Below are 113,746 nucleotides of genomic sequence, written 5' to 3'. Positions count from 1 at the left end.
GTGCTGCCACCGGAGGCGGTGGCCGAACTGGTGCAGATCGCCGCCACGTCGAAATTCGTCGATGGCCGCGTCAGCAACCCGCATTCGCGCGTCAAGAACAACACCCAGCTCCACGAACAGGGAGCGGCCGAGCGGGTGGGGCAGGTCGTCGCGCGGGCGCTGCTGGGCAATCGCGAATTCTTCGATATCGCCTTTCCCAAGGCGATCGCGCCGCCGATCCTGGCGCGTTACGAGCCGCAGATGAATTATGGCCTGCATCCCGATGCGGCGATGATGCAGACGCCGACCGGCGCGCTGCGATCGGATCTGAGCTGCACTGTCTTCCTGAATGATCCCGCCAGCTATGACGGCGGCGCGCTGCGCGTGCAGCTGGGCAGCGGCGAGATGCGGTTCAAGGGCAGGCCGGGATCGGCGGTGGTCTATCCGTCGATGACGCTGCACGAGGTCGAGCCGGTGACGCGTGGGCAGCGGCTGGTGGCGATCACCTTCATCCAGAGCCGGATTGCCGATCCGGTCAAGCGCGACCTGCTCTATGAGCTGAACGAGGTCGCCGCGCTGGAGGGGAATAACATGTTGCCCGAGAATTTCTCGCGCCTCCAGGCCGTACAGTTCAATCTGATGCGGCGCTGGACGGACCATCCCTGACTGGCATTCACCGTGGCCAATCCGCGCGCGCGCGTTCTCCTGCTCAATCCCGCCCTCGGGCCGCTCGATTATCGGGTCGATCCCGGCCAGGACGTCGGGCCCGGATCGATCGTGCTCGCGCCGCTCGGGCCGCGGCAATGGGCGGGCGTGGTGTGGGAGGCGGACCGGATGCCGTCGGACGCCGAGGTCGGCGACAATCGCCTGCGGCCGCTCGCCGGCGTCTATGATCTGCCGCCCTTGGGCGCGCCGCTGCGCCGGCTGATCGAGTGGACGGCCAATTATTATCTCGCGCCCCCGGCCGCGGTGCTGCGGATGGCGCTTTCCTCGGCATCGGCGCTGGATGGCGCGCGGACGGTGATCGAATATCGTGCGACCGGCCATGTGCCCGACCGGCTGACGCCACAGCGGGCGCAGGCGCTGGAGCGGATCGGTGAGCGGCAGGGGCTGGTGCGCGAGCTGGCGACGATCGCCGACGTGTCCGACGCGGTGATCCGGGGGCTGGTGAAGATCGGCGCGATCGAAGCGGTCGAGGTTTCGGTCGACGATCCGTGGGTAGCGCCGGACCCGGATTTTCACACGCCCGCGTTGTCGGACGATCAGCAGACGGTGGCGTCCCGGCTGGTGGAGGCGGTGCGGGGCCATGAGTTTCAGCCCTTCCTGCTCGACGGCGTCACCGGATCGGGCAAGACCGAGGTCTATTTCGAGGCGGTGGCCGAGGCGATCCGGCAGGACCGGCAGACTTTGGTGCTGCTGCCCGAGATCGCGCTGACCGAGCCGTTCCTGAAGCGTTTTGCCGCGCGTTTCGGCCATCAGCCGGTCGCCTGGCATTCGGACCTGCGCCAATCGCAGCGCCGGCGCGCCTGGCGGGCGATCGCGACGGGCGAGGCGAAGGTGGTGGTCGGCGCGCGATCGGCGCTGTTCCTGCCTTATGCGCGGCTGGGCCTGATCGTCGTCGACGAGGCGCATGAAACCAGCTTCAAGCAGGAAGACGGCGTGATGTACCACGCCCGCGACGTGGCGGTGATGCGCGGGCGGTTCGAGGGTTGTCCGGTGGTGCTCGCCTCCGCGACGCCGGCGATCGAGACGCGGCAGCAGGTGGCGCTTGGCCGCTATGAGGAATTGAAGCTGCCCGGCCGTTATGGCGTGGCGCAGATGCCGGACATATCCGAGATCGACCTGCTCGCCGATCCGCCGCCGCGCGGGCGCTGGCTGGCGCCGACCCTGGTGACGGCGATCGACGAGACGCTGAAGCGCAAGGAGCAGGCGCTGCTGTTTCTCAACCGGCGCGGTTATGCGCCGCTGACGCTCTGCCGGACCTGCGGCCACCGCTTCCAATGCCCCAATTGCACGGCCTGGATGGTCGAGCATCGGCTGATGGCGCGGCTCGCCTGCCATCATTGCGGCCATGTGATGCCGCCGCCGGCCGTCTGCCCGGAGTGCAAGGAGGAGGACACGCTCGTCGCCTGCGGGCCGGGCGTGGAGCGCATCGCCGATGAGGTGGCGGCCCTGTTCCCGGACGCGAAGGTCGCGGTGGTCACGTCCGACACGCTCTGGTCGCCGGCCAAGGCGGCGGAGTTCGTCAATCGGATGGAGGCGGGCGACATCGACATCATCGTCGGCACCCAGTTGATCACCAAGGGCTATCATTTCCCCAATCTGACGCTGGTCGGCGTGGTCGATGCCGATCTGGGGCTGGCGGGGGGCGACCTGCGCGCGGCCGAGCGGAGCTTCCAGCAGATTGCGCAGGTCGCGGGCCGGGCAGGGCGGGGCGAGAAGCCGGGGCGCGTGTTCGTGCAGACGCGCGAGCCTTCGGCGCCGGTGATCCAGGCGCTGGTTTCGGGCGATGCCGAGAGCTTCTACGCGGCCGAGACCGAGTCGCGGCGCAGCGCCAACGCGCCGCCGTTCGGGCGCTATGCGGCGATCATCGTCTCGTCGGAGAAACTGGACGAGGCGGTCGAGACCGCGCGGCTGATCGGCCGCACCGCGCCGGAGGTGGAGGGGATGCATGTCTTCGGCCCTGCGCCCGCGCCGCTCGCCATGCTGCGCGGCCGGCACCGCCAGCGGCTCCTCGTCCACGCCCGCCGCGCACTCGATGTGCAGGATGTGATCCGCGAATGGCTGGGCGGGCTGGAATGGCCGCGCGGCGTGCGCGTGGCGGTGGATGTGGACCCCTATTCCTTCGTCTGACCGGATGTGTCAGCTTCCTCGGCCATGGGCGTGGTCGAGCTTCTGGGCGTCGCTGCCAGTGTCAGCCTGCTTGCGGGATGGCGGCTCTATCTCTGCGTCTTTGCGACGGGCCTGGCGATGCGGACGGGGTGGATCGAACTGCCGCAGCATCTCTCCTCGCTCGATGCGCTGGCCAATCCCTGGGTGATCGGCGTGGCCGGCATCGGCCTGATCGCCGAATTCCTGGCCGACAAGATCGCGATCGTCGATTCGATATGGGATGCCATCCACACCCTGATCCGGCCGGTCGGCGGCGCCTTGCTGGCGATGGCGATCGTCGATGCCAGCGATCCCGCCTGGCAGGTGGCGAGCCTTCTGCTGGGCGGCGGCGCGACCTTGCTGACCCATGGCGCCAAGGCGGGGGCGCGGGCGGTGGTGAACACCAGCCCTGAGCCATTCAGCAATGTCGTCGTTTCCACCGGTGAAGACGTCGCTTCGGCCGGGCTGCTTTACGCCGCGCTCGCCAATCCGGTCGCGGCGGTGGCCATTGCCGTCCTGCTGATCCTGACCGCTGTGGCGCTGCTGCTGATGGTTCGCCGATTGCTGAAGAAGCTGCTGGGGCCCGAAGCCCGGCCCGCGCCGGAATAGGCCGGCTGGCGGGGTTTCCATCGCGCCGAAGTTGAGGAAGTTGAGGATTGCATGCGCTCGGGCGGCAGATGCGCCGGTGACGCGACGGGGACGCGCCAGGTTTGCGACAGTGACGCGACCGCATTGCGACAGGGACGCGGCGGCGACGCGCCGGCATCGCGACACGCACGCGATAGTCGCACGCCTGCTATGCGCTGCCGATGCGTCCATGGCGCGCCGGTGACGCGACGGGTGCCGTCGATCCTGTGAACTGAACTGCCGATGGGAGAGGAGCCGGCCGTGCGATTGGCCGCCGGCTGATTGCGAGGGGCGCCGTTCCATCGAAGAGGATAGAACAGATAAAGTCCTACATTGGAAGGCGGTGGTGGCGGGTTGTCGATGTGGGCGGACGGGTGTTCCGAAGTTCTCTAGAGGCGTTGCTCAACGGCAGCTAATGGACGGTGATCGCTAAAAGCGGACTGTCGGGACACGCCGACAAATCGGCCCTTTTTACCGATATTGCCTCTGCCAACGAGGCCCCCGATTTTCGCCACCTTGCAATTATCTGCGCCGGAAGGCTTCGTTCGATTCAATTTCTTCTTGGCATTGCTTAATCGCATTCCCCATTCCGGATATGTCTAATTTCACACTTCGCGGATTTCCAGACATGCTCTTATAGCTTACAATTAGAGAATCTATTTCTATAAGATCGGGAATTAGAGAGTTAACATTGAGCCATGGGCGCGATGGATCTTTTCGAAATGCTAAGTAACCTTTCCAAATTGGAATTATATCGCCCTGATCAGGATATTTTACGCCATCAAGGGTCCAGCGCCTCCCGGACGTTTCCACGCCCATAGCCTCATAAGTTCGGCTACCAATTTTTAAGCCCCTTATTTCGGGTGCTGCGAAGTCCTCTGCACGATCACTTCCACGTATGTCCAATTTCATGTTGTCGGAGCGATTAACATATATCGTAATGCCGCTCTTCTGAATTTGGCACATAATGTCGTCAATATAAGGGATGTCGGATCGAGTTCGAACAATCGTTCTTGCCTTCAGACCCCAGCCGTTCACATTTGATCGAGCATATTCGAAAATTTCGGCTTCAGCCGGCGACGCCATCGCGATCAAAGCCATCAAAAAACTGAAGCGGGGATTCGAGACGCCGAACTGCACCGATGCGTACCGCCTAAATTGAGCGCTTTATCGGCTTCTCACAGAAAGTTATTAAAAATTCGACGAGGCGAGCACTGTATTCACATTTCCCTCGTTGGGCGCTTGACGGCAGCGAGTCCATCCGCTGCCGAATTCCACTTCTCGCGGCCCGAGCCCGAAAGCTACATGTCCGCTCCCCCCAACAAAGCCGCCGTTCCCGAGGCGGCTGCGACACGCCGATTCCGGACAGTCAGGAATTAGGAGCACGAAGCTCGGCGCCGTATGTCCGAAAAGTCGGGGGAAGCGGACTTCAGCCCCTCTTCCTCCCCTCCCTGGAAGGGAGGGGCTGGGGGTGGGTTCCGCCGAGGCACTCGGCGGTCTTTGCAAGGATTGCCTCAGCCACACCGTCGGGATTGGCGAGAACCTCGCCGTTCCAGAAGCGAATGACGGTCCAGCCATTGTCCACGAGAAACCGCGAGCGCCGCGCATCATAGTCCTCGGCATCGAGGTGCTGGCTACCATCGAACTCGATCGCCAACTTTACCGATCGACAGGCGATGTCGAGAATATAGGGACCGACCACCAGTTGTCGGGTGAAGCGCGGCCGGAAGCGTGACAGCCGCCGCCAGATCAGTCGTTCGGCTTCGGTCTGGCTGTTGCGCAAGGCGCGCGCATTGGCTGTCATATGCTCCGGCACCCGCGACATGAGGCAAGGTTAGAGAGGCGCGCTCCGCGCGCCAACCCACCCCCAACCCCTCCCTTCCAGGGAGGGGAGAAGAATGTCCGCAATGTCGCGTGTCCTGACAGTCAGGAATTTTCGGGCAATGCAGACGAGCCGAAGGCCCGACATGACGGACAGCCGGGGCCGGGAACCGTGAATAGCGCGGAATAGTAGGCCGTCATCCCGGCCTGCGCCGGGATGACGGTAGAAGTGATCAGCCCTTGATTTCGGCCTTGGCCTTGCCGCCCTTCTTGGGGCGCTTCGGCGCTGCGGACACGATTTCGAAGGCCAGCGCATTGTCCTTGAGGTGGACTTTGACCTCGCCGCCGTGGACGAGCTTGCCGAACAGCAGTTCCTCGGCCAGCGGCTGCTTGATCTTCTCCTGGATCAGGCGGCCCATCGGGCGGGCACCGTAGAGCTTGTCATAACCCTTTTCGGTGAGCCAGACCTTGGCATCCTCGTCGAGCGCGATGTGAACGTCGCGATCGGCGAGCTGCAGTTCGAGCTGCAGGATGAACTTCTCGACGACGCGGCTGACCACCTCGGTCGGCAGGTAGCTGAACGGCACGATGGCGTCCAAGCGGTTGCGGAATTCCGGCGTGAACATCTTCTTCACCGCCTCTTCCTGCACGTCCTCCCGCGTCATCGCGCCGAAACCGATCGACTCGCGGGCCATGTCGGCCGCGCCGGCATTGGTGGTCATGATCAGGATGGTGTTGCGGAAATCGACCGTTTTACCGTGGTGATCGGTCAGCTTCCCGTTGTCCATCACCTGCAGCAGGATGTTGAACAGATCGGGATGCGCCTTCTCGATCTCGTCGAGCAGCAGCACGCAATGCGGATGCTGATCGACCGCGTCGGTGAGCAAGCCGCCCTGATCATAGCCGACATAGCCCGGAGGCGCGCCGATCAGCCGGCTGACCGAGTGGCGTTCCATATATTCGGACATGTCGAACCGCTGGAGCGGAATGCCCATGATCGAGGCGAGCTGGCGCGCGACCTCGGTCTTGCCCACGCCGGTGGGGCCCGAGAAGAGATAGTTGCCGATCGGCTTGTCCGGCTCGCGCAGGCCCGCGCGGCTGAGCTTGATCGCCGAGGACAAGGTCTCGATCGCCTGGTTCTGGCCGAACACGACCCGCTTGAGATCGGTTTCCAGCGTCTCCAGCGCCTTCTTGTCGTCGGTCGATACGGATTTCGGCGGGATGCGCGCCATCGTCGCGATCACGGCCTCAATCTCCTTGGGCGTGATCACCTTTTTGCGGCGGCTCGGCGGCACCAGCATCTGCATGGCGCCGACCTCGTCGATCACGTCGATCGCCTTGTCGGGGAGCTTGCGATCATTGATGTAGCGGGCCGAAAGCTCGACCGCCGACTTGATCGCATCGGGCGTATATTTGACCGAGTGATGCTCCTCGAACGCCGAGCGAAGGCCGGCGAGAATCTTGATCGTGTCCTCGACCGTCGGCTCATTGACGTCGATCTTCTGGAACCGGCGGAGAAGCGCGCGGTCCTTCTCAAAATGGTTACGGAACTCCTTGTAAGTCGTTGATCCGATGCAGCGGATCACGCCGCCCGACAGCGCCGGCTTCAGGAGGTTCGAAGCATCCATCGCGCCGCCCGAGGTGGCGCCGGCGCCGATCACCGTGTGGATCTCGTCGATGAAGAGGACCGCGTGGGGGAGCTTCTCAAGCTCGGTCACGACCTGCTTCAGACGCTCCTCGAAATCGCCGCGATAGCGGGTGCCGGCGAGCAGCGCGCCCATATCGAGCGAATAGATGACCGCGGGGCGCAGCACATCGGGCACGTCGCCTTCGACGATCTTGCGCGCCAGGCCCTCGGCGATGGCGGTCTTGCCGACGCCGGGATCACCGACATAGAGCGGGTTGTTCTTGGAGCGGCGGCAGAGGATCTGGACGGTACGGTCGACCTCCGGCCCGCGGCCGATCAATGGATCGACGCGGCCGTCCTTCGCCTTCTCGTTCAGGTTGACGCAGAATTGCTTGAGCGCGCTTTCGCCCTTCTTGCCATCCTGCTTCTGCGCCTTCTCTTCTTCCGCCCCCTTCACTTCGCGCTGCTCCGTGGGTTGGCCGGCCTTGCCGACGCCGTGGCTGATGAAGCTGACCGCATCCAGCCGGCTCATATCCTGCTGCTGCAGGAAATAGACGGCATAGCTTTCGCGTTCGGAGAAGAGGGCGACGAGCACGTTGGCACCCGTCACTTCCTCCCGGCCGGAAGACTGGACATGGAGGATTGCGCGCTGGACGACGCGTTGGAAACCGCTGGTGGGCGACGGATCGGTATTGCCATCGACCTTGAGGGCATCAAGCTCGGTATCGAGATAGAGCTGCACCGCTTCCTTCAGTTCGGACAGCTCGACACCGCAGGAGGTCATCACCTTGGCGGCATGCTCGTCGTCGATAAGCGCGAGCAGCAGATGTTCGAGCGTCGCATATTCGTGGCGGCGGCTGGATGCAGCAGACAGTGCGTTGTGGAGAGTCTGTTCCAGCTCGCGGGCGAATGAGGGCATCTAGTCTACTCCTTCGGGCCGCCTGGGAGATGCGGCCCCTCCACACCTATGTCGTGAGCCTCAGCCCATTGATCAAGCCGAGCCCTCGCATCAAGAACGCCGCCTGCCGGACCCCAGTTGCGTACACCGCGTTCCGGTCGGCTTGCCCTCATCTTTTGAATAGGCCCTCGGCGCTTGCGCGATGGTTAACGGCCGTTTCAATTTTGCGGCGCGTGCGATCGATTTCCGACTCCAGGGCAGTGATGCGGGCCTGGAGCTCATCCACGGAAAGCGGGTCGAGATCCTGCAAACGCACGAGCGTGAGCGGATCATCCTGGCGCTTCGGAAGATTGTCGTCTGCATCCATGGGTGAAGCGTTGACCGATGCGCGCGGCATGTCAATAAACCGCAGCGTAACAATCGCGCCGATGGGGGAATTATGGCCGCGCTTCCAGAAACCATGCGCGCGATAGATCCGCAGGAGCCGGGCGGGCCGGACGTGCTTCGCCTTGTCGAGCGTCCTGTGCCCAAGCCCGGGCCGGGCGAAGTGCTGATCCGGGTCGCCGCCGCGGGGGTCAACCGGCCCGATGTGATGCAGCGCAAGGGCCTCTATCCGCCGCCGCCGGGCGCCTCCCCGATTCCGGGACTCGAAGTGGCCGGGCGGATCGTGGCGTTGGGCGAGGGCGTCGAAACCGAGTGGGCAGCGCAGGCCGTGTGTGCGCTGATTTCGGGCGGGGGCTATGCGGACTATGCAGTGGCGCCGATCGGCCAGTGCCTGGCGGTGCCGCCGGGGCTGTCGATGACCGATGCGGCTGCCTTGCCCGAGACCTTGTTCACCGTGTGGACCAATTTGTTCGAGCGGGCCTATGCGGTGGAGGGCGATACGGTGCTGGTGCATGGCGGCACCAGCGGGATCGGCACGATGGCGATCCTGCTGGGCAAGCTGTTCGGCCTCAACATGATCGTGACCGCGGGTTCGGACGAGAAATGCGCGCGGGCGCTGGAGATCGGCGCCGACCATGCGATCAATTACCGCACCCAGGATTTCGTCGAGGAAGTGACGCGGATCACGCAGGGGCGCGGCTGCCAGGCGGTGCTGGACATGGTGGGGGGCGATTATGTGCCGCGGAACCTCGCCTGCCTGGCCGATGACGGCCGCCATGTCTCGATCGCGGTGCAGCGGGGCGCCAAGGTGGAGATCCCGCTGTGGGAGATCATGCGGCGGCGACTCACTTTGACCGGATCGACGCTGCGGGGGCGTTCGGTCGAGTTCAAGTCGCTGGTGGCCGATGAGCTGGCCGCGACGGTGTGGCCGTTCGTGCGCGACGGGCGGCTCCGCCCGGTGATCGACAGGATCTTCCCGCTGGAGGAAGCCGCGGCGGCGCATGCGCGCATGGAGGCCGGCGATCATGTCGGCAAGATCGTGCTCAGCATCGGGGGTTGAACTTGATTTGATCTGAATGCGTTACCCGCTGGCTGTCGGCAAAGTCCCGCTTGCCATCGTCACCATGAGGCGAGAGGGTGCGAGGGTCAGCAGGGAGTTTCGTTCATGTTCAGCGAGTTTAAGGCGTTCATCAATCGCGGCAATGTGCTCGATCTGGCGGTGGCCGTGATTATCGGCGCGGCTTTCGGCAAGATCGTCAGCTCGCTTACCGACGACATCATCATGCCGGTGGTCGGAAAGGTTTTCGGCGGGCTGGATTTCGCGAACTATTTCATCATGCTGGGCGATATTCCTGCGGACTTCAAAGGATCGGTCACCAGCTATGCGGATCTGAAAGCGGCAGGCGTGCCCTTGCTCGGCTATGGCCAGTTCATCACCATTTTCGTGAACTTCCTGATCGTCGCCTTCGTGATCTTCCTGCTGGTGCGCGCCGCCAACAAGGCGTTCCAGCGCGCCGCCGATGCGGCCGACCCGGCCGATGTGGTGCTGCTCCGCGAGATCCGGGACGAACTGAAGAAGCGCCCGATCGAATAAGGACTTCGCTTTTCGCTCGCCAGGCGGCATCAAGCGGCGATGTGCGTATTGGCCTTCGCCTGGCGGGCGCATCCGCGCTGGCCGCTGATCCTGGCGGGCAATCGGGATGAGCTGCATGCGCGCCCCGCGCAGCCCCTGGCGCGCTGGGCCGAACCAGGCGGCGTGATCGCGGGGCGCGACCTGCAATCGGGCGGGACATGGCTCGGCGTTTCGGATGCCGGGCGGGTTGCGGTCGTCACCAATCTGCGCGGCTATGGCGGCGCGGAGCCCGATCGGGCTTCGCGCGGGGCGCTGGTGACCGATCTGCTGGCGGGAAGCGGGCGTTATGCCGATCCGGACGCGGCGGCGCTCGATGATTTCAATCCGCTCAACCTGATCATGGTGGCGAACGGCGAGGCGCGGTTCCTGACCAACCGTCCGGCGGTCGAGCGGAGCCGATTGGAACCGGGCATATACGGATTGTCCAACGGCCGGCTGGACGAGGCCTGGCCGAAGACGCTGCATCTGAAATCCGCGTTACTGAAATGGATCGTCGACGATGGCGAGCGGCCGGAGCGGCTTTTCGAGGCGCTGCGCGAAGAACGACTGCCGGACAGCGGCTTGCAGCCGGACACGCCGTCGGACGTGCCGCAGGAGGCGCTGCAGTCACCGATATTCATCCGCAATGCCGTTTATGGCACGCGGTGCAGCACCGTGGTCGCGATCGATGCTGAAGGCGTCGGCGTCATCAGCGAGCGGCGCTTCACAGCGGACGCCGAGCCGGCCGGCGAGACGCGGGTGCCGTTCGGCTGGCCCGCAGCTTGAGCGCGTTTAGGCGGGACAATTTGCTGCGATGCACAAAAAAGCTGGACATTCGCCGCGTGATGTTGAAGCTGGCGCTATGGAATCGAGCAAAATCCTCCTTGAAGCCATCGCGCGCAAGACGTCTGTCGAGGCTACCTACAACCGCACTCGCGTGGAATTGGCGCCGCATATCCTCTACACCCGCCACGGCGAGCTGTATGTCGACGCGGTGACGGTCGGGCGGGACGGGCGGCCTCCGCGCGAGGTGAAGCTAGGCACCTTCAAGCTGAGCGGGCTGGGCGCGGTTGCGATTGCGGGACGGCCGTTCGAGCGGGATTCGGTCTTCGACGTCGGCCAGCCAAAATATGAAGGCACGACGCTGTTCGCGGTCGAATAGGTTTCTGGCTGCACGCTCGCCGGCAATGTAAAAGCCCCTGATCGGCAAAGGGATCGGGGGCGTTATGGCGGCAGCGAAGTCATCTACCCGAAAATTCGCGCGCCATGCCTTGGGGGCGGCGTTGCTCGCCCTTTTGCCGGCCAGTCTCAACGCCCAGACCGTTACCACGGACGCCAAGCGGCAATCGGTGACCCCCGACATGCGCACGCTGCCGATCCATGTCGGGGGCCGGGTGAAGGAGGAGAAAAGGTCGCGGCCGGCAGGTGCGCGGGCCTTCCGCCATCAGTGGCCGGGCATCTATTTCGACGCGGCCTTCGAGGGGCGGAGCGTTGCGCTGAAATTCGACGACACGGCCAATGAATATCGGCTGCTGATTGACGATCTGCCGCCGATCGCCATCGCGCAGCCCGGCTGGGTAGATGTGAAGGTGGACGGGCTGGCCGCGGCACGGCATCGCCTGCGGCTGGAGAAGGTCACCGAGAGCGGGGGCGTGGTCGGTGAGTTTGGCGGCTTCTATGTGCCGGCCGATGCGACGCCGCTGCCGGTGCAGGCGCGGGCACGGCAGATCGAGTTTATCGGTGATTCCTCGATGACCGGTTTCGGCATGCATTCGCCGACGGCCCAATGCACGAACGAGGAGGCGCGGCTGCGGACGGACACGCAGAACGGCTATGCCGCTCTGGTCGCCAAGCATTTCGATGCGGATTATCAGATCAATGCGATATCGGCGCGCGGCGTGGTGCGGAATTATGCCGGCATATTGCCAGATGCCACGCTGCCGGCGCTCTATCCCTACATCCTGTTCAATAAGTTCGACGCCTACAAGGATGCGAGCTGGCGCCCCAGCGTCATCGTCATCAAGCTGAACGCGGATTTCGTCGGCGCGCTGAACCCGCGCGAGAAGTGGAAAGATTTCAACGAAGTCGCCAAGGATTATGCCGTCGAATATGGCGCCTTCGTCGCCGCCTTGCACAAGCGGCAGCCGACCGCGTCCTTCCTGATCTGGTGGTTCGACCTGGCGGCGATGGATCCGGCGGGGCGCGCCGTTTTCGAGGAAGCACAGCGCGCGATGCTGGAAGCGGCGCAGGCCGCCGGCGTCACCAGGATCAACTTCCTGCCCATGCGCGATCTGGGTTTCGACCGGCAGGCGTGCGCCAATCACTACAGCGTGGACGACAACAAGCGGCTGGCGGCGTGGCTGACCGATTATATCGATCAGCATCCGGACCTGTGGCAGGGCCGATAGCCGCGATCAGCGCGAGGGCGTCGGCACCGCCGGCGGTAGGTTGAAGCGATCGAAGGAGGCGGGTGGCTGCTGCTTCATGAAATCGCGCAGCATCAGCATCGGCGCCTGCGATTCCTGAATGCCGCCCGAAGTCGGTCGCTCTATGTCAATCACCAGCAGCAGGACGACACTGAAGAGCAGGAACAGGAAGAGCGCGATCTTCTGCCCCCTCGGGCCAATCAGAAAATAGCTGATCACGATCGAGGCGATGAATTGATAGAGCAGGAGGACGAAGAATATCTCGGCGGGAACATGCGCGAGCCGCCCTGCCTTCCGCGTCGTGTCCATATCGATCATATTATTCATCGTTTCCAGGTAGGAACTGGAGAAATCATAGGGGCGCATCGAAGGAAATGCGGCGACTGTCGCGGTCCACAGATCGGCAATGAGTTGGTCGTTGTGCTGCAGGAGGGGTGCCCGCGCTTCACGGCTTTGCTCAGTGGCAAGCGCGATCCTGGTGTCTGTATAATCGATGAGCAATTTGCTCAGTCGCTCGCGATGTGGCTCTTCCAGCAGCTGGCTACGCAGATAGGTGGTGCCAATCGCATTGGCTTCGGTCAGCACGTTGCCGCGCCGGGTTTCGAAGCGATCGACCGCCAGGGAGAATGTGAAGCCCAGCAACAGGGCCAGCAGGCCCATGACGGACGTAACCATGAAGGATTCCTGGCTCTCGACCTTTTCCCCGTCGCCAGCCTTGTCAGCCTTGAGAGGGAAGCGCTTCCGCAACTGGCGGCCGATAAACATGCCGAGCGCCATGCCGCCGAACACCACCAGTCCGATGGTCCATATCGGCGCGCTGATGAACCACAATCCCACCGATGCCAGCATCGTTCTTCCCCTCGTCTGATTGCAGTGTGGGAAATTGGCTGGCCGCGGCAATCGGGGGAAACCCTGAAACGGGGCGGGGGAAGGCCCGGCTGGCGGTCTTGTTCCAGCCGTGCGGGTTTCGCGGTCGGGCCACAACCATGGCCCGCCGACTTGTCCCGCCCCACGGCGCGCCATAGGCAATCGTCAACGGCGCACCCGCCGATCGAGAGGACAGGAACATGCTGCTGAAGGACAAGGTCATCATCATCACCGGCGTCGGCCCCGGCATGGGCCGCGCCATGGCCAAGCTTGCCGCCGAAGAAGGCGCGAAGGTTGTCATGGGCGCGCGCAAGCAGGCGTTCCTCGATGATGTGAAGGCGGAGATCGAGGCGGCCGGCGGCCAGGCGGTGGCGGTTTCCACCGACGTTTCGGATCAGGCGCAGTGCGACCGGCTGGTCGCCGCCGGTGTCGAGCGGTTCGGCCGGATCGATGGCCTCGTCAACAGCGCCTATGCGCCGGGCGAGAATGGCGTGTTCGACGATGCGAACATCGAGAACTGGGCGCAGACGATCGACGTGGCCTGCATGGGCGCCGCGCGCATGGCGCAGGCGGTGCTGCCGCACATGAAGGCGCAGGGCGGGGGCGCGATCGTCAATGTCGCCACCATGCAGTCGCTGAAGCCGCTGCCGGGCGGATCGCTTTCCTACGCGATCGCCAAGGGCGCACTTGTCACCGCTTCGCGCCAGCTTGCAGCGGAGGTCGGCCACTATAATATCCGCGTCAACGCCACTCGCATGGGCTGGCTGTGGGGCGATCCCGTGCGCAACGCGCTGATCGGCATGGCGGAACATGCCGGCACGACGGTCGACGAGCTTGCCAAGGGCGTCGCCACGCGCATTCCGCTTGGCGTCATCCCGCCCGAGGAGGAGTGCGCAAAGTCCGTATTGATGTTCGTGTCCGACTATACGAAAATGGTTACGGGTGCGGTGCTCGACATCAATGGTGGGGAGTGGATGGCGCCCTGACAGGCGCATTTCCGCGGAGTTGGGCACCACGGCAGACGGGCGGATGCGCGCCCTCGCTTTTCGCGCGCATTTCGTCACGGGCTGGCCTATAGGGAGCCCGATTTCGCATGGAGGCATGATTGTTCAAGGGTGTGCGGCCGATCCTCTACGGGGGGCGCGAGGTGTGGCCGTTGATCGAGGGTGGCAAGGGTGTTGCCGCCACCAATCATATGAGTTCCGGGGCCTGGGCGGCCGCCGGCGGGATCGGCACGGTCTCGGCAGTGAATGCCGACAGCTATGATCCCGAAGGCAAGATCATTCCCCAGGTCTATCATGCGCTGACCCGGCGGGAGCGGCATGAGGAACTCATCGCCTATGCCATCGACGGCGCGGTCGATCAGGTGAAGCGCGCGTTCGAGATGTCGAACGGCAAGGGCGCGATCAACATCAACGTGCTGTGGGAAATGGGTGGCGCGCAGCGCGTCCTCCACGGCGTGCTGGAACGCACCAAGGGGATGATCACCGGCGTCACGTGCGGCGCGGGCATGCCTTATAAGCTTAGCGAGATCGCGGCGTCCTATGGCGTCCATTATCTGCCGATCATCAGCTCGGCCCGCGCCTTCCGCGCTTTGTGGAAGCGGGCTTATTCCAAGGCTTCGGAATGGCTGGGCGCGGTGGTCTATGAAGATCCGTGGCTGGCCGGCGGCCATAACGGCCTGTCGAACGCCGAAGACCCGCTGCAGCCGCAGGACCCCTATCCCCGCGTCAAGGAATTGCGCGCGACGATGCGCGAAGGCGGCATTCCGGACAGCGTGCCGATCGTGATGGCCGGCGGCGTCTGGTATCTGCGCGACTGGAGCGAGTGGATCGACAATCCCGAGCTCGGCCAGATCGCCTTCCAGTTCGGTACGCGGCCGCTGCTGACCCTGGAAAGCCCGATCCCGCAGGCGTGGAAGGACCGGCTGACGACGCTTGAGGAAGGCGACGTCCTGCTCCATCGTTTCTCGCCGACCGGCTTCTATTCGTCGGCGGTGCGCAACCCGTTCCTGCGCAACCTGGAAGCGCGTTCCGAACGCCAGATCGCCTTTTCGGGCGAGGCTGCCGGCGACCACCAGTTCCAGCTCGACGTCGGCGTAAAGGGCAAGAATTTCTGGGTGACGCGCAACGATCTGATGCATGCGCGCGAATGGTATGGCCTCGGCTACACCACCGCGCTCAAGACGCCGGACAACACGCTCGTCTTCGAAACGCCGGAAGAAACCAAGATCATCCGCAAGGATCAGGCCGATTGCATGGGCTGCCTCAGCCAGTGCGGTTTTTCGTCCTGGGCGGATACCGAGGGCAATTCGACTGGGCGGCTCGCCGATCCCCGCAGCTTCTGCATCCAGAAGACGCTGCAGGACATCGTCCATGGCGGCGATGTCGAGCAGAACCTGATGTTCGCGGGGCACGCGGCCTACAAGTTCAAGAAGGATCCGTTCTATTCGAACGGTTTCGTCCCGACCGTGAAGCAACTGGTCGATCGCATCCTGACGGGCGACTGACCGCTTGAAACGCGCGCTCGTCATCCGGCACGTCCCGGTGGAGGGCGTTGCGGGGTTCCGTGCCCCGATCGAGGCCGCAGGCTTCGAGGTCGATCGCGTCGACGTCACCGATCCGGGCTTCCCGGAGATCGACATCGTCGCGCCCGACCTGGTGGTGATGATGGGCGGCCCGATGGGCGTCTACGAAATCGACCGGCATCCCTGGATCGCCTGTCAGGTGCGGCGGCTCGGCGAGCGGCTGGCGGCCGACCGGCCGACTCTCGGCGTCTGTCTTGGCGCGCAGATGATGGCGGCGGCGCTCGGCGCGCGGGTCTATCCCGGTGGCCGGCAGGAGGTCGGCTTCGCGCCGGTGACGCTCAACGGGCAGGGGGCGTCGTCACCGTTGCGGCATCTGGCGGAACTGCCGATGTTGCACTGGCACGGCGATACGTTCGATCTGCCCGAGGGTGCCGAACTGCTGGCATCGACCGATCTCTACGCGCATCAGGCCTTCCGGCGCGGCCCCAACATCCTCGCGCTGCAATTCCATGCCGAGATGGGCGAGGATCCGCGCTTCCATAGCTGGCTGGAACAATGGCCGGATGCGATCGCTGCGGTGGGCAGCAGCGCGGACGAACTGCGTGCGCACCATGATGCACATGGGCCGAATGCGGTCGCGGCGGGGCGGCAGATGATCGCGGAATGGTTGACGGGGTTGCGCGTCTAAACGGCGTCATCCCAGCGAAGGCCGGGATGACGGTGTCTTGTCAGAATTGCGGCGCGATCTCGACTTCGAGGCCGTCCAACTCGGGCTTCAGCATGACCTGGCAGGAGAGGCGGGAGGAGTGGCGGACCTCGACGATTTCCGCCATTCCTTCCAGCATGTCGCTTTCGTCCTCGGTCGGCTTGGGCAGCGCCGCGCCGTCACCGATATAGACGTGGCATGAGCCGCAGGAGCACATGCCGCCGCAGGTGCCGTCGACGCCAAGGCCGGCATCGCGCAGCATTTCCATCAGCGCAGTTCCTTCCACGCCGTCGATCTGCTGGCGTTCGCCGTCCCGGGTCGTGACGTTGATCGTGATCATCAGACGATCTCGAACAGCCCGGCTGCGCCCATGCCGCCGGCAATGCACATCGAGACGATAGCATATTTGACGCCGCGGCGCTTGCCCTCGATCAGCGCGTGGCCGACGAGGCGCGATCCGGTCATGCCGAAGGGATGACCGATGGCGATGCCGCCGCCGTTGACGTTGAGCAATTCGGGGTCGATGCCGAGCTTGCGCTGGCAGTAGAGCGCCTGGCTGGCGAAGGCCTCGTTGATTTCCCAAAGGCCGATGTCCGATACCTTGAGGCCGGCGCGATCGAGCAGCTTCGGGATGGCGAAGACTGGGCCGATGCCCATTTCCTCCGGCGCGCAGCCGGCGACCTGGAAGCCGCGATAGATACCGAGGATCGGCAGGCCTTCCTTTTCGGCAATGGCGCGATCGACAACCACCTGCGCGGAAGCGCCATCGGAAAGCTGGCTGGCATTGCCCGCGGTGATGAAGCGGCCTTCCTGGATCACCTCGCCATTCTTGAACACCGGCTTCAGCGCGGCGAGCGCCTCGGCCGTGGTGTTGCCGCGAATGCCCTCGTCACGATCGAGCGTGACGCTTTCCTTGCCGGTTTCGTTGCCTTCCTTGTCGAACAGGGCCTTCTCGACGGTGATCGGCACGATCTCGTCGGCGAAGCGGCCGGCGTCGGTCGCCGCGCCAGCGCGCTGCTGGCTCTGGGCGGAGAAGGCGTCCTGATCCTCACGGCTGATATTGTAGCGATCGGCGACGATTTCGGCGGTTTCGATCATCGCCATATAGGCATGCGGCTCGGCCGCGATCACGGCCTTGCTGCGATTGCGATAGGTCGAGGCGTGCTTGGTGAGCGTGAGCGAAATGGACTCGGTGCCCGCCGCCACCGCTGCGTCGATATCGCCGGCGATGATCGAGCGGGCGGCGAGCGCCACGGCGGTCAGGCCCGAACCGCATTTGCGATCCAGCGCGAAGCCGGCAACGCTCTGGCCCAGGCCAGCGGTTGCCGCGGTCAGGCGACCGAGATTGTAGCTCTGCGTGCCGCTCTGCGTGCCGACGCCCATGAAGATGTCGTCGATGCGCTTGGGGTCGAGCCCCGAGCGCTCGACAGCCGCCCTCACCACATGACCCGAAAGGACAGGCGCCTCGGTGTCGTTGAACGCGCCCCGATAGGCCTTGCCGACGCCCGTGCGGGCGGTGGAAACGATGACGGCTTCACGCATGTCTTAACCCAGTCCCTGCATGTTGTTCGGGCCGAAATAGGCCCGCATTTCGACGACCTTGCCTTCGTCGTTGAACTTGAAGGTGTCAATCACGTCGACGCGCGCATCGGCGCTGTGGCCGAAGGATACGGAGAAAGCGAAGGCGGCATAATTGGTCGCGGTGCGGACCGGACCTTCGAGCTTCAGCTTCGCGCCGGTCTGCATCGACATGGTGTAGAAGGCGAGGATCGCGTCATGGCCCTTGTGCGCGTCGGTGCCGACCGGATCTTCCACCGTTGCGTCGGGCGCAAACAATGCGGCCACGGCTGCGGGGTCGCCCTTGTCGAAGGCGGCGACATAGCCGTTGACGGCAGCAACCATCTGTTCGTGGCTTGGCATCTCTCTCTTACTCCGGGAAGTAACGGCCGATTGTGTCGACGACGCAGGCCGGTTTGTCACCGCCGTCAATCTCTATGGTGATGCGGACGACGAGTTGGATCGCGCCCTTGATCTCCTCGACATTCACGATCTCGCCCACCCCCCGGATGCGCGATCCTTCGGGCACGGGGGCGAGGAAGCGCGTCTTGTCCGTGCCGACATTCACCGCATGGGCGAAGCCCTGCACCTCGATAAGCTGGGGCAGGAAAAAGTTGGCGAGGCTGAGCGTCAGATAGCCATGAGCGATCGTGCGGCCAAACGGGCCGGTCTTGGCGCGTTCGGTGTCGACATGAATCCACTGATGGTCGCCGGTTACGTCAGCGAAGCCGTCGATGCGCTTCTGGTCGATCGTCAGCCATTCGGTCGGCCCCAGCTTGGTGCCTTCCTGGCCGATCAGGTCGTGCGGCTTGGCGTAGATCTTCGCCGTCATGCTCAGGCCCTCTGGCTCGAGACGGAGACGACTTCGCCGGTCATGTAGCTGGCAAGGTCCGAGGCCAGGAACAGCATGACGTTGGAGATTTCCCACACCTCGGCGGCGCGGCCGAAGGCTTCGCGCTTGGTGAGTTCGGCGAGGAGATCGTCGGTCGTCACTTTGGCGAGGAAGGCGTGCATCGCGATCGAGGGCGAGACCGCGTTGATGCGGACGCCATGTTCGGCGGCCTCGACAGCCGAGCAGCGGGTGAAGGCCATCACCCCAGCCTTGGCCGCAGCATAATGGGCCTGGCCCTTTTGCGCGCGCCAGCCGAGCACGGAGGCGTTGTTGACGATCGCGCCGGTCTTGCGGCCCTGCATGTGCGGCAGGAAGGCGCGGGTCATGCGGAACACGCTGGTCAGCGTCACATCGAGCACGCGGTTCCACTGGTCGTCGGTCATGTCGACGACATCGACCTCGCCGCCGAGGCCGGCATTGTTGATCAGCACGTCGACATGGCCAAGCTGGGCGATCGCAGCGTCACGCAGCGCCTGGACCTGATCTTCATTCGTCACGTCGCAGATCTGGACGAAGGGGCGGGTGCCCACTTCGGCCGCGATCTTGTCCGCCGCCTCGTTCAGGCGACGCTCGTGGAAATCGCTGATGAGGACGGTGGCACCTTCCTCCGCCGCGCGCTTGGCCGTGGCGAAGCCGATGCCGGTGCCGGCCGCAGCGGTGACGACGACGGTCTTGCCCTTCAGCAGGCCGACGGGGGTGGGGTAAGCGGGGATGCTGGTCATGCGGCTTGATCCGTATCGATGATTGCACGAGCAACGAGCTCGCGATGATGCGCGGGGGAATCGAGCAGGCTCGCGGTGCCGCGTGCGCGCTTGAAGAAGAGATGGGCGTGATGTTCCCAGGTGAAGCCGATGCCACCATGGAGCTGGATGCCGTCCGCTGTGGTGCGGAGATAGGCGTCCGAGCAATAAGTGCGGGCCGAGGCGCAGAGCGTTTCCATGTCGTCCGCGTCACGGGCGATGGCATCCGCGGCCATGGCGGCAGCGGAGCGCGCGGCTTCGAGCCACAGCTTCATGTCGGCCATGCGATGCTTCATCGCCTGGAACGAACCGATGAGGCGGCCGAACTGCACGCGCTGCTTCGAATAATCGACCGTCTCGTCCAGCGTGCGCTGCATCCCGCCGACCTGTTCGGATGCGAGGATGCCGGATGCGATGGCGAGCGTGCGGCGGAGCGCCGGGCCGGCGGTTCCAGCCTCACCGAGAATGGCGCCGGCATCGATGGCGAGGTCGAGATCGACATGCGCGAGCGGGCGGGTGAGATCGAGTGACGTCAGCGCTTCCCGGGCAAGGCCAGCTGCCGGAATTGCGACGAGGCTGATGCCGTTCCAGCCGCTGGATCCCGCTTCGCGCGCGGCGACGATCAGCAGGTCCGTGACATCGCCGAAAGGCACGAAATGCGCGCGGCCAGACAGCCGCCAGCCTTCGCCGTGCTTCGTGAGTACCGGGCCGATGCCATCGGGCAGGGGCCGGCCGGCGGCGTCGCGCATCGCCAGCGTGGCGATGGTCTCGCCACGGGCGATCGGGCCAAGCAGGGCGGCTTGCTGCGCTTCGCTGCCGGCCTCCGACAGGGCCGTGGCGGCGAGCACCGCGGTTTCGAACCACGGGATCGGCGCCAGCGTGCGGCCCAGTTCTTCAGCGATCAGCGAGAGTTCGACCGGGCCGAGGCCCGCGCCGCCATGGGCTTCGGAAATGCCGATGCCGGCGAAACCCAGTTCGCCGGCGAAGCTCGACCAGAGATCGCGATCCCAGCCGGCGCCGTCGACGGCCTTGCGCAGCCGATCGAAATCCGCCTGATCGCGCAGGAAATCCCGCGCGCTATCGCGGATGAAAATCTGGTCTTCGGTCAATCCAGTCATGGCATAACCCGTTCGTGTCGAGCGAAGTCGAGACACGTTGGCGCTGCGCTTGCGGCACGTCCCTCGACTTCGCTCGGGACGAACGGTGCGAGGTGGACTGATTTCATCATCCGGCGGTCCCGTAAACGGGCTTGGCGGGCTCGCGCTTGGCGACCAGTTTCTCGACGATCGGGGCGAGTTCGGCGGCGGTGAAGCGGGCGCCCTTGTCGAAATTGGGGCTGTCGGTCCAGCCCTGCGACAGGAAGATGTTGCCGCCCTTCAGCTCGAACACCTGGCCCGTCACCTTCTTTGACTGCTCGCTGACGAGATAGGCGACCAGCGGCGCCATATTTTCCGGCGCGAACACGTCGAATTCGCCTTCCGCCACGCTCATGTCGAAGGCGGTGGCGGTCATGCGGGTGCGGGCATTGGGGGCGAGCGCGTTGGCGGTGATGCCATAGCGGGCAAGCTCGGCCGCCTGAACCAAAGTCAGCGTCGCGATGCCGGCCTTGGCGGCCGAGTATGCGCTCTGGCCGACCGAACCCTGCAGGCCCGCGCCGGAGGTGGTGTTGATGATGCGGGCATCGATCGGGTTGCCGGCCTTCTGCTGGGCGCGCCAATAATCGACGGCATGGCGGCTGGTGCAGAAATGACCGCGCAGGTGGACGCGGGTGACGGCGTCCCATTCCTCGGGCGTGCAGGACACGAACATGCGGTCGCGGACGAAGCCGGCATTGTTCACCACCGCGTCGAGGCGGCCGAAGGTGGACACTGCGAGATCGACCATGCGCTTGCCGGCATCCCAGTCGGCGACGTCGCCGGTGTCAGCCACGGCTTCGCCGCCCGCCGCGCGGATTTCCTCGACGACCAGTTCGGCCGCGCCCTTGGTCGCGCCATCTTCGCCATGCGTGCCGACGCCGAGATCGTTGACGACCACCTTGGCGCCTTCGGCGGCGAGGCCCAGCGCATAGGCCTTGCCCAGACCATTGCCCGCCCCGGTGACGATCGCCACGCGACCTTCGCAGATGCCCACTTTATATTCCTCCGTATCAGTCTCAGTTCGACCGGGTGAAGCGCACGGCACGCGCGCCGCCTTCGGGGCGGCCACGGTTCGGCTCCATCGCGGTCAGGGGTTCGCATTCGACGAGGTCGGCGAGCGACCGGCGGGCGAGGCGGACATATTCGCCGTCATCGCCCATCCGCCAGAATATCTTGTCCGCCGGCAGTTCCTTCACGACCTTGGCCGGATTGCCGGCGATCAGGCTGCGCGCCGGTGCCCGCATGTCGGATTTCACCAGGCTCAGGGCGCCGATCAGGCTGTCCTCGCCGATCTCCGCATCATCGAGGACGACGCTGTTCATGCCGACCAGCACGTTCTTGCCCAATCGGCAGCCGTGGAGGACCGATCCATGGCCGATCGTGCAGCCGAAGCCGACGACGACATCGCTCTCGGATGAGGTGTGGAGCGTGCAATTGTCCTGCACGCTGGCATTGCCTTCGACGACCACCCGGCCGAAATCGCCCCGCAGCGAGGCGCCCGGGCCGATATAGCAGCCCGGGCCGATCACGACGTCGCCGATCAGCACCGCAGTCGGGTGCAGATAGGTCGCCGGATCGACCACGGGCACGAGCCCTTCGAAGGCGTAGACCGGCATCAGAGCCGTTCGATGATCGTCACGTTGGCGAGGCCGCCGCCTTCGCACATCGTCTGCAGGCCATAGCGGCCACCGGTACGCTCCAGCTCATAGAGCAAAGTGGTCATCAGCTTGGCGCCGGTGGCGCCCAGCGGATGGCCGAGCGCGATGGCGCCGCCATTGACGTTGACCTTGGAGAGATCGGCGTCGAGATCCTTGGCCCAGGCGAGGGCGACCGAAGCGAAGGCTTCGTTGATTTCGACCAGATCGATGTCCGACAGCTTCATGCCGGCCTTGGCGAGCGCATATTTGGTCGCGGGGATCGGCGCGGTCAGCATGAAGATCGGGCTATCACCGCGGACCGTGAGATTGTGGATGCGGGCGCGGGGCTTCAGGCCATGCTGCTTCACCGCGCGTTCGCTGGCGATCAGCAGGGCGGCGGCACCGTCCGAAATCTGGCTCGACACGCCAGCGGTGATGAGGCCGCCCTCGCGCACCGTACGCAGGCTGGCGAGGCCTTCCAGCGTGGTGCCGCGGCGGACGGTTTCGTCCATCTTGAAATCACCGACGGGGACGATCTGGCTGTCGAAACGGCCTTCGTCGATGGCGCGCTCGGCACGCGCATTGCTCTCGGCCGCGAACACTTCCATGTCGTGGCGGCTGATGCCCCAGGTCGTCGCGATCTTTTCGGCCGCGTAGATCTGGTTCACTTCCTCATTGCCGTAGCGCGCTTCCCAGGCGGGCGAGCCCGAGAAGGGGGTTTCGAAGCCGAGCGCCTGACCAGCGACCATGGCCGAAGAGATCGGGATGGCGTTCATGTTCTGGACGCCGCCGGCGATGACCAGATCCTGCGTGCCGCTCATCACCCCCTGCGCGGCGAAGTGGACTGCCTGCTGCGAGGAGCCGCACTGACGATCGATGGTGACGCCGGGAACGGCTTCCGAATAGCCGGCGGCGAGCCAGCAGGTGCGGCCCATATTGCCGGCCTGCGGGCCGACCGCGTCGACGCAGCCCCAGACGACATCGTCGATCGCATCGGGATCGACGCCGGTGCGATCGATGATCGCCTTGATCGGGATCGCGCCGAGATCGGCCGGGTGCATGGCCGCAAGGCTGCCCTTCTTCTTGCCGGTGGGGGTGCGGATGGCGTCGACGATATAGGCTTCAGGCATGGATCAACTCGCTTGCGAAGGTGCGATCGGGGCCAAGGTCGATGCCGCTGCCGATCACGGCGTCATCGATACGTTTCATATGGAATGTGCGATCGCCCCAGGCGCCTGCAAGGGCCCAGGCGCGCTTCATCCAGAAATGAAGGTCGACCTCATAGGTGTAGCCCATCGCGCCGTGGATCTGGATCGCGGTTTCGGCGGCGAAGATCGCGGCGTCGGTGGCGGCGAGCTTGGCGTGGCTGATGTGGATGGGTGCGCGGGCGTGGCCGTTCTGGAGTGCGTAAGCTGCGCGCCACAGCACGGGCTTGGCGAATTCTACCTTCACCGCGACCGAGGCGGCATGGTGCTTGACCGCCTGAAACGAACCGATGGGCTGGCCGAACTGTTCGCGCTGCTTGGCGTAATCGACCGCGAGCGCCAGCATCCGGTCTGCCGCGCCGATGAGTTGCGCCGCCGACATCAAGGCCGCGAGGTCGAGCAGGAGGGAATCATTCCCGCCCAGATCACCGCGATCGAACAAGCGGCGAAGCGGGTCGACCGAATCCATGGCGGCAGGCGATGCAGGGACATCCGCCAGCTTGCCGTTCGAAATGACGGCGCCGGCCTGATCAAGATCGGCCACCCACGGGTTCACGTCATGCGCGAGCGCGACCTCGAGCGCGCCGGTGGCGATGTCGCCCAGGCGTGCGGTCTGGCCCTTCGCCACTAGCCAGGGTGCTGCGACGAAGGCGGTATCGACGATCGGCTCGCTGACATCTGCGCGGCCGAGTTCGACCGCGATCAAAGCGGCTTCAACCAGACCCATGCCGAGGCCGCCCTGATCCTCGGGCACAAGCAGGCCGGCGAGGCCCATTTCGACGAGGCTGTCCCAGACTTGCGGGTCGCGATTGCCATGCTCGTCGAGCTTGCGGAGCAGTTCGGGCGTGTGCGTGCCTTCGAGATATTCGCGCACGCTGTCGCGCAGCGTGACCTGATCCTCGGTGAAGCGGAAATCCATGGCGCCTTACCTCGGCAGGCCGAGCAGACGCTCGGCGATGATGTTGCGCTGGATCTCGTTCGATCCGGCATAGATCGGCCCGGAGAGCGAGAAGATATAGCCTTCCAGCCACTCGTTGAGGCTGCCATCGGCATAAGTGCGGAGTTCTGCCGCGGCGCCGAGCAGGCTCATCGCCGTCCGGTGCATCGAGCGGTCAAGCTCCGACCAGAAGATCTTGTTGAGGCTCGCTTCCGCGCCGATATGCCCGCCCGCCTGGATGGTGGACGCCACCATATAGGTGTTGAGCGCATAGGCCTCGGCATCGGTCCACGCCTGCGTAACGGCTTCGCGCGCCGCGGGCGACGCGGTCGCCTCATGCTTGCGATACAGTTCGACCAGTCGTTTCGCCGTCGCCTGGAAGCGGGCAGGGGAGCGCAGCATCAGGCCGCGCTCGAAGCCGGCCGTCGCCATCGCGACATTCCAGCCTTCGCCTTCGCCGGCGATGCGGTTTTCCACGGGCACACGCACTTCGTCGAAGAAGATCTCGGCAAAGCCGGTTTCGCCATGGAGCTGGCGGATCGGGCGGACGGTGACGCCCGGCGAGTTGAGCGGCAGCAGGATGAAGCTCAGCCCCTTGTGGCGCTTGCTGTCCTGATCGGTGCGGAACAGGCCGAAGCACCAGTCGGCAAAGGCTGCGCGGCTGGACCAGGTCTTCTGACCGGAGATGATATAATGATCGCCGTCCCGAACCGCGCGGCTGCGGATCGCGGCCATGTCCGAACCGGCATTGGGCTCGGACCAGGCCTGCGCCCACATGATCTCGCCCTTGGCCATAGGCGTCAGGAAACGGGCCTTCTGCTCGTCCGTGCCATATTCCATGATGGTCGGGCCGAGCAGGAAGATGCCGTTCTGGTTGGCGCGCAGCGGCGCCTTGGCGCGATAATATTCTTCCTCGAAGATCAGCCAGCGGATCAGATCGAGATTGCGGCCGCCATAGGCTTCCGGCCACGTCACCATGCCCCAGTTACCGGATGCGAGCGTGCGTTCCCATTCGACATGCTGGTCATAGCCTTCGCGGCCTTCCAGCGTCTTCAACGGAGTCTTCGGAACATTGGCTTCCATCCACGCGCGGACCTCGGCGCGGAAGGCGATCTGTTCGGGGGTGTAGTTCAGATCCATCGTCAGAACTTTGCCGCCTGGCCCTTGTCGTGGACGAAGGCGTCCCGCGATTTCTGGCTGTCTTCGTGCATATACATTTCGAGCGTGAAGCCCTGTTCCCAGCGGTAGCCCTGATCGACGTCGCGCGGCTCGAGGCCGTTGAGCGCTTCCTTGGCTATGGTCAGCGCCTTGCGGCTCTTGCCGGCGATCACCGCGCAGAATTCGCGGGCCTTCGCGTGGAGTTGGTCATTGGGGACGACCATCTCGACCGCGCCGAGGCGATAGGCTTCCTGCGCGTCGATCTTGCCGCCGGTGAAGAAAGCCGCGCGCACCTTCTGGATCGGGAACATGCGCTGGAGGTGGCTGGCGCCGCCCATCGCGCCGCGATCGACCTCGGGCAGCGAGAAATAGGCGTCCTCGGCCGCGATCACGACGTCGGACGCGCCGCAGATGCCGATGCCGCCGCCGATCACGAAGCGGTGGACCGCGGTGACGACGGGCAGCGGATTGTGATGGATCGCCTTGAACGTCCGGTAATTGCCGCGATTGAGCTTGGTGATGAGGCCCGGATTGGCCTGCATCTCCTTGATGTCGACGCCACCGCAGAAGCCCTTGCCCTCGGCGCGGATCAGGATGCAGCGCACATCCTCGCGCTCGCCCATCGCAGCGATATGTTCGGGCAGTTCGTTCCAGCCGTCGGAATCGAGCGCGTTGACCGGCGGATGATCGATGATGATCTCGCCGATGCGATCCTCGACATGGGTGCGGATGGGCATAGTCTGTCTCTCCTCAGGCCGCCGCAGTTGCGGCAGCGGGGGCGCCGGTCAGCGCGGCGATATGGGCGCGGGCTTCGCGCTCGATGTCGGCGATCAGCTCGGCGCAAGTCGGCAGCTTGTTGATGCGGCCGCCGACTACGCCGGTGGCGAGCAGGCCATTCTCGATATCGCCTTCAACCACCGCCTTCTGGATCAGGGTCGGCGCGGCGGCAGCGAGCATCGCCTGCATGAAGCTGAGGCCGCCATGGCTGGTCATGCCCTTGGCCGCGGCGATCATCTCGCCCCAGCTCGCGCCGGTGCGCTTCTTCATTTCGAGGCCGCCTTCCATCGCGCGCAGCCACATGCCGATCGTGCCCGAGCTTTCGATCTTGTCGAACAGGGGCGTGCGGACCATGCGCTGGGGCAGGCCATCGATCTTCTTGGTGACGATGATGTCGTCGGTGCCGGCCTTCAGATAGACGTCCTTGGCCTTCTGCGGCAGCGGGCTTTCCTGCGTCATCAGGAAGCGCGTGCCCATGGCGATGCCGACGGCACCGAAGGCGAGGGCGGCGGCAAGGCCGCGGCCGTCAGCGAAACCGCCAGCGGCGATCACCGGCACCTTCACGGCATCCAGCACCTGCGGCAGCAGCACGGTGGTCGGCACGGCGCCGGTATGGCCGCCGCCTTCGCCGCCCTGCACGGTCACCATGTCGACGCCGAGTTCGACCATCTTCTGCGCGTGCTTCACCGCGCCCACGGTCGGCACGCAGAGGATGCCCGCGTCCTTGAAGCGCTGGATCATCTTCTTGTCCGGGCCGCGGCCGAAGCTGACGGCGCGCACGCGATCCTTGTTGGCGATGACGAGATCGACGATCTCCGACGCGCCCGGCTGGAACATGTGGAAATTCACGCCGAACGGCGCGGTGGTCGCGTCGCGGACGATCTTGATCTTCTCGGCCGCTTCCTTGGGCGTCATCACCGCGACGCCGAGGAAACCGAAGGCGCCGGCATTGGTCGATGCGATGACGAGCGAGGGTTCGGCGACCCAGCCCATCGCGGTCTGGATCACCGGCACGCGGCAGCCCAGCCGCTCGGTCAGGATGTTCGAGAGGGGATCATAAGCCATCAGCGCACCACGATCACGGACGAGCCATGGCCGAACAGGCCCTGGTTCGCGGTGATTCCAACCTTCGCCCCTTCGACCTGGCGGTCGCCCGCCTGGCCGCGGAGCTGCCATGTCAGCTCGCAGACCTGGGCCAGCGCCTGTGCAGGCACGGCCTCACCGAAGCAGGCCAGGCCGCCCGACGGGTTCACCGGAATGCGCCCGCCGATCTTCGTGGCGCCGGAGCGGGTGAGGGCGGCGGCCTCGCCGCGGGCGCACAGCCCGCAATCCTCGATCCAGTCGAGTTCGAGTGCGGTCGACAGGTCATAGACCTCCGCAACCGACACGTCCTTGGGATCGACGCCGGCCTGCTCATAAGCCTTGGTCGGCAGTGCCGAACGGAAGCTGAGCGGGGCGGCTGCAACCGCGCTGTCGGTGGCGAGATCGGGCATCTCGACCAGCGCCGACGGGAAGCTCGGCGTCACCGTCGAGATTGCGGCGATACGGACGGCATCGCCCTTGCCGATCTTGCGGGCGTAATCGAGGCTGCAGACGATCAAGGCCGCGCCGCCATCGGAAGTGGCGCAGACGTCCATCAGCCGCAGCGGATCGGCCACCATCGCCGAAGCGGCGACGTCCTCCGCCGTGAACTTCTTGCGATAGCGCGCATATTCGTTGGTGAAGCCATGTTCGGCATTCTTCACCTTCACCAGTGCGAAATCGTCCTGCGTGTCGCCGTAGATTTCCATGCGGCGGCGCGCATAGAGCGCGAAATAGGTCGGGTTGGTGATGCCGACGCGGAAGCGGACCCAATCGGGATCGTCCGGGCGCTCACCCTTGGCCGGGGCGAGGAAACCCTTGGGCGTCGTATCGGCGCCGACGACGAGTGCGACCTCGCAATCGCCCGACAGGATCTTGGTGCGGGCTGCGGCCAGCGCCTGCGAACCGGAAGCGCAGGCTGCGTAGCTGGTGTTCACCTCCGCACCTTGCCAGCCGAGCGCCTGTGCGATCGTGGCGCCCGCGACATAGCCCGGATAGCCGTTGCGGACGGTGCCGCCGCCCGAAATGAAGCGTACGTCGCGCCAGTGAATGCCGGCGTCACGGATCGCGGCCTGTGCGGCTGCGACCCCATATTCGGCGAAGTTACGGCCCCATTTGCCCCAGGGGTGCATGCCGACGCCGATGATCGCGATCTCGCCGCTCATTGGCCGGCTCCTTCCACGGGCTTCCATTTCCAGGTGAGCTTGCCTTCGGGCAGGGTGGCATCGGGGATGGTTTCGAGTACCAGCTCCATGTCCATGCCGGCCTTCAGGCTTTCGACACCGACTCCATCGACGACCTGACCGAGCACGACCATCTTCTCGCGCTCAAGCTCCACCGCGGCGATCGCGTAGGGCACGAAGGGCTCGGCGGCGATATAGGGTTCGGGCGGCTTGTAGCAGGCGTTGGTGAAGGACCAGACCTTGCCCGTCCGCGACAACTCCACCGTCTCGAACTGCGAGCTTTCGCAATCCGGGTTGCGGCAGAAGGTTTCCAGCTTGGGGAAATAATAGGTCCCGCAAGCCGAGCAGCGCGTGCCGATCAGGTGCGGCGCCGCGCCGTCAGTAGTGAACCAGCCGTCGAGGACGGGAACGGTTGCCTGCGCGGCGCCAGCACTCATGCCACGGACTCCTTGGTGATCGCCGGGGGATTGTCCTTGATCACGGTCGCACGCTGGTTGTGCGGGTCAAGCCTGGCGATGATGGCGAGCTGTTCTTCGGTCGGCAGCGGCGTGGTCGGCAGATCGCCGTCCACCTGCAGATCGAAGGCGGTCGCTGCGCGCACCTGATCGATGGTCACGCCAGGATGCAGCGAGACGACACGGATAGCATTATCCCTGCCGCCGAAATCCATCACGCAGAGATTGGTGACGATCACGCGCAGATCGATGCCGGAATAGTTGCCGCCGGGGATGCGACGCGCGGGATTGTAGCCCGCGCTCGACACCATATCGACCTCGCCCTCGACGAACGTGCGCTTCGAGTGGAAGGGCACGAACATCGAGTTGATGTGGTAGATGCTGTTACCGGGGAAGCCACGCGCGCCCAGCATCTGCGTCTTCGGCTGCTGATATGTGCCGCCGAGATAGGACAGGTTGGTCTGGCCGAAGCTGTCGATCTGCGTGGGCGTAACCATCGCATGGCGACGGCCGGTCCAGACAGCGGAATCGAAGAAGCGCGAGAAGGGCAGGTAGCCCGCCGCCTTGCGATCGTCATAGCCGCGCGGGCCGATCGGAACGGGTTCTTCGACGAGAAAGGCTTCGCCGTCGGTCATCATCAGCTGAGGGGTGTGCGTCAGCTTGGCGAGGCCCGCGCCGAGACGCGGGACAGGGCCGATGCCGGTGGCGACGACTTCGCCATTGCCGCGCCACGCCTCGGAACAGGCGACGATCAGCAGTTCGGCCAGCGAACAATCAGAAACGCTCATGCCTATATCCTCAGAAGATCGGGAGCGGCAGCTTGGCCACCTTCTCGGCGCCGCCCACGGCGGCCAGATAATGGGCTTCGTCGGGACCGATCACTTCGGCCATATATTTGTCCCAACCGCCTTCTTCGCCCGCGCTCGCGGCATAGGCCTTGAAGTGGCCCATGTCCCAGCCATAGCTGGGCGGCAGCGAGGTCGGGTGGGCGCCCTGCGGGATCTCGACGACGCCGGTCACGAAGCAGCGTTCGAAGATATTGGCCTTGGCGTCCTGGGGATAGCTCTGGTCCATGCGCTCGACGACTTCCTCGGCCGAGACGTAGGTTTTGGCCGCGGCCTTGGCGAACCATTCGTCATAATAGGTGTCGGGGCCGAGCGCCTGGACGTTGCCGCGCTGGTCGACACGGTGGACGTGGATCAGCGCCACATCCAGTTTGAGCGCGGGCATCGCCAGCAGCACTTCGCCATCGGCGTAGGGCGACTTCACCGTTTCGAACTTGCCATGGGTGGCGATATCGGTGCCGAGGCCGACGCGGGTCGGCAGGAAGGGCAACTGCATCGCGGCGGCCTTGAGGCCCCACTGCAACATACCTTCGTCGAGCTCCAGAATATCGGGAAGCTTGCCGCTTTCGCGCGCCTTGCGGAAATAGGGTTCGAGCGGAATGGCATCGAGCGAGACGAAGCCGAAGATCAGCTTCTTCACCTTGCCGGCCGCGCAGAGCATGCCGACATCGGCGCCGCCATAAGCGACGATGGTGAGATCCTTGAGCGGCGACCGCAGGATCGCGCGGACCAGGGCCATCGGCTTGCGCCGCGGGCCCCAGCCGCCGATGCCGATCGTCATGCCGTCCTTGAGCTGGCCGACGATCTCGTCGACCGTCATGCGCTTGTCGAAAGTTACTTCAGTCACTGGCCGAAATCCCATTTGTGGCCCCACAGGTCTTCCTTGATCGTGAAGGTGGGGGTGAAATTGTTCCAGTCGGGGCGAATGCCGCCAAAGCCATATTCGACGTCGAAGCCGCCCGGCGTGCGCATGTAGAAGCCGACCATCTTGTCGTTGGTGTGCTTGCCGAGCGTGGAGGAGATGTGCGTGCCCGCTGCGAGCGCGCGATCGAGCGCCATGCCGACCTCATCGAGCGTAGCGACCTCGACCATGGTGTGGACCAGGCCCGAGGGGACCGGGAACTGGGCGAGGCCGATCACATGGTGGCGCGGGCCGCCGGCGTGCAGGAAGTGCATGCCCATGCCGGGATCGTCGGGGCCGCCAGCCATGAAGACGCGCATCTCGTCCGAATTGGCGAAGCCGAGATGATCGACATAGAAAGCGCGCGTCTCGTCGATGTTCTGCGCGGGCAGTACGGCGTGGCCGAAGCCCATATCGAGATCGCCGTCGAGCGTGATGAAGCCGTCGACCGCCTGGGGCGAGACGAAGGGCGTGCCGGCGACGGTGTGGCCCCAGCCGATCTCCAGCGGATTGCCCGCGGGATCGACGCAGCGGAACAGATCGTGGAAGCCGCGCGCCCTGGCTTCGGCGGCGCTGGCCACTTCGACCGCGACACCCGCACCCTTGAGGTTGGCGAGTGCCTTGTCCCAATTCTCGCGCGTTGCGCATTCGAGACCGGTGGCGAGCAATTTGTCGGCATCGCCGCCCTCGATCCGCCAGCGGAAAGGGCGGTGATCCAACCGATAATGCAGGACGCCTTCCGCACCCGAATCCGCGCGCATCGCGCCGATCACCGATTCGGCATAATTCGTCCAGGCATCGAGATCGCGGGCGCCTATGACCAGATAGGCGAGCGAATGTACGGCCATGCCCCCAACACTCCTCTCTCGCCGCCGCGCTCTGGGCGGCGTTCCATGCCATCGGCTCTATCGGCGGGCAGTGCGCATTTCAAGCGTTCTTCGTCACCAAAATTGCGGTGTCAGTGCGCATATGGTCATTAAATGCGCAAAAATGACGCTGTGTGCGGAGTGAGGGACGCGATTTTAGCGGCATTCAGCATTCGGTGTTGACAGGCTGCGTCATTCAAGCTGAATTGGATTCAGTTAAAAGGCGGGCACGGTCAAGCCTGCGATAGGAGAGCTTATGTCCGGCGTTCTCGACGGCTTGAAGGTGCTCGATCTGTCCTGGGGAATCGCGGGGCCGATGACGGCGATGCTGCTGGCCGACCATGGCGCGCAGGTAACCCGGATCGAGCGACCGGCCGGTGATCCCTTCGCGCACATGCTGGGATACAAGGTGTGGAATCGCGGCAAAAGGAGTGCCGTGCTCGATCTCAAGGATGCGGGCGATCATGCCTTGTTCCTGAAGCTCGCGGCTGACGCGGACATCCTGGTCGAAAGCTTCGCGCCGGGCGTCACTGAGCGGCTGGGGGTGGATTATGAGACGCTGGCGGCGATCAATCCGAAGCTGATCTATTGTTCGATCAGCGCCTATGGCGAAGGCACGCCCGACCAGGATCGCAAGGGCTATGACGCGCTGGTCGCCGCGCGCGTGGGGCTGCAATATGAGCAGCGCGGCTATCCCGAAGGCGCGGTCTGGCACATGACCGGTCGCGAGAATCCCTTCGTCGATGCGGTCGATATCGATCCGGATTGGGTGCAGGGCGCCAACCGTGAAGGGCCGCTGTTCGTCTCATCGCCCTGGCCGTCGCTGGGCGCCTTCTTCTCGGCTTCGACGGGTATCGCAGCGGCGCTGTTTGCACGCGAAAAGACGGGGCGGGGCCAGCGGGTGCGCACCTCGCTGCAGCAGGGCGCGATGGCCTGTGCTTCTGGCGTGTGGCAGCGGATGGAGGAGCCGGACGCGCCGGGCTTCAACACCTGGATCCTGAGCTCCAAATCGCCCAAGGGCCATTTCCAGTGCAAGGACGGGCGTTGGGTCCATAATTGGGTGCCCAATCCGCGCTTCATCCTCGGTGCGTCGGCGGGCGATACGCTCAACGCCTCGCCGGACCTCACCGTCCAGAACGATCCCGACCGCTTCGGCATCGGGCCGGAAGAATTGCTGGTGATGGCGCATTACCAGCCGATCCTGCAGGACGCGATTTCCAAGTTCAGCGCGGCCGAATGGGTGGAGGCCGCGCGCGTCGCTGAAATGACGATGCAGGAATGCCGGCCGCTCGAAGAAGCGCTGACCGATCCGCTGCTGATCGACGATCGCTGCGTGACGACCGTCGATGACCCGGAACTGGGGCCGATCAACCAGGTCGGCATCACCTATCGGCTGAGCAACAGCCAGGGGCAGGTGCAGGGGCCCGCCCGGCCGCGCGGCGCCGATACGGCGGCGGTGAAGGCGGAAGCTGCGGCGCTGCCCGATCCGGTCAAGGCTGCGAATGGAAAAGCCGCGGGGGATGCGCCGCTCAAGGGCATCCGCGTGCTCGATCTCGGCCTCGCCATTGCCGGCCCGTTCGGCTGCCAGTTGCTCGCCGATCTCGGCGCGGAGGTCATCAAGATCAACGCGCTGTGGGATACCTATTGGCACAAGAACCACATCGCCTATGTCGCCAATCGCGGCAAAAGCTCGATCGCGCTGATGCTCAAGCATCCCAAGGCGATGGCCATCCTGAAGGAACTGATCGCCAGCGCCGACGTGGTGCAGCACAATATGCGCTACGACGCCGCCCAGCGGCTCGGGCTCGATTATGAGACGCTGTCGAAGGAATTTCCGCGGCTGATCTATTGCCACACGCGCGGCTTCGAGAAGGGGCCGCGCATGGGCCTGCCGGGCAACGACCAGACCGGCGCCTGCCTTGCCGGGGTGCAGCATGAGGATGGCGCGGTCCATGCCGGCGGCAAGCCGATCTGGGCGCTTTCGTCGCTCGGCGACACCGGCAATGGCTTCCTGTCGGCGATCGGCATCCTCAACGCGCTGGCCGATCGCGAGCGCACGGGCAAGGGCCAGTTCGTCGACACATCGATCGTCAACGCCTGCCTGCTGAACACCAGCTACGCCGTGGCGAAGCCTGATGGCGCCGCCGTATCGAGGCCGCGGCTCGACAAGGAGCAGACGGGCTTTTCCGCGCATTACCGGCTTTACGAGGCCAAGGATGGCTGGGTGCAGGTCGCGGCCGTGGACGATGCAGCGAAGTCTGCGTTCGATGGGCTGGTCGGTGGTGATGCGACGGGCTTCTTCGCCGGCCGGTCGGCCGCGGATGCGCTGGCGGCACTGGCGTCGGCTGGGGTTCCGGCCGAGCTTTCGGACGACACCGCCTCGTTACGTCTGTTCGACAATCCGGTCTTCAAGCAGCGCAAGTGGACGGCCGAATATCATGATCCGGCGGTCGGCAAGCTGGAGCAGGTGGGCCTGACCTACGAACTGTCCGGCACGCCCGGCGTGATCCAGGGGCCGCCGCTGATCGTCGGCAAGGACACCGCCGCGATCCTGGCGACGCTTGGTTATGACGAAGCGGCCATCGACGAACTCGCCGGCGACGGCGCGATCGCTTGCGATCCGCCGCGTGCGACGCAGAAGCAGATGAAGAGCCCGTGGCAATAAGGGGGGCCAGATGAGCGAGATCAATCCCAATCCCAATCGCCCCGATCCGATCATGACGGTCGATGGTGCGCGTTTCTGGAAGGCGGCCGATGAAAAGCGCTTCATCGCGCAGAAATGCGGCGGCTGCGAACGGCTGTGGCACCCGCCCCGCGCGATTTGCCCGGAATGCTTCAGCATGGATCAGCGCGATCATGACCTGTCCGGCCGCGGCACGATCATAAGCTGGGTGATGCCGATCCATCCGCCGGCCATCGGCTTTGAGACGCCGCCGATCGTGGTGCTGGTCGAGACCGAGGAGGGGCCGCGCTACGTATCCAATATCGAAGGCGTCGATCCCCGCGACATGCGTTACGGCATGAAGGTGGAGGTAGCCTACACCACCACCAAGAGCGGCCAAAACATCCCCATCTTCCGTCCCGCCAAGGAGGCCTGACGATGGTCGACCGGAATAGCCAGGCCGCCATCGTCGGCATCGGCCAGACTGAATTTTCGCGCAACTCCGGTCGGTCCGAGCAGCAGCTCATGGCCGAAGCGGTAAAGAAGGCGCTCGATGACGCCGGCATCTATCCGAGCGAGGTGGACGGCTGCATCACCTTCGATCTCGACAATTCGGACGAGGTGGACCTGACCCGCAATCTCGGCTGCAAGGAGATCAAATATACGCTCCGCACGCCGCAGGGCGGTGCATCGTCGGTGACGACGATCGTCCACGCCAAGAAGGCGGTTGAGGCGGGCATCTGCGATGTGATGGTGGTGTGGCGCGCAATGAACGAGCGTTCCGCCTATCGCTTCGGCCAGCCCAATTTGCAGATCTTCCCGAGCGGCAAGAGCAGCACCTTCTTCGAATGGTGCATGGCCTATGGCGCGCAGGCGCCGGCGGTGTGGGAAGCCTTGTCCTGCGGGCCGTACATGAACCGCTATGGCGTGACGTCGGAAGACCTTGGCCATATCGCGGTGCTGTTGCGCAGCAATGCCGCGACCAATCCCGATGCCTGGTTCTATGGCAAGCCGATCACGCTGGAGGATCACCAGAATTCCAAGTGGATCGTCGCGCCCTGGCTACATCTCCTCGATTGCTGCCAGGAATCGGATGGCGGCGTCGCGCTCGTCATCACCCGGATGGACCGTGCCCGCGACACGAAGAACAAGCCGGCCCGCATCCTCGGCGCCGAATATGCCTATCTCAAGAATCATGAGATCGTGTCGGATTATTATGAGGGCGACCTGACCGAGCTCGCCATGTCCGAACGGGTACGCGAGCGGCTGACGCAGGCCGCCGGCCTCGCACCGCGCGATACCAATGTCGCGATGATCTACGACAATTTCACACCGCAGATCCTCCGACAGACCGAGGCTTTTGGTTACTGCAAGCCCGGCGAGGCCAAGGATTATATCCGCGACGGCCACATGAACCTGGACGGAAAATCGCCGCTCAGCCCCAATGGAGGGTTGATGGGCGAGGCCTATATCCACGGCATGAACAACATCACCGAAGCGGTGCGGCAGTTGCGCGGCACGGCGGCCAACCAGGTGAAGAATGTCGAGACCGTGTTCTGCGCCTCGGGCGTGGCGGGCGCGATCCTCGGCCTGTGAGCGCGCTCGTCGCCCATGATGCCGGTGCGCGCCGCGTGAGTGCGTTGCGGCTGGATGTCGGTGCGCTCGTCGCGGGCGGGGAGCCGATCACGCTCGCGATCGACGTGCATGTGCCGGATCGGCTGGCGAGCCGGCCGCTGCTGTTCTGGTGCGTGCCGGGGGGCGGCGTGTCGCGCGGCTATTATGACCTCCACGACCCGCAGACGCCCCATGACGAGGGGTTCAGCCTGGCGGCGGCGCTGACCGCTGCCGGGCACATCGTCGTTGCGATCGATCCGGTGGGGGTGGGCGAGAGCACGCGTCCGGCGGACGGTTATTCGTTGACGACCGAGGCGGTAGCGGAAGCCAATGTCCGCGCGCTGGCGCAGTTCAGGGCGTTGCTGGCGTCGGGTGCGATCGCGGGCCTGCCGGCTATCGACAACATTCCGGCGATCGGCACCGGCCATTCGGCGGGCGCGATGGTTGGCGTGGTCCACCAGTCCGCCACCCGTGATTTCGATGCGATGCTGCTCCTGTGCTTCGGCACGGTCGGCCTGCCGGAATATATGGACGACACGCATCGCGCCGCAGTTCTGGAGCCTGATGGCGGGCGCTCCCGCATCGTCGAATTCGCCCGCGCGCGTTTTGGAGATGAGCCTTATCTGCCGGCGCCGGTGCACGATAAGGACACGCCGGCCGGTCGTGCGTTGCGGGGGGTGATGGATCGAGTGCTCGCCAATGTCGGCATGCACGCGATGCTGCCGGGCAATGTCGCGAAGGAACTGGGCGAACTCGACGTGCCGGTGTTCCTTTCGGTCGGCGATCGCGACATGACGGGGCCGCCGCACCTGCTGCCGCGCGACTATCTGAACTGCCCGGATTTCACGCTCTATGTGGTGCCGACATCCGGCCATCATGTCTTCGTGGCGCCCGATGCCGACCGCATGTACCGGCGGCTTATCGCCTGGGCGGATGGCGTGGGCCGCAACTAGGCTCGCTTCCGGCCCGGCCAGCGGGCATGATGTGATAGTGTCTGAACTTTGTTTCTCCGCCAGTGAACGTGCCCGCATGCTGCTTGCCGATCTCGGCTGCGCGGCGGAGGTGACAGGCGAGGGCGATCATCCCGCGCTCGGATGGCGGCGCGCGGGATTGATGGACGTGACCGGGCGGCCGGATGGGCCGTCCTTGGTTTGTCCTGCTCCGCTGACCATCGCCGCGGATGCCGCGTTGCTCGCCTTTTCCGCATTGGCACCGGGAGCTAAGCTACCATCGAGCGGTGCGCTCCTGCTGGGTGAGCGAGCGCGGTTGATGGAGCTTAAACGTGGGGGGCGCGTCTCGGCCAATGGGACATGCCGGTTGATCGATGCCGCGGATGGCCGCTTTGCGCTGAGCCTGGCGCGGGATGACGACTGGGATTTGCTGCCGGCCTGGCTGGAAGCTGAGGCGGCCGACTGGAATGCGATTGCTGCGGCCGCCAGCAATGGCTCGGCGACGGAGTTGGTCGATCGTGGAATTGAGCTGGGTTTGCCGATCGCTCTCGATAGGACGGTTGCTGCGCCAAGAAATTGGTTCGAACGATCCGGCGCATCCGTTGCGCGGCCAAGCGGCGCTTCGCCTTTGGTCGTGGATCTCGCGCCCTTATGGGCCGGGCCGTTGGCGGCTTCGCTGCTTGGCATGGCAGGTGCGCGGGTGATCAAGGTAGAAAGCCTGTCGCGTCCCGATGGGGCGCGGCGCGGCCATGCCGGCTTTTTCGATCTGCTGAACGGCGGCAAGGAAAGTGTGGCGCTGGATTTCCGCACGGCCGAGGGGCGCGACGCGCTGCTGCGGCTGATCGATCGGGCGGATATCGTCATTGAGGGATCGCGCCCGCGCGCTCTTGCACAACTAGGCGTGGATGCCGAAGCGGCGGTGGCTGCCGGCAAGATCTGGATCTCGATCACGGGCCATGGACGCGAAGGGCCGGCGGCGGAAAGGGTCGGATTCGGCGACGATGCCGCGGTGGCGGCGGGCCTCGCCTCTGTGATGGCGGCCGGCTGGCACGAGGCGATGTTCGCCGGCGACGCGATCGCCGATCCGCTGACCGGGCTTCATGTTGCGCTCGCCGCACTGGCCGCGTGGCGCAAGGGTGAGGGTGGGTTGATCGCATTGTCCCTTGCCCGGACCGTCGCTTACGCGATCGGTATGGGGACCGTGGATCGCGAGGGGCTGGCGGAATGGCGGGCACTGGCCGAGCGCGACACGGCGCCGCTCTACCCGCTGCGACGGGCGATGGCATCTGCACGGCCGCTCGGGGCGGATACGATCAAGGTGCTGGGCGAATGCTGATCCGGCGCGCGGAAGTGGATGGTGCGCTCGTCGATGTGCGGCTTGTGGCGGGCACAATTGCGGAGATCGCACCAGATCTTGTCGCCGCGCCGGGGGAGATGGTGCTCGATGCGCGGGGCGGCGCGCTGCTGCCGGGGCTCCACGATCATCATATCCATCTGAACGCCACCGCGGCGGCGATGGCCTCGCTCCGCTGTGGGCCGCCGCAGGTGATGTCGCTCGATGCGCTGGCCGAGGCGCTGGGGGATGCGGTGGGCGACGGCTGGCTGCGGGGTATCGGCTATCATGACAGCATCGGCCGGATCGACCGCGAATGGCTGGATGTCCACGGCCCTGATCGGCGCATCCGTATCCAGCATCGCGGCGGGCGGATGTGGGTGCTCAACAGCCGGGCGATAGAGGTGCTGGGCGGCGGGCCCGAGGATGGACGGCTGATCGACGGTGATGCCTGGCTGCGCGAACGCCTGCCGCTCGATCCTCCTGATCTGCGGACGGTCGGCGCCACGCTCGCCCGGCGTGGCGTGACCGGGCTGACCGAGGTGACGCCGCGCAACGGGCCGGAGGATCTGGCGCGCTATCGGACGGCGGGCCTGCCGCAGCGGTTGCTGGTGATGGGACGACGCTCGCTCGATGGACTGGAGGGCGTCGGTGCGCTGAAGCTCCATTATCACGATCATGACCTGCCGGGGTTGGATGCCCTCGCCGCCGAAGTTGCTGGAGCCCATGAAGCCGGCCGGCCGGTTGCGGCGCATTGCGTGACTCTGGCCGAACTGATGCTGGTGCTGGCGGCGATCGAGGCGGCGGGCGCGGATCGGGACGACCGGATCGAGCATTGTGGGGTGGCGCCGCCGCATGTCCGCGAATGGATCGCGCGGCTGGGGCTGACGGTCGTCACCCAGCCGCATTTCATCGCCGAACGTGGGGTTGTTTATCTGACCGAGGTGGAGTCGGCCGACCGGCCCTTCCTCTATCCGCTGCGATCGCTGCTGGATGCGGGCATCCGGGTGGCGGCGGGGAGCGACGCGCCGTTCGGCGGGATCGATCCTTGGGCGGCCATGGCGGCTGCGGTCGCGCGGCCGGAAGGGTTGGGGCCGGAGGAGGCCGTGACGCCGGAACAGGCGCTGGCGCTGTTCACCGGATCGGCGGGCGATCCCGGTGGGCCATTGCGGCGTGTGGCGGTGGGGGAGATCGCCGACCTCTGCTTGATCGATCGCCCATGGGCGGAGGCGCGGCGCGATCTGGCGGGGGTAGCGGTGCGCGCGACGATCGTGGGGGGCGATCTGGTCTATGACGCGATGGCGTCGACCAATCCCCATTCGAGCGCGGTCGCGGCGGGGATGCGGCGCATCGATAGCGCCATATAAGCGGTTCGCTGGCGGCCGATGCGGCGCGGCAGGCTGACCGTGCCGCCGGCGCCGGGGATCAGGCCGTATTTCAGTTCGGGCAGATGGAACCAGGCGTTGGGCGTGCAGGTGAGGCGGTGGGCGAAGGCCGCCATCTCGATCCCGGCGCCGATCGCGCCGCCCTGGACATGCACCGTCAGCCGATCGGCCAGTTGCGCGAGACGGCGGGCGGGGAGGCGGAGCGTGCGGACCCAATGGGCGGTGGCGGGATCGCTGGCGAGGCCGAATTCGGAGACTTCGCCGCCTGACGAGAAGCAGCGGCCGGTGCTGGCGATATGGACCGAGGGAGCATCGGAATCGGCGAGGGCGATGTCGAGGGCTTCGGAGAGGGCATCGCGCATCGCGACGTTGATGGCGTTCAAGCTGGCGGGGCGGTTCAGCGTCAGGTTTAGACTGGATTCGGTGCCGTGGATTTCGACATGGGGTTCGCTGTTGGGAGTGGGTTGGAAACGGTAGAAGGATTGCCGTTTGAACTCAGGGCCTTGCTGAACCGTGGCATAAGCGAGGCTTTCCGCCGTCAGCGCGGACGCCATGTCGAGATGTTCGCTGGCGCGCAGATGCTGGACGAGGATCATTGCGGCGAGCGGAGTTGCCCGGACGTTGCGGTCGATGGGGGGAAGATCGTGCGCATCGGCGAGTACGACATCGCACGCGGGGGCGAGCGGGCCGGCGCCGATGCCGATCACCGGACAGGGGAGCAGGCGCAGCCGATCGGCGAGCGAAGGATCTGCGTCCGCGAGGGCGAAGGCCAGATAAGGCCGGTCGCTTCCGGGCCCGAATTCTTCCGGCAAGGTGAAGAGGACGGACAGGTCCGCCAGATCCTCAGCCGAAAGGATATTCGTCATTTGGCCTTGGCGAAAAAGGCATCGAGCGCGGCCTGAACCTCCGGCCGCCCCGCCGCGCGGGCGATGCCGCCGGCTTCGATCGCGAGCTGGTCGGCCAGGCCATTGGCCGGGCTGGCGTGAAGCTGGCGCTTGAGAACCGAAAGCGCATCGGACGGCAATGCGGCGAGCTTGGTGGCGACCCGCATCACTTCCTCATCGAGCGCTGCATCGTCGACGACGCGGGTGACGAGGCCGAGCGCCAGCGCATCCTGCGCCGTAAGTACGGGGCTCAGGGCCATAATCTCGAAAGCTTTCTGCCGCCCGACGAGGCGTGGCAGGAAATAGGTCGCGCCGCCATCCGGGGTGAGACCCGAATTGAGATAAGCGGAGACGAGCTTGGCCGATTGACCGGCGATCACGAGATCCGCGCCCAGCACGAGGCTGAAGCCGCCGCCCGCGGCCGTGCCGCCCAATGCCACGATCAAAGGCGCGGGCGAAAGCTGGAGCCGTTCGATGCCGAGATGGAAGGTCGACGCCATTTCGAGGACATGGCGCTCGGCACGATCGCGATTGGCGACCATTTCGGCCAGATCGCCACCCACGGAAAAAACCGGCCCGTCCGCACGCATGACGATGACGCGAACCGAGGCGTCGGACTGGATGTCGAGCGCCGCGGCGGCAAAATCCTTGAGGAAGGCGAGGTCGATCGCATTGCGGCGGCCGGGATTGGCAAGGCTCAGGCGAGCCACGCCGTCGGCAATCTCAAGGGTGACGCGCTGGCTTGTCGTGGCGGTCATGCGGGGCGATGCTCCGGGGCAAGATGATCAGGCTTGGCGAGTGCGACGCGCGCGACAGTGCGGTCAAGCACGGCGGAGAAGATTTCGTCCCAATCGCCGTCATGATCGCCCGCGCGAATGGCGGCGGCGAGCGCGGCTTCGTCCTGATCTGTCAGCGGTTCTCCGCGCAATTCGCGTTCGACCATGCCGAGAATATGGGTGCAGACGAGCGACTGGTAGCGATCGCCGCTATCGAGTTTCGGACCGAGGTTGCGGAGGAATTCGCTGACGGTGCCGATTAGATCGGCGGTGGAGGGGCGGTAGTGGCGCATTATTGATCTCTCTTACCCACGCTCGTCATGCCAGCGCAGGCTGGCATCGCTTGGCTGCTGTTCCGCATCATAACGACGAGATCCCAGCATTCGCTGGGATGACGATAGTGGAGGGGTAACGGCGTAAGCGTGCGCCGACCATCAATCATAGCTCCCCTTGAGCGTCATCAGCAGATCATATTCCATCAGCGCCGTATTGCGACCGCAGACGGCATAGGCCGGCGAACGGCGGCCGCGTTCGAAGCCATGGGCCTGGAGGATGTTATACATCGCCCAGCGGACAAGGCCGTAGCGTTCCCACCAGCGGATTTCGTCGGCGTCGAGGCGCGGGCCGCCCGCCGCCGCATAAGCCGCAATCACGTCTTCGCGGGTGCCGAAGCCGCCGGCGTGACGCGCCTCCTGCCCGAAGCGCCACGATCGGGTGCAGAGCCAGCCGAGATCTTCCACCCCTGACCCGAGATGGGTGCATTCCCAATCGAGCAGCGCGGCGAGACCCTGTTCGCCGACCATGAAATTGCCGTTGCGGAAATCGCCATGGACGATCGAGCGGGGGCGTTCGGGCGGGCGATGGGTTTCCAGCCAGCGCAAGCCGAGTTCGAGCGCGGGGTGGGGCTCGTCGAGCGAGTCGATGCGCAGGCGCATGGCGGCGACGGGATCGCCGGATTCTGGGATGGAGTTGAGGAAAGCGAGGGGGTGGGCCGGATCATCTTGGCCGGCCGGCAAAGCGTGGAGCCTGACCAGCGCCTCGGCGAGCTGGCGGAGGATCGCCGTGCGGTCCTCGCGTTCCAGCAGCCGGCGGGGCAGTGTTTCACCGGCCACGAAGGCGGTTACGAAACCGGGGCCGAGTGCGTCCTCGCCATCATATTCGAAGATCGGTTCGGGCACCGGCACGCCCGCTTCATGGACATGAGCCATGATGCGGAACTGCTGTGCGGGCGACAGGAAGGGGTTGGTTTCGCCGCTGAAGGTCTCTTCCCGCGAAACCAGACGGCGCCGCGCCGATCCTTCGACCAGATCGAACAAAAGCGTGCGGTTGGAGCCGCCGAGCGTCGCCTGGACGACATTGTCCACCGTCGTCCCGCTGCCGAAGCGACGACGGACGGCATCGGTCAGCGCGGCTTGAGGATCAGAGAGGGAAGCCGGCAAGGCTGCCATCCTCGGCCACGCGCTCGATATATTCGGTCATGCCGTAGCCGACGACGCCGTCCCAGGTGAAACGGGTGTGGCCTTCGGCAATGCGGCTCAGAAGTTCGCGGCCATTTTCTTCCCGCCGGTTGCGCAAGGGGGCGAGTGAGAGGATCTCGCCAGTGATCTCCGCGGTGCGGCCGGTTGCGGTGCGAACGACAATGCGGACCGAGGTGGGATCGCGCTTGTCCGTCCAGTCGGTGATCGCGTCGAAATCGGTGATCTCGTGATAATGGCCGTCGATCAGCAGCACGCCCGAACGACGCGTGCGGCCATCCTCCCCGGCGATGCGGTGGATCATGAAGCCGCGGCCGTCGGGGAAGGCGGCGAGGAACAGCCGATACCAGATGATGTTGGTCCACCAGCGCGGCCCCCAGCTATGATCGCGCCAGCCATGACCGGATATGGGGAAATGCTCGTCGCCGATGGTGATGTGGCCGGAAGCATGGATATGCTGGTTGAAATGGCCAAGCGAGAAATCGCGGCCATACATGGTCTGGACGTCATGGCGCACCGGCTCGCCACCATGCTGGGGCGAGATGGTGTCGAGGCGCCATTCCACCTTGCAGGACAGGCGGGGGGCCTGAGCGAAAAGCGTTTCGGGATGGCGCAGATCGTCAGGATTGGTGACGATGAAGACGTCGCCTTCATAAGCCGCGTTTAGCCGGCGCATCGGGTGGATCACGTCGAAGCGCAGCCCGCCGGCATCGAAGGCATCATTGGTGTCGATGCGGGGGCGGCTGAAGCGCACGGCGATGCGGCCGTCAGGCAGATAGAGGCAGACCGACAGCTCGGCGCGGCCTTCGTTGACGCGGTTGCCGAGACGCATCCAGCCGCCGACGCCGGTGCCGTCGTCGAAGGCGTTGACGTAGACGCTCTCGTTGAAATTGCGCTCCGGGCCTGCGGGATGCGGATATTCATCGGCGGGATCGAGACGGAAATCGGCGGGGTTCAAGTGGCTGTCCTCTTCCTCATCTCCCCTTTCTTTCGTCATCCCAGCAAAAGCTGGGATCTCGTGGTTTCTGCCGGGGCATGAGCCGCCTGAGATCCCAGCTTTCGCTGGGATGACGTGAAGGGGTATGTGCGATCCTCAATGAATCGCATTCACTTTATGGTGGAGCACCGCTCCCGCCAAGCCCCGTTCATGCCTCCAGCGGCTGATAGAGTTCGATGCGGAAGCCATCGGGATCGATCAGATAGGTGACGCGGCCCCAGAAAAGCGGGTTGGGCGAGGTGGTGATCGGCGGTGAGACGAAGCTGTGCCCCTTGGCCGACAGATCGGCATAGATGGCGTCAACATCGTCCACCACGACGGCGAAATGCGCGGCGCCGGCATTGCCATTGGCTGGGTCCACCACCACGCCGCCATTGGTATATTCCAGCAGTTCGAGGAGCTGGTCCGTCCGCCCGAAATTGAGGAAGGCCTGCCGCACCGAGCAGCCGGGATAACCCGTCACCTTGCCGACGCCGGGGCCGGTGCGATCCCACGGGCCTTCCACCTTCACATCGAAAATGCCGGTGTAGAAGGCGATCGAGCGATCGAGATCGGCGACCGTGAGGCCGACATGGTTGAGCGCGGCGATGCGGACCTTGGACGACGATGCCATTGCACTCACCCGTTTGTCCCGAGCGAAGTCGAGGGATTGACCGAGCGCAGCCGAGGGCTTCTCGCCTTCGCTAGAAGGAAGCATGCCTCGACTTCGCTCGACACAAACGGAGTGGCGTGGGTCAATCCGGCGGCTCCCGCTCTAGACAAGACCATTGGCCTTGAGGATCGAGAAGAAAGGCGGGACTTCACCGCCGCCATCGACTTCCCACGCTGCGCCATTGACGTAACCGGCATGGTCCGAGGCCATGAACAGGCAGGCGGAAGCGATATCTTCGCCCGTGCCGAGCCGGCCGATCGGCTGGTTGGCGATGATCCGGTTCTGGATGTCCTCTGATCCGTAGGTGGCGGCCGCATCCTCGGTGCCGATAAGACCAGCGATGATCGCGTTGACGCGGATCTTGGGCGCCCATTCCTGTGCGAGGCTGCGCGTGAGGCCGAGCAACCCTGTCTTGGCGGCGGCATAAGCGGCGGTGCCGGGGGAGGGGCGGATCGCCGAGACGCTGGCGATGTTGACGATCGACCCCTGGCCGGGCGCTTTCATCAGCCATTGGTGCGCCGCGCGGCTGACATGGAGCGGGGCGAGGAGGTTCAATGCGATGATCGATTCGGAGAAACGCGGGCTCGCCGTCGCGGCATCAACCTGGGGCGAGCCGCCGGCATTGTTGATGACCACATCGACATGGCCATGCTCTGCGCCGATCGCATCGAGCAGGGCTTCGACCTGATCCGCCTTTCGCACGTCGCAGGCATGGAAGGTCGCGGGAATCTCGTCGGTTGGGGGCGTGCGGCCGCAGGTGATGACCTTGGCGCCGACCTCGGCAAAAGCCTCCACGATATCGCGGCCGATGCCGCGGCTTCCGCCCGTCACCAGCACGATCTTGTCATCGAAACGCAGACGCCGCTCGGCCAATTCACTCTCCCATTCGCATTCGGGTTTTGTTGACAACGGAATCACGATAGATGAAGCGCTGAGACAGGCAACAAGCAATATGCGTAGTGAATGGCGATATGGCCTACGCATATCGGGAAGAGGCTGGGAGAGAAGAGGCATGGAGACGATACCGGGCGTTGCGCGCGAGGCCGCGGCCCGATTCGGCGACAAGGCGGCGATCGTCGATGGCGATCGGACGATCAGCTTTTCCGGACTGTGGGACGCCATATTGCGCGCGGCGGCGGGCTTTGCGGCTGCCGGGCTGGAGAAAGGCGATCGCGTCGCGATCTGGGCGCCCAACCGGCTCGACTGGATTGTCGGCTGCGTCGGCGCGCAGGCGGCGGGCTGCGTCGTCGTGCCGCTCAACACCCGGTTGAAGGGCGGCGAAGCGGCGTTCATCCTCAACCGCAGCCGCGCCCGCTGGGTGATGGTTGTCGACAGCTTTGTCGGCAATGATTACCGCGCGATGCTGGCCGAGCAGGATCTGCCGCATGTCGAGCGGATCATCACCTTCGGGCCGGAATGGGATGCCTTCCTGACCGAGGCGAAGCCCGATGCGGAGACGGAGGCGCGCGCGCTGGCAGTGTCCGCCGACGATGCCGCCGACATCATGTTTACTTCCGGAACGACGGGCGACCCCAAGGGCGTGATCAGCGGCCATGGCCAGACCTGCCGGACCTATCGGAGCTGGACCAATTCGGTCGGGCTGAACGACACGGATCGCTATCTGATCGTCAACCCGTTCTTCCACAGCTTCGGCTACAAGGCCGGCTGGTTGCCGTGCCTGATGACGGGCGCGACGATCTATCCGCTGGCCAATCTCGACGTGGCGAAGCTGGTCGAGCTGATATCCTTGCACAGGATCACGATGCTGCCGGGGCCGCCGGCGATCTTCCAGACGATCCTGGCGACCGACATCGGCGATGCGGACCTTTCCTCGCTGCGCCTGTCGATTACCGGGGCGGCGTCGATCCCGCCGGCGCTGATCGAGCGGATGCGCAAGGATATCGGCATTGAGACGGTGCTGACCGGCTATGGCCTGACCGAGACCTGCGGCACGGTATCGCTGTCCGACGCGCATGACCCGGCCGAGGTGGTGGCGACGACCTGCGGCAAGCCGATCCCCGGCATCGAGGTGCGGATCGCCGATGCCGAGGGCAATGTGCTGCCCCAGGGCGAGGAAGGCGAGGTGCAGGTTCGCGGCTTCAACGTGATGATCGGCTATTTCGAGGATCCGAAGGGGACCGCAGAGGCGATCGACGCGGATGGCTGGCTGCATACGGGCGACGTCGGCAAGTTCGTCGATGACGGGCGGCTCGTCATCACCGACCGGATGAAGGACATGTATATCTCCGGCGGGTTCAACTGCTATCCGGCGGAGATCGAGAAGATCCTGCAGAAGCACCCCGATGTGGCGCTCGCCGCGGTGATCGGCGTGCCCGACGAGCGGATGGGCGAAGTCGGCAAGGCGTTCGTCATTCCGGTGGCGGGGGCGCATCCCGATCCGGCGGAAATCTGCGCCTGGGCCAAGGCGAACATGGCGAATTACAAGGCGCCGCGCAGCGTGGAGGTGGTGGCGAGCCTGCCGCTCAACGCATCGGGCAAGGTGCAAAAGTTCGCGCTGAAGGGCGCTTGAGGCCGGGATGGCGGGATTCTTCACGCTCGAGGCGGGCCCCGCCGCCAATATCTGGATGCTCGATGTCGCGCCGTGGCTTTCGGTGGGGCCGCCCGACACGTCCTTCATGTTCGGCGGCGTCGGCCTGGGCGCGACGATCGAGGCGGCGGAGCGGACGACGGGGCGCGCCGTCGTTTGGGCGACCACGCAATATCTCAACTATGCGCCGCGCGGCTCGACCGTCGCGTTCGAGGTGACGCCGCTGGTCGAGGGGCATCATACCAGCCAGGCGCGTGCGACGGCGAAGGTCGATGGGCGGCAGGTGGTGGGGGCGGGGCTCTCGCTCGGTGCCCGGCCGGGGGCGGTGCGGCGCCAGTTTGCGAGCCCGAGCTTCGTGCCCAAACCACAGGATTGCCCGCGGCTTCCGCTGCGCTGGGATATCGCGCCGGACGACATGTATTCCCGCATGGACGTCCGCATCGCCAAGGGCTGGGACGCGACCGGCGACGAGGCCGGCCATATGGTGCTGTGGATGCGCCCGACCGGCGAGCCGGGTGCGGGCGGCGGGCCTATCGACCGGCCGATGCTGGCGATCATGGCCGATTTCGTGCCGGCATCGATCGGCAATGCACTGTCCGACGGCAAGGGCGATGTCGCGGTCAACAGCCTCGACAATTGCATCCGCTTCACCGGCCTTGCGGAGACCGAATGGGTGCTGTGCGACATTCGCATCCATGGCGTCGCCGATGGCTTCGGCCACGGCCAGATGCTGCTGTTCGCCGAAGATGGCACGCTGATGGCGACGGCCAGCCAATCGGTGATCGTCCGTTCGCTGAGATTTCCGCAATCCCGCTGAAGCGATTGCCGGATTCCAGCAGATGCGGCGATGTCGGCCGGACGGGGATTGGGCCAAGAACGAGGCGATCCCGGCCTGCGCCGGGATGACGGGATTTTTGGAGAGGACCAGCAGATGGCCGAGGCTTCGACGAGCGATTTCATCCAGGCGCCGACTGAAGGGCCGGGCGCGGACCATATCCGGCAGGTGATGGAAACCTATGGCAAGCGCATGGGCGATGCCGATCTGAAGGGCGTGCTCGCGCTGTTCCATCCGAACGCCGTTATCGAGGACCCGATCGGCACCGGCGAGAAGCGCGGACATGCGGAGATCGGCGCTTTTTTCCAGGCGGGTTTCGACGCGATGCAGGGCGGCATATTGATGACGTTCGACTGCGCGGCGCGCATAGTTGGCCGTTACGGCGCGGTTGCCTATATAGCCAAGCCGGTGAATTACCCCGTCAAGGTCGAGATCGAGACGCTCGACGTGATGGAATTCGACGATGACGGACTGATCGTGCGGATGACCGCCTTCTGGGGCGAGAGCAACCGCCGGATCGTGGAGTGAGGCAGTAGCAGGGCGAATGGGCGCGGACTGGAGGATTGCGAGCCGGGCGGATACGCCATCCGCCGCGATCGACCTGTGCCGCATTCAGTGGCCGACGCCGTTCGAGGTGACGCTGGCCGAGAAAAGGCCGACGATCAGCCTGAACCTTTCCCAGCCGCACGGGCATAAGGAAGGCCGCTATCGCGATTATGCGGGGGCGGACTTCCTGCCGCTGGGCGACCTGTTGTTCCAGCCGGCCGATACAAGGTTGCAGACCCGCGGGATGGGGGGCGACCAGACCTTCCTGCGCATCGCCTTCCACGCGGCAGGCGAAGACGGGCCGGATCTGAACGTCGATCCATCCGACCCGGAAGTGCAGCGCGCGTTGATGGACGTGCGCCAGCCCGAGGTGATCGGATCGATCCGGCGGATCGCGCAGGAGATCAGCCAGCCGGGGATGGCGAGCGCCTTCCTGCTGGATGGGCTGACGACCTTGCTGGCGGTCGATCTGGCGCGCGGCTTCGCGCGGCTGGACACGATCGACGAGGATCTGTCGAAAGGCGGGCTGGCCGGTTGGCAGCTCAACCGTCTGCGTGAGCGGATTGCCGAGCGGGACATGCCGCCGCCCACCGTGAGCGAACTGGCATCGCTGGTGCGGCTGAGCCCGCGGCATCTTTCGCGCGCGTGGCGGGCATCGACGGGCACCACGCTTTCCGACGCGGTGGAGGATTCGCGGCAGGCGCGGGCCGAGGCGCTGATCCGGGCGGGCGATCGCCAGCTGAAGGAAATCGCCTATCTGCTCGGCTTTTCCAGCCCGTCGAGCTTTTCGACCGCCTTCCGCCGCCGCACGGGCATGTCGCCGCAGGAGTTTGCGCGGCGGTGAATCCCTATATTGCGGGTGTTGTTTTTGGTGCGAAACGGAATCTGGGCAAGTTTTCTGAACATTCTTCGGCGCGATTTTGATATTTTCGGTGCGTTATCTGGTTATTTGATCGGGCAAACTTTCAAAGTTCCATTCATGTTGCTTGCGTTTCGTTCCGCAGCTCATCGCGTGTGTTAACCATATCGCGGTGAAATGCCTGCCGACAGCGACCAATGCCAAAAACGCGCAGGCACCTTTCCCAACACAGGGCGTTCCGCCGCGGGGTTCAGTCCCTTCTGGAGGAAGCCATGAAAAAAATGAATTTGGGTCTCGCGGCACTTCTTGCCGCATCCACGGCCAATATCCTGCCGGCGCAGGCTGCCGTCATCCTCGGCCTCTATAATACCGGCGTACAAAACGGCGGCGACGAATGGGGCGCCGGCGGCGGAGCGAAGCCGGGCAATGGTGCCGATCTCCATTGGGATAATTCGGGCGGCCTGGGCGGCCACGCCTTCACCGGATCGCCGATCTACAGCAACTGGATCGCGAATGACGATACGTCGCAATGGCTGACGCCACGTCCGCAGGGCAATGCAGACTTCGATCCGGATGAGGACGGACTCTACAGCTATACGCTGGATTTCGACCTGACCGGCTTCGACCTGACCACGGCGAACTTCACCGGCCGCTTCGCTGCGGACAATAGGGTGACGTCGATCCTGCTCAATGGCCAGGAAATCACGGGATCAGGTGGCACCTATGACAGCTGGACCGATTTCGCATCGGTATCCGATGCCTTTGTCGAAGGCGTGAACACGCTGTCGTTCAACGTCACCAACTTCGCGCAGGCAAGCGGCAACCCGACCGGGCTGCGTGTCGAGTTCCTGACCAATTCGGTCAGCCCCGGCGCCAACACGCCGGTTCCCGAACCTGCCACATGGGCAATGATGCTCGTCGGTTTCGGCGTCGTCGGCGCATCGATGCGCCGACGGCCGCAAAAGCGGATGCAGATGTCGTAAGCTGCCCCACGCAGAACGACGGCATCATGGGGGCGCCCAGACGGCGTCCCCATGATGTTCATTTCAGAATTTCAGCCTGAAAAATCCTCGTCGACAGCGCTGACGCCCTTGCGATCGTCCGGCTTGGCGGGCTTCACCTCGGCCTGTTTGGTATCGAGGAAGTCGCGGAAATCGCCGACCAGCACCGTCCACCAATCGAAGCTGTCGAGAAAGTTGGCCGCAGCCACGCCACCCACCAGTGAGATATAATAATCGAGCACGAGATCATCGTCGGCGTCGATCGCGGCGCGGGCCAGCTTGTAGCCATCATTCCATTCGTTGACGGCCTTGGCGTCGACCGCCGCCGGGCGAGGCCACCAGGCGAGGAAGCGCACGCCCTTGCATCCGCTTTCGCCGTCGCAATCGGTGAAGGTGAGCGAGAAGGGAACGCCATTGGCTGCGCTGTCGATATAGCGTTGCCCCTCCGGATTGGCCTTCAGCTTCGCGCGGTAACCGGCATCCTGGAGCACGGCGACGAAGGCATCGAGATTGTCGCCGTTAAGGCTGGCCGGAATGCCGCCGGGCCGCGGAGCGACCTTTGGCGCGGCGGCGATTGCGGGGGCGCTCGTCAGCAGCAACCCCACAGCCACGCCACGCCATAACGCACCACGCATCATGCCATCCCTCTCCCTTGTTGCGGACAGCATGAACCCATAAGCGGCGTCGTCAAGATGTTCTTGATATGTTCCGGTAAGCGGAATATCATGAGGGATGGTTGCAGATCGTCCCGACCGCGGCGCAACGCTCAATCAGGCCAGCAGCCGGTTCAACCTGCCGGCGCGGGCCGAGGATGGCGACTGGCTGGATGCGCGCGACGAGATCGATGGCGCGCCGCAAAAGCTTCGCACAACGGTGACGGTCGAGCGGCCGAAGACGATCATCAGCCGCAACGCGTCGCCCGACATTGGTTTCGACCGGTCGATCAACCCCTATCGGGGGTGCGAGCATGGCTGCATCTATTGTTTCGCACGGCCGACGCACGCGTTCCACGATCTTTCGCCGGGCGTGGATTTCGAGTCGCGATTGTTCGCCAAGCCCGATGCGGCGGACCTGCTGCGCAAGGAACTGATGAAGCCGGGCTATCAGGTGCGGCCGATGGCGCTGGGTACCAATACCGACCCCTATCAGCCGATCGAGGGCGAATGGCGGATCACGCGCGGCATACTGGAGGTGCTGGCGGAGTGCGATCATCCGCTGACCATCACCACCAAATCCGATCGGGTGGTGCGCGATATGGACATTCTTGGCCCCATGGCGGCGAAGGGTTTGGCGGCCGTGGCGATTTCGGTGACGTCGCTGACGCCCGAGACGGCGCGGACGGTGGAGCCGCGTGCGCCGCGGCCCGAACGGCGGCTGGCGGCGGTACGGGCGCTGCGCGCGGCTGGCGTGCCCACCTATGTTTCGATCGCGCCCGTGATCCCGGCGATCACCGACCATGAGATCGAACATATCATTGAGGCGGCGGCGGATGCCGGGGCGATCGGCTGTTTCTTCATCCCCGTCCGCCTGCCGCATGAGGTGGCGCCCTTGTTCCGGGCCTGGCTGGACGAGCATTTCCCCGATCGCGCCGGCAAGGTGATGGCGATGATCCGCGACATCCGCGGCGGACGCGACAACGACCCTGATTTTCACACGCGGATGAAGGGGCAGGGCGCATGGGCGGAATTGATCCGCACGCGCTTTCGACTCGCCTGCCGTCGATATGGTGTCGGCAACGAGCGGATCGACCTGCGCTGCGATCTGTTCAGGCCACCGCAAGGTGATCAGTTCAGATTGCTTTGATCGAAAAAGCATCGAAATCCGCGGATGAGCGCCTATGCTGATCCAGACTCGCCGGGCATCCGGCCAATATGAGGATCGCATGACGTCGCTTCGTCAGACCGCCGCTGCCCTGATCGCTCTGGCAGTTGCCGGTACGCCAGCGCAGGCGGCAGCGCCGCCGCCGGCCGATACGCTGACGCCGATCCAGCATTATGTGCGTGCCAGGGCGGCCGATGCGGCGGGAATGACGGCTGCGGCGGCCGCCGGATATGGCGCGGCACTGGCGGCGGCGCCCGACGACCCACTGATCGCGACGCGCGCCTATCGCCAGGCGATGATGGCGGGCGATCGCGCGCTGGCGCTACGCGCAGCCGATGTGCTGGAAGCCAGCGACAATCTGCCACCAGATGGCTGGATGCTGCTGCTGACCGAGGCGGTGCAGGCGAAGGACTGGATTGCCGCCAACAGCATCATTGATCGGATCGAGCGGGACGAGGTGTTCGCATTCACCGTGCCGGTGCTGCGGGCGTGGGTCGTTCGCGGGACGGGCAAGGGCGATCCGCTGGAGCCGCTGGGCCAGGCGCGGCGGATCGGCGGGATTGCGGCGGCCTATGCGGCCGAGCATCGCGCGCTGCTGCTGATCGCGACCGGCCAGCGGGACGATGGCATTACCGCCGTGCGGACGCTGATCAGCCCGGATGGCCGCGGTGCGTTGCGCCTGCGGATGGCCGGCGCCTCCGCTCTGGTGAAATCGGGCGATCGCCAGTCGGCGCTGGGGCTGCTCGCCGGCGCGGATCCGCTGCTGACGGTGGCACGCGAACGGATCGAGCAGCGCAAATCGCTGCCGCCGCCCGTATCGACCGCGGCGGAGGGCATCGCCGAACTGTTCACCCGCGTGGCGGTGGACATCAACCGGGAGCGGGTAACGCCGATCGCGCTCACTTTCGCGCGGCTGGGCACCTTCCTGGCGCCCAAGCATGCCGAAACCTGGCTGGTGACGAGCGAGCTGCTGACGTCCGAAGAATATTATGGCGCCGCGTTAGACGTGCTGGCGAATGTGCGGCGCAAAGACCCGATGGCCGAGGCGGCGCGCGGGCAGCGGATGGAATTGCTCGTCAAGCAGGGCGACCGTGAGACGGCGTTGGAGGAAGCGCTTGTCGCCACCCGCGGCCGCGAGGTCGAGCCGGCCGACTGGACCCGTGTCGGCGGCCTCTATAGCGATCTCGACCGTCCCGCGGACGCGGCGGCGGCCTATCGCAACGCACTCACCCTGTCCGAGGCGCGGCCCGAGGATGGGTCCCGCTGGACGCTGCTGCTGCTGTTGGGCAGTGCGCTGCACGAAGCGGGCGACTGGGCGGCGGCGCGGCCCGTGCTGGAGGAATCGGTGAAGCTCGCCCCCGAAGAGGCGGTGGTGCTCAACTATCTCGGCTATGCGCAACTCGAGCGGCGCGAAAATCTCGCCGAGGCGCAATCGCTGATCGAGCGGGCAAGCAAGCTGAGGCCAGAGGATTCGGCGATCACGGATTCGCTCGGCTGGACGCATTATGTGCGGGGTGACCTGCCCAAGGCGATCGAATTGCTGGAGCGTGCGGTGATCGGCGAGCCGGGCGAGCCGACGATCAACGAGCATCTCGGCGACGCTTACTGGACCGCCGGGCGGAAACTGGAGGCGCGCTTCGCCTGGCGCGCCGCACTCGTCCACGCCGACGCCAAGGACGCGCAGCGCATCGCCACCAAGATCGATATGGGGTGGGCCCCGGAAGTGGCCGCGCCCTGACCGCGATCGTCGAGACCGGTCACGCCAAGATCAACCTCGCGCTGCATGTTCGCGCGCGGGAGGCGGACGGCTATCATGCGATCGAGACGATCTTCGCCTTTGCCCGCGACGGTGACGAACTGCGCGTGGCGCCGGCCGATGAACTGACGTTCGAGATTGTCGGACCCTATGCGGCGGCGCTGGAGGGCGAGGATAGCGACACCAATCTGGTGATGCGCGCCGCGCGGGCGTTGCAGGCGGCCTTTGCCGTGGAAGCGGGGGCGGCGATCCGGTTGGACAAAAGATTGCCGGTCGCGTCGGGGATCGGCGGCGGATCGGCAGATGCCGGCGCGGCGTTGCGGGCGCTCTGTAGGCTGTGGGCGCTGCCGGTGGAGGATGCGCGGCTGGGCGAGATCGCGGCCGGATTGGGGGCGGATGTGCCCGCCTGCCTCGTCAGCCGGACGGCGTGGGCCGATGGTCGCGGTGACCGGTTGACGATGATGGATGGGGAAGGGCTCGCGGGCATGCCGCTGTTGCTGGTCAATCCGGGTATCGCCTGCCCCACCGGACCGGTGTTCCGCGGCTGGGATGGAAAGGATCGGGGCGGGCTGGGGGACGGCGACCCGCTGGCGGCGGCGCTCGCCGGGCGCAACGATCTGGAACCGCCGGCCAGGGCGCTGGTGCCGGAAGTGGCCGAGGCGTTGGCGCTGCTGGCCCGCCAGCCGGGCGTGATGCTGGCGCGAATGTCGGGATCGGGGGCGACCTGCTTCGCCTTGTTCGAAAGCGAGGTTGCGCGTGATGCGGCGGTGGCTGCGGCGCGGCCCGAATGGTGGCGTCTCAATACGGTACTGATCTGACAGTCCATGTCCCGCGCCGGGACTGCCGGGGTGGCAAACCCACGAATTTCCGCCACGCATCGGGCTGGCATGCCTTTTGCTGACGCTGGGGCACGCGGATCGGTCGTCCTGCCGGGCGATCCATTCGTAAACGGCCGGCGCGCCCCCCACGGCGTCGTTCGTCGTTCAGAGGGCGGCGGCTCCGACAAGGAACCGTCGCCCTTTATCCTTCCAGCGCTTCCTGTTCGACAAGGTCGAGCGGCATCGCGCCGTTGCCCAGCACGATCCCGTGGAAGGCGCGGCGGCTGAAGCGGCTGCCGCGTGCCTTCATCATCTTCGTGCGAATATCGAGCAGGCGGAGCTGGCCGAGCTTGTAGCCGAGCGCCTGGCCGGGCCAGGCCATATAGCGCTCGATTTCCGCCACGACGCGGCTTTCGGCGATGCCGGTTGCATCGCGCATGAAGGCGATCGCCTGCTCGCGGGTCCAGCGCCTGGCGTGCATGCCGGTATCGACGACCAGACGGACGGCGCGGAACAATTCGTCCTGCAAGCGGCCGAGATCGCCCAGCGGATCATGCTTGTAGGCGCCCATTTCGGCCGCCAGCCGCTCGGCATAGAGCGCCCAGCCTTCCTGATAGGCGTTGAAGCTGGCGATCCGCAGCAGCAGCGGCGCTTCGCCTAAGGCAAGCGCGATGCAGCTCTGGGTGTGATGGCCGGGCACGCCTTCATGATAGCTGAGCGTCGGCAGCCGGAACTTCGCGACCGCGCCCATATCGCGCAGGTTGATCCAGTAGGTGCCGGGGCGCGATCCATCGAGCGAGGGGCCGTCATAGAAGCCGCCGGGCGCGCCTTCCTCGGTAGCCACCGGCACGCGGCGCACCTCCAGCGACTGGTGCGGAATCAGCGCGGTGGGCAAGATTTCGGCATATCGGCCCTCCATCTTGCGGACCAGGCCGCGGACATAATCGAGCAGTTCGGCACGGCCCGCATCGCTGGCAGCGAACAGGTTGGCAGGATCGCGGGCGAGCGCATCCATCCGTGCGCCGATCGACCCCTGAGTGAGCTGGCGCGCCGCCAGCAGCTTTTCCATTTCGGCGGAGATGCGCGCGACTTCGGAGAGGCCCAGCGCGTGGATTTCCTCCGGGGAGAGCGGTGAATCCCCGAGCGCGCGGACATTAGCGGCATAGAGCGCATCGCCCTGCGGCTGCGCCCAGAGCCCGGCTTCGGCGCGGCCGCGGGGGAGCAGATCGGCCATATGTTTGCGCAGCGCCACGAAGGCGGGGCGGGCGCGCTTGCGCAGTGCGATGATGGCGCGTTCCTCGGCCTTGGCGCGGAAACTTGCGTCGAGCCGGGCGGACTCGGTGCGGGTGCGCAGCGCAGTGATCAGCGGATGATCCGCCTCGGCGCCGTTCAGGAAGGCATCGAGCACCGGCAGTGCGCGCGCGATCAGCGCGGCGGGGGGGACGGACCCGGCCGCTTCGTCGGCACGAACCTTCTCGATCACACCGGCAAAGGCCTTGGGAAAGCTGTCGAGCTTTTCGATCCAGGCGTCGACCGATTGCGGGCTGCTCAGCGACTGCTGCGCCTGCATCGCATTGGGCGTGTCGATGTGCGGGCCGGCGATCTGCGTCACCAGATAGGGGACATGGCCGGAAAAGTTGAAGGCGTTGATCCGGCCATAGGGCACGGCGGCCGACCGCGTGGCATTGGCGAGAATGGCGGATGCGGTGGCGAGACGCAGCCGGGCGAGCTTGTCCTCGGCGCCGCAGGTGATGGGCGTGATATCCTGTTCGGCCTGGACGAGCGCCGCCCGCCATGCCGCTTCGCCGGCAGGGGAATAATCGTCGAGCCGGCGCGCCATCAGCCCGCCGGTCTGTGCATCGGCGACGCCGTTATAGACGCTGGTTTCGGGCGTGTGCGCGAGCAGCCTGTCGGCAATGGCATCCAATGGCGCCCGGATCGGGCAGGGGGGCGGGGGCTTGGCGATGCTCGGGCCGGGCGCCCATGCGGCGAGCGCCGTTCCACCCAATATCGCCACCGTCTCGCGCCGTGTCCGCCCCTCAACCATTCCTGTCTCCTTCGATTTCCACTGGTGACATTGCCAAGGTTCCACGGCAACTGGGCCTATGTTCCGATTTTCGCTCGAAGGCCCGATCGGGCGCCTGACCATCGATCGCGCGCGACAGCGCAATGCCATCCCGATCGAGGGCTGGGGCGAGTTGGTCGCGGCCGTGGCGGAGGCTGTGGCCGCGCGGCCGCGCGCGCTGATCCTGCAGTCCGCAGTGGAAGGCGCCTTCTGCGCGGGGGCGGACCTTGGCCATCTGGCGACGCTGGCGGACGATGTTGCGGGCCGCGCCGCATTCCGCCGGGCTATGCGCGACTCGATCGATGCTCTGGCGGCCTTGCCCTGCCCGGTGATCGCGGCGGTGGATGGCGGTTGCTTCGGCGCGGGTGTGGCGTTGATGCTGGGCTGCGATGTGGCGCTGGCGGGGGAGCAGGCGAAGTTCGTGGTGCCGCCGGCAAAGCTCGGCATCACTTACCCGCAGGAAGACATCAATCGGCTGGTCGATCGCGTCGGCCGCGCGCAGGCGGCGCGGCTGCTGCTCGGGCTGGAGATGGTGGATGCAGGCGAGGCGGCGCGGATCGGGCTGATCGAGCGCGCGGTGCCTTCGGCGATCGTCGAGGCGGAACGGTTGGCGGCGGCCATGGCGGGGGCCTCGCCCGCGAGCCTTGCGGCATTGAAGCGGATGATCGGTGGGGCAGGGCAAGCTTGTGGCGCGGCGAGCGATGCCCTGTTTGACGACAGTTTCGGGTCGGCGGATTTCCGCGAAGGTATCGCCGCCTTCCGCGAAAAGCGCGCACCGGTGTTCGGCGGATGAGCGAGGCCTTTGTCGAGATCGCCGGCGATGTATCCTCCGGGCTGCTGCTGATTGCCGACCATGCCTCGAACCGCGTTCCGGCCGATATCGAGCTTGGCGTCGATCCGGCGATCCTGACCCAGCATGTCGCGATCGACATCGGCGTCGATCCGCTGGGCCGTGCCTTGTGTGCTGCGCTTGGGTGTCCGGGTATCCTCGGCGGCGTCTCGCGGCTGGTGGCGGATTGCAATCGCGAGGAGGACAAGCCCGGCCTCGTGCCGATCGCGAGCGACGGCCATGCCATCCCCGGCAACGATCTCGATCATCAGGGGCGGATGGCGCGGATCGACCGTTTCTGGCGGCCTTATCATGCGCGTGTTTTAGAGCTGATCGCAGATAATGCGCCGAAGATGCTGATTTCGCTGCACAGCTTTACGCCGAAATTGGCGACGTCGGACGAGCCGCGGCCGTGGCAGATCGGCATCCTCTACAACCAGGACGAGCGCGCCGCACGTGTCGCGATCCCGCTGCTGGAGGCGGCGGGCGTGGTGACGGGCGACAACCATCCCTATTCGGGCCGCCTGCTCAACGCGACGATGAACCGGCATGGGGAGGCGAACGGCATCCCCTATCTGGGGATCGAGGTGCGGCAGGATCTGATCGGCGACGCGGCGGGTGTGGCGAAGTGGGCTGAAGTGCTGGCGCCGGTGATTGCGGGGACGTTGGTCTCACTCGATCCGTCACCCTGAACTTGTTTCAGGGTCCACCGCGCCAAATCCGATGCCTTCGCTTGTGGAGTAGTGGATGCTGAAACAAGTTCATCATGACGGACGTGGCACCACGGGATTGCGCGACGCGGCGTGAAGGGCCAAAGACGCGCGCGAAACAAGGAAGCGCGCGTCATGACCCATCAGTTCGACAAGTCTCGTTTGCCTAGCCGTTATGTCTCCGTCGGCGTCGAGAGCGCGCCGCACCGCAGCTATTATTATGCGATGGGGCTGACCGAGGAGGAGATTGCGCGTCCGTTCGTGGGGATCGCTTCCGCGGGCAATGATTCGGCGCCGTGCAACACCACGCTCGACATGCAGGCTGACTGGTGCCGCAAGGGCGTGAACGAGAATGGCGGCATGCCGCGCCGGTTCAACACCATCACCGTCACCGACGGCATCGCCATGGGCCATCAGGGCATGAAAAGCTCGCTGGTCAGCCGTGAGGTGATCGCGGATTCGGTCGAGCTTTCGGTCCGCGGCCATTGCTATGACGCGCTCGTCACCTTCGCCGGCTGCGACAAATCCTTGCCGGGCATGATGATGGCGATGTTGCGCCTCAACGTGCCGTCCATCTTCGTTTATGGCGGATCGATCCTGCCGGGCCGCTATCAGGAACGTGACCTGACCGTGATCGACGTGTTCGAGGCGGTGGGCCGTTATTCGGCCGGCGCCTGCCCGCTTTCCGAAGTGACTGCGATCGAGAAGGCGGCGTGCCCCGGCCATGGCGCCTGCGGCGGCCAATATACCGCCAACACCATGGCCTGCGTGGCGGAGGCGATCGGTTTATCCTTGCCGAACAGCAATATGGCGCCGGCTCCTTACAAGAGCCGTGAGGAGATTGCGGTGGCCGCAGGGCGGCAGATCATGGAGCTTCTGAAGATCAACCTGCGCCCGCGCGACATATGCACGCGGCAGGCGTTCGAGAATGCGGCGCGGATCGTCGCGGCCACCGGTGGTTCGACCAACGGCGCGCTGCACCTACCGGCAATGGCGAACGAGTGCGGCGTGGATTTCGACCTGTTCGACGTCGCCGAGATCTTCAAGACCACGCCCTATATCGCCGATCTGAAGCCGGGTGGCCGCTATGTCGCGAAGGACATGCACGAGGCCGGCGGCATCTACATGCTGATGAAGACGCTGGCGGCCGAGGGCCTGCTGCATCTCGACTGCATGACGGTGACGGGCAAGACGCTGGGCGAGAATATCGATCAGGTGACGTGGAACCCCGACCAGAAGGTGATCTACGACGCGAAGACGCCGATCACGCCGACCGGCGGCGTCGTCGGTCTAAAGGGATCGCTGGCGCCCGAGGGCGCGATCGTGAAGGTGGCCGGCATGAAGCGGTTGCAGTTCACCGGTTCGGCCGTGGTGTTCGAGCGCGAGGAGGATGCCTTCGCCGCGGTCGAAGCGAACGAGATCAAGGAAGGCATGGTCGTCGTCATCCGCTATGAAGGGCCGAAGGGTGGTCCGGGGATGCGCGAGATGCTGTCGACGACTGCGGCGCTTTACGGCCAGGGGCTGGGCGAGAAGGTGGCGCTGATCACCGACGGGCGCTTCTCCGGCGGCACGCGCGGCTTCTGCATCGGCCATGTCGGGCCAGAAGCGGCCGATGGCGGGCCGATCGCACTGGTCGAAAATGGCGACCAGATCAGCATCGACGCCGAAGCTGGCACGGTCGACCTGCTAGTGGACGAGGCGGTGCTGGCCGAGCGGCGCAAGGCGTGGAAGCCGCGCCAGAACGACTATCAGGCGGGCGCGCTGTGGCGCTTTGCCCAGAATGTCGGACCGGCTTGGGCTGGCGCGGTGACGCACCCGGGCGCCAAGGCGGAGACGCATGTCTTTGCCGACATCTAAGCCGGGGCCTCGCCCGATCCTGACGGCGGCCGAAACCCGCGCCGCCGAAGAGGCGATCTTCGCGCGCGGCGTGCCGGTGGTCGATCTGATGGAGCAGGCGGGCGCCGCGGTGGCCGAGGCCGCGTGGCGCTATGCCGCGATGCCGCCGACGCTCATCCTGTGCGGACCCGGCAATAATGGCGGGGACGGCTATGTCGCCGCGCGGCACCTGGCCGAGCGTGGCGTGCATGTGCGTGTGGCCGCGACGGGCGAGCCGAAAACCGAGGCGGCCGCGGCAATGCGGGCGCGCTGGGACGGGCCGGTCGAGGCCATCGAGGGCGCGCGTTCCGCGCCGTTGGTGATCGACGCGCTGTTCGGGACGGGGCTGGTGCGACCGCTGGATTCGGCGCTTGCGGCGGAACTCGCGCGGCTGACGGCGGCGGCGAAGCTTTCGATCGCGGTTGATCTGCCGAGTGGGGTTTCGACCGACGATGGCGCGGTACTGTCGCCCGTCCCGGTTTTTGATCTGACGGTGGCGCTGGGCGCGTTGAAGCCGGCGCATCTGTTGCAGCCGTCCGCGCCTTATTGCGGCCGCGTCGCCGTAGCGGACATCGGGCTGGATGGTGGTGCTGCGCGCTTGTGGGAAGTGGAGCGGCCGCATCTACCGGCGCCGGGGCCGGCCGACCATAAATATTCGCGCGGGTTGCTCGCGGTAATCGGCGGCGCCATGCCGGGCGCGGCACTGTTGGCGGCGACGGCGGCGCAGCGCGCGGGCGCCGGCTATGTGGTTCTGACCGGCGAGAACATAACCGGTGGCCCGCACGCGCTGGTTCGGCGGGGCGAGGCCGAGGCGCTGGCCGATGCGCGCACCGGTGCGGTGGTGGTCGGGCCGGGGCTCGGCCGCGACAGCGCTGCACGACGGCGGCTGCGCGCGGCGATGGAGGCGGGGCATCGCCTCGTGATCGACGCGGACGGGTTGGCATTGCTCGCCGATGGCGGAATCTCCCACCTCAAGCGCCTGGCCGAACCGGCGGTGCTGACCCCGCATGAAGGCGAGTTCAAGCGATTGTTCGGCGATCTGCCGGGCAGCAAGGTCGATCGCGCGCGCGCCGCGGCGGAGCGGAGCGGGGCGATCGTGCTGCTGAAGGGTGCGGACAGCGTCGTCGCCCATCCCGATGGCCGCGCGGCGGTGACGCAGACCGCGCCGGCCTGGCTGGCGAGCGCTGGCACCGGCGATGTGCTGGCGGGCATCATCGGCGCCTTGCTGGCGCGCGGAATCGATCCCTTTGCGGCGGCGCAGGCGGCTTTGTGGCTGCATGGCGACGCCGCGCGACGGGCCGGGGCGGCGCTGATCGCCGACGATCTGCCCACGCATCTTCCCGCCGCTTTGGCCGCCTGCGCATGAGCGAGGACGGGCTGGTCATCCGCCTCGCCGGCAAGGGCGATGGCGTGACGGCGGACGGGCGCCATGTGCCGCTGACCGCGCCGGGCGACGTCGTCGAGGCCGATGGCAGCATCACCCGCGGGCCGCAGCATGTCGAGCCTGCCTGCCGCCATTTCCCGCGCTGCGGCGGCTGCCAGCTCCAGCATGTCGATGATGAGGCTTATGCCGATTTCGTGACCAGCCGGATTGTCGGCTCGCTGCGGGCGCAGGGTGTCGAGCCGCCGCCGATGGATGCGCCGCATTTGTCGCCCGCACATGCCCGGCGTCGGGCGACCATGCGCGCGGAGCGGCAGGGCAAGCGGGTCGTGCTGGGCTTCAACGAGGGCGCGAGCCACCGGCTGATCGACCTCAAGGAATGTCCGGTGCTGCGGCCGGAACTGTTCGCGCTGGTGGCGCCGCTCCGGGCTCTGCTGGTCGGCATGATCCGCGATCGGCGGGCGGCGGGCGTGCAACTCACGATCGCCGATCAGGGCGTCGACGCGCTGCTCGAGAAGGTCGAGGCCGAGGGACTGGCGGCCGCCGAGGCTATGACCGAGTTCGCCCAGACGCATCGACTGGCGCGGCTGGCGATCGACGAGGGCGATGGGCCGCAGGTCCGCTGGGAGCCGGCGCCGGTGACGGTGACGCTCGGCGGCGTCGCGGTGGGGCTGCCGGTCGGCGGCTTCCTGCAGGCGACGGCGGATGGCGAGGCGACGCTATTGGCGGAGGTCCGCCGGATTGTCGGCGATGCGGGCGTGGTGGCGGATCTGTTCGCCGGGATCGGCACCTTCGCACTGCCGCTGGCGGAAAAAGCGAAGGTCTATGCCGCGGAAGGCGCGCGCGATCCGGCGATGGCGCTGAAGCTGGCGGCGGCACGCGCGGGCCGCACGGTGGCGGTCGAGCATCGCGATCTGTTCCGCCGGCCGGTCGACGCCAAGGATCTGGGCAAATTCGACGCCGTCGTGCTTGATCCCCCGCGCGCCGGCGCGATCGAACAGGCCGAGGAGCTGGCGCATTCGGGCGTGCCGCGGATCGCCTATGTCTCCTGCAACCCCCACACCTTCGCGCGGGATGCCAAGGTTCTGATCGGGGCTGGATATGAGCTGACGCGGATCACGCCGGTGGGGCAATTCCGCTGGTCGACGCATGTGGAACTGGTGGGCGAGTTTCTGTTGCCGGTCTAGGCGGCGCGGACAGTTGCGCGGCCCAATCCACGTCCGGTTTCAAGTCTTACGCCAAGCGGTCGACGCGGCAGCTTTGTCGGGGGGAGGGGATATCCGCTCTTCGTCACCCCGGACTTGTTCCGGGGTCCACCGTCACGCGGGCGACGCGGCCAGAGGTTCCTACCCGAACGCTACAGCCAGATCATTCCATGAGGGATTGTCCCGTTCGATCAGGCTCCGTTTCCAGTCCCGCCGCCAGCGCTTGATCTGCTTCTCGCGCAGGATCGCAGCCTCCATCGTGCCTGCCGCCTCCCAATAGACCAGGCATTTGATGCCATATCGCTTGGCGAAGCCGTCAAACATGCCTTCACGATGCTGGGCGACACGGCGAAGGAGATCGGAGGTTACGCCGACATACAGCGTTCCGTTAACGGCGCTGGCGAGGATGTAGACGCAAGGCTGTCGCTCGATCATCGACATCAATGAGTGCCGCACGGTGGACCCCGGAACACGTCCGGGGTGACGAGGGGAGTTCGTATCGTCGACGACGTCCGCAATGTCCGCGCGTCCTGACAGGCCGCTTTCCGTCAACAGCGCGTGTCGTCAGCCGTTCAGGGAGCGCCGACACGGATCGCTCGATTTATCGACGCCACCTACAACGCCCGAAACATCACCATCGCGTCCACATAGTCATGCGTCGGATGCCTGAACGCCCCCGGCAACCGCCCGACGATCTCGAACCCCAGCGACTGCCACAGCCGCACCGCGCGTTCGTTGGTGCTGACGACGAAGTTGAACTGCATCGCGCGATAGCCGCGGGCCTTGGCGTGTTCCAGCGAATGGGCGCACATCTGGCGGGCGACGCCGCGGCCGGTGGCGGTTGCGGCGGTCATGTAGCCGCAATTGGCGACATGGGCGCCGCCGCCCGACTGGTTGGGGCGGATATAATAGGTGCCGAGGATCTGGCCGTCCTCCTCGGCGACGAACGTCTCCTTGTCCGGCCCGAACCAGTAAGCGAGCGCATCCATCTCGCTCATCTGGGGATCGAGCGTATAGGTTTCGCCGGCCCGGATCGTGGGGCCGATGGTCGACCAGATCGCCGCTTCATCCTCGCGGCGGGCAGGGCGGATGAGCATTAAGGTCAGTCCACCCAATCGAGGCCGATCTCGCGATAGAGGCTGCGATCCTCCTCCCAGCCGGGCTTCACCTTGACGTGGAGGAAGAGGTGGACCTTGCGGTCGAGGATTTGGGCCAGCTCCTCGCGCGCGCGGCTGCCGATTTCCTTGAGGCGGGCGCCGCGCTTGCCGAGCACGATGGCGCGCTGGGTGTCGCGCGCGACGAGGATCTGCTGGTGGATCACCACCGATCCGTCCTTGCGCTCCTCATATTTCTCGGTCTCGATCGCGCTATCATAGGGCAACTCGGCATGGAGCTGGAGATAGAGCTGCTCACGCGTGACTTCGGCCGCGAGCATCCGGTCGGTCGCGTCGGACACCTGATCCTCGGGGAAGTGCCAGGGGCCTTCGGGGACGCGCTTGGCAAGATGCTTCTTGAGATCGGCGATGCCGTCGCCAGTGGACGCGCTGACCATGAAGATTTCCTCAGGGTTCAGCGCTTCCTGGAGCTTCACGGCGAGTTCGAGCAGCTTTTCCTTGGCCGTCACGTCGACCTTGTTGAGGATGACGATCTTGGGCTCGCGCCGGTCTTTCAGCGTTTCGACCAGGGTGTCGATCTTGGCCTTCATGCCCGCCTTGGCGTCGATGACGAGCGCGATCAGATCGGCATCGGTGGTGCCGCCCCAGGCGGCCGAGACCATCGCGCGATCGAGCCGGCGACGCGCCTCGAAGATGCCGGGCGTGTCGACCAGCAGGATCTGGCTCTGGCCTTCGATGGCAAGGCCCATCAGGCGGACGCGGGTGGTCTGCGCCTTGGGACTGACGATCGCGACCTTCTGGCCGACGAGCGCGTTGACGAGGGTGGACTTGCCCGCATTGGGCGCGCCGACGACGGCGACAAGGCCGCAGCGTTCGGTGGTCCCTTCGGGGGCAATGCCGGTGGGGGACTCGGCGGTCATGACAATTTCTCCAGAAGCGCCTTGGCGGCGGCGGTTTCGGCTTCCTGCTTCGACGTGCCTTCGGCGCTGGCCTCGGCGCCGGCGCGGCCGGGAAGCTCGACCTTGACGGTGAATTTAGGGGCGTGGTGCGGGCCGGAGCGTCCGGCGAGCGTATAGACGGGCGGGCGGCTGCGATTGGCCGCGGCCCATTCCTGCAATGCGGACTTGGGGTGACGCGGAGCCGAGCGCTGGCCATCGACGAAGGGCGCCCAGGCGCGACGGACGAAGGCGACGGCGGCGTCATGCCCGGCTTCGAGATAGAGGGCGCCGATCAGCGCCTCCACCGCATCGCCGACGACATTGTCGCTATTGACCGCGCCATCATCGCGCGCCTGCTTGCCCAGCCTTAACCAGCCCGGCACGCCGAGCGCGCGGCCGACATCGGCACAGGTTTCCCGGCTGACGATGGTGTTGATCCGGCGGGAAAGCGCGCCTTCGGGCTCATCGGGGAAGCGTTCGTAGAGCCAGGCGGCGGCGATCAGCCCGAGCACGCGATCGCCCAGGAATTCCAGCCGTTCATAGCTCGCGCCGCCATGGCTGCCATGGGTCAGCGCGCGCTGGAAAAGCTGCGGATCGCGCGGGGCGTGGCCCAGCGTCTCGGCGATCCAGGCAGGGAAGGCTTCAGCAGTCATCGCGGCCCTTTAGAGCGGTTTGCGTTTTCACGAAACCGCTCTCCGCCTTTGAGGTGCCGATTTCGGAGTCGTTGGGCGAAATCGCCCAACTCGAAATCGTCACAGCCCATATGTGCGCCGGCGTCATGTGCGGGATCGACTTGGGCGTCGGCGGACGGCATGATCGCGGCATGGGAGAGGTCATCAACCTGCGATTGGCGCGCAAGGCGAAGGCGCGGAGCGATGCCACGGCCAAGGCGGCCGAGAACCGCGCAAAGCACGGGCGAACCAAGGCGCAGAAGGCGGCCGAAGCGGTGGAGCAGGCGCGGTTGAAGGCGGTGCTCGACGGGGCGGAGCGCGAATAGCGGGAGGTCCGCGTGGGATTTCGGCCACTTCTCGCCAGTTTCGTCGGTCTTGCGATCGCGATCGTTCCGGTTTCTGCGGAAGCGGCTGACGAAAGCGCCTGGGACACAGCGAGCGACATCGGCGCCTATGGATTGACGGCGGTGGCGATCGGCCTGCCGCTGGCCAAAAGCGACGAGAATGGCGCGCTGCAAGCCGGGGGCAGCGTCGTGGCCGCAAAGCTGGTGACATGGGGCTTGAAGGAGGCCTTTCCGGAGCGCCGCCCGGACGGCAGCGGCAATGACAGCTTTCCGTCGGGTCATACCGCGATGGCCTTTGCCGCCGCGGCCAGCATCTACAACCGCGACGGCCAAGCGATCGGCATTCCGGCGTTTGCGGTGGCGACCTTCGTGGGCGCCGCGCGAATCCAGGCGGAAAAGCATCATTGGTATGATTGCGTCGCCGGCGCGGCGATCGGCACGGCGTCGGGATTCCTGATCACCAACGAACGCAGTGACCGGATCGCGATCATCCCGTGGGGCGATTCCAGGGGCGGCGGGCTGGTGGCGGGGATTCGCTTCTAGGATGACTCCCGAGGCATAGGGTGTTGTCCGAAACGCTATGCCGGCCGCATTGACAGGCGATGCCCTCCCTCCGCAGGGAGGGATATGACCGGCTGGCAATTCTGGATCGACCGCGGCGGCACCTTCACCGATGTTGTCGCCCGCGCCCCTGATGGCGCGCTTTCAACCGCGAAGCTGCTTTCGGAAAATCCCGAACGATATGCCGATGCCGCGGTGGCGGGCATCCGCACCGTGCTGGGCCTCGCGCTCGATGCGCCGCTGCCGCCGGGGCTGGTCGATCGCGTGAAGATGGGAACGACGGTCGCCACCAATGCGCTGCTCGAACGCAAGGGCGCGCCGACCTTGCTCGTGGTCGACCATGGCTTTGCCGACATCTTGCGGATCGGGACGCAGGCGCGGCCCGACCTGTTCGCGCTCCACATCCGCAAGCCCGAGCCGCTTTATGCGGTCGTCGAGGAAGTGGGCGGACGCGTTTCCGCCGAGGGCGAGAAGCTTGTCGCGCTCGACGAAACGGCGGCGGCCGCGATGTTCGCCCGGCGGCGGGCGGAGGGGCTGACATCCTGCGCGATCGCGCTCGTCCACGCCTGGCGCTTTCCCGATGCGGAGCGGCGGCTGGCAGCGCTGGCGCGTGAGGCGGGTTTCACCCAGATTTCGGTGAGCCATGAGGTGAGCCCGCTGCTGGGCCTGGTTTCGCGCGGTAACACGACCGTGGTCGATGCCTATCTTTCGCCGGTGCTGCGCCATTATGTCGACCGGGTGGCGGGGGAACTGGGCGATACGCGGCTGTTCTTCATGCAGTCGAACGGCGGGCTGGCGGATGCGCACGCCTTTCAGGGGCGCGACGCGATCTTGTCTGGCCCCGCGGGCGGCGTGGTCGGTGCGGCGCGGACGGCGGAAGCGGCGGGGATCGACCGGATCATCGGCTTCGACATGGGCGGCACTTCCACCGACGTTGCGCTTTATGCGGGCCAGTTCGAGCGCGCTTTCGATACCGAGGTCGCGGGTGTCGAGATGCGGGTGCCGATGATGGCGATCAATACGGTCGCGGCAGGGGGCGGATCGATCCTGCATTTCGATGGCGCGCGCTTCCGGGCCGGGCCGGACAGCGCCGGCGCCAATCCCGGGCCAAGCTGCTACCGGCGTGGTGGGCCGTTGACCGTGACGGATGCCAACGTGCTGCTGGGCAAGATCCAGCCGGCCTTTTTCCCGGCGATCTTCGGGCCGGAGGGCGATCAGCGGCTCGATGCCGAGGCGGTGCGGGGGCGCTTCGCGACGCTGGCGGCAGACGTGTCGGCGGCGACCGGAGAAGCGCGCGATCCGCGCGAGATTGCCGAGGGCTTCGTCCGCATCGCGGTCGCCAACATGGCGCAGGCGATCAAGCAGATTTCGGTCGAGAAGGGGCGCGATCCGGCGGAGTTCGCGTTGCAATGCTTCGGCGGTGCGGGCGGCCAGCATGCCTGCCTCGTCGCCGATGAACTCGGCATGGAAACTGTGCTCATCCACCCTTTCGCCGGCGTGCTTTCGGCCTATGGCATGGGGCTGGCCGATCAGAGCGCGATGCGCCAGCGGGCGGTGGAACTGCCGATCGGCTGCGATCTTGATGCGCTGGTAACGGAATTGGAGGTGGAGGCCGTGGCTGCGCTGGCCGGCGAAGATGGCGAGCGCCGGGTGATCCGTACCGCCCAGCTTCGTTATGCCGGCACCGACAGCGCGTTGCCCGTGGCGCTGGCCGACGAGCCCGCGATGCGCGCCGAGTTCGATGCGGCACACCGGGCGCGTTTCGGCTTTTCGACGCCGGATCGGCCGATCCTGATCGACAGCCTGGTGGTGGAGGTGGTGCGCGCGGGTGAGACGGTGGCGGCACCGGCGCTTGCCGCGCGCGACGGTGCGCTGCCGGATGCGCTTGCGACCGTCGATCTGTGGAGCGGCGGGCCGCATCGCGCGCCGGTCCATGATCGCGATGTGCTGCGGCCGGGCGACCGCATCACTGGCCCCGCGCTGATCCGCGAGGCGATCGCGACCACCGTGGTCGAACCTGGCTGGACGGCAGAGGTGGGGCAGGGCCTGGAACTGCTGCTCTGCCGGGCGACGCCGCGCGCAGACCGTTCCATCGCCGATGTCTCGCGGCCCGATCCGGTGCTGCTGGAACTGTTCAACAATCTGTTCATGGCGATCGCCGAACAGATGGGGGCGGTGCTGCGCAACACATCGACCAGCGTCAACATCAAGGAACGGCTTGATTTTTCCTGCGCGCTGTTCGACGCCGAGGGCAATCTCGTCGCCAATGCGCCACATGTGCCGGTGCATCTGGGTGCGATGGGCGACAGCGTGCGCGCGGTGCTGGCGAGCCGGCGGGGCACGCTCAAGCCTGGCGACATGATCGTGCTCAACAATCCGTTCAACGGCGGCACGCATTTGCCCGACGTGACGGTGATCGCGCCGGTGTTCGACGAGGCCGGCCAGGAGATCCGCTTCTTCGTCGGCAATCGCGGCCATCATGCCGATATCGGCGGCAAGACGCCGGGATCGACTCCGCCGGATTCCACCACGCTGGCTGAGGAAGGTGTGGTGATCGATGATTTCCTGCTGCTCGACGGCGGCACCTTCCGCGAGGCGGAGTTCCGCGGCGTGCTCGCCGATGCGGCTTATCCTGCGCGCAGCCCCGACACCAATGTCGCGGACATCAAGGCGCAGGTCGCGGCAAATGCGGCCGGGATCGGCGAGGCGCAGGCGCTGGTCGCCCGCTACGGCTGGCCGGTGGTCCGCGCCTATATGGGCCATGTCATGGCCAATGCCGAGGAAAGCGTGCGTCGCGTGATCGATCGCCTGCGCGACGGCCATTTCGATTATGTGATGGATGATGGCGCGAAACTCTCGGTCGCGGTCACAGTCGATCATGCGCGGCGCGAGGCATTGCTGGATTTCTCCAACACCGACGCCCAGCGCCCCGGCAATTTTAATGCCCCCCGATCGGTCACACAGGCGGTGGTTCTCTACGCTTTCCGCTGCCTTTTGGGGGATAATATCCCGCTCAACCAGGGCTGCCTCGTGCCGCTGAAAATCAAGGTGCCGCAGGGCAGCTTCCTTGATCCCGCGCCCGGATCGGCGGTGGTGGCGGGCAATACCGAGGTCAGCCAGGCGGAAGTCTGCGCGCTGCTCGGCGCGTTGGGTGCGGCGGCCTCATCACAGGGGACGATGAACAACTTCCTCTTCGGCAACGAAAGCTGCCAATATTATGAAACGATCTGCGGCGGCGCGGGCGCGGGGCCGGGCTTCGACGGCGCCGATGCGGTCCATACCCATATGACCAACACGCGCATCACCGACCCCGAGGTGCTGGAGATGCGCTATCCGGTGCGGCTGGAACAGTTCGCGATCCGGCGCGGATCGGGCGGGGCGGGGCGGCGCAAAGGCGGCGATGGCGCGATCCGCCGCATCCGCGCGCTCGAACCGTTGACCGCGACGATCGTCGCCTCGCGTCGTGCGGTGGCGCCGTTCGGCATGGAGGGTGGCGGTGATGGTGCCGAGGGCCGCCAGTGGATCGAACGCGCCGACAGTGGGCGCGAGGCGCTTTCAGGCACCGCTCGCGCGGAACTGGCTGAGGGGGACGTTATCGTGATCGAAACGCCCGGCGGTGGCGGTTGGGGAGCGGACGCCTAGAAGGGCGCCCACTCCGACACATATTTCATCACCTTGAGCGCGACCGAGGGGAAGAGCTGGTCTACCCCGTCGACCTTGGCGACGACGCCGGTCAGCAACTCGTCAAGCTCGCGCAGGTCGTGCGCGACGACCTGGATTTCGAGGTCGTGGGTGCCGATGGATACGGCCGCGGTGATGACCTGTTCGATCTTCGCGAGATCGGCGGCGACGTCGGCAGCCGGGCGCCCCCTGACCTGCACGCCGACGGCCGAGAGACAATCATAGCCCAGTGCCGTGAGATCGCGCATCGCGACGACGCGGACGACGTTATTGTCCTCCAGCCGCCGCAGATGCGCCCTGACCGTCGCTTCCTTGACGCCGACGACGCGGGCCAGATCGCGCGTGGCGATCCGGCCGTTGTCGCGGAGCGCCGCGATTATCTTCTCGTCGAGATCGTCGATATCGAACGACGCGGCATTCCCCCGTCTTGCCATATGCGTGCGCTCAGAAGCTGAACTTCGCGTCGGCGCCGTAACTGCGCGGCCGCTTGTAGCTGCCCGCGCCGAAACCAAGCCCGCCGAAGTCGACGCTGAAGTCGATATTCTTGTCGTTGGTCAAATTATCCCCCCACAGAGAGAATTCTGCTGTTGTTCCACCGAACTCAATATCACCAAAACTCAGCCGCGCTTTCAGATTATGATCCGGGCGTGATCGAATGTCCCGATTGAACGGATTGACCCGATCGAGCGCGAAGAAATAGATCGTGCTGCGATAAGCATAATCCACACGACCGGTGATCGATCCGAAGGAAACCGGCGTGCTATACTGGATAGCGCCGCGCGCCTGGAACTTGGATGTCTGCGGCATCCGCGCCTCATCCGCGACGTTGATCACCTCGTTGGAGACGGGATCGCGATAGAGGAATTCCTTATAGTCCGGATCGGTGTAGCCGGCGGAAGCCTCAAGCTGGAGACCGTCGACGGGAACCGCGGTGATTTCCGCCTCGAACCCCTTGTAGGTGACCTTGCCGGCATTGACGATCAGCGAGGTCGCGCCGCCGGTGCCGCTGGCGAACTGCTGCACCTGCAGATCATCATAATCGGTGTAGAAGATGGCGAGGTTGGTGCGCAGCCGGCGATCGAAGAAGTCGCCCTTGAAACCGGCTTCATAAGCGATCGCGGTTTCGGGATCGAACTTGTTGATGACGTTGGTGCGCGGGTTGATGCCGCCCGAACGATAGCCGCTCGATGCGCGGACATAGACCATCTGGCTGGGCGTGAACTGATAGGTGCCCGACACCAGCCATGAGACATTCTCATAGGTCTCGCGGCCGCGTTGCTCGGGATTCACGTCGCCGAACAAGCGAATGGTTTTCTTGTCGGACGTGTAGCGCAGGCCGCCGGTCAGTTCGAATTCCTCGCCGAAGGGACGGGCGCTGACCTGGCCGAAGGCGGCCATGCTTTCGGTGGTGCCGCCGAAGGCCTGGACGGGGTTGAGGTTGATGCCCGCCTGGCCGCCGGGCAAGACGAAGGTCAGGCTCTGGCGGTTGGTTTCGGACGCCTTTTCATAGAAATAATAAGCGCCCAGCACATAGTTCCAGGTGTCATATTTGCCGAGCGCCTGAAGCTCCTGGCTGAACTGGTGCTGCTTCTGCGGCGCGTTGTTGCCGTTATACGGGTTCACAAGTTCGATGCTGGGCGCGAACGTCACCGGATCGAGCACAACGCCGCGCAGATTGCCGTTGCCCGACAGCGTCAGGATCGTGTCCTGGAAGAATTTGCGATAGGCGGTGATCGACTTGAGCGTCAGCGAGTCCATCGCCTGATAGTCCAGGGTCAGGCTGTGGCCCTGGATCTTGGCCTTCGCATCGTAACGCAGTTTGCCGAACCGATCGACGAAACCGCGCTGCAGGCCCGGATCGATGCGGCCCTGCCCCATGATGAACGGATCGCCGCCCAGGCTTTCGGACTGGCTGTAATAATTGATGAAGTCGTCGGTCGCCGCGAGGATCTGGAAGTAGGGCGCGGTGCCTTCGCGCTGGTTATAGTCGAAGCTGTAATTGGCGATGACGTCGCCGAAATCGCCTTGCACTGCGAGGACCATCGCGTCGCTGTTGAGCGCGCCGGGATCGTCCGATGAGGGGCGCAGCAGATTATCTACATAGCCGTCGCGCTGGCGGTGGAGATAAGACAAGGACGCGCTGAGCGGCGAATTGTCCGATTGGCCGGAATCGATGCGGCCCCGGGCGAACCATTCGTTATTATTGCCGTAGCCAGCCTTGATCTCGACGCCGAGATCTTCCTTGGGCTTCTTGGTGATGAGCTGGATGGCGCCGCCGACGGAATTCCGGCCGAACAAGGTTCCCTGCGGCCCGCGGAGCACCTCGATCCGTTCCATGTCGACCAGATCGAAGATCGCGCCCGCCGAGCGGCCGATATAAACGCCGTCCAGATAGACGCCGACGCCCTGTTCGGCGACCGACGACGGTTCCTGATTGCCGATACCGCGAATGAAGATGGAAGCAGCCGTGATGCTGGTCGATTGCTGGAGGATCGACAGGTTGGGCGCGAGCTGCGGGACGGCGTTCACATCCTGGATGTTGAGGCGGTCGATGGTCGCCGCAGTCAGCGCGGTGACGGCCACCGGCGCGGTCTGCAGAGATTCATTCTGACGGCGGGCGGTGACGACGATGTCCTCGAGCCGGTCATTCTCCGCCGCGGCGGGGGCGGCCTCCTGCGCAAATGCGGATGGGGCCGCGAGCGCGAGGCCCGCGACCGAAGCGAACAGCAATGCAGTTCTGGTCATACTATCTTCCTCTTCCTGATCGGCCGCCTCTTTCGGGCGGTTCCATGGTTCCGACGCCTCCCTCAGGCGTCGAAATTCGTCGATATCGTGAGATCCTTATGCTGCTCCATCGATGCCAGCATCTCTTCGGTCCGGCCCTTCACCGCGGCATAGCCATCGGGACCCATCACCAGATGGATCGGGGGATCGGGCATGTCGGCGAGCTTCAGCATCGCGAGAGCAAGCTTGGCGGGATCGCCCGGCTGCTTGCCATCGACCGATTTGACGAGGCCGATGCGGGCATGGACGCCTGCGTCATAATCGCCGATCGGCCCGTCCGCAGCCTTGAGCGAGCGGCCCGAGAAATCGGTGCGATATTGGCCGGCGGCGACGGCGGTGACCCTGATGCCGAAATCCGCGACTTCGCGAGCCAGCGCGGAGGTCATCGCCTCCAGCGCATATTTGCTGGTGCTGTAATAGCCGGTGGCGGGGTTGGCGATGCGCCCGGCGATCGAGGAGATGTTGATGATGCGCCCCTGCCGCTTCGCCCGCATGCCGGGAAGTGCGGTGCGCGTGGTGCGGATCGCGCCCCAGAAGTTGGTTTCGAACATGGCGCGCACCTGATCGAGATCGCCTTCCTCGATCGACGCGACATAGCCATAGCCGGCATTGTTGACGAGGACGTCCACCCCGCCGAAGCGAGCTTCCGCCGCGGCGAAGGCGGCCGCAACACTGGCATCGTTCGACACGTCTAGCGCCACCGTCAGCGCGCTTTGCGGATAGCGCTCGGCGAAGTCGGCGATGTCGGCCGGCTTGCGGGCGGTGACGACCGCCTGGTCGCCGCTCGCCAGAACGGCGTCCGCAATGGCGCGGCCGATCCCGGTGGAACAGCCTGTGATCAGCCAGGTCCTCATTCGGCCACCCGCCATGCATAGCTGGCTGCACGGACCTTGAGCTGATCGGCGCGCTCTGCCGGTGAAACCCATTTGGTTTCAGCGGGGAGTTCGTTCTTGAGATTGGCCAGCTTGACGACCCGGCCCTTGGCGCCGAAGCCTTCGCCCGGTCGTCCTGTCACAAACTCGGCCCATCGCAGGGTCAATATGCCCTCCGGCATGTCACATGGGTCAATCCAGTTATGCACTCCCGGATCGGCACGGGACACCACATAGGTTAAGGTGTCGTCACCATTGCGGACGCTCTGGTTGAGATTGAGGCTCGCCGTCCGGTTCTGAATGTCGTTGGTGGTGCCCCACTGGTTGGTGATCGGCGCGAGGAAATAATCGGCGCCGCCTAGGCCGACATCGACGACCAGAGCCTCGTCATCAGCCAACTGGAAATGGCCCATGACGTAGATCTGGTTGCGCAGCGCGCCATCGGTATCGCGGTCGATTGTGAAGTCGAAGGCGTTGACGGGCTTGTCCAGCGCCTGCCGGTTCCAGCGCGCAGTGTTGTCGATGTTGAGGCGGAGCATGGCGATGGCGTCATCGACCTGCTGGTCCATGGTGCGCTCTGGGCTCTTAGGCGGCGCCCCCAGCCGCTCGATCGACAGCTCGTTCACCCGCTCGTTCGCCCAATCCATGATGACGTCGCGGATGTAGAATTCCTTGGCCTCGGGCGCGGAGCGGACATGATCGAGGCGGTTGCCCTTCTCGTCGCTGTCGACGAAGATTTCGAAGCGGCCATCAGCGTCGAGATGCAGCGATTTGCCGTCGAGCACGTCGACGGTGGCCATCTTGTCCGTCCAGAGGGTGAAGTAATTTTCGGTAAGCCGCGGATTCGGCACGCGGCCGCGGATGACGTAGCGTTCGCTGCCGTCGATCGGGATGACGCGATAGACGGAGTCAGGGTTGTCGAGGCCCCAGCGCGATCCGGGGATCTCCAGACCTTCCAGTTGGTGCGGAATGCGCGAGATGGTGACGACCGCGGGCCGTTCCTTATCGGTGTTGAGCGACCAGATGATCGCGCCGAACACGACCTCGGGATATTTGCTGTCGAAAGAGGCGCGCATTTCCGGCTGCGGCTTGATCATGTCGAGCCAATAATCGTGTAGTTCCGCCACCGCGGCCTGCATGCGCGGATGCGCCAGCACCTCCAGCGCGCGCCGTTCGAAGCGGCCTTGTTCTGGCGTCGAGATTGGACTGCCCACTCTACTCTCCCACTTGCGGATCATCGGCATCTGGCCGTCTTTGTGCAGAACCTAATGCGTAGCGGATTACGGGCAATCACTTCGCATTCTGGCGCAGGGACGAAGGCAGGATTAAGCGACGCGAATAAATCCCTGTGTTGAACGATCATGCGAAGGTTGATCGACAAGCAGGGAATGATAGGGTTCTGCAGCGACCGTTCAGCGGATGGTGCCCGGATCAATCGGGCGGGGCGACAAATGCCAACCACCGAGTCCGTTCAAGGAGGATGCAGGCTGATGCAAGGTGGTGGACCAGCGACATTGGACGTGAAGTTCGATGTCGGCGACTTTCAGCTCGAAGTGATGTCGCAGCCCGGCACGGGGCCGTTCACGCGAACGCACCTGCTGGATTATCCCGCGATCACCTATCTGCCGACGGGGCAGGGCGAAGATCCGTCGCGCGGCTGTTTTGGTCAGCCCGAATCGCACCGTTCCTTCATGCCGTTGGGGGCCGCCGTGCTGGTTCCGGCCAACGTGCCGATTCATGTGATGTCGAGCGGCTTCAGCGATCGGCGGCTGTTGATCTGCCGGTTCGAAGCGGGATTCTTCGAACAATTGACCGGGGTAAGCGCGAACGCCAGCGGAGACGAACTGGCGGCGTGCAGCGATGTGCGCGATCCTTCGGTGTTGGCGACACTCGAACGGCTTTCGATCGAAGTTGGGCGCACGTCCGCCGGGCGTGACATGATGGTCCGGGGCCTCGGCATGGTGTTGCTCGCCGAACTGACCCGCCATTTCGAGACGGTTCGCGAGCGCGGCTTCCACCGGGCGGGGACGCTTGCGCCCTGGCAGCTCAAGCGGATCGACCAGCGGTTGGCGGACGAGAGCCGGCCTGTTCCCAGCGTGTCGGAACTCGCGTCATTGTGCGGTATCGGCCGCCGCCATCTGATGCGAGCGTTCAAGGCGACGCGCGGGTCGACGGTGATGGATCATGTTGAACGCACCCTGTTCGCGCGCGCTGCACGGATGCTTGGCGAAACCTCGATACCGGTGAAATCTCTGGCCGTGTCGCTGGGATATGAGCGGCAGGGCAGCTTTTCCGCGGCGTTCCGGCGTCGTTTTGGCGAGACGCCGCGCGATTATCGCGCGCGCGCTTCCGCCGGATTGCTAAGCAACTAGTGGCGGACGCTCCTCGCAGCCTCAAGGCTTCGCACATCGTGCTGATTGTGATGCTGGCCTTCGTCGTGATGTTCGAAGGCTTCGACATCAGCCTGACCAACGTCGTGCTGCCTTATGCCGGCAAGACGTTCGATGTCGGCACGGAGGGGCTTGGCCGATCGTTATCGGTGATCGGGCTGGGCGCGATCGCTGCCTGGTTCCTGATCCGGCTGAGTGACCGCTTCGGGCGCCGGCCGATCTTGTTGGCATCGGCCGCCCTGTTTTCGGTGGGATCGCTCGTGACGATCCTGATGCCGACGATTGAAAGCTACACGATCGTCCAGGCACTGACCCGTATCGCGCTCGTGTCGCAGATCGCGACGGCCTATCTGATCGTTTCGGAAACTTTGCCGGCCCATCTGCGCGGCCGGGCCAACGGATTGCTCGGTGCGTGCGGCAGCTTCGGTGCGGCACTGCCGGCATTGTTGCTGGCGAGCGCGCTGGAGACGAGCCTGTCATGGCGGGCATTGTTTCTGGTGGGGGCTGCGCCGCTGCTGGTGCTGCCGCTGCTGTGGCTGTTCTTGAAGGAAACGCCGGCCTATCTCGCCACTCGTGACGCTGCGGTGCCGCGGGCCGGCGTAGTGGCGGAGTTTCGCACGCTCGCTTCGCGCGAGTTGCGCGGGCGGTTCGCGTTGATGAGCCTGTTGTGGTTCATCGCCAATTTCAGCGCGGTCGTGTCGACCTTCTTCTTCACTTATTATGTCCTCAACGAGCGCGGTTGGTCGGCCACGGATCTCGCGCTGATCGCGCCGTTCGGGCTCGTGTCGGCGTTCCTCGGCTATCTGTCGGTCGGCTTCCTGATGGACCTGATCGGCCGCCGGTGGACTGCGGCCTTGTTCTTCGTCGCCAACGGCCTGCTGGTGATGACCTGCTATGCCGCGACCGACTGGTATGTGATCGCCGCCTGCAACATCGGCATCCAGGCAATGCTCGGCGTGTGGACGGTGTGCTTCACCATCAATTCCGAGCTGTTCCCGACCCATGTCCGCGCCGCGGCCAATGGCTGGTGCCATAATCTGATCGGGCGCTGGGGCATGGTCGGCGCGCCGCTGCTGATCGGCTGGATGTCGAAGGAGATCGGCTCGGTGGCGGACACCTGTTTCTGGCTGGGCCTGAGCTGCTTCATTGCGGTGCCGCTGGTCCTGTTCCTGCTGCCCGAGACGCGGGCGGCCAACCTCGCTTCCAAGGAGAATGACGCATGAATCGCATGACCGGCAAGATCGTCCTCGTGACCGGCGCCGCATCGGGGATCGGCAAAGCGAGCGCGATCCGCCTGGCGAGCGAGGGCGCGATCGTCGTGTGCGCGGATCGCAACGTGAAAGGTGCGGAAGAAACCGCCGCGAGCCTGGCGGGCGCGACGGCGGTCGAGTTCGATGCCGCATCGGCCGCCTCGTGCCGGGCGCTCGTCGACCATGTGATCGCGACGCACGGCAAGCTGGATGTGCTGTGCAATATCGCGGGCATCGGCGGCTTCGGCCATGCCGCACAGGTGGCGGACGAGGAGTGGGATCGGCTGATCGCGATCAACCTTTCCTCGATCTTCCACATGACCAAGGCCGCGCTGCCGCATCTGGAAAAGACCCAAGGCAATATCGTCAACATGGCTTCGGCGTCGGGGCTGGTGGGCGCGTCCTACGCGTCGGCTTATTCGGCGAGCAAGGCGGGTGTCGTCGGCTATACCCGCACCGTGGCGCTCGAATATGCGGCGAAGCAGGTGCGCGTGAACGCCATCTGCCCCGGTGGGGTCGATACGCCGCTGATCGCCGGCGGATCGGTGATGGGGACGATCGAGGGGATCGATTTCGCGCTGGTGGCGCGGATGTCGCCGAAGATGGCGCCGCTCGCCCAGCCCGAGGATATTGCGGCCGCGGTCGCCTTCCTCGCTTCTGACGATGCGAAGTTCATCACCGGCATCATGCTGCCGGTCGATGGCGGTCAGACCGCAGGCTGAGGCGATCGGGCGAGGATTTCGGGGGCGGTTTCCTCGGCCAGCACAGGCAGGCGATGGCGTAGCGACCAGCCGGGGGGAGGGGTGAAGGCGAAATCGTCCGCTCCCCAGACCGAGAGGATCGCGTCGCAGGGAATCGGCCGCTCGTCGAAGGGCGAGAGGAGGTCGAGCATCACGCGATCGGTTCGGCCGGCGGCGGCGGCGGTTGCCGCGTTCAGGAGAGCTGGGCGATCGCTGCCGGAGAGGAGCCACAGCGTCTTGGGCGTGGCGCCCGGTTGATAGTCTCGTTGAGGCCCGGAAAGCAGGGACGATTCGGCGACGGCGGCGCGAATGTTGGATTGGTCGGTGAACTTCCGTTCGTCGACGCGCAGGACCTCGCCGGCGGGGCCGGCCATCGTCTTCGCCGCAACCGTCGGATCGCCGTGCCAGAATTCCGACAGGCAATCGAAGCCTGGTTCCTGATCATCAGCCAGGTGATTGCGGATATATTTCTGGAAGCGGAAATATTCGAGCGCGAGCGGCGTATGCCGTGTCTCATAATAGGTGCGAAAATCGGCGCGGGACGAATCGACGCGGCGCGGCATGAAGGCGAAGGATTTCAACATGGCCCGGATGCTGAACCCGATCGCGGGCGCAAGGGAAGGGGCGCGAGGCAGGTCACGGCGCTATCGCCGCAGCATGGCGTTCGATCAGACGGCCATTTTCTCGGAAAGCGAGACGCGGTCGAGGATGTTGGCGGTTTCGTCGCGCACCGAAAGCATGACGGCTTTCAGGCGACAGGTCGCTTCGTCGACGCAATTCTCGCACGGTCGATAGGCGAGCCGCGCCGCGCAGGGCACCAGCGCGAGCGATCCGCGGGTGAGGCGGACGATTTCGCCATAGGTGATCTCCTCCGGCGGGCGGGCGAGCCAATAGCCGCCTTCCTTGCCGCGGAGCGTTTCGACCAGGCCAGCGCGCTTCATCTCCGACAGGATGACCGTCAGGAATTTGGCGGGAATATTCTGAGCTTCGGCGATCTCCGGCAACTGGACCGGGCCTTGCCCAAAACGATCCCCGAGATGGAGCAGGGCACGAATTGCGTAGCGGGTCCGTTGCGATAGCACGGGGGAGTCTTTGGCCCCGCCCGTCGCGGAGTGCAAGAGGCGCGTTAGACTGCGCAACCTTTCCTTGACGATGTGGCACAACCGCTCCTATGAGCGCGCCCACCGACGTGAGTGTCGTGTGTGGCGATCGTAGCTCAATTGGTTAGAGCGCCGGTTTGTGGTACCGGAGGTTGCGGGTTCAATCCCCGTCGATCGCCCCATTTTGGGGCTGGCTTTCACCGCCGAGAAACTTTATTACGCGATAACGTAATTATGTTTCCGCGAGGACGTGGCTATGACGGCACCCTGGGATTTCCCCGATTATGACGACCATGAGGGCGTCCATCTGTTTCGTGATCAGGCATCCGGCCTGACCGCAGTCATCGCGATCCATTCGACATCGCTTGGCCCCGCGGCCGGCGGCACGCGCTTCTGGCATTATCCGGTTCGCGCCGACGCCATCACCGATGCGCTGCGCTTGTCGCGCGGGATGAGCTACAAGAATGCCATGGCCGGCCTGCCGATGGGCGGCGGCAAGGGCGTTCTGCTGGCCGATCCTTCGCGCACCAAGACGCCCGCGTTGCTCGCTGCCTTCGGGCGCGCCGTCGACAGCCTTGGGGGCCGTTATGTCACCGCCGAGGATGTCGGCATGACCGACGCCGACATGGTCGAGATCTCCAAGCAGACCAAACATGTCGCGGGTCTACCCGTGGGCAGCGATGCCGCGGGTGGCGATCCCGGCCCGTCGACGGCGCTGGGCGTGTTCCTGGGCGTGAAGGCGGCGATCCGCCGCGCGATGAAGCGCGATGATGTGGCGGGCGTCCATGTCGCCATCCAAGGCGTCGGCAGCGTCGGTGGCGGGCTTGCCCGTCGTCTCGCGGCCGAAGGCGCGAAGCTGACACTGGCCGATGTCGATTCGGCGCGTGCCGAGAAGCTGGCGCAGGAACTGGGCGCGAAGACGGTTGCGGCCGGCGACATTGCCCGCGTTCAGGCCGATGTGTTCAGCCCGTGCGCATTGGGTGCGATCCTCACTGAGACGAGCATCCCGCTGCTTTCCGCGCCGATCGTCGCGGGCGCGGCCAACAACCAGCTCGCCACCAAGGCGGATGGTGAGCGGCTGCACGCATTGGGTGTGCTCTATGCGCCCGATTACGTCATCAACGGCGGCGGCATCATCAATGTCGGGCTGGAATATCTGGGGCAGGGCGATCGCGCCGAAGTGGAAAAGCGCATCGGCCATATCCCCGGCCGCCTGGAGCAGATTTGGGCTGAAAGCGCGGAAACCGGCGATCCCGCGGCCGAAGTGGCGGACCGCATCGCGCGGCGGTTGATCGGGCGGCATTGATCGGGTTGGGAGGGCCTGGCGCGGCCGCCGGTCCTTCCCGTCATGCTGAACTTGTTTCAGCATCCACGTTTCCACTAGCGGGGTCTGTGCCTGCGTCGCGGTGGACCCTGAAACAAGTTCAGGGTGACGAACGATTTAGTTGCGCGCCGGAACCTCAGCCGTCGGTCACAGGGTCACTCGGCTTGGGCGGCACCGGATCGGTGGGCGATGGGACCGGCGGGTCGACCGGGAATTCTCCCGGAGTAGTGGGAACTGGCGGTTGGCTGGCCATGATTGCGTCTCCTCTGTGCCAAGGGGAAACGCGCCGGGATCGATCTCGGCTCCGCCACAAACGAAACGCCCGGATTGCGTTAGCAACCCGGGCGCCCGTGACGAAACCGTCAACCCCCTTGAAGACTTGGGGTCCACGCACAACTCCGTCCCCTTAAACGTAGCTGCGGGACACCTCATGTCCTCCCCGAACCACGGCCATTGCCTGCAATTCGTGAGGGGATTGGTAGGCGCAAAGCAGACGACTGTCACCGCATGACGTTAACGTCATTCGCGAAAGCCGGCCCCCTGTGGTGAATCCGCAACAGAGCATCCTTGTTGCCGGATCGAGGCGCGGCCTCTAGAGCCTGTGCCTGTTCATTCGGACCAGGAATCTCATGCGCCTTTCCCGTCACTTCATCCCCGTCATGAAGGAATCGCCCGCCGACGCCCAGATCATCAGCCATAAGCTGATGCTCCGCGCCGGGCTGATCCGCCAGACCGCCGCCGGAATCTATGCCTGGCTGCCGCTGGGATATCGCGTGCTCCGCAAGATCGAGCAGATCGTGCGCGAGGAGCAGGACCGGGCCGGTGCCATCGAACTGCTGATGCCGACGATCCAGTCGGCCGATCTGTGGCGCCAGTCGGGCCGCTATGACGATTATGGCCTGGAGATGCTGCGCATCAAGGACCGGCACGAGCGCGAAATCCTGTTCGGCCCGACCGCCGAGGAAGTGATCACCGCGATCTTCCGCGATGCCGCCAAAAGCTACCGTGATCTGCCGCGCACGCTCTACAATATCCAGTGGAAGTTCCGTGACGAGGTCCGTCCGCGTTTCGGCGTGATGCGCGGGCGCGAATTCCTGATGAAGGATGCCTACAGCTTCGACATGGACGAGGCCGGCGCGCGGCACAGCTATAACCGCATGTTCGTGGCCTATCTCAACACCTATGCCCGGATGGGGCTGCGCGCGATCCCGATGCAGGCGGACACCGGCCCGATCGGCGGCGATCTCTCCCACGAATTCATCGTGCTCGCGCCGACCGGCGAGAGCGAGGTCTTCTACCATAGCAACTGGGAGAAGCCCGCCGAGCTCTCATCGGTCGATTTCGACGACGTCGAAGCGCTGCAGACCATCGTTTCCGGCTACACCGCCGATTATGCCGCAACCGACGAGAAGCGCGACGAGGCCGCCGAGGCAGCGATCGGCGGCGATCTCCGCCAGTCCCGCGGCGTCGAGGTGGGCCACATCTTCTATTTCGGCACCAAATATTCAGCGCCAATGGGGCTGAAGGTGCAGGGACCGGACGGCGGCGAAGTCGTGCCGCACATGGGCAGCTATGGCATCGGCGTGTCGCGTCTGATGGCTGCGATCATCGAGGCGAGCCACGATGACAATGGCATCATCTGGCCGGAGGCGGTGGCGCCCTACAAGGTGGGCATCATCAATATGCGCGCCGACGACGCCAAATGCGCGGCGGCGGCGGATGATCTCTATGCCAAGCTGAATGCGGCCGGCGTCGAGACGCTCTATGACGACCGCGACGAACGCGGTGGCGCCAAGTTCGCGACGATGGACCTGATCGGCCTGCCCTGGCAGGTGGTCATCGGCCCCAAGGGGCTGGAGCGCGGCGTCGTCGAGCTCAAGAACCGCCGTTCGGGCGAGAAGGTGGAGCTTTCGATAGAGGACGCGCTGGCGAGGCTGGCGGGGTGATCCTCTCCCGCTTCGAGCGCACGATCGCCAAGCGCTATCTGCTGCCCGGCAAGGGGGAGGGGTTCATCTTCCTCGTGGCCGGGATCAGCCTTTCCGCCGTCACGCTGGGCGTGTGGGCGCTGATCACCGTGATGAGCGTGATGAACGGCTTCCGCGCGGAGCTGTTTGACAAGATCGTCGGCCTCAACGGTCATGCCGTCGTGCAGGGCTATGGCGGGCGGCTGCCTGACTGGCAGGCGATCGTCGCCCAGGCGCAGGCGACGCCGGGCGTGACGAGCGCGACGCCGCTGATCGAACAGCCGCTGATGGCGAGCTATGACGGGCGCGTCGAAGGCGTGCTGGTGCGGGGCATGCGGGTGCAGGACATCCGCGCGAACCCGACGATCAAGGGCAATGTCGTCGCCGGCCGGATGGACGCGCTGGTGCCCGGAGCGAACAGCGTCGCGATCGGCGCGCGGTTGGCCGAGGCGCTGGGTGCGCAGGTCGGCGGCCAGATCAGCCTGATCAGCCCGCAGGGGCAGACGACGCCGTTCGGCACGGTGCCGCGGATCGTGAGCTATACGGTGGCCGCGATCTTCGAAGTCGGCGTCTATGACTATGACAAGGCTTTCGTGCTGATGCCGATAGAGGAAGCCCAGACATTATTGATGCTGGGCGACGCGGTCGGCATGGTCGAGGTGGAGACGGTCGACCCCGATCGCGTGGGCGAGATCATGGCGCCGCTGGCCCAGAAGGTGGGGCAGCAGGCGGTCGTCACCGACTGGCGGCAGATGAACGCGTCGCTGTTCGAGGCACTGGCCGTCGAACGTGTGGCGATGTTCGTCATCCTGACCTTCATCATCCTGGTCGCCGCGTTCAACATATTGTCGTCGCTGATCATGCTGGTGCGTGCCAAGACCCGCGACATCGCGATCATGCGGACGATGGGCGCGACCAGCCGGTCGATCCTGAAGATCTTCATCTCGATCGGGCTTTCGATCAGCATCGCCGGCGTGCTGGTGGGGGTGCTGTTTGCTGTGATCACCGCGATCTTCCGCCAGCAGGTCGTCAATTTCGTGCAGATGGTGACGGGGCAGAATCTGTGGGATCCGTCGATCCGCTTCCTGACCGAACTTCCTTACAAGGCCAATCCGTTCGAGATCACTGCGATCATCCTGCTGACGCTGGGCTTGAGCTTCCTCGCCACGCTGATCCCGGCCTGGCGCGCGGCCAAGACCGATCCGGTGCAGGTGCTCCGTTATGAATAATGTTCTGGCGACCACCGGGCTCAAGCGGAGCTTTCACCAGGGCGACGTGGACATCCATGTGCTGCGCGGCATCGACTTGCATGTCGCGCCCGGCGAGATCGTCGCGCTGCTCGGGCCTTCGGGTTCGGGCAAGTCGACCTTGCTGCAGGCGGTGGGCCTGCTGGAAGGCGGGTTCGAGGGGTCGATCCGCATCCAGGGACAGGAAGCGTCGCGGCTGGACAATGACGGCCGCACCAGGCTCCGCCGCGAGGCGCTGGGCTTCGTCTACCAGTTCCACCATCTGCTCCCCGATTTCTCGGCGATCGAGAATGTCGAGCTGCCGCAACTGATCCACGGCGCGACCCGTGAGGAGGCAGTGGCGCGGGCGCGGACGCTGCTGGAAGCGCTGGGGTTGGCGCACCGCCTCGACCATCGGCCGAGCAAGCTTTCCGGCGGCGAGCAGCAGCGCGTCGCGGTCGCCCGTGCGCTCGCCAACCGGCCGGCGCTGGTGCTGGCGGACGAGCCCACCGGCAACCTCGACGAGGCGACGGCCGATGTGGTGCTGGCCGAATTCCTGCGGCTCGTCCGCGGCGAGGGATCGGCAGCTTTGGTCGCCACCCACAACGAGCGGCTGGCGGCCAAGATGGACCGCGTCGTCCGGCTGCACGAGGGCTTGCTGGAATAACGTTCAAGGCACCAGCGCGATGCGGCCCTCGATCTTGCCGGCACGCAGTTCGTCCAGCACCGCGTTGACGTCGTCGAGCGGGCGCGCGGTGACATGCGCCTTGACGAGGCCTCGGGCGGCGAAGTCGATCGCTTCGGCAAGATCGCGACGGGTGCCGACGATCGAACCGCGCACGGTGATGCGCTTGAGCACGACATCGAAGATCGGCGTGGGGAAATCGCCCGGTGGCAGGCCGACAAGGCTGACCGTGCCCTTGCGGCGCGCGCAGGCGATCGCCTGGCCGAAAGCGGGCGGCGACACGGCCGTCACCAGCACGCCATGCGCGCCGCCGCCGGTTTCGCGCGCGACGCGATCGACGAGATCGTTGGCGCGGGCATCGAGCGCGAGATCGGCGCCCATCTCACGTGCGAGGGCGAGCTTGTCGTCTGCCACATCGAGCGCGAGGACGTGGAGGCCCATCGCCTTGGCATATTGGATGGCGACATGGCCGAGACCGCCGATGCCGGAGATCGCGACCCATTCGCCGGGCTTGGCTTCGGTTTCCTTGAGGCCCTTATAGACGGTGACGCCGGCGCAGAGGATTGGCGCCATTGCGACGAAATCGGTTCCCGCCGGCAGGTGGCCGACGAAGGGCGCGCTGGCGATGACATATTCGGCGAAGCCGCCATTCACGCTGTAGCCGGTATTATGCTGCTGCTCGCACAGCGTTTCCCACCCCGTCTCGCAATATTCGCAGGCGCGGCAGGCATCGTGGAGCCATGGCACGCCGACTGCATCGCCTTCCTTCACATCGGTGACGCCGGCGCCGACCGCGGCGACATGGCCGACGCCTTCATGGCCGGGAATCAGCGGCAGGGTCGGCTTGACCGGCCAGTCCCCGTCGATGGCGTGAAGATCGGTATGGCAGACGCCGCTAGCGACGATCTTGACCAGCACCTCACCCGGGCCGGGCGAGGGTATGTCCACTTCCTCGATCTGGAGCGGTTGCTTGAATGCGCGGGCGACGGCGGCCTTCATCTTCATGGGCATACTCCGTGCTGGGTGGATACATTAGCATTTATCCAGCCAATATAACAGCTTGGTCGGCGTGATTGACGGACGCCGCGGCATCATGCAGGCGGGCCGCATTCTCCACCCTGCCGATGGACCTTTGCAAGCCCGTGACCGACGCCGCCCGATATGATGCGATCATCCTTGGCGCCGGCGCCGCAGGGATGATGTGCGCCGCCGTCGCAGGGCAGCGCGGGCGGCGGGTTCTGCTGATCGATCGGGCGGATGAGCCGGGCAAGAAGATCCTGATTTCGGGCGGCGGGCGGTGCAACTTCACCAATCTCCACGCCGCGCCGGACCGCTATATCTCGGCCAACCCGCATTTCATGAAGTCCGCGCTCCGGCGTTACACGCAGGAGGATTTCATCGCATTGGTCGATCGCTATGGCATCGCCTGGCACGAGAAGACGCTGGGGCAATTGTTCTGCGATGGCTCTGCACGGCAGATCGTGGCGATGCTGGACGAGGAATGTCGTGCGGGCGGGGTGGAGATCGCCCTGGGACGGGATGTTTCCGCGGTCGAGCACGGCGATGGCCGATATCGCGTCACGGTCGGCGCGCGAACGGTGGAGGCGCCAGCGCTGGTGATCGCGACCGGCGGGCCTTCGATCCCCAAGATGGGCGCGACAGGCTATGCCTATGATCTCGCCCGTCGCTTCGGCCTTAAGGTGATCGAGCCGCGGCCGGCGCTGGTGCCGTTGACGCTGGGTGGCGATGAGGCGCTGTTCAAGTCGCTTTCGGGGGTGTCGGCCGAGGTGATCGCCAAATGCGGCAAGACGGCTTTTCGTGAGGCGGCGCTGTTCACGCACAAGGGCATGTCTGGCCCGGCGATCCTGCAGATTTCCTCCTATTGGCGCCACGGGCAGCAGATCGGCGTAGATTTCCTGCCGTCGCAGGATTCCGGCTGGCTGGTCGAGGCCAAGCGCGCGCGGCCGCGGGCGGCGTTCCGCACGGTGATCGGCGCGGCCTTGCCCGATCGGCTGGCGGACACGCTGGTCGAACGGCTGGGGTTGCATGGCGAGATGGGCAATTTGACCGACCGCGCGCTGGAGCAAGCCGAGCGCCGCCTGGCAGACTGGCGGTTCAGCCCCAACGGCACCGAAGGCTTTGCCAAGGCCGAGGTGACGATCGGCGGGATCGACACCGATGGGCTTTCGTCCAAGACGATGGAGGCCAAGCGCGTCCCCGGCCTTTATGCGATTGGCGAAGCGGTGGACGTAACCGGCTGGTTGGGCGGGTATAATTTCCAATGGGCATGGGCGAGCGGATCGGCGGCGGGACAGGCGATTTAGCGAAAAGCCTTGCCAAGCGCGCTTTTGCTGCCATCTGCACAAAATGCCTTTCAGTCGATTGCCCGCGCTTCTTGCCGAAGCGCTATCCGAACGCGGCTATGCCGCGCCCACACCCGTCCAGGCCGCCGTGCTGGAGGAAGGCGCGGGCGACCGCGACCTGATCGTTTCCGCGCAGACGGGATCGGGCAAGACCGTGGCTTTCGGCCTCGCCGTTGCCGGCCAGTTGCTCGACGAGGATGGCCGCATGCCGCGCGCCGGCACGCCGCTGGCGCTGGCGATCGCGCCGACGCGGGAACTGGCGTTGCAGGTGAGTCGCGAATTGATGTGGCTATATGGCAAGGCCGGCGCGCGCATCGTTTCCTGCGTGGGCGGCATGGACCCGTCGAAGGAACGGCGGAACCTGAGCCATGGCGCGCATATCGTCGTCGGCACGCCGGGCCGGCTGCGCGATCACCTCGAACGAGGGGCGCTCGACCTGTCGGCCTTGCGAGTCGCGGTGCTCGACGAGGCGGACGAGATGCTCGACATGGGCTTCCGCGAGGATTTGGAAGAGATTCTCGACGCTACGCCTGAAGGCCGGCGCACCTTGCTGTTCTCGGCGACGATGCCGAAGCCGATCGTCGCGCTCGCCAAGCGCTATCAGAAAGATGCGCTGCGCATCTCCACCGTGGGCGAGGATCGCGGTCATGGCGACATCACCTATCAAGCGGTGACGGTGGCGCCGTCGGATATCGAGGCGGCGGTCGTGAACCTGCTGCGCTTTCATGAACCGGACACCGCCATCCTGTTCTGCGCGACCCGAGACGCGGTGCGCCATCTTCATGCCAGCCTGATCGAGCGCGGCTTCGACGCAGTGGCGCTTTCAGGCGAGCATAGCCAGAGCGAGCGCAACCATGCGCTGCAAGCCCTTCGGGATCGCCGCGCGCGGGTGTGCGTCGCGACCGACGTGGCCGCACGCGGCATCGACCTGCCTTCATTGTCACTGGTGATCCATGTCGAGCTGCCGCGCGATGCGGAGGCGTTGCAGCACCGTTCGGGACGGACCGGGCGTGCCGGCAAGAAGGGGACGGCCGCGCTGATCGTTCCCTATCAGCGGCGCCGGCGCGTGGAATCCATGCTCCGTGGCGCAAAGATCCAGGCCGAATGGGTCTCGCCGCCGAGCGCCGAAGCAATTCGCGATGCCGATCGGGAACGACTGATCACGACCCTGGCGAACCCCGTTGAGATCGAGGACGAGGATCGCGCGCTGGCGACGCGGCTGATGGCCGAGCTGAGCGCGGAGGAGATCGCCGCCCGGCTGGTGCAGAGCCATCGCGCGAAGCTGCCGGCGCCCGAGGAACTGGTCGACCAGGGGCCGCAGCCGCGCGAGCGGCCGGAAGGGCCGCGCCAGGGCTTCGAGGACACCGTGTGGTTCCGCATGGATGTGGGCCGCCGGCACAATGCCGATCCGCGCTGGCTGCTGCCTTTGCTCTGCCGCCGCGGCCATATCACCAAGCAGGATATCGGCGCGATCCGCATCGCAGCGGACGAGACGATGTTCGAGATCCCGCGCCATGTCGCGCCGCGCTTCGTGGCGTCGGTCAAGCGCACGGCCGGTGGCGATCCCGATGGTGAGGGCGGCATCCGCTTTGCCGCGGTCGAGGGCAGCCCGCGCGAAGCTGCGCGGCAGAACCGGCGTGCGGGCCCGCCGCCCGTCCGCCATCAGCCCAAGCCCTTCCGTCAGGGGCCGAAGCGGCCGCCGCGCTGATCGCAGCCATGGCCGTCCGCATATTGGTCGATGCCGATGCGTGCCCGGTGAAGGAGGAGATCTACAAGGTCGCCTTCCGCCGGGAAGTGCCGGTGACGATCGTCAGTAACAGCCATTTGCGTGTGCCGCCCCATCCGCTGATCGAGCGCGTGGTGGTGGGATCGGGCTTCGACGAGGCGGACGACTGGATCGCCGAGCGGGCCGGGGCAGGAGCAGTCGTCATCACCGCCGACATCCTGCTCGCCGATCGCTGCCTGAAGGCAGGGGCGACGGTGATCGCGCCCAATGGCAAGCCCTTCACTACCAGTTCGATCGGCGCTGCGGTCGCCACCCGTGCGATCATGGCGGACCTACGCGCTGGCGCGGTGGGCGAAGGAATTGGCGGGCCGCCGCCATTTTCCAAGACGGATCGATCGCGTTTCCTGTCCGCGCTGGATGAGGCGTTGGTGAAGGCTTCCCGCTGAGAGATCGATATCTTCTAAAAATACAACGTCATCCCAGCCTCCGCTGGGGCGACGTTCGATGGAATTCCCATAACTCGGAGACTGGCTGCTTGACGGCGCTGTCAGGAGTGCCGATGGACTGGCCCCGACCGGCCGGGGGACCAAGTGCGGATCGCTATCGTCGATGAAAGTGGGCTGCGGGCGGCGATCCTTGAGGAAGGATTGCGCGAGGCCGGCTTCGACGACATTCGCATCGTTCCGCCCACCGGTGCCTTCGTCGCCCAACTCGAACGGCTGGCGCCCGACGTAGTGCTGATGGATCTCGGCACGCCGAGCCGCGACAGCCTGGAAGAGATGCTGGCGGTGAGCCGCGCGCTGGCGCGGCCGATCGCGATGTTCGTCGACCAGTCCGACGAGGCGATGATCGGCGCGGCGATCGACGCCGGCGTGTCCGCTTATGTGGTCGACGGGCTGAAGAAGGAGCGGGTGAAGCCGATCCTGGAACTGGCGATCCGCCGCTTCAACGCCTTTTCGACATTGCGTTCCGAACTGGACGAGGCGCGTGCGGCGTTGGCCGATCGCAAGAAGATCGATCGCGCCAAGGCAATCCTGATGGAGACGCGGAGGATGACCGAGGCCGAGGCCTATACGCTGCTCAGGACGACCGCGATGAACCAGGGGCGCAAGATCGCCGACGTCGCCGATGCGCTGATCACCGCAACCGAGATGCTGGGGGGCGGGCAATGACGCCGGTTTCCGCGGCCTTCCTGCCGTTGACCGACAGCGCCGCGCTGATAGTGGCGCAGGCGCTGGGCTTTGCCGAGGCTGAGGGCATCGACCTGCGGCTGATCCGCGATACCAGCTGGGCCAATGTCCGCGACCGGCTGGTCTATGGCCAGGTCCAGGCGGCGCATATGCTGGCGCCGTTGGCGGTGGCGGTGACCCTGGGGCTGAGCCAGCATCCGGCGGCGATCGCGGCGCCGTTCAAGCTGTGCGTGAACGGCAATGCCCTGACGCTCTCGAGCGAACTGGCGGCCGCGCTCGACCCCAAGCCGCGCAACCGCATCGACGATCCGATCGCGACGGCACATGATTTTGCCGCCGCCATCGGCCTGCATCGCCGCAAGCCGGTGATCGGCATCGTCCATCGCTTTTCCAGCCACGCGCTGATGCTGCGTTACTGGCTGGGCTTTGCCGGGATGGACCCGGATCGCGATATTTTGCTGCGGGTGCTGCCGCCGTCGCTGATGGTGGAGGCGCTGCGCGCGGGCGAGATCGACGGCTTTACTGCGGGCGAGCCGTGGAACAGCGTCGCCGTCGCTGAAGGGCTCGGCGAGATCGTCGCGACCGGTGCGGGCATCTGGCAGCGCGGCGTGGAGAAGGTGCTCGCCTTTCGAGAGGACTGGCTGGAGGCCAATCCGGATACCGTGGATCGCCTGCTGCGCGCGCTCGACCGGGCGGCCGCCTGGTGCGACGATGCCGTCAATCATTCCAGGCTCGCCGACCTGTTGAGCCTGCCCGAATATGTCGGCCAGCCGGCGGAGATCATCGCCTTGGCGTTGGGCGGCCATCTGCCGCTGGTGCGCGGCGGCGATCCCATCGAATCGCCCGATTTCCTGTTCTTCCACCGCGAAGCGGCGAACTTCCCGTGGCGCAGCCAGGCGTTGTGGATCTATTCGCAATTCGTGCGCTGGGGCATGTCGACATCCGACCCGGCGAACGAGGCGGCGGCCGCAAATGTGTTGCGGTCGGACGTCTATCGCCGCGCGCTGGCCGGCGGATCGACGCCGCTGCCGGGGGCGAGCATGAAGCTGGAAGGGGCACTGGGCGCGCCGTTGGCGGTGGGATCGGATCTCGGCACGCTGACGCTGGGGTCCGACCGATTCTTCGACGGGCGGGTGTTCGATCCGGCGGAAATTGCCGCATATCTTGAAAGCTTTAAGCCCGCTTTCTGACGATTTTATATTTTGCACTTGTGAACCGGCCGCGATTCGGGCGAGTTTCACGTTGCGCTGCACAATGAGTGTGCGGTGCACCATAGGTGGTCACCCGACGCTGGGCTGATCACCGCCAGGATAACAGCACAGCCGCTGTCCGACCACCGCAACGCGCGGGAGGTCGGAAGCGGCTTTTTTCGTGCTTGCGGGGGATTGAGTGGGCGGAACGGCAGGATCAGCGCAGGACCAGCGAGGCGATCAATGCGATCGCCAGCAGCAGCGCTGTCATCTGCCAGAAGCCCACGGGATTGCGCTCGATCAACGGGCGGGATTCCGGTCGCCGGACGGCGCGCGCGGCCCCGCTTTCGAGGGCGTGGACCAGTTCCAGTACGTCGCCGAAGCGCTGCGCGGGGTCGACCGCTACGGTACGCAGCACCGCCGCTTCCAGCCAGCCCGGCATGTCGGGGCGGTAGCGCGAGGGCGGTACCGGCTGGCCGAAGCGCGGGCGGCTGAACGCCTCCACCTCGCCATAGGGGTAACGGCCGGTGAACAGGCGATAGATCGTCACACCGAGCGCGAACTGGTCGCTGGCTTCGGAGCCGCGCTCGCCGTCGTAAAGCTCGGGCGCCATGTAGCTGGGGGTGCCGGGGATCTCGTCCTGCGCGAATTCCTCGACCTTGGGCAGGCGGGCGACGCCGAGATCGATCAGCTTGAGCCCGCCGGCTTCGGGCAGAATGACATTTTCAGGCTTGATGTCGCGATGGACGACGCCGCGGCGATGGAGCGCGGCGACGCCACGGGCGAGCTTCGCCGCGATCGCCGTGCCGCTGTCGATGCCGGGCAGGCTGCGGGTGAGGCGCTGCTCCAGCGTCTGGCCGGGCAGGTAGGGCATGGCGATGTAGAGGCGGCTCTGGCGTTCGGGAGCCAGCGCCACCGCGCCGCCGACATGCGGATCATCGATGCGCGCGCCGACCAGGCTTTCGCGGAGGAATGCGAGCCGGGCGCCATTTTCGGAGAGCAAGGCGGGCTTCGGGAATTTGAGGACGAGCTGCCCGCCGGCGATAAGGTCTTCGGCGAGGAACAGGCAGGTGTAGCGGCCGTCGGAAATCTGTCGATCGAGCCGGAAGCCATCGACGCTGTCGCCGACCTTGGGCGGTGTCTCCACCGGCAGGCTGGCGGCGTGCGCGGCGAGCGCATCCTGTTCGACCGCGGGCAGGGTGACGATGTCCATGACGAGCGCGGTCGCATTGTCCTGCGATCCGGCGGCAAAAGCCGCGGCGACAATCGCTTCGGCGTCGGCCTGGGCGGAGCCGCGCGCGGCGAGCAGCTTCGCGATCGCCTTGTCGGACAGCGCACCATGGACGCCGTCGCTGGTGAGCAGCAGACGATCATGGACGGCGAGTTCCTGCGTCGCGACGTCGAGGCGCACGGTCGGCTCGATGCCGACGGCGCGGTAGAGGATGTGGCGCTGATCGGGCTGGGAGAGGGTGTGGTCCTGCGTCAGCCGGTGGAGCTGGCCGTCGCGGAAATGCCAGGCGCGGCTGTCGCCGACATGGAGCGCGGTCGCGCGGCGGCCGCGGATGACGAGCGCGGTGAAGGTAGTGGCGCAACCGGCCAGCGCCTCATCGGTGCGGCCGATCTGGTTGAGCCACTGGTTGATACCGAACAGCACCCTGCCGGCGGCCGCGGCGATGCCTATCGTTTCGGAAGTGGAATAATATCCATCGAGGAAGCCGCGGACGACGGTTTCGGCGGCGACTCGCCCGCCCGCAGCACCTCCGACGCCGTCGGCGACGGCTGCGGCGATGCCATGGCGCGCGCGATCACCGTCGCTGCCCAGCCAGACGGCGCCGAAATCCTGATTATCCTCCCGTCGCCCCGTGATCGAGGCGAAGCCCGCGGCAATGTCGAGTCGGCCCTCCGGCTTCATGTCCGCCCCCTTTTTGCACGCGTCCTTTCCATCAACTATGATCGTCGGCGCAAGCCCGCGGTCCAACCGGGGAAGCATTGAGATGAAGACCAGCTTCTGGAAAGCGGGGCACACGCCCACGCTGATTTCCGCGTTCCTATATTTCGACCTGGCCTTCATGGTGTGGGTGCTGCTCGGCCCGCTCGCGCCGGAAATCGCCAAGGATCTGGCGCTGACGCCGGCGCAAAAGGGCCTGATGGTGGCGGTGCCGACCTTGGCCGGTGCAGTGCTGCGCGTCGTCAACGGCCTGCTGGTCGATCGCATCGGCCCGAAGCTTTCGGGCGCGATCAGCCAGGTGATCGTGATCGTCGGGCTGCTGGCGGCGTGGAGCTATGGCGTTCACAGCTTCGAGGCAACCCTGGCGCTGGGCGTGGTGCTCGGGTTCGCGGGTGCAAGCTTCGCGATCGCGCTGCCGCTCGCCAGCCGTTGGTATCCGCCCGAGCATCAGGGCAAGGCGATGGGGCTGGCCGGCATGGGCAATTCCGGCACGGTCTTCGCCGCTTTGTTCGCGCCGACACTGGCCAAATTGTTCGGCTGGAACGCGGTGCTGGGCCTTGCCTGCATTCCGCTCGCGATCGTGTTCGTGGTCTATATGATCCTGGCCAAGGACGCCCCCGATGCACCGCCGGCTAAATCCTTTGCCGCCTATCTGGAGCCGCTGAAGACCGCGGATGCCTGGTGGTTCATGCTGTTCTATGCCGTCACCTTCGGGGGTTTCGTCGGCCTCTCTTCCTCGCTTTCGATCTACTTCACCGATCAGTTCGGGTTGACGACCGTGGTTGCTGGCTATTGCACAGCGGCCTGCGTGTTCGCGGGATCGCTGGTCCGGCCACTGGGTGGCGCGCTTGCCGACCGGATTGGCGGCATCCGCACGCTTTCGGTGGTTTATATCGTCGCGGCGACCGCGCTGGTGGGCGTCAGCTCCGGCCCGACCAGCGTGGCAGCCGCGCTCGGACTGTTCGTCGTCGCGATGCTGGCGCTCGGCACCGGCAATGGCGCGGTGTTCCAGCTCGTCCCCCAGCGTTTCCGTAGCGAGATCGGCGTGATGACCGGGCTGGTCGGCATGGCCGGCGGCGTCGGCGGCTTCTACCTCGCATCCAGCCTCGGTTTCGCCAAGCAGGTGACGGGCACCTATCAGTCGGGCTTCCTGATCTTCGCCGGGCTGGCGCTGGTGGCGCTGATCGGCCTGTCCTCCGTCAAGCGCAAATGGCGGACGACCTGGGGGGCGGCGATCCAGGGCGTGCGCATCTGAGACGGGCACTCCCCTCCCTGCCGATGCAGGGAGGGGCAGGGGGTGGGTGGTCGCAATCGCGAGACCAGCGCCTGACGCGCGCACCCACCCCTCAATCCCCTCCCTGATGACAGGGAGGGGAGGCAATTAGGGGAAATCATGAAATATCTGATGCTTGGCGTGGCCATGACGGCCGCGAGCGGCCCCGCTTTGGCCGAAGAGATCAAGCTGCAACCGATCGTCGACGCGCGGTTGCGCTATGAGGGTGTCGAACAGGACGGACTGGGGCGCGATGCCGATGCGCTGACGGCGCGGGTGCGCGCTGGGGTTCAGGCATCGACGGGTGGCTGGTCGATGCTGGCCGAGGCGGAGGGCATGCTGGCGATCGACGAAAGCTATAATAGTGGCACCAACGGCCGCACCGCTTTTCCGATCGTCGCCGATCCCGAGACTGTCGAGATCAACCGCATCCAGATCCAGTATCGCGGCATCAAGGGGCTGGTGGCGACGGCCGGGCGGCAGCGGATCAACCTGGACGACCAGCGCTTCGTGGGCGGTGTCGCCTGGCGGCAGAATGAGCAGACCTTCGATGCCGCGCGGATCGAATGGGCGATCACGCCCAAGGTGAAGCTGGACGCGACCTATAGCTGGTCGGTCCGCACGATCTGGGGTGTGGACGGCGCGGGCGCGCGGCCGCAGGCGATTTCCGGCGACAATGTTTTTGCGACGCTCGCCTGGACCAGCCCGTTCGGCACGTTGACGGGCTTTGCCTATCTGATCGATCAGGATGAGGCGGCGATTTCGGGTTTCCGTATGTCGAGCCAGAGCTTCGGCGCGCGGTTGCAAGGCGCGCAGCCGTTGGGGAAGGCGGTGAAGCTGGCTTATGTGCTGAGCTATGCCCATCAGTCTGACTGGCATCGCAATCCCAACGATTATGGCGCGGATTATTGGCTCGCCGATGCGGGGATCGAGGCGCATGGCTGGCGGCTTGGCGGTGGGTATGAGGTGCTGGGCGCGGATAAGGGCGCGGCGCTGACCAGCTTCCAGACGCCGCTCGCCACGCTCCACAAATTCCAGGGCTGGGCGGACAAGTTCCTGACGACGCCGCCAAACGGTATCCGCGATCTTTATGGCAGCGTCGGCAAGACATGGACCAAGGTTGGCGCCGTCGATGCGATCAATGTGCAGGCGATCTACCATCGCTTCGACAGTGATCGGGCCGACCAGCATTATGGCAACGAGATCAATCTGCAGGCGACGGCGAAGCTGGGGCGGGTGATGCTGCTGGCGAAATATGCGGATTATGACGCGAAGGAATTCGCGACCGATACCAGGAAGATGTGGTTTTCGGTGGAGTGGGCTTACTAGGTCGCAAACTCATAAGCCAAGGCCAAGGAGGCGGTTGGCGTCAGCATCAACCAATCACGCTATCATTTCCTCAATCGGTAGGCTGTCAAAGCATGCGCGGAGGGGAGATGAGATTGAACGCTTTCACATCAAGCCGCCTCACCGCGAATTTCGCGACATTGATTGTCATGCTGGCATCCTTGCCGGGCTGCCAACGTGAAGCCCCGGACGTCGTTCCGCCCCAGGCAGCGCCGGATTATTCACGGAAATCTCTGCCTGCCGACGATCCGTTGGGGGAAGAGGACTATCTTATCGCGCTTGCGATCATCGACGAGCAAATGGGACGTGGGAGACATGCCATATGCTTGAAGGCATCCATGGAAACGGAGAGAACGACCAGTGCCGATATCGCGTTTTCTCGGCCACATCCAAAATTCACGACACCTGACATGCAGAAATATTATGATCAGATCTCGAAATATTCGCGGGATTGGCCAATAAAATTATACAGTCCCAAAAATATCGATTCTCGAAAGTTGGAGACCTACGGCCTGGTTCATGTCGAGCCCGGATGCCCTTCCGACAGAGTCACGACGATCGAGAGGCCCCAGATTTACCGTGACGTCGCAATATCAATGGTCGAGAATTACGGATGCGGCCAGGAATTCGATAGATATTTCCTGAAAAGGGAAAGAGCCGGCTGGAAGATACGGGCCGCCTATCATTACCCAGGCGCTGTATTTGTAACATGTCCTGATATTTCGGACCGAAAGTCTGCAAGTATCGGGGTAACGGCTTTGTGGCCGTATCGCGGGCGGTGAAAGAAGGCGTGCGGCCGCCGCATCCTGCGCGAGAATGCGACGGCCTATCAAGACGGACAATTACGCCTGCCAGCCGCCCCCCAACGCCCGGAACAGATTGACCTGCGCGGTCACGATCCGCGCATCGGCTTCGGCGAGATCCGCTTCGGTTTCGGCAAAGGTCCGCTCGGCATCGAGCACGACGAGGAAGTCGACACGCCCCTCGCGCTGCTGTGCCCGCGCGATCCGCGCCGCCACTTCGGCCTGATCGCGCGCCGACTTCAGCGCCGTGCGCCGGTCGAGGGCGTGGCCATAGGCCGACATGGCGGTCTCGGTTTCCTCCAGCGCGCGCAGCACGGTGCCGTCGAAGCTGGCGAGCGCACCCTGCGCATCGGCCTCCGCCCCCTGGATGCGGGCGCGGGTGGCTTCCTGGTTGGGGAAGTTCCAGCTGATCAGCCCGCCCAGCAACCAGCCGAGCGGCCCGCCGCCGAAGATGCTGGCGAAATTGTTGCTGCTCGACGTGATCGAACCGCCCAGCGTGATCCGCGGATAGAGGTCCGCCGTCGCGACGCCGATGCGTGCGGTCTGCGCCGCCAGCCGCCGCTCAGCCGCACGCACATCCGGGCGACGCGAGAGCAAGGCAGCGCCATCACCCACCGGGATCGGCTTGTCGAGCCGCAGCGTCGTCCCACGCGCGCCGGCCTCGGCCGGCAGCTCATTGGGTGCCCTACCGGTCAGCGTCGCCAGCCGAAAGCGGGCGGCATCCCGTTCGGCCGCGAGCGGCGGGATCAGCGCCCGTTGCTGATCGCGGAGCGCCAGTGAGCGGGCCAGGTCGAGCCGCGTGCTGCGGCCCGCGTCATAACGCTTGCCGGTCAGCGTCGCCGTCTGGTCGATCAACTGGACGATGCGTTCGGCGACGCCCAGCCGTTCGGTCGCTGAATTGAGATCGGCATAGGCCCGCGCGGTTTCGGCGGCCACCGCCACCCGCACCGCATCGCGCTCGGCCTCGGCTTCCGCCAGGTCGGCGCGCGATGCCTCGACATTGCGGCTGATCCGCCCGAACAGATCGACCTCATAAGCGACGCTGAGGCCGGTCTCGACATAGGTGTCCTCCCGGTCGACGCCGGGGGCGCGCTGGCCCGCGGGTAGCCGGCCGTAATTCACGCCGAAGCCGACATCGGTTTGGGGAAGCCGGTCGCTCTTGGTGCCGCGCAGCGAGGCACGAGCCTTTGCGATGTTCGCTACGGCAACCGCGACGTCCTTGTTGTTGGCCAAAGCCTCCTCGACCAGCCGGTCGAGCACGGGATCGTCATAGAGCCGCCACCAGCGGCCCTCGATCGCGGCGTCGCCGGTCACGGGGGCCAGTGTCTGGCTGACGAAGGCGCCTTGCGTCGGCGGCGCGGGGATCGGCGCCACATAGTCGGGGCCTACGCCGCCGCACCCGGCAAGCGCCAGAGCGGCGAGGCTGGAGAATGCAAGCTTGTGGAGACGGTTCATGACTGTCCTCCTCATTCAGCAGGTTGCAGGATCGCGGCCGGCGTGGCCGGGCGACGGCGGAACCGATCGCCCAGCTCGCGCATCGCGACGTAGAAGACGGGGGTGAAGATCAGGCCGAAGCCGGTAACGCCCAGCATTCCGAAGAACACCGCCGTGCCCAGCGCCTGCCGCAGCTCCGCACCCGGCCCAGAAGCGATCACCAGCGGCAGCACGCCCAGGATGAAGGCGAAGCTGGTCATCAGGATCGGGCGGAGGCGGGTTTCGGCCGCCTGCACCGCCGCGTCGATCACGGTCCGGCCCGCTTCCTCCGCCTGCTTGGCGAATTCGACGATCAGGATCGCATTCTTGGCGGCCAGCGCGATCAGCACGACCAGGCCGATCTGCGTCAGGATGTTGTTGTCCAGCCCGCGCAGGTTCACGCCCGTTAGCGCCGCGAGCAATGTCATCGGCACGATCAGGATGATCGCCAGCGGCAGCACCAGGCTTTCGAACTGGGCGGCCAGCACCAGGAAGACGAACACCACTGCCAGCGCGAAGACGATGCCCGCAGTGTTGCCGGCGGCCCGCTGCTGATAGGCAAGGCCGGTCCATTCGGTGCCGAAGCCCGCCGGCAGCGCTTTGGCGACCGCCACCTCCATCCCGTCGAGCGCCTGGCCGGTGGAATAGCCCGGCGCATTCTCGCCCTCCACCTCGACCGCGGGGTAGAGGTTGTAGCGAGTGACGCGATACGGCCCGGTCTTGTCCTCGAAGTTGGCGACCGCGCCGATCGGCACCATCGCACCCGAGTTGGAGCGGGTCTTGAGGTTGGCGATGTCCGCCACGCTCGTCCGCGACGATCCCTCGGCCTGAGCGGTCACGCGATAGGTGCGGCCGAGCAGGTTGAAGTCGTTGACGAACGCAGAGCCGAGATAGACCTGCAGCGTCTCGAACACACGGGCCGGGGCCACGCCCAGCATATCGGCCTTGGCGCGGTCGATATCGGCATAGATGCGCGGGGATGACGGATCGAGCTTGGTGTGGACCATGGTCAGGCCCTCGGTCTTGTTGCCTTCGCCGATCACGCCGCCTGCGGCCTTGAACAGCTCGGTAAAGCCCTGTCCGCTCTTGTCCTGCACCATCATCGAAAAGCCGCCGGCGGTGCCGATGCCGCGGATCAACGGCGGGGGCACGATGAAGATCGTCGCGCTATCGAATTCGGCGGATGCCTTGCGCAGATCGGCGGCGATGCTCTGGGCCGTCAGCCCCATCTTCTGCCGCTCCGCGAACGGCTTCAGCACGATATAGGCGGCGGCTGAGTTCGGGGCCTGCGTCTGCGAAGGGCCGTCGAAGCCGGCGAACATCACTGCGCCTTCGGTGCCGGGCACCTTCAGAAGCCGCTGGACGACCTGCCGCATCGTCGCGTCGGTCCGCTCCAGCGATGCACCCGAAGGCAGGCGCATCGCGGCGAGGTAATAGCCCTGGTCCTGCCATGGCACGAAGCCGGCGGGCGTGGACCAGAACACCGCACCGGTCAGTGCGATCAGGCCGGCATAGACGGTCAGCACCTTGCGCGGCATCGTCAGCAGGCGACGGACCAGCGCGGCATAAGCGGCCGAAAGCTTGTCGAAGCTGCGGTTGAAGGCATCACCCGCGCGGCTCAGGATGCCCTGCCAGCCGTTGGTCGGCTTGTGGTGGCTGCTCTTGAGCAGGCGCGCGGCGAGCGCTGGCGACAGTGTCAGCGACAGGATCAGCGAGATCACCGTCGCGGTCGAGATCGTCACCGCGAACTGGCGGTAGAACTGACCGGAAATGCCGTCGATGAACAGGGTCGGCACGAACACCGCCAGCAGCACCAGCACGATCGCGACGAGAGCCATGGAAACCTCGTCCATGGACCGGCGCGCGGCCTCGAACGGGGTCTGACCCTGGGCGATGTTGCGTTCGACATTCTCGACCACGACGATCGCGTCGTCGACGACGATGCCGATCGCCAACACCAGGCCGAACAGCGAGAGATTGTTGAGCGAGTAGCCGAGCCCCGCCAGCACCGCGAAGGTGCCGATCAGCGAAACCGGGATGGCGAGCACCGGCACGATCGCCGCCCGCCAGCTCTGCAGGAAGATCAGGATGACGAGGACGACCAGGATCACCGCCTCGATCAGCGTCTCGTTCACCGCCTCGATCGACTTCTCGATGAACTCGGTCGGGTTGTAGACCGACTTATATTCGAGGCCCTTGGGGAAGGACGCGGAAAGCTCCTTCATCGTCGCGCGCACCTCTTCCGCGGCGGCAAGCGCGTTGGAACCGGGGCGCTGGAACACGCCGATATGAACGGCCTTCTGCCCGCTCAGATAGGCGTTGATGCCATAATCCTCGGCGCCCAGCTCGACGCGGGCGACGTCGGACAGCCGGGTCTGGCGGCCTTCGGCATCGGTCTTGATGACGATATTGGCGAACTGCTCCGGCCGGCTGAGCCGGCCCAGCGTCTCGACGCCGAGCTGGAAGGCAGCGCCCGTATTATAAGGCGGCTGGCCCACCGCGCCGGCGGCGACCTGCACATTCTGCGCCCGCAGCGCGGCGACGATCTCGCCCGCGGTCATGTTGCGCGCGGCGGCCTTGCCCGGATCGATCCAGATCCGCATGCCATAATCGCGCGCCCCGAAGATGCGGACGTCGCCGACGCCGTCGATACGGCTCAGCCGGTCGCGGATCTGCGTCAGCGCATAGTTGGACATATAAGCCTGATCGAGCGACCCGTCGGGCGAGATCAGGTTCAGCACCATCAGGAAGTCGGGCGATGTCTTGCGGGTGACGACGCCCTGACGGCGGACCTCTTCGGGCAGCCGCGGCTCGGCGAGCGCGACGCGGTTCTGCACCAGCACCTGCGCCTCATCGAGATCGGTGCCCAGCTTGAACGTGACGGTGATCGTCAGCCGTCCGTCGCCGGTCGACTGGCTCGACATATAGAGCATGTCGTCGACGCCGTTGATTTCCTGCTCCAGCGGGGCGGCGACCGTATCGGCGACCGTCTCGGCATTGGCGCCCGGATAGGCGGCCGAAACCGTCACGGTGGGCGGCACGACTTCTGGATATTGCGAGATCGGCAGCGCGAAATAGGCAATCGCGCCGACGATCGTGATGATCACCGCGATCACGCCTGCGAAGATCGGCCGATCGATGAATATGCGGGAGATGCGCATGGCAAAAGCTCCTCGAGAACCTGATTCAAATCCGTTTGTGTCGAGCGAAGTCGAGACACGGCCCCAAGCGATGCGCCTGGGACTGGGATGTCTCGACTACGTTCTCGGCTTCGCTCGAACTCCGCTCGACACGAACGGAAGAGGGAGCGTCATTCGCTAACGGGCGGCGAAGGTCGCCTGCGATGCGGGCGGGATGATCGGCCGGTCGACCGGCGCGGCCTTCACCGCCTCGATCTTGCCGTTGCGGGCCTGCACCTGCTTGCCCGGCTGGGCGAGCTGCATGCCGCTGATCACCACGCGATCCTTGGGCGCGATGCCGTCACGGACGATGCGCAGCCCGTCCACCACCGCACCAAGCTGCACCGGCTTGGCGGTCACGGTCCCGTCGGCGCCGACGACCATCACTACCTTGCGGGCCTGGTCGCTCACCACCGCGCTGTCGGGCACCAGCAGCGCCGGCTTGGGCGTGCCGCCCGAAAGCCGCATGTTGCCGAACATGCCCGGGGTCAGGAAATGATCCGGGTTGGGGATCACCGCCCGGCCGCGGATCGTGCCTGAATTGGGGTCGATGCCGTTGTCGGTGAAGTCGATCTTGCCGTTCCAGCGATAATCACCCTCGTCCTGCAGGCGCACCTGCACGGTCGTTTCCTTCTCGCCGGCCTGCGCCTGACGCTGCGCCTTCAGATACAGCGCCTCCGATCCATCGAAGGTGAAGTAGATCGGGTCGAGCGCATAAACGGTGGTCAGCAAGGTCGCCGAACCGGCATTTTCGCCGGCAACGAGATTGCCGACATCGGCGCGGCGATCCGAAACCCGGCCCGAAATCGGTGCCGTGACCCGCGTGAATTCGACGTCCAGCGCGCGGGTGCGCACCGTTGCCTGCGCCGCTGCCACCGCCGCATCGGCAGAACGGACAGCCGCGCGCAGATTGTCGATCTCTTCGGCAGAAACCGCTTCATCGGCGATCAGCCGCTCGGCGCGGGCCAGCTCGCTGCGGGCGAGTGCGGCGGCGGTGCGTGCGGATGCCGCACGCGCCTGCGCCTCGTTCAGCGCGGCAACGAAGGGGCGGGGGTCGATCGTGAAGAGGAGTTGCCCCTTCTGCACGAAGTCGCCGTCCTTGAAATGGATGCCGGTAAGCTGGCCGGAGACGCGCGGACGGATCTCCACCGCCTGGCTGGCGGCGAAGCGGCCGATATAATCGTCCCATTCGGTCACGCTGCGCTGGATCGGCGCGGCCACCGTCACGCTCGGCGGCGGCGGGGCATCTGCTGCAGCGGGGGAACCGCCGATCATCAGATGGCCGACACCCAACAGCGCCGCGACCGGCAGGCCGATAAGGGCGGCCAGCCGGATGCGCGAACGCCGTTGGGGCAGGGGGGGGATGGTCGCGGGCGCCGCATCGGCGGGCACGGGCACTATTTCCACCTGGTCCGATGCAAAGCTGTCGTTGCGGCTGTCATAAGTCATGCGAGGCTCCCCTTTGCGGCGCTCGGCCGCGCATCGTCGATCAGCGCCAGCAGCACGTCCGCCTGGAACGCGCTGAAGCCGGCCGAAACGAGGCGGGCGATTTCATGATGGTCGATCCGGCGGCGGCGCAGCCGGGCGATGAGGGCGAAGCGGCGCAGCGTCTCCAGCCGTTCGTTGGCGAGCGGGCGGGCCGCCTCGATGCCGAAGAGCTTGCGGCGCAGGCGCTGCCACAGGCTGTCAGGCGCGAGGCTCGCGGCATCGTCCTGTTTGGCGAGGGCGATGGCCGCCCATTCGGCGCGCTCGAACAGGCTGAGCGCCTTGCTGGCGACGATCGGTTGTGCGCCCGTGGCCGCAGCCTCGGTGAATTCCATGAAGGCCATTGTCTGTCTCCCTGCGACCGGGGGTGATCCTCCCGTGCCGCTGCCGATCCGCTTCCGGGTCGGCGCTATCCCATGAACAGCTAGATACTGCGCCGCAGCGGGCGGGTCAGTTCAGACAAAGGTATGTCGCGGAGCGCGTTGGTTTATGCCCGTCATACGAAGGTTTATATTGTGGCCCGACAGGGTGTATCCGGAAGGTCATTTCGCAACCGCACAACGGGTTGCGGATGGATGCCTGGGTGGACTAAAACGTGAACAGCCGAGTTTGATTTTGGGGGCAGCCTGCATGAGCGACACAGCCATCGTCCACGTCGTCGAGGATGATGAATCGCTGCGCGATTCGCTCGACAGCCTGTTGCGCTCGGTGGGGCTTGCCACCCGGCTGCACGGTTCCGCCCGTTCCTTCATGGATGCCGAGCGTCCCGATGCGCCGGGCTGCCTCGTCCTCGACATCCGCCTGCCGGGGATGAGCGGATTGGATTTCCAGGCGCAGCTTGTCGAATCGGGTGTCCATTTGCCGGTCATCCTGATGACCGGATTTGGCGATATTCCCATGTCCGTCAGGGGGATGAAGGCCGGTGCCGTCGATTTCCTGACCAAGCCCTTCCGCGATCAGGACATGCTCGATGCCGTCGCCACCGCGATCGAGCGGGACAAGGCGCGCCGCGCGGCCGAGGGCGATCAGGCCGATCTCCAGGGCCTCTACAACACCTTATCCCCGCGCGAGCGGCAGGTGATGGCTCTGGTGACCGCCGGCAAGATGAATAAGGTGGTCGCCGGCGACCTCAATCTTTCGGAGATCACGGTGAAGATCCATCGCGGCCACGCCATGCGTAAGATGGGCGCCCGCTCGCTCGCAGACCTTGTCCGCATGGCCGAAGCGCTGCATCTGAAGCCGGACGGGACGATCTGACTGCAAACCTGAGTATGATTCACATTGTTGCATTGCTCGCCCATATCGGGTCCATCAGGCGATAACCGCGTTACAACGGTGTCGTCGTCACAGGATGCCATAAGGTGAGCAAAGCGAAGTCCCTGCCCATGATCGTGATCGTCGATGACGATGCGTCCCTGCGTGCCGCGACCCGCAGCCTGGTTCGTTCGCTGGGCTATGACGTTCACGATTACGGCACCGCGGAAGATTTCCTCGCCTCGGGCGATGCCGATCGCGCCGATTGCCTGATCACCGACATCAACATGCCGGGCCTTTCCGGTATCGATCTCAAGCACGCGCTCGCCGGCCGCGGCTGCAAGCTGCCCGTGCTGCTGATGACCGCGAGCACCGATGCGGACACGCTCGATCGCGCCAATTGCTGCGGCGCCATCCGCACCTTGCGCAAGCCGTTCGACTGCCACGATCTGATCGACACGCTCGAAGAGGCGGTCGGCGCGGCCTAGGTGGCGGCGCTTGCCCGCTTGCCCAGATAGCGCAGCCACGGGATCGTCACGATCGCGTTCAGCACCACGAACAGCAGGATCGCCGCCGGCGCCAGCTTCGCGTCGGCGAAGCTCGATGTCGCGATGGTGATGGCGACGCCGGGATGCCGCGTCGCAGCCGCCAGCGACAGCACCACCTTGTCTTGCGGCACATCCCCGCCGAGCCAGTAGCCCGCCGCGAGCCCCGCCAATATCATCGCGATCAGCGCGACGATCGTGCCGTCGCCGATCACCGTCCACATCGCCGGCGCCATCACGACGATCAGCACCACCACGCCGACCAGCAGCATGATCGAAGCTACCCGCGCGATCATCGCCGCCACTTTCGGGGTGCGATCCCCCAGCACGCGCTGGCCGATCAGGCCGAGCACCAGCGGCAGGGCGATGCCGATCGCGAGCACCCGTGCGATGCTCACCGCCGACAGCCCGGTATCCAGCCCGAAGATCGTGCCGATCAGCTCGATCCCCAAGGGCGCCACCACCAGCGAAACGATCGCCGCTGCGACCAGCAGCCCGGTGACATAGGATGCGCTGCCGCCGGCCTTGAGCTGCTTCTTGGGCAGAATCGGCGGCACGGGCGAGAAGGCCAGTACGACCAGCGCGACCTTCACCGCCGGCTTCAGATCGAAGAAATAAGCGATCAGGATCGCCACCGCCGGCACCACCACGAACATCGCCACCAGCGCGCGCAGGCCCAGCCGCCATTCGCGGAACAGGTAGGCGACGTCTTGCGTGCGCGCCTCCAGCGCGATCGCCAGCACGTTGAGGACGATGGTGAGGAGCAGCAGCAGCTTGAACACTTCGACAAGAGTCATGTCGCTCTCCCTCCGCTGCCGCTCCCCGGCGCTATTGCTTGGCCATCGCGATCCTGAACTTGTCTTCCGCGGTGATCAGATGGTCGTGATCGTCATCACCGATGTCGAGCTGCACCCAGTTGATCGTGCCGGTGAACCTGTTGCCGGTGGGCCCGTAATCGGGCGAGGCGGGCGATCCCGTGTCGCCGCCGACGTCGCAGGCTTCGTCGGACGAATAACCCATCGGCTGGGTCTTCTCGACCCGACCCTTGCCCACCGGCTTCCCGTCATAGAAGAGGGTGATGTCGCCGCCCTTGGCAAGCCCGCCGCCATCATATCTGAACTCGAAGCGAAGTTGGTGCGCGCCCGCCGGGATCGGCGCATCGGCCTCGGCGAAATAATGCTCGATGCCGAAGAAGTTGTAGCAATATTTGAGCTTTCCGCCGATCGCATACAGCGTCCAGCCGCCAACGCTGCCGCCCTGCGTGACGAGCACACCTTCGGCCTGAACGCCTTCCGGCATCACCACATCCGCCGTCACCGAATAGGATTTGTTGAGGAGCGGGAGCACGCACCCTTCCGCAACGCGCATGCCGGGAAACAGCAATTGCTTGTTGCCCTGGATAAGCTGCGGCCGGCCGGCAATGTCGGGGTTGATCCGCTCGAAGCCGCGGTCGTCGAGCGGCACGACATTATATTTGGTGGCCTCGATCAGCCACAGGCGTTGCAGCTCGGCGAGCTTCGCCGGGTTATCCGCGGCGATGTTGCGCGCCTGGGTCCAGTCATCGGGACCGTAAAGTTCCCAGACATCCTGGTCGAACGGGACAGGCTGATCGGCCTTCCACGGCGTGCGGTGCCGCGTCGCAGCGGTCCAGCCGGCGTGATAAAGACCGCGATTGCCCATGATCTCGAAATATTGAAGATCGTGGATCTCTGTGGCGCTGGTATCGTCAAAGGTCGGCGCCATGCTGAACCCTTCGAGCGGTGCCTGGGCGATGCCGTTGACCAGGACGGGGTGAGGCAGGCCGCAGACTTCGAGGATCGTGGGCGCGACGTCGATGACATGGTGGAACTGGCTGCGCATCTCGCCGCGGGCCTTTATGCCGCTCGGCCAGTGGACAATCGTGCCGTTGCGCGTGCCGCCCCAGTGCGAGGCAACCTGCTTGGTCCATTGATAGGGGCAGCAGAGCGCATGCGCCCAGCCGACGGCATAATGGTTATAGGCCTTGGGCGTGCCGAAATCGTCGATCTTGCTGTGCAGGAACTCGACCGTCTCGATCGCCGGCATACCGTTGAGCGTGGTGAGTTCGTTGAAGCAGCCGTTGATCGTGCCTTCGGCCGACGCGCCATTGTCGCCGATGATGAGGTAGATCAGCGTGTCGTCGAGAATGCCGAGATCCTCGATCGCGTCGAGCACGCGGCCGACATGATGGTCGGTCTGCTCCATGAAGCCGGCATAGATTTCCATCTGGCGCGCAAGGACCGGCTTCAGCGCGTCGTCCATATCGTCCCAGGCCGGAATCTCGTCGTGGCGGCGCGTGAGTTCGGCGTCCTTCGGGATGACGCCCAGTTGCTTCTGCCGCGCAATCGTCTCCTCGCGCAGCTTGTCCCAACCATCGTCGAACTTGCCCTTATACTTGTCCGACCACTCGGCAGGTACATGGTGCGGGGCGTGTGTGGCGCCGGGCGCATAATAAGCGAAGAAGGGCTTGTCGGGCATCAGCGCCTTTTGCTGGCTGATCCAGCGGATCGCATGATCGGCGAGATCCTCGTTGAGCGTATAACCCTGTTCGGGCGTGCGCGGCGGCTCGACTGCGGTCGTGCCTTCGTAGAGACCGGGATAATATTGGTTCGACTCGCCACCGACGAAGCCATAGAAATATTCGAAGCCCGATCCGGTCGGCCATTGGGTGAAGGGGCCGACGGGGCTGACTTCCCAGATCGGCACTTCATGGCATTTGCCGAACTGCGCGGTCGAATAGCCGTTGAGCTTCAGCGTCTCGGCCAGCGCGGCCTTTTCCTTGGGCCGAACGCCCGAATTGCCCGGCGCCGAGGTCGCCATTTCAGTGATCGCGCCCATGCCCACCGAATGATGGTTTCGACCCGTGAGCAACGCCTGCCGCGTCGGCGAGCAGAGCGCCGTGGTGTGGAACCGGGTATATTTGATCCCACCCTTGGCGAGCTTTTCAAAATTGGGCGTGTGGCACGGCCCGCCGAATGCCGATGATGAGCCGAAGCCGGCATCGTCGATCAATATTATCAGCACATTGGGCGCGCCTTTGGGCGGCCGCAGCGGCTTGATCGGCGGATATTTGGTCGCCGGGTCGCGCGCGTCATAGGTGGTGATGCCGACATGCTTCGGATCGGGCATCGGCAGGATATGGCGGGGAAGGTCATCGCGCGTCACCGGCATCGAAACACTCCTGCGAACTGGCACTGTCTGCAGGGTAGGGGGGCGGATAATGGGCCGGTATCGGGAAATCCCCTGAGGACGGGCGGTTATGAGTCGGGATGGACGCCAGGCCGCGTGGACAAATTCCGATGGTGAACGATCATCGGGTTGCGGGAGGCCGCACCGGATCGCCGAACATCGGCTATGGCGGGGGAAGCGGACGTTAGCCCCTCTTCCTCCCCTCCCTGGAAGGGAGGGGCTGGGGGTGGGTTCCGCCGAGGCACTCGGCGGTCTTTGCAAGGATTACCTCAGCCACACCGTCGGGATTGGCGAGAACCTCGCCGTTCCAGAAGCGAATGACGGTCCAGCCATTGTCCGCCAGGAATTGGGAGCGCCGCGCATCATAGTCCTCGGCGCCGAGGTGCTGGTTACCGTCGAACTCGACCGCCAGTTTTACCGATCGGCAGGCGAGGTCGAGAATGTAGGGGCCAACCACCAATTGCCGGGTGAAGCGCGGTCGAAAACGTGACAGCCGTCGCCAGATCATGCGTTCGGCTTCGGTTTGGCCGTTGCGCAGGGCATGCGCATTGGCTGTCATATGCTCGGGCACCCGCGACATGACGCAAGGTTAGTAAGGCGCGCTCCGCACGCCAACCCACCCCCAACCCCTCCCTTTCAGGGAGGGGAGTAGAAGGTCCGCTATGTCGGCGTATTCCGACAGGCGGCAATTCGGTAGATGATACGGATAACCGTCGTAGCGGAGGCCGGTTGAATTTGTTGACACGGCCTAAAGCCCCAGAAACTTGAACGCCGGCGCGTCGCGGAAACTCTTGGACGTTTCGCCCGAAAAGATATTCCGCTGGTTCGGGCCAAGATCGAGCCGCTTCACCTTGCCGCCGAAATCGATCAGCTTCAGGTCCACCCAGAACACATTGGGCGTCAGCGCGGATTCGAAGAAATAGAGCTTGCGCTTATGGTCCGCGACGGTGCGCCAGCGCGTCGACGAGATGTTGGGCTGGTCGGGCGTGGTGATGCCGAACGGCACGGATGCGTTGCGGATCACGCTGAACACGCTGGCGAGCGCGGTCACCGGATCTTCGCTCTTGGGGATGGCGTTCACATAGAAGGATGCGCGGGCGAAGCGGTCGGACGACCGGTTGGTGCCCGGCAGCATCACCGTGCCGCCGATATCCTTCCAATAGGCGTTCAGCGCCAGTTGCTCGTCGAAGGTCGGCGAGTTGGTCATCACCTGATATTCGCGGCCATGGTGGATCACCTGCTTGCCGCCGATATATTCGATGATCGCGCTGTCGCCGGTCGCGTCGGACATCGCCAGATGCAGCGTCGTCAGCCGCTCCTCGCCGGGCACGGCATCGGTGACGATGGTGAAGGGTTCCGCCCTCAGCGCGGCCACCGCCTCTGCCACGGTCGCGAAATTGTCGAGCACATATTGGGTCCAGGCGGCGATCGTCAGGCCGGGTTTGGATTGGCTTTCGAACTTCGGATATTGCGATTCCACCAGCCACAGCACGCCGGCCGAAAGCCCCGCCTCGTTCATCCCGTCGGTGGTCGACACGCCATAAGCCGACGCGATCACGCTGCCATATTTCGCCGTCCACTTGATCGAATTGGGGCCGGCCTCGCCGCTGCGGGCGATGCCGCGGGGGAAGATCCACAGGTCGGTCATGGTGTCGGTCTTCCAGTCCATCGACCGGGCGGTGATCACATCATTGTCCGCACCATGATAGACCAGCCGCGTGCAGGCCGCCGCCTGCTGGGTCACACCGGTAAGGCCGGTGCTCAAAGCCAATGCTGCTGCGATCGTCCGCCATTTGCGTTCGGGAACATCCATGCCTCCCTGTCTGGCGTCGGCTTCTTCGCGGACTCTACCGAATTGTCCGCAACTCGGCCGACAATTGCGTGAAACCTATTGTGAAAACAGCCGGTCGCTCAAGGGCAATCGCAAAAAGTGGCCGGGGAGCGGTTGCCCGCGCCCCGGCCAGGTGTTTCGCGTCACGGCGGAGAGGGTGCCGTAGCCCACGGGGCGACTAGGGGAGCCGGCCCGGTGAGACCTAATTATTGCGATTAGTTCTCAATTGCAAGAGAGAATTTGCCTTATTGTCCGCCCGTTCCGGCGGGGCGGGCGATTTGTCCGCTCGACAGCCGACTCCGGCCCGCGTTAAGGACGGTCCCGGACGCTTTCATGACAGGCGGTCCGGGTGAAGAACGGCTTGGAATCGGGCGGGGTATTGCGATGAAGCCATGGATGGTGCTGATCGATCGCACCGCCGTGTTGTTCCTGGGCGTGGCGGCGGGCGCGGCGATCGGCCTTGCTTTCGCTTATGGCGGCCATCCTTGGCCCGAACAGCCGACCCAGCCAGAGGTGGAGGCCGCAGCCGAGCCTGCGCCAGCCCCGGTTCCCGTCGAGCCCGCCAAGCCGATGCCGCAGGTGGCGGGCGTCGAATGCGCGATGCCCTTCCAGCAGCAATTGCTCGATACCCTGGCCGATGGCGGCAAGATCCGCGTCGGCGTGTTCGGCGACAGCTTCGGCGATGGCCTGTGGTCGGCGCTCTATCGCCAGCTTCCGGCCAACGCCAATTTCCAGGTCGTCAAATATAGCCAGCAGTCGACCGGCTTCACCCGCTATGCCAGCCTCAATATCGAGGAGCATACCGCGCAGCAGCTTGCCGCCGATGGCCCGGTCGACATCGCCGTCATCTCCTTCGGCGCGAACGACACGCAGGGCGTGATGGCTGGCGCGAAGGCCGCGCGGCTGCTCAGCCCCGAATGGAAGCGCGTCATCGGCGAACGGATCGACGGCCTCGTCCGTCTGCTTCGTTCCAGGGGCGCGATGGTCTATTGGGTGGGCCTGCCCAAGATGCGCAAGGAGAGCTTCGACGCGGATATTTCCGCGATGAACGCCTTCTATGCCGATCGCATGAAGATGCTGGGCGTGCCGTTCATCGATACCGTGCCCTTCTCGGTCGATGCCGGCGGCGCCTATGCGCCCTATCTGCCCGATGGGCCGGAGGGCAAGCGCACGCTGATCCGCGCCAATGACGGCATCCATATGTCGATGACCGGCTATGTCCGCATCACCCGCGGCCTTGCCGATCGCATCCGCGGCTATGTCGAGGCGGCGCGCAGCTTTACGGCGCAAGGTGAGCCGGCCGTCCAGCAGGCGCGCGCATCATGATGGTGCCGCTGATGGCGCTCGCCGCCGCCGCCTCCGCGCCCAATTGCGCCGACGGGCTGTGCAATATCCGCGGGCTGGAGCCTTTTTTCGAAAAGCTGGAAAGCCAGCCGCGCAACCAGCCGGGCAAAAAGCCCGTCCACATCCTCCAGATCGGCGATAGCCACACCGCCGGCGACACGATCACCGGTTCCTGGCGGGAGATTTTGCAGGCGCGCTATGGCGGCGGCGGGCGCGGCGTGCTTGCCGCGGGCCGGCCCTATCAGGGCTATCTGACGCGCGGCGTCACGGCGGAAATGTCCTCGGGGTGGAAGATCGCCTCGACCTTTGGTTCGGCGTCCACCCCGCCGCGGCCGATGATGGGCGTTTCGGGCTTCAGCCTGACCTCTCAGGCGCCCGGCGCGCGGATCGCGCTCACCGCCGATGCCGGCCAGATGTTCGATCGCTTCATCCTGTGCGCCGCGGCCGAGCCCGACGCCGGCGCGCTCACCATCCGCATCGGCGCCCGCACCGATCGGATGCAGCTCGATTCCGCCACGCGCCGCGCCGAGTGCCGCACGTTCGAGCTCACCCAGCCCGCCTTCACGGTCGAGGTCATCGCCGAGGATCGCCCGGTCACGATCACCTCCTGGGCCACCTTCCGCGACAATGGCGGCATCGCGCTATCCAATGTCGGCGTCGTCGGCTCGCAGCTCCAGCATTTCGCCCGCTCCGACGATGCCGTCGTTTCGGAGGAGCTGCGCGCCTACAAGCCCGATCTCATCATCATTGAATTCGGCACCAACGAGGGCTTCTCGCCCATCTTCCGCCCGAATGAATATGAGATCACGCTGCGTAGCCAGATCGGCCGCATCCGCCGGCTCGCCCCCGGCGTGCCGATCATGCTGTTCGGCGCGCCCGATGCCAGCAGCCGCCGTGCCGAGATGCTGCGCAACGCCCCCGGCCCAATGCCGCAACCCTGCGCCGAACCCGGCCCCGCGCCGGTGGTGACGGCATCCTCATCGCTGCCACCTGGCCAGACCCGCATCGGCACCGGCCGGCTCGACAATCTGCTCGCCGACATCGCCGAGCCGGAGACGGTGGACGAGGATGACGCCGCACCACCGCCGCCCCCTCCGCCGCCGGTCTCGACCGGGCCGGTCTGGTCGGTGCGCGCCAATCCCTTGTTCCCGCCCGCGGGCTTGCGCGCCGTGCGCGATGTGCAGCGCCGCGTCGCCGCGCAGCTCGGCATCGCCTTCTGGGATTGGGAAGCGCGGATGGGCGGCGCCTGCTCGGCGGTCAAATGGGTCAAGGCCGATCCGCCGCTGATGCGGGGCGACTATGTCCATTTCAACTCGGCCGGCGGCCGCGATGTCGCCCAGCGCCTCAATGCCGATCTGGAGCGTGCCCGGACGATGATGAGCGCGACGCGCTAGATGCTCTTCCCTACGCTCACCTTCGGGCTGTTCTTCCTCATCACCTATGCGGTGGTGTGGGGTGTCGGCCGCGCGAACGAATGGCGCAAGATCCTGCTGCTGCTGGCGAGCTGGGTCTTCTACGGCGCGTGGGACTGGCGCTTCGTCGCGCTCCTGATCCTCTCGGCGATCCTCAACTGGGGCGCAGCCGCGCTCATTTCGCGCACCGATGAGGAGTTTTACCCGGAGCGCCGCAAGGTGCTGCTGGTCGCGGGCGTGATCGCCAATCTCTGCATCCTCGGCTTCTTCAAATATTACGACTTCTTCCTCGAACAATTGGGCGTGCTGCTCGGCCAGTTCGGGTTCGGGCGGGATATGCCGCTCTTGGAGATCATCCTGCCGGTGGGGGTAAGCTTCTTCACCTTCCAGGGAATGTCCTATCTGATCGACGTTTCGCGGCGGAAGGTGCCGCCCGCGACCCTGCTGGACATGACCCTGCTCATGTCCTTCTTCCCGCACCTCGTCGCCGGCCCGATCGTCCGCGCCTCGGATCTTATCCCGCAGTTCAAGCAGACGCCGAAGCTCGAACGCGGCATGGTGGCGATGGGCCTGCTGCTGATCGTCTGGGGCCTGTTCAAGAAAGCGGTCGTCGCGTCGGAGCTTTCGGTCGGCCTGGTCGATCCGATCTTCTTCGATCCGGGCGCGCATACGAGCCTCGATCTCGTCATCGCGGCCTATGGCTATGCGGTGCAGATCTATTGCGATTTCTCGGCCTATAGCGACATGGCGATCGGGCTCGCCGCTTTGCTCGGCTATCGCTTCCCCTACAATTTCAACCAGCCTTATCGCGCGAGATCGCTCCAGGATTTCTGGCGCCGCTGGCACATCAGCCTGTCGAGCTGGCTGCGCGACTATCTCTATATCTCGCTGGGCGGCAGCCGCGGCGGGGTGTGGAAGGCGTGCCGCAACATCCTGATCACCATGCTCTTGGGCGGCCTCTGGCACGGCGCCAAATGGACCTTCCTGATCTGGGGCGGCCTCCATGGCCTCGTCCAGGTGATCGAGACGCTCTGGCGCAAGGCGCGGCCGCAGCATTGGCCGCACATGCCGGTGCCGGTCGCGATCTTCATCACCTTCCACATCGTCACCTTGGGCTGGATCTTCTTCCGCGCCGAAACCTTCGACGGCGCGATCGCCTTCCTCGGCGGTATCGGCCGCGGTGATTGGGGCGCGACGGTCGCGACACCGCTCGCGCTGCTGCTCATCCTGTTCGGCATGATGATCCACTTCACGCCGCCGCAACTCGCGCACAATATCGCGATCCGGCTGCGCTCGGTGCCCGCGCTGCTGCTGGGCCTCGGCACCGGCGTGGTGATATTGCTGATCGACGCGATGCGCTTCGAAGGGGTTGCGCCCTTCATCTATTACCAGTTCTAGGGCGAAGGATCGCATGGCCGAAGAACATCATCCCTCCCCGGTGGATCTGCCCGCCGAGCCCGATTTCCACGGCCGGCCTTTGCTGTGGACCAGCATCACCATCGCCGTCGCGACCCTGTTTCTGGGGCTGACCAACGCCACCTCGCTCAACGGCTGGGCGGTCGAACTGGCCCCGACCGAAACCAGCGCGCGGATCGTCGCCATCACCGAAAGCTGGGAAGACACCACCGAAGCCCTCGGCCTCGCCGCCCCGCGCGCCTGGCTTCACGCGCGGTGGAAGCAGCTTCAGACCGCCCGCTTCGAAGGCCAGGAACCCGCGGCGGAATAGGATTCGCTGCGCAACGTCCGCTGGCCGCCTATCGCTGTCAAAAGCTGTCTGTCGGAACAGACCGACATTGCGGCCATCCACAAACCTTCTCGTCACCCCGGGCTTGACCCGGG

106 protein-coding genes and 1 tRNA gene (1 of these 107 only partly in view) are annotated in these 113,746 nt (G+C 65.5%); 55 read left to right on the top strand and 52 right to left on the bottom strand.

The genetic code is table 11. The features are described 5' to 3' along the window. The 3 genes in view from ACFB49_RS07895 to ACFB49_RS07885 are tightly spaced (at most 24 nt apart) and all read left to right on the top strand, a layout consistent with a single transcriptional unit that may run on beyond the window. Positions 1–645 carry the 3' portion of a Fe2+-dependent dioxygenase gene (locus tag ACFB49_RS07895; protein WP_380878140.1) on the top strand. Its footprint begins 21 nt before the window's first position, so only the last 645 of its 666 coding nucleotides appear in the window; its start codon lies off the left edge, out of view; the stop codon is at positions 643–645. Positions 646–657: 12 nt separating this feature from the next. Continuing rightward, positions 658–2,832 (top strand): primosomal protein N', encoded by a 2,175-nt coding sequence (locus tag ACFB49_RS07890; protein WP_380878138.1) that lies wholly within the window; start codon positions 658–660, stop codon positions 2,830–2,832. Between the two features lie 24 nt (positions 2,833–2,856). After that, entirely contained in the window at positions 2,857–3,459 is a 603-nt protein-coding gene (locus tag ACFB49_RS07885; protein ID WP_380879891.1) for a DUF4126 domain-containing protein, read from the top strand. A gap of 540 nt (positions 3,460–3,999) precedes the next feature. On the opposite strand, the gene ACFB49_RS07880 is transcribed toward ACFB49_RS07885, so the two are convergent. From ACFB49_RS07880 to ACFB49_RS07865, 4 genes are all read right to left on the bottom strand, one after another. After that, the gene (locus ACFB49_RS07880) at positions 4,000–4,578 is read right to left on the bottom strand and encodes a hypothetical protein (protein ID WP_380878135.1); all 579 of its coding nucleotides are present in this window, start codon (positions 4,576–4,578) and stop codon (positions 4,000–4,002) included. A gap of 328 nt (positions 4,579–4,906) precedes the next feature. Continuing rightward, the gene (locus tag ACFB49_RS07875; protein ID WP_380878133.1) at positions 4,907–5,302 is read right to left on the bottom strand and encodes an endonuclease domain-containing protein; all 396 of its coding nucleotides are present in this window, start codon (positions 5,300–5,302) and stop codon (positions 4,907–4,909) included. A gap of 229 nt (positions 5,303–5,531) precedes the next feature. Next, positions 5,532–7,844 carry an ATP-dependent Clp protease ATP-binding subunit ClpA gene (gene clpA / locus ACFB49_RS07870; protein WP_380878131.1) on the bottom strand — a complete coding sequence of 771 codons (2,313 nt, stop codon included), beginning with the start codon at positions 7,842–7,844 and terminating at the stop codon, positions 5,532–5,534. Between the two features lie 148 nt (positions 7,845–7,992). Then, a complete protein-coding gene (locus tag ACFB49_RS07865) occupies positions 7,993–8,190 on the bottom strand; it encodes a DUF1192 domain-containing protein (RefSeq protein WP_380879889.1) in 198 nt (65 codons plus the stop codon). A 72-nt stretch (positions 8,191–8,262) separates the two neighbouring features. On the opposite strand from ACFB49_RS07865, the gene ACFB49_RS07860 reads away from it, so the two are divergent. The 5 genes from ACFB49_RS07860 to ACFB49_RS07840 all read left to right on the top strand — a co-directional run bounded on the left by ACFB49_RS07860 (position 8,263) and on the right by ACFB49_RS07840 (position 12,227). Next, on the top strand, positions 8,263–9,267 hold the full coding sequence (locus ACFB49_RS07860; RefSeq protein WP_380878128.1) for an NAD(P)H-quinone oxidoreductase: 1,005 nt from the start codon (positions 8,263–8,265) through the stop codon (positions 9,265–9,267). Between the two features lie 105 nt (positions 9,268–9,372). After that, the gene (mscL, locus tag ACFB49_RS07855) at positions 9,373–9,801 is read left to right on the top strand and encodes a large conductance mechanosensitive channel protein MscL (protein WP_380878126.1); all 429 of its coding nucleotides are present in this window, start codon (positions 9,373–9,375) and stop codon (positions 9,799–9,801) included. 39 nt (positions 9,802–9,840) lie between these two features. Continuing rightward, positions 9,841–10,605 (top strand): NRDE family protein, encoded by a 765-nt coding sequence (locus ACFB49_RS07850; RefSeq protein ID WP_380878124.1) that lies wholly within the window; start codon positions 9,841–9,843, stop codon positions 10,603–10,605. 76 nt (positions 10,606–10,681) lie between these two features. After that, entirely contained in the window at positions 10,682–10,981 is a 300-nt protein-coding gene (locus tag ACFB49_RS07845; protein WP_380878122.1) for a hypothetical protein, read from the top strand. Between the two features lie 121 nt (positions 10,982–11,102). Further along, positions 11,103–12,227 (top strand): acetylxylan esterase, encoded by a 1,125-nt coding sequence (locus ACFB49_RS07840; protein WP_380878119.1) that lies wholly within the window; start codon positions 11,103–11,105, stop codon positions 12,225–12,227. A 6-nt stretch (positions 12,228–12,233) separates the two neighbouring features. Here ACFB49_RS07840 and ACFB49_RS07835 read toward each other — a convergent pair whose 3' ends face one another. Next, on the bottom strand, positions 12,234–13,229 hold the full coding sequence (locus ACFB49_RS07835; RefSeq protein WP_380878117.1) for a hypothetical protein: 996 nt from the start codon (positions 13,227–13,229) through the stop codon (positions 12,234–12,236). A gap of 83 nt (positions 13,230–13,312) precedes the next feature. On the opposite strand from ACFB49_RS07835, the gene ACFB49_RS07830 reads away from it, so the two are divergent. The 3 genes from ACFB49_RS07830 (at position 13,313) to ACFB49_RS07820 (ending at position 16,327) form a co-directional block, all read left to right on the top strand. Continuing rightward, on the top strand, positions 13,313–14,098 hold the full coding sequence (locus tag ACFB49_RS07830) for an SDR family oxidoreductase (protein WP_380878115.1): 786 nt from the start codon (positions 13,313–13,315) through the stop codon (positions 14,096–14,098). A gap of 119 nt (positions 14,099–14,217) precedes the next feature. Then, positions 14,218–15,621, top strand: coding sequence for an NAD(P)H-dependent flavin oxidoreductase (locus ACFB49_RS07825; protein WP_380878113.1), 1,404 nt, complete (start codon positions 14,218–14,220; stop codon positions 15,619–15,621). 4 nt (positions 15,622–15,625) lie between these two features. After that, positions 15,626–16,327 (top strand): glutamine amidotransferase, encoded by a 702-nt coding sequence (locus ACFB49_RS07820; protein ID WP_380878111.1) that lies wholly within the window; start codon positions 15,626–15,628, stop codon positions 16,325–16,327. A gap of 40 nt (positions 16,328–16,367) precedes the next feature. On the opposite strand, the gene ACFB49_RS07815 is transcribed toward ACFB49_RS07820, so the two are convergent. The 18 genes from ACFB49_RS07815 to ACFB49_RS07730 all read right to left on the bottom strand — a co-directional run bounded on the left by ACFB49_RS07815 (position 16,368) and on the right by ACFB49_RS07730 (position 31,697). Then, positions 16,368–16,685, bottom strand: a complete 318-nt coding sequence (locus ACFB49_RS07815) for a 2Fe-2S iron-sulfur cluster-binding protein (protein ID WP_380878109.1) — start codon at positions 16,683–16,685, stop codon at positions 16,368–16,370. Continuing rightward, positions 16,685–17,887: a thiolase family protein gene (locus ACFB49_RS07810; RefSeq protein WP_380878107.1), complete on the bottom strand. Its 1,203-nt coding sequence runs from the start codon at positions 17,885–17,887 to the stop codon at positions 16,685–16,687. Before ACFB49_RS07810 ends, ACFB49_RS07815 begins: the two co-directional genes overlap by 1 nt. Before the next feature lie 3 nt (positions 17,888–17,890). After that, on the bottom strand, positions 17,891–18,265 hold the full coding sequence (locus ACFB49_RS07805) for a nuclear transport factor 2 family protein (protein ID WP_380878105.1): 375 nt from the start codon (positions 18,263–18,265) through the stop codon (positions 17,891–17,893). A 7-nt stretch (positions 18,266–18,272) separates the two neighbouring features. Further along, positions 18,273–18,734 carry a MaoC family dehydratase gene (locus tag ACFB49_RS07800; RefSeq protein WP_380878103.1) on the bottom strand — a complete coding sequence of 154 codons (462 nt, stop codon included), beginning with the start codon at positions 18,732–18,734 and terminating at the stop codon, positions 18,273–18,275. A gap of 2 nt (positions 18,735–18,736) precedes the next feature. Further along, complete coding sequence (locus ACFB49_RS07795) at positions 18,737–19,516, bottom strand: SDR family oxidoreductase (protein ID WP_380878100.1); 780 nt, start codon at positions 19,514–19,516, stop codon at positions 18,737–18,739. Next, positions 19,513–20,652, bottom strand: a complete 1,140-nt coding sequence (locus ACFB49_RS07790; protein WP_380878098.1) for an acyl-CoA dehydrogenase family protein — start codon at positions 20,650–20,652, stop codon at positions 19,513–19,515. The genes ACFB49_RS07795 and ACFB49_RS07790 overlap by 4 nt, the downstream gene beginning before the upstream one ends. 106 nt (positions 20,653–20,758) lie before the next feature. After that, positions 20,759–21,664: an SDR family oxidoreductase gene (locus ACFB49_RS07785; protein ID WP_380878096.1), complete on the bottom strand. Its 906-nt coding sequence runs from the start codon at positions 21,662–21,664 to the stop codon at positions 20,759–20,761. A 22-nt stretch (positions 21,665–21,686) separates the two neighbouring features. Further along, the gene (locus ACFB49_RS07780) at positions 21,687–22,286 is read right to left on the bottom strand and encodes a gamma carbonic anhydrase family protein (RefSeq protein ID WP_380878094.1); all 600 of its coding nucleotides are present in this window, start codon (positions 22,284–22,286) and stop codon (positions 21,687–21,689) included. After that, positions 22,286–23,437, bottom strand: coding sequence for an acetyl-CoA C-acetyltransferase (locus tag ACFB49_RS07775; RefSeq protein WP_380878092.1), 1,152 nt, complete (start codon positions 23,435–23,437; stop codon positions 22,286–22,288). Before ACFB49_RS07775 ends, ACFB49_RS07780 begins: the two co-directional genes overlap by 1 nt. Beyond that, complete coding sequence (locus tag ACFB49_RS07770; RefSeq protein ID WP_380878089.1) at positions 23,430–24,431, bottom strand: acyl-CoA dehydrogenase family protein; 1,002 nt, start codon at positions 24,429–24,431, stop codon at positions 23,430–23,432. Before ACFB49_RS07770 ends, ACFB49_RS07775 begins: the two co-directional genes overlap by 8 nt. Before the next feature lie 6 nt (positions 24,432–24,437). Further along, entirely contained in the window at positions 24,438–25,589 is a 1,152-nt protein-coding gene (locus tag ACFB49_RS07765) for an acyl-CoA dehydrogenase family protein (protein ID WP_380878087.1), read from the bottom strand. A 2-nt stretch (positions 25,590–25,591) separates the two neighbouring features. Beyond that, positions 25,592–26,344 (bottom strand): enoyl-CoA hydratase family protein, encoded by a 753-nt coding sequence (locus tag ACFB49_RS07760; RefSeq protein WP_380878084.1) that lies wholly within the window; start codon positions 26,342–26,344, stop codon positions 25,592–25,594. Between the two features lie 13 nt (positions 26,345–26,357). Beyond that, positions 26,358–27,449, bottom strand: a complete 1,092-nt coding sequence (locus ACFB49_RS07755; protein ID WP_380878082.1) for an NAD(P)H-dependent flavin oxidoreductase — start codon at positions 27,447–27,449, stop codon at positions 26,358–26,360. Then, on the bottom strand, positions 27,449–28,630 hold the full coding sequence (locus tag ACFB49_RS07750; RefSeq protein ID WP_380878080.1) for a lipid-transfer protein: 1,182 nt from the start codon (positions 28,628–28,630) through the stop codon (positions 27,449–27,451). The genes ACFB49_RS07755 and ACFB49_RS07750 overlap by 1 nt, the downstream gene beginning before the upstream one ends. Then, positions 28,627–29,085: a Zn-ribbon domain-containing OB-fold protein gene (locus tag ACFB49_RS07745; RefSeq protein WP_380878078.1), complete on the bottom strand. Its 459-nt coding sequence runs from the start codon at positions 29,083–29,085 to the stop codon at positions 28,627–28,629. Before ACFB49_RS07745 ends, ACFB49_RS07750 begins: the two co-directional genes overlap by 4 nt. Further along, a complete protein-coding gene (locus ACFB49_RS07740; protein WP_380878075.1) occupies positions 29,082–29,891 on the bottom strand; it encodes a CoA-transferase subunit beta in 810 nt (269 codons plus the stop codon). The genes ACFB49_RS07745 and ACFB49_RS07740 overlap by 4 nt, the downstream gene beginning before the upstream one ends. Positions 29,892–29,901: 10 nt before the next feature. After that, positions 29,902–30,795: a CoA transferase subunit A gene (locus ACFB49_RS07735; protein WP_380878072.1), complete on the bottom strand. Its 894-nt coding sequence runs from the start codon at positions 30,793–30,795 to the stop codon at positions 29,902–29,904. Beyond that, positions 30,792–31,697, bottom strand: coding sequence for a VOC family protein (locus tag ACFB49_RS07730; RefSeq protein WP_380878069.1), 906 nt, complete (start codon positions 31,695–31,697; stop codon positions 30,792–30,794). Before ACFB49_RS07730 ends, ACFB49_RS07735 begins: the two co-directional genes overlap by 4 nt. 274 nt (positions 31,698–31,971) lie before the next feature. Between ACFB49_RS07730 and ACFB49_RS07725 the strand changes: the two genes are divergently transcribed. From ACFB49_RS07725 to ACFB49_RS07700, 6 genes are read left to right on the top strand one after another with little or no spacing between them, the layout of a single operon-like run. Beyond that, a complete protein-coding gene (locus ACFB49_RS07725) occupies positions 31,972–34,380 on the top strand; it encodes a CaiB/BaiF CoA transferase family protein (RefSeq protein WP_380878066.1) in 2,409 nt (802 codons plus the stop codon). Between the two features lie 10 nt (positions 34,381–34,390). Continuing rightward, a complete protein-coding gene (locus ACFB49_RS07720; protein WP_380878064.1) occupies positions 34,391–34,813 on the top strand; it encodes a Zn-ribbon domain-containing OB-fold protein in 423 nt (140 codons plus the stop codon). A gap of 2 nt (positions 34,814–34,815) precedes the next feature. Continuing rightward, the gene (locus ACFB49_RS07715) at positions 34,816–35,973 is read left to right on the top strand and encodes a lipid-transfer protein (protein ID WP_380878062.1); all 1,158 of its coding nucleotides are present in this window, start codon (positions 34,816–34,818) and stop codon (positions 35,971–35,973) included. Continuing rightward, on the top strand, positions 35,970–36,944 hold the full coding sequence (locus ACFB49_RS07710) for an alpha/beta hydrolase (RefSeq protein ID WP_380878059.1): 975 nt from the start codon (positions 35,970–35,972) through the stop codon (positions 36,942–36,944). The genes ACFB49_RS07715 and ACFB49_RS07710 overlap by 4 nt, the downstream gene beginning before the upstream one ends. 37 nt (positions 36,945–36,981) lie before the next feature. Next, the gene (locus ACFB49_RS07705; RefSeq protein WP_380878056.1) at positions 36,982–38,277 is read left to right on the top strand and encodes a CoA transferase; all 1,296 of its coding nucleotides are present in this window, start codon (positions 36,982–36,984) and stop codon (positions 38,275–38,277) included. After that, positions 38,271–39,641, top strand: coding sequence for an amidohydrolase family protein (locus ACFB49_RS07700; protein WP_380878053.1), 1,371 nt, complete (start codon positions 38,271–38,273; stop codon positions 39,639–39,641). Before ACFB49_RS07705 ends, ACFB49_RS07700 begins: the two co-directional genes overlap by 7 nt. On the opposite strand, the gene ACFB49_RS07695 is transcribed toward ACFB49_RS07700, so the two are convergent. The 7 genes from ACFB49_RS07695 to ACFB49_RS07665 form a co-directional block, all read right to left on the bottom strand. After that, a complete protein-coding gene (locus ACFB49_RS07695; protein WP_380878051.1) occupies positions 39,563–40,525 on the bottom strand; it encodes an enoyl-CoA hydratase/isomerase family protein in 963 nt (320 codons plus the stop codon). The genes ACFB49_RS07700 and ACFB49_RS07695 overlap by 79 nt on opposite strands. Next, entirely contained in the window at positions 40,522–41,301 is a 780-nt protein-coding gene (locus ACFB49_RS07690) for an enoyl-CoA hydratase/isomerase family protein (RefSeq protein ID WP_380878048.1), read from the bottom strand. The genes ACFB49_RS07695 and ACFB49_RS07690 overlap by 4 nt, the downstream gene beginning before the upstream one ends. Further along, entirely contained in the window at positions 41,298–41,612 is a 315-nt protein-coding gene (locus ACFB49_RS07685) for a DUF6285 domain-containing protein (protein ID WP_380878046.1), read from the bottom strand. The genes ACFB49_RS07690 and ACFB49_RS07685 overlap by 4 nt, the downstream gene beginning before the upstream one ends. 141 nt (positions 41,613–41,753) lie before the next feature. After that, entirely contained in the window at positions 41,754–42,758 is a 1,005-nt protein-coding gene (locus ACFB49_RS07680; RefSeq protein WP_380878044.1) for a phosphotransferase family protein, read from the bottom strand. After that, positions 42,739–43,752 carry a hypothetical protein gene (locus tag ACFB49_RS07675; RefSeq protein WP_380878042.1) on the bottom strand — a complete coding sequence of 338 codons (1,014 nt, stop codon included), beginning with the start codon at positions 43,750–43,752 and terminating at the stop codon, positions 42,739–42,741. Before ACFB49_RS07675 ends, ACFB49_RS07680 begins: the two co-directional genes overlap by 20 nt. Positions 43,753–43,939: 187 nt before the next feature. Next, a complete protein-coding gene (locus ACFB49_RS07670; RefSeq protein ID WP_380879887.1) occupies positions 43,940–44,404 on the bottom strand; it encodes a VOC family protein in 465 nt (154 codons plus the stop codon). A 141-nt stretch (positions 44,405–44,545) separates the two neighbouring features. Next, positions 44,546–45,316 (bottom strand): SDR family oxidoreductase, encoded by a 771-nt coding sequence (locus tag ACFB49_RS07665; RefSeq protein ID WP_380878039.1) that lies wholly within the window; start codon positions 45,314–45,316, stop codon positions 44,546–44,548. A gap of 139 nt (positions 45,317–45,455) precedes the next feature. On the opposite strand from ACFB49_RS07665, the gene ACFB49_RS07660 reads away from it, so the two are divergent. The 5 genes from ACFB49_RS07660 (at position 45,456) to ACFB49_RS07640 (ending at position 50,214) form a co-directional block, all read left to right on the top strand. Next, a complete protein-coding gene (locus ACFB49_RS07660) occupies positions 45,456–46,973 on the top strand; it encodes a FadD3 family acyl-CoA ligase (RefSeq protein WP_380878036.1) in 1,518 nt (505 codons plus the stop codon). 7 nt (positions 46,974–46,980) lie between these two features. Further along, on the top strand, positions 46,981–47,808 hold the full coding sequence (locus tag ACFB49_RS07655) for an acyl-CoA thioesterase (protein ID WP_380878034.1): 828 nt from the start codon (positions 46,981–46,983) through the stop codon (positions 47,806–47,808). A 114-nt stretch (positions 47,809–47,922) separates the two neighbouring features. Continuing rightward, the gene (locus ACFB49_RS07650) at positions 47,923–48,354 is read left to right on the top strand and encodes a nuclear transport factor 2 family protein (protein ID WP_380878031.1); all 432 of its coding nucleotides are present in this window, start codon (positions 47,923–47,925) and stop codon (positions 48,352–48,354) included. A 16-nt stretch (positions 48,355–48,370) separates the two neighbouring features. After that, the gene (locus tag ACFB49_RS07645) at positions 48,371–49,216 is read left to right on the top strand and encodes a helix-turn-helix transcriptional regulator (protein WP_380878028.1); all 846 of its coding nucleotides are present in this window, start codon (positions 48,371–48,373) and stop codon (positions 49,214–49,216) included. 287 nt (positions 49,217–49,503) lie between these two features. After that, positions 49,504–50,214: a PEPxxWA-CTERM sorting domain-containing protein gene (locus ACFB49_RS07640; RefSeq protein WP_380878025.1), complete on the top strand. Its 711-nt coding sequence runs from the start codon at positions 49,504–49,506 to the stop codon at positions 50,212–50,214. A gap of 71 nt (positions 50,215–50,285) precedes the next feature. Here the strand turns inward: ACFB49_RS07640 and ACFB49_RS07635 are convergent, their stop codons facing one another. Beyond that, on the bottom strand, positions 50,286–50,870 hold the full coding sequence (locus ACFB49_RS07635; protein ID WP_380878022.1) for a YbjN domain-containing protein: 585 nt from the start codon (positions 50,868–50,870) through the stop codon (positions 50,286–50,288). A 94-nt stretch (positions 50,871–50,964) separates the two neighbouring features. Between ACFB49_RS07635 and ACFB49_RS07630 the strand changes: the two genes are divergently transcribed. The 3 genes from ACFB49_RS07630 to ACFB49_RS07620 are packed head-to-tail and all read left to right on the top strand — an operon-like array spanning position 50,965 to position 54,627. Then, on the top strand, positions 50,965–52,035 hold the full coding sequence (locus ACFB49_RS07630) for a PA0069 family radical SAM protein (protein WP_380878019.1): 1,071 nt from the start codon (positions 50,965–50,967) through the stop codon (positions 52,033–52,035). A gap of 34 nt (positions 52,036–52,069) precedes the next feature. Continuing rightward, positions 52,070–53,791, top strand: coding sequence for a tetratricopeptide repeat protein (locus ACFB49_RS07625; protein WP_380878017.1), 1,722 nt, complete (start codon positions 52,070–52,072; stop codon positions 53,789–53,791). Then, positions 53,764–54,627, top strand: a complete 864-nt coding sequence (locus ACFB49_RS07620) for a 4-(cytidine 5'-diphospho)-2-C-methyl-D-erythritol kinase (RefSeq protein WP_380878014.1) — start codon at positions 53,764–53,766, stop codon at positions 54,625–54,627. Before ACFB49_RS07625 ends, ACFB49_RS07620 begins: the two co-directional genes overlap by 28 nt. 202 nt (positions 54,628–54,829) lie before the next feature. Here ACFB49_RS07620 and ACFB49_RS07615 read toward each other — a convergent pair whose 3' ends face one another. Further along, the gene (locus ACFB49_RS07615) at positions 54,830–56,674 is read right to left on the bottom strand and encodes a DUF885 domain-containing protein (protein ID WP_380878012.1); all 1,845 of its coding nucleotides are present in this window, start codon (positions 56,672–56,674) and stop codon (positions 54,830–54,832) included. Between the two features lie 58 nt (positions 56,675–56,732). Between ACFB49_RS07615 and ACFB49_RS07610 the strand changes: the two genes are divergently transcribed. The 5 genes from ACFB49_RS07610 to ACFB49_RS07590 all read left to right on the top strand — a co-directional run bounded on the left by ACFB49_RS07610 (position 56,733) and on the right by ACFB49_RS07590 (position 62,674). Further along, on the top strand, positions 56,733–57,485 hold the full coding sequence (locus ACFB49_RS07610) for an enoyl-CoA hydratase/isomerase family protein (RefSeq protein WP_380878010.1): 753 nt from the start codon (positions 56,733–56,735) through the stop codon (positions 57,483–57,485). Then, a complete protein-coding gene (locus ACFB49_RS07605) occupies positions 57,482–58,213 on the top strand; it encodes an N-formylglutamate amidohydrolase (protein WP_380878007.1) in 732 nt (243 codons plus the stop codon). Before ACFB49_RS07610 ends, ACFB49_RS07605 begins: the two co-directional genes overlap by 4 nt. Before the next feature lie 153 nt (positions 58,214–58,366). After that, positions 58,367–60,088 (top strand): dihydroxy-acid dehydratase, encoded by a 1,722-nt coding sequence (gene ilvD, locus ACFB49_RS07600; RefSeq protein WP_380878004.1) that lies wholly within the window; start codon positions 58,367–58,369, stop codon positions 60,086–60,088. Further along, positions 60,069–61,472, top strand: a complete 1,404-nt coding sequence (locus ACFB49_RS07595) for an NAD(P)H-hydrate dehydratase (protein WP_380878001.1) — start codon at positions 60,069–60,071, stop codon at positions 61,470–61,472. Before ilvD ends, ACFB49_RS07595 begins: the two co-directional genes overlap by 20 nt. Further along, entirely contained in the window at positions 61,469–62,674 is a 1,206-nt protein-coding gene (locus ACFB49_RS07590; protein WP_380877999.1) for a class I SAM-dependent RNA methyltransferase, read from the top strand. The genes ACFB49_RS07595 and ACFB49_RS07590 overlap by 4 nt, the downstream gene beginning before the upstream one ends. Positions 62,675–62,833: 159 nt before the next feature. On the opposite strand, the gene ACFB49_RS07585 is transcribed toward ACFB49_RS07590, so the two are convergent. From ACFB49_RS07585 to rnc, 4 genes are all read right to left on the bottom strand, one after another. Further along, a complete protein-coding gene (locus ACFB49_RS07585) occupies positions 62,834–63,127 on the bottom strand; it encodes a GIY-YIG nuclease family protein (protein ID WP_380879885.1) in 294 nt (97 codons plus the stop codon). 179 nt (positions 63,128–63,306) lie between these two features. Beyond that, positions 63,307–63,789: a GNAT family N-acetyltransferase gene (locus ACFB49_RS07580; protein ID WP_380877997.1), complete on the bottom strand. Its 483-nt coding sequence runs from the start codon at positions 63,787–63,789 to the stop codon at positions 63,307–63,309. Positions 63,790–63,794: 5 nt separating this feature from the next. Further along, positions 63,795–64,727, bottom strand: a complete 933-nt coding sequence (gene era / locus ACFB49_RS07575; protein WP_380877996.1) for a GTPase Era — start codon at positions 64,725–64,727, stop codon at positions 63,795–63,797. After that, positions 64,724–65,398 carry a ribonuclease III gene (rnc, locus tag ACFB49_RS07570; RefSeq protein ID WP_380877993.1) on the bottom strand — a complete coding sequence of 225 codons (675 nt, stop codon included), beginning with the start codon at positions 65,396–65,398 and terminating at the stop codon, positions 64,724–64,726. The genes era and rnc overlap by 4 nt, the downstream gene beginning before the upstream one ends. 71 nt (positions 65,399–65,469) lie before the next feature. Between rnc and ACFB49_RS07565 the strand changes: the two genes are divergently transcribed. From ACFB49_RS07565 to ACFB49_RS07555, 3 genes are all read left to right on the top strand, one after another. Further along, positions 65,470–65,742 carry a DUF4169 family protein gene (locus ACFB49_RS07565; RefSeq protein WP_380877991.1) on the top strand — a complete coding sequence of 91 codons (273 nt, stop codon included), beginning with the start codon at positions 65,470–65,472 and terminating at the stop codon, positions 65,740–65,742. Positions 65,743–65,754: 12 nt separating this feature from the next. Next, positions 65,755–66,303, top strand: coding sequence for a phosphatase PAP2 family protein (locus ACFB49_RS07560; RefSeq protein WP_380877988.1), 549 nt, complete (start codon positions 65,755–65,757; stop codon positions 66,301–66,303). Positions 66,304–66,387: 84 nt separating this feature from the next. After that, a complete protein-coding gene (locus ACFB49_RS07555) occupies positions 66,388–69,963 on the top strand; it encodes a hydantoinase B/oxoprolinase family protein (protein WP_380877986.1) in 3,576 nt (1,191 codons plus the stop codon). Here ACFB49_RS07555 and ACFB49_RS07550 read toward each other — a convergent pair. The 4 genes from ACFB49_RS07550 to ACFB49_RS07535 all read right to left on the bottom strand — a co-directional run bounded on the left by ACFB49_RS07550 (position 69,960) and on the right by ACFB49_RS07535 (position 74,872). After that, a complete protein-coding gene (locus ACFB49_RS07550) occupies positions 69,960–70,436 on the bottom strand; it encodes an Lrp/AsnC family transcriptional regulator (RefSeq protein ID WP_380877984.1) in 477 nt (158 codons plus the stop codon). The two genes, ACFB49_RS07555 and ACFB49_RS07550, sit on opposite strands and share 4 nt — an antisense overlap. A gap of 10 nt (positions 70,437–70,446) precedes the next feature. Beyond that, positions 70,447–72,747 (bottom strand): TonB-dependent receptor, encoded by a 2,301-nt coding sequence (locus ACFB49_RS07545; protein ID WP_380877981.1) that lies wholly within the window; start codon positions 72,745–72,747, stop codon positions 70,447–70,449. A 62-nt stretch (positions 72,748–72,809) separates the two neighbouring features. Next, positions 72,810–73,640, bottom strand: coding sequence for an oxidoreductase (locus ACFB49_RS07540; RefSeq protein ID WP_380877979.1), 831 nt, complete (start codon positions 73,638–73,640; stop codon positions 72,810–72,812). Continuing rightward, entirely contained in the window at positions 73,637–74,872 is a 1,236-nt protein-coding gene (locus ACFB49_RS07535) for a hypothetical protein (RefSeq protein WP_380877976.1), read from the bottom strand. Before ACFB49_RS07535 ends, ACFB49_RS07540 begins: the two co-directional genes overlap by 4 nt. A 276-nt stretch (positions 74,873–75,148) precedes the next feature. On the opposite strand from ACFB49_RS07535, the gene ACFB49_RS07530 reads away from it, so the two are divergent. The 3 genes from ACFB49_RS07530 to ACFB49_RS07520 are packed head-to-tail and all read left to right on the top strand — an operon-like array spanning position 75,149 to position 78,020. Further along, positions 75,149–76,030: a helix-turn-helix domain-containing protein gene (locus ACFB49_RS07530; RefSeq protein ID WP_380877974.1), complete on the top strand. Its 882-nt coding sequence runs from the start codon at positions 75,149–75,151 to the stop codon at positions 76,028–76,030. A 38-nt stretch (positions 76,031–76,068) separates the two neighbouring features. Beyond that, positions 76,069–77,271, top strand: coding sequence for an MFS transporter (locus ACFB49_RS07525; protein ID WP_380877971.1), 1,203 nt, complete (start codon positions 76,069–76,071; stop codon positions 77,269–77,271). Continuing rightward, the gene (locus ACFB49_RS07520; RefSeq protein WP_380877968.1) at positions 77,268–78,020 is read left to right on the top strand and encodes an SDR family NAD(P)-dependent oxidoreductase; all 753 of its coding nucleotides are present in this window, start codon (positions 77,268–77,270) and stop codon (positions 78,018–78,020) included. Before ACFB49_RS07525 ends, ACFB49_RS07520 begins: the two co-directional genes overlap by 4 nt. On the opposite strand, the gene ACFB49_RS07515 is transcribed toward ACFB49_RS07520, so the two are convergent. Both ACFB49_RS07515 and ACFB49_RS07510 read right to left on the bottom strand, forming a co-directional pair. Then, positions 78,005–78,622: an EthD domain-containing protein gene (locus tag ACFB49_RS07515; RefSeq protein ID WP_380877966.1), complete on the bottom strand. Its 618-nt coding sequence runs from the start codon at positions 78,620–78,622 to the stop codon at positions 78,005–78,007. The two genes, ACFB49_RS07520 and ACFB49_RS07515, sit on opposite strands and share 16 nt — an antisense overlap. A gap of 84 nt (positions 78,623–78,706) precedes the next feature. After that, a complete protein-coding gene (locus ACFB49_RS07510; protein ID WP_380877963.1) occupies positions 78,707–79,120 on the bottom strand; it encodes an RrF2 family transcriptional regulator in 414 nt (137 codons plus the stop codon). Positions 79,121–79,243: 123 nt separating this feature from the next. Between ACFB49_RS07510 and ACFB49_RS07505 the strand changes: the two genes are divergently transcribed. From ACFB49_RS07505 to ACFB49_RS07485, 5 genes are all read left to right on the top strand, one after another. Then, positions 79,244–79,320, top strand: a tRNA-His gene (locus ACFB49_RS07505). 74 nt (positions 79,321–79,394) lie between these two features. Beyond that, positions 79,395–80,444 carry a Leu/Phe/Val dehydrogenase gene (locus ACFB49_RS07500; protein WP_380877960.1) on the top strand — a complete coding sequence of 350 codons (1,050 nt, stop codon included), beginning with the start codon at positions 79,395–79,397 and terminating at the stop codon, positions 80,442–80,444. 647 nt (positions 80,445–81,091) lie between these two features. Further along, a complete protein-coding gene (proS, locus tag ACFB49_RS07495) occupies positions 81,092–82,408 on the top strand; it encodes a proline--tRNA ligase (protein WP_380877957.1) in 1,317 nt (438 codons plus the stop codon). Then, the gene (locus tag ACFB49_RS07490) at positions 82,405–83,655 is read left to right on the top strand and encodes a lipoprotein-releasing ABC transporter permease subunit (RefSeq protein WP_380877954.1); all 1,251 of its coding nucleotides are present in this window, start codon (positions 82,405–82,407) and stop codon (positions 83,653–83,655) included. The genes proS and ACFB49_RS07490 overlap by 4 nt, the downstream gene beginning before the upstream one ends. Beyond that, a complete protein-coding gene (locus ACFB49_RS07485; protein ID WP_380877951.1) occupies positions 83,648–84,319 on the top strand; it encodes an ABC transporter ATP-binding protein in 672 nt (223 codons plus the stop codon). The genes ACFB49_RS07490 and ACFB49_RS07485 overlap by 8 nt, the downstream gene beginning before the upstream one ends. Positions 84,320–84,322: 3 nt before the next feature. On the opposite strand, the gene adhP is transcribed toward ACFB49_RS07485, so the two are convergent. Beyond that, positions 84,323–85,348, bottom strand: a complete 1,026-nt coding sequence (gene adhP / locus ACFB49_RS07480; protein WP_380877948.1) for an alcohol dehydrogenase AdhP — start codon at positions 85,346–85,348, stop codon at positions 84,323–84,325. Between the two features lie 113 nt (positions 85,349–85,461). Here adhP and ACFB49_RS07475 point away from each other — a divergent pair, with 113 nt between their 5' ends. From ACFB49_RS07475 to ACFB49_RS07455, 5 genes are all read left to right on the top strand, one after another. Further along, a complete protein-coding gene (locus ACFB49_RS07475; RefSeq protein WP_380877946.1) occupies positions 85,462–86,661 on the top strand; it encodes an NAD(P)/FAD-dependent oxidoreductase in 1,200 nt (399 codons plus the stop codon). A 43-nt stretch (positions 86,662–86,704) separates the two neighbouring features. Further along, positions 86,705–88,408: a DEAD/DEAH box helicase gene (locus ACFB49_RS07470; RefSeq protein WP_380877943.1), complete on the top strand. Its 1,704-nt coding sequence runs from the start codon at positions 86,705–86,707 to the stop codon at positions 88,406–88,408. 8 nt (positions 88,409–88,416) lie between these two features. Beyond that, a complete protein-coding gene (locus ACFB49_RS07465; RefSeq protein WP_380877941.1) occupies positions 88,417–88,872 on the top strand; it encodes a YaiI/YqxD family protein in 456 nt (151 codons plus the stop codon). Positions 88,873–89,016: 144 nt separating this feature from the next. After that, positions 89,017–89,598 carry an ANTAR domain-containing response regulator gene (locus ACFB49_RS07460; RefSeq protein ID WP_380877938.1) on the top strand — a complete coding sequence of 194 codons (582 nt, stop codon included), beginning with the start codon at positions 89,017–89,019 and terminating at the stop codon, positions 89,596–89,598. Beyond that, entirely contained in the window at positions 89,595–90,806 is a 1,212-nt protein-coding gene (locus ACFB49_RS07455; RefSeq protein ID WP_380877935.1) for a CmpA/NrtA family ABC transporter substrate-binding protein, read from the top strand. Before ACFB49_RS07460 ends, ACFB49_RS07455 begins: the two co-directional genes overlap by 4 nt. Before the next feature lie 217 nt (positions 90,807–91,023). On the opposite strand, the gene ACFB49_RS07450 is transcribed toward ACFB49_RS07455, so the two are convergent. Beyond that, positions 91,024–92,718 (bottom strand): bifunctional protein-serine/threonine kinase/phosphatase, encoded by a 1,695-nt coding sequence (locus ACFB49_RS07450; RefSeq protein WP_380877933.1) that lies wholly within the window; start codon positions 92,716–92,718, stop codon positions 91,024–91,026. 82 nt (positions 92,719–92,800) lie between these two features. Here ACFB49_RS07450 and ACFB49_RS07445 point away from each other — a divergent pair, with 82 nt between their 5' ends. The 3 genes from ACFB49_RS07445 to ACFB49_RS07435 all read left to right on the top strand — a co-directional run bounded on the left by ACFB49_RS07445 (position 92,801) and on the right by ACFB49_RS07435 (position 96,156). Continuing rightward, the gene (locus tag ACFB49_RS07445) at positions 92,801–94,009 is read left to right on the top strand and encodes a nitrate/nitrite transporter (protein WP_380877930.1); all 1,209 of its coding nucleotides are present in this window, start codon (positions 92,801–92,803) and stop codon (positions 94,007–94,009) included. A 138-nt stretch (positions 94,010–94,147) separates the two neighbouring features. Further along, positions 94,148–95,356 (top strand): alginate export family protein, encoded by a 1,209-nt coding sequence (locus ACFB49_RS07440; protein WP_380877927.1) that lies wholly within the window; start codon positions 94,148–94,150, stop codon positions 95,354–95,356. Between the two features lie 113 nt (positions 95,357–95,469). Then, entirely contained in the window at positions 95,470–96,156 is a 687-nt protein-coding gene (locus tag ACFB49_RS07435) for a hypothetical protein (protein WP_380877924.1), read from the top strand. Between the two features lie 60 nt (positions 96,157–96,216). On the opposite strand, the gene ACFB49_RS07430 is transcribed toward ACFB49_RS07435, so the two are convergent. From ACFB49_RS07430 to ACFB49_RS07415, 4 genes are all read right to left on the bottom strand, one after another. Beyond that, positions 96,217–97,632 carry an efflux transporter outer membrane subunit gene (locus tag ACFB49_RS07430; protein ID WP_380877921.1) on the bottom strand — a complete coding sequence of 472 codons (1,416 nt, stop codon included), beginning with the start codon at positions 97,630–97,632 and terminating at the stop codon, positions 96,217–96,219. 11 nt (positions 97,633–97,643) lie between these two features. Beyond that, positions 97,644–100,811 carry an efflux RND transporter permease subunit gene (locus ACFB49_RS07425; RefSeq protein ID WP_380877919.1) on the bottom strand — a complete coding sequence of 1,056 codons (3,168 nt, stop codon included), beginning with the start codon at positions 100,809–100,811 and terminating at the stop codon, positions 97,644–97,646. 156 nt (positions 100,812–100,967) lie between these two features. Then, on the bottom strand, positions 100,968–102,278 hold the full coding sequence (locus tag ACFB49_RS07420) for an efflux RND transporter periplasmic adaptor subunit (protein ID WP_380877917.1): 1,311 nt from the start codon (positions 102,276–102,278) through the stop codon (positions 100,968–100,970). Continuing rightward, complete coding sequence (locus ACFB49_RS07415; protein ID WP_380877915.1) at positions 102,275–102,658, bottom strand: hypothetical protein; 384 nt, start codon at positions 102,656–102,658, stop codon at positions 102,275–102,277. The genes ACFB49_RS07420 and ACFB49_RS07415 overlap by 4 nt, the downstream gene beginning before the upstream one ends. 286 nt (positions 102,659–102,944) lie before the next feature. On the opposite strand from ACFB49_RS07415, the gene ACFB49_RS07410 reads away from it, so the two are divergent. Together ACFB49_RS07410 and ACFB49_RS07405 are read left to right on the top strand one after the other, a co-directional pair. Beyond that, positions 102,945–103,571, top strand: coding sequence for a response regulator transcription factor (locus tag ACFB49_RS07410; RefSeq protein ID WP_380877912.1), 627 nt, complete (start codon positions 102,945–102,947; stop codon positions 103,569–103,571). A 104-nt stretch (positions 103,572–103,675) separates the two neighbouring features. Beyond that, complete coding sequence (locus tag ACFB49_RS07405; protein ID WP_380877909.1) at positions 103,676–104,056, top strand: response regulator transcription factor; 381 nt, start codon at positions 103,676–103,678, stop codon at positions 104,054–104,056. Here ACFB49_RS07405 and ACFB49_RS07400 read toward each other — a convergent pair. The 4 genes from ACFB49_RS07400 to ACFB49_RS07385 all read right to left on the bottom strand — a co-directional run bounded on the left by ACFB49_RS07400 (position 104,053) and on the right by ACFB49_RS07385 (position 109,133). Further along, positions 104,053–104,910 carry a hypothetical protein gene (locus ACFB49_RS07400; protein ID WP_380877906.1) on the bottom strand — a complete coding sequence of 286 codons (858 nt, stop codon included), beginning with the start codon at positions 104,908–104,910 and terminating at the stop codon, positions 104,053–104,055. The two genes, ACFB49_RS07405 and ACFB49_RS07400, sit on opposite strands and share 4 nt — an antisense overlap. 31 nt (positions 104,911–104,941) lie before the next feature. Further along, positions 104,942–107,302, bottom strand: a complete 2,361-nt coding sequence (locus ACFB49_RS07395; protein ID WP_380877903.1) for an arylsulfatase — start codon at positions 107,300–107,302, stop codon at positions 104,942–104,944. Positions 107,303–107,504: 202 nt separating this feature from the next. Beyond that, a complete protein-coding gene (locus ACFB49_RS07390) occupies positions 107,505–107,900 on the bottom strand; it encodes an endonuclease domain-containing protein (RefSeq protein WP_380877900.1) in 396 nt (131 codons plus the stop codon). A gap of 168 nt (positions 107,901–108,068) precedes the next feature. After that, the gene (locus tag ACFB49_RS07385; RefSeq protein ID WP_380877898.1) at positions 108,069–109,133 is read right to left on the bottom strand and encodes a linear amide C-N hydrolase; all 1,065 of its coding nucleotides are present in this window, start codon (positions 109,131–109,133) and stop codon (positions 108,069–108,071) included. Positions 109,134–109,535: 402 nt separating this feature from the next. Between ACFB49_RS07385 and ACFB49_RS07380 the strand changes: the two genes are divergently transcribed. Genes ACFB49_RS07380 through ACFB49_RS07365 form a run of 4 tightly spaced genes read left to right on the top strand, consistent with a single transcriptional unit; the run spans position 109,536 to position 113,633 of the window. Then, complete coding sequence (locus ACFB49_RS07380; RefSeq protein ID WP_380877895.1) at positions 109,536–110,477, top strand: GDSL-type esterase/lipase family protein; 942 nt, start codon at positions 109,536–109,538, stop codon at positions 110,475–110,477. Next, on the top strand, positions 110,474–111,889 hold the full coding sequence (locus ACFB49_RS07375) for an SGNH/GDSL hydrolase family protein (RefSeq protein WP_380877892.1): 1,416 nt from the start codon (positions 110,474–110,476) through the stop codon (positions 111,887–111,889). The genes ACFB49_RS07380 and ACFB49_RS07375 overlap by 4 nt, the downstream gene beginning before the upstream one ends. Continuing rightward, positions 111,890–113,305 carry an MBOAT family O-acyltransferase gene (locus ACFB49_RS07370; RefSeq protein WP_380877890.1) on the top strand — a complete coding sequence of 472 codons (1,416 nt, stop codon included), beginning with the start codon at positions 111,890–111,892 and terminating at the stop codon, positions 113,303–113,305. A 13-nt stretch (positions 113,306–113,318) separates the two neighbouring features. Then, the gene (locus ACFB49_RS07365) at positions 113,319–113,633 is read left to right on the top strand and encodes a hypothetical protein (RefSeq protein WP_380877888.1); all 315 of its coding nucleotides are present in this window, start codon (positions 113,319–113,321) and stop codon (positions 113,631–113,633) included. Positions 113,634–113,746: the final 113 nt, after the last annotated feature.

Origin of the sequence: Sphingomonas sp. DBB INV C78 (assembly GCF_042693015.1) — a bacterium.
In the GTDB taxonomy this organism is placed as follows: domain Bacteria; phylum Pseudomonadota; class Alphaproteobacteria; order Sphingomonadales; family Sphingomonadaceae; genus Sphingomonas_E.
This window is presented reverse-complemented; position numbering and strand designations above follow the sequence as displayed.

Bases quoted from the DNA above. Each gene is read 5' to 3' on its own strand.
- ACFB49_RS07730 (WP_380878069.1), bottom strand. From the start codon at position 31,697: ATGGCCGTACATTCGCTCGCCTATCTGGTCATAGGCGCCCGCGATCTC.
- ACFB49_RS07545 (WP_380877981.1), bottom strand. From the start codon at position 72,747: ATGACCAGAACTGCATTGCTGTTCGCTTCGGTCGCGGGCCTCGCGCTC.
- ACFB49_RS07595 (WP_380878001.1), top strand. From the start codon at position 60,069: ATGTCTTTGCCGACATCTAAGCCGGGGCCTCGCCCGATCCTGACGGCG.
- ACFB49_RS07775 (WP_380878092.1), bottom strand. From the start codon at position 23,437: ATGCCTGAAGCCTATATCGTCGACGCCATCCGCACCCCCACCGGCAAG.
- ACFB49_RS07590 (WP_380877999.1), top strand. From the start codon at position 61,469: ATGAGCGAGGACGGGCTGGTCATCCGCCTCGCCGGCAAGGGCGATGGC.
- ACFB49_RS07880 (WP_380878135.1), bottom strand. From the start codon at position 4,578: ATGGCTTTGATCGCGATGGCGTCGCCGGCTGAAGCCGAAATTTTCGAA.
- ACFB49_RS07580 (WP_380877997.1), bottom strand. From the start codon at position 63,789: ATGCTCATCCGCCCTGCCCGCCGCGAGGATGAAGCGGCGATCTGGTCG.
- ACFB49_RS07725 (WP_380878066.1), top strand. From the start codon at position 31,972: ATGTCCGGCGTTCTCGACGGCTTGAAGGTGCTCGATCTGTCCTGGGGA.
- ACFB49_RS07400 (WP_380877906.1), bottom strand. From the start codon at position 104,910: ATGACTCTTGTCGAAGTGTTCAAGCTGCTGCTGCTCCTCACCATCGTC.
- ACFB49_RS07425 (WP_380877919.1), bottom strand. From the start codon at position 100,811: ATGCGCATCTCCCGCATATTCATCGATCGGCCGATCTTCGCAGGCGTG.
- era (WP_380877996.1), bottom strand. From the start codon at position 64,727: ATGACCGCCGAGTCCCCCACCGGCATTGCCCCCGAAGGGACCACCGAA.
- ACFB49_RS07555 (WP_380877986.1), top strand. From the start codon at position 66,388: ATGACCGGCTGGCAATTCTGGATCGACCGCGGCGGCACCTTCACCGAT.
- ACFB49_RS07485 (WP_380877951.1), top strand. From the start codon at position 83,648: ATGAATAATGTTCTGGCGACCACCGGGCTCAAGCGGAGCTTTCACCAG.
- ACFB49_RS07615 (WP_380878012.1), bottom strand. From the start codon at position 56,674: ATGGTTGAGGGGCGGACACGGCGCGAGACGGTGGCGATATTGGGTGGA.
- ACFB49_RS07445 (WP_380877930.1), top strand. From the start codon at position 92,801: ATGAAGACCAGCTTCTGGAAAGCGGGGCACACGCCCACGCTGATTTCC.
- ACFB49_RS07695 (WP_380878051.1), bottom strand. From the start codon at position 40,525: ATGACGAATATCCTTTCGGCTGAGGATCTGGCGGACCTGTCCGTCCTC.
- ACFB49_RS07610 (WP_380878010.1), top strand. From the start codon at position 56,733: ATGTTCCGATTTTCGCTCGAAGGCCCGATCGGGCGCCTGACCATCGAT.
- ACFB49_RS07700 (WP_380878053.1), top strand. From the start codon at position 38,271: ATGCTGATCCGGCGCGCGGAAGTGGATGGTGCGCTCGTCGATGTGCGG.
- ACFB49_RS07365 (WP_380877888.1), top strand. From the start codon at position 113,319: ATGGCCGAAGAACATCATCCCTCCCCGGTGGATCTGCCCGCCGAGCCC.
- ACFB49_RS07850 (WP_380878124.1), top strand. From the start codon at position 9,841: ATGTGCGTATTGGCCTTCGCCTGGCGGGCGCATCCGCGCTGGCCGCTG.
- ACFB49_RS07605 (WP_380878007.1), top strand. From the start codon at position 57,482: ATGAGCGAGGCCTTTGTCGAGATCGCCGGCGATGTATCCTCCGGGCTG.
- ACFB49_RS07465 (WP_380877941.1), top strand. From the start codon at position 88,417: ATGGCCGTCCGCATATTGGTCGATGCCGATGCGTGCCCGGTGAAGGAG.
- ACFB49_RS07745 (WP_380878078.1), bottom strand. From the start codon at position 29,085: ATGAGTGCTGGCGCCGCGCAGGCAACCGTTCCCGTCCTCGACGGCTGG.
- ACFB49_RS07815 (WP_380878109.1), bottom strand. From the start codon at position 16,685: ATGATCACGATCAACGTCACGACCCGGGACGGCGAACGCCAGCAGATC.
- ACFB49_RS07450 (WP_380877933.1), bottom strand. From the start codon at position 92,718: ATGAAGCCGGAGGGCCGACTCGACATTGCCGCGGGCTTCGCCTCGATC.
- ACFB49_RS07385 (WP_380877898.1), bottom strand. From the start codon at position 109,133: ATGGATGTTCCCGAACGCAAATGGCGGACGATCGCAGCAGCATTGGCT.
- ACFB49_RS07420 (WP_380877917.1), bottom strand. From the start codon at position 102,278: ATGACTTATGACAGCCGCAACGACAGCTTTGCATCGGACCAGGTGGAA.
- ACFB49_RS07810 (WP_380878107.1), bottom strand. From the start codon at position 17,887: ATGCGTGAAGCCGTCATCGTTTCCACCGCCCGCACGGGCGTCGGCAAG.
- ACFB49_RS07440 (WP_380877927.1), top strand. From the start codon at position 94,148: ATGAAATATCTGATGCTTGGCGTGGCCATGACGGCCGCGAGCGGCCCC.
- ACFB49_RS07765 (WP_380878087.1), bottom strand. From the start codon at position 25,589: ATGGATCTGAACTACACCCCCGAACAGATCGCCTTCCGCGCCGAGGTC.
- ACFB49_RS07430 (WP_380877921.1), bottom strand. From the start codon at position 97,632: ATGAACCGTCTCCACAAGCTTGCATTCTCCAGCCTCGCCGCTCTGGCG.
- ACFB49_RS07755 (WP_380878082.1), bottom strand. From the start codon at position 27,449: ATGGCTTATGATCCCCTCTCGAACATCCTGACCGAGCGGCTGGGCTGC.
- ACFB49_RS07630 (WP_380878019.1), top strand. From the start codon at position 50,965: ATGGTTGCAGATCGTCCCGACCGCGGCGCAACGCTCAATCAGGCCAGC.
- ilvD (WP_380878004.1), top strand. From the start codon at position 58,367: ATGACCCATCAGTTCGACAAGTCTCGTTTGCCTAGCCGTTATGTCTCC.
- ACFB49_RS07410 (WP_380877912.1), top strand. From the start codon at position 102,945: ATGAGCGACACAGCCATCGTCCACGTCGTCGAGGATGATGAATCGCTG.
- ACFB49_RS07655 (WP_380878034.1), top strand. From the start codon at position 46,981: ATGGCGGGATTCTTCACGCTCGAGGCGGGCCCCGCCGCCAATATCTGG.
- ACFB49_RS07720 (WP_380878064.1), top strand. From the start codon at position 34,391: ATGAGCGAGATCAATCCCAATCCCAATCGCCCCGATCCGATCATGACG.
- ACFB49_RS07635 (WP_380878022.1), bottom strand. From the start codon at position 50,870: ATGATGCGTGGTGCGTTATGGCGTGGCGTGGCTGTGGGGTTGCTGCTG.
- ACFB49_RS07500 (WP_380877960.1), top strand. From the start codon at position 79,395: ATGACGGCACCCTGGGATTTCCCCGATTATGACGACCATGAGGGCGTC.
- ACFB49_RS07625 (WP_380878017.1), top strand. From the start codon at position 52,070: ATGCTGATCCAGACTCGCCGGGCATCCGGCCAATATGAGGATCGCATG.
- ACFB49_RS07530 (WP_380877974.1), top strand. From the start codon at position 75,149: ATGCAAGGTGGTGGACCAGCGACATTGGACGTGAAGTTCGATGTCGGC.
- ACFB49_RS07520 (WP_380877968.1), top strand. From the start codon at position 77,268: ATGAATCGCATGACCGGCAAGATCGTCCTCGTGACCGGCGCCGCATCG.
- ACFB49_RS07515 (WP_380877966.1), bottom strand. From the start codon at position 78,622: ATGTTGAAATCCTTCGCCTTCATGCCGCGCCGCGTCGATTCGTCCCGC.
- ACFB49_RS07585 (WP_380879885.1), bottom strand. From the start codon at position 63,127: ATGATCGAGCGACAGCCTTGCGTCTACATCCTCGCCAGCGCCGTTAAC.
- ACFB49_RS07640 (WP_380878025.1), top strand. From the start codon at position 49,504: ATGAAAAAAATGAATTTGGGTCTCGCGGCACTTCTTGCCGCATCCACG.
- ACFB49_RS07875 (WP_380878133.1), bottom strand. From the start codon at position 5,302: ATGTCGCGGGTGCCGGAGCATATGACAGCCAATGCGCGCGCCTTGCGC.
- ACFB49_RS07830 (WP_380878115.1), top strand. From the start codon at position 13,313: ATGCTGCTGAAGGACAAGGTCATCATCATCACCGGCGTCGGCCCCGGC.
- ACFB49_RS07760 (WP_380878084.1), bottom strand. From the start codon at position 26,344: ATGCCCATCCGCACCCATGTCGAGGATCGCATCGGCGAGATCATCATC.
- proS (WP_380877957.1), top strand. From the start codon at position 81,092: ATGCGCCTTTCCCGTCACTTCATCCCCGTCATGAAGGAATCGCCCGCC.
- ACFB49_RS07455 (WP_380877935.1), top strand. From the start codon at position 89,595: ATGACGCCGGTTTCCGCGGCCTTCCTGCCGTTGACCGACAGCGCCGCG.
- ACFB49_RS07800 (WP_380878103.1), bottom strand. From the start codon at position 18,734: ATGACGGCGAAGATCTACGCCAAGCCGCACGACCTGATCGGCCAGGAA.
- ACFB49_RS07795 (WP_380878100.1), bottom strand. From the start codon at position 19,516: ATGACCAGCATCCCCGCTTACCCCACCCCCGTCGGCCTGCTGAAGGGC.
- ACFB49_RS07540 (WP_380877979.1), bottom strand. From the start codon at position 73,640: ATGAGGACCTGGCTGATCACAGGCTGTTCCACCGGGATCGGCCGCGCC.
- ACFB49_RS07690 (WP_380878048.1), bottom strand. From the start codon at position 41,301: ATGACCGCCACGACAAGCCAGCGCGTCACCCTTGAGATTGCCGACGGC.
- ACFB49_RS07885 (WP_380879891.1), top strand. From the start codon at position 2,857: ATGGGCGTGGTCGAGCTTCTGGGCGTCGCTGCCAGTGTCAGCCTGCTT.
- ACFB49_RS07395 (WP_380877903.1), bottom strand. From the start codon at position 107,302: ATGCCGGTGACGCGCGATGACCTTCCCCGCCATATCCTGCCGATGCCC.
- ACFB49_RS07780 (WP_380878094.1), bottom strand. From the start codon at position 22,286: ATGCCGGTCTACGCCTTCGAAGGGCTCGTGCCCGTGGTCGATCCGGCG.
- adhP (WP_380877948.1), bottom strand. From the start codon at position 85,348: ATGCCCATGAAGATGAAGGCCGCCGTCGCCCGCGCATTCAAGCAACCG.
- ACFB49_RS07715 (WP_380878062.1), top strand. From the start codon at position 34,816: ATGGTCGACCGGAATAGCCAGGCCGCCATCGTCGGCATCGGCCAGACT.
- ACFB49_RS07375 (WP_380877892.1), top strand. From the start codon at position 110,474: ATGATGGTGCCGCTGATGGCGCTCGCCGCCGCCGCCTCCGCGCCCAAT.
- ACFB49_RS07660 (WP_380878036.1), top strand. From the start codon at position 45,456: ATGGAGACGATACCGGGCGTTGCGCGCGAGGCCGCGGCCCGATTCGGC.
- ACFB49_RS07685 (WP_380878046.1), bottom strand. From the start codon at position 41,612: ATGCGCCACTACCGCCCCTCCACCGCCGATCTAATCGGCACCGTCAGC.
- ACFB49_RS07415 (WP_380877915.1), bottom strand. From the start codon at position 102,658: ATGGCCTTCATGGAATTCACCGAGGCTGCGGCCACGGGCGCACAACCG.
- ACFB49_RS07390 (WP_380877900.1), bottom strand. From the start codon at position 107,900: ATGTCGCGGGTGCCCGAGCATATGACAGCCAATGCGCATGCCCTGCGC.
- ACFB49_RS07805 (WP_380878105.1), bottom strand. From the start codon at position 18,265: ATGCCAAGCCACGAACAGATGGTTGCTGCCGTCAACGGCTATGTCGCC.
- rnc (WP_380877993.1), bottom strand. From the start codon at position 65,398: ATGACTGCTGAAGCCTTCCCTGCCTGGATCGCCGAGACGCTGGGCCAC.
- ACFB49_RS07550 (WP_380877984.1), bottom strand. From the start codon at position 70,436: ATGGCAAGACGGGGGAATGCCGCGTCGTTCGATATCGACGATCTCGAC.
- ACFB49_RS07470 (WP_380877943.1), top strand. From the start codon at position 86,705: ATGCCTTTCAGTCGATTGCCCGCGCTTCTTGCCGAAGCGCTATCCGAA.
- clpA (WP_380878131.1), bottom strand. From the start codon at position 7,844: ATGCCCTCATTCGCCCGCGAGCTGGAACAGACTCTCCACAACGCACTG.
- ACFB49_RS07845 (WP_380878122.1), top strand. From the start codon at position 10,682: ATGGAATCGAGCAAAATCCTCCTTGAAGCCATCGCGCGCAAGACGTCT.
- ACFB49_RS07740 (WP_380878075.1), bottom strand. From the start codon at position 29,891: ATGAGCGTTTCTGATTGTTCGCTGGCCGAACTGCTGATCGTCGCCTGT.
- ACFB49_RS07860 (WP_380878128.1), top strand. From the start codon at position 8,263: ATGGCCGCGCTTCCAGAAACCATGCGCGCGATAGATCCGCAGGAGCCG.
- ACFB49_RS07370 (WP_380877890.1), top strand. From the start codon at position 111,890: ATGCTCTTCCCTACGCTCACCTTCGGGCTGTTCTTCCTCATCACCTAT.
- ACFB49_RS07865 (WP_380879889.1), bottom strand. From the start codon at position 8,190: ATGGATGCAGACGACAATCTTCCGAAGCGCCAGGATGATCCGCTCACG.
- ACFB49_RS07380 (WP_380877895.1), top strand. From the start codon at position 109,536: ATGAAGCCATGGATGGTGCTGATCGATCGCACCGCCGTGTTGTTCCTG.
- ACFB49_RS07750 (WP_380878080.1), bottom strand. From the start codon at position 28,630: ATGAGCGGCGAGATCGCGATCATCGGCGTCGGCATGCACCCCTGGGGC.
- ACFB49_RS07475 (WP_380877946.1), top strand. From the start codon at position 85,462: ATGGACCTTTGCAAGCCCGTGACCGACGCCGCCCGATATGATGCGATC.
- ACFB49_RS07645 (WP_380878028.1), top strand. From the start codon at position 48,371: ATGGGCGCGGACTGGAGGATTGCGAGCCGGGCGGATACGCCATCCGCC.
- ACFB49_RS07670 (WP_380879887.1), bottom strand. From the start codon at position 44,404: ATGGCATCGTCGTCCAAGGTCCGCATCGCCGCGCTCAACCATGTCGGC.
- mscL (WP_380878126.1), top strand. From the start codon at position 9,373: ATGTTCAGCGAGTTTAAGGCGTTCATCAATCGCGGCAATGTGCTCGAT.
- ACFB49_RS07790 (WP_380878098.1), bottom strand. From the start codon at position 20,652: ATGACTGGATTGACCGAAGACCAGATTTTCATCCGCGATAGCGCGCGG.
- ACFB49_RS07770 (WP_380878089.1), bottom strand. From the start codon at position 24,431: ATGGATTTCCGCTTCACCGAGGATCAGGTCACGCTGCGCGACAGCGTG.
- ACFB49_RS07650 (WP_380878031.1), top strand. From the start codon at position 47,923: ATGGCCGAGGCTTCGACGAGCGATTTCATCCAGGCGCCGACTGAAGGG.